Consider the following 95,738-nt stretch of genomic DNA (forward strand, 5'->3'; position numbering starts at 1 on the left):
CGGCCAGTTCGCCCGGATCGTCACGAACTATGACGGTTTGCTGGTCTCCGTTCTGACGGAGGCTCAGTCCGGGCCCGCCCCCGGCGCCCGGCGCACCGCGGGACCCTGTCCCCTGCGCGGGCTGCGCGGTCGCCATCGGCCTGTTCTGCACGTGCCGGATCTGCTGCGCCGACGAGTACGAGGGCCCCTGGTCCCGCAAGAAGCGCGAGGGCTGCTGCTCCAACTGCGACTGCCCGTCGGGCTGCGACTGCGACGGCTGCTGCTGCCCCTGCGACTGAGGTCCCGTCAGACTCCACAGGTCCGGACGGGGTACCCCGCGGTTCCCGTCCGGACCGGCGTGGAAGGGTTGAGCGGCATGAGCGACGACGCAGACGATCCGCACGCCGACTGGCGGACATGGCACGAGCGACGGCTGGCCTCCGTGTCCGCCCCGTACGGCCCCCTCGCCCTGATCGGGACCCACTGGCTCGCCGACTACCCAGAAGGTCGACTTCCGGCCGTTCCGGGGCTCTGGCGCGCGACCGGCGGCGCGGTGACGCTGACCGCCGACGCCGGGGACCGCCTGCGCGTGGACGGCGAGCCCTTCACGGGTGAGGCCGTGCTCGCCGCCGACGAGGGCCCGTCCGCGAGCTCCCGGGTCTCCGCGGGCGAGGTACGGCTCGTCGTGATCCGCCGGGAAGGGGAGTGGGCGGTCCGCGTCTTCGATCCCGGCTCCGAGACCCGCCGGGCGTTCGCCGGCATCGAGGCCACCCCGTACGACCCGGCCCTCGCGCTGCCGGGCCGCTTCCGGCCGTACGCCGGGGACCGTACCGTCCAGGTCGAGAACGCCGACGGGCGCGCCCGGGGCCTCGGGCTCGGCGGTGAGCTCGCCTTCGCCTTCGAGGGCGCGGAGCACACCCTCCAGGTCGCCGTCGACGGGGACGACGGCAGCCTCTGGGCCGTCTTCGCGGACGCCACCGGCGGCCGCTCCAGCTACCGCTTCCGCTTCCTGAAGCCCGGCGCTCCCGCCCCGGACGGCTCGATCACGGTGGACCTCAACCGTGCGCTGCTGCCGCCCTGCGCCTTCGCGGACCACTTCGTGTGCCCGTTCCCGCCACCGGGGAACACGCTGCCCTTCGAGGTGGCGGCGGGCGAGAGGCGGCTGAAAGCCGCCCTTGCGACCGATTACTGACGACAGGACACTCCCCGGAGTGCTTGTCAGGGACACGGCATGTCCGCATGCGCTCCCCGTGCTCCTGACGCGCCTCACGGGCTCCGGCACCCCCACGATCGCCGGGCCCCCAACCCTCCCGGAGGACGATAAGTGAGGATCAAGAGCATGACCCGTACCAGGCTGCTCGCGGCGGCCACCGGCCTGGCCGCCGTAGCGGCCCTGGCCGCCCCCACCGCCGCCAGCGCGGACACGCAGGACGGCGGGTTCAGCGCCTCCCGTCTCGCCTCGGCCGGCGCATCCGTCCTGCGCGCCGACGTCGCCGGCACCGCCTGGCACACCGACCCCGCCACCGGGACCCTCGTGGTCACGGCCGACTCCACCGTCTCCGCCGCCTCCCTCGCGAGAATCAAGCGCGAGGCGGGGGCCGACGCCGGCGCTCTGCGCATCGAACGCACCCCGGGCAAGCTGACCAAGCTGCTCTCCGGCGGCGACGCGATCTACGCGTCGAGCTGGCGCTGCTCGCTCGGCTTCAACGTGCGCAGCGGAAGTACGTACTACGCGCTCACCGCCGGGCACTGTACGGACGGCGCCGGCACCTGGTGGAGCAACTCCGCCAAGACCACCGTGCTCGGCTCGACCACCGGGTCCAGCTTCCCCACCAACGACTACGGCCTGATCAAGTACGCCAGCAACTCGCCGGTCCCGCCCGGGACCGTCGGCAGCCAGGACATCACCAGCGCGGTCAACGCCACCACCGGCATGGCCGTCAAGCGGCGGGGGTCCACCACGGGCACCCACAGCGGCTCGGTCACCGGCCTCAACGCCACCGTCAACTACGGCGGCGGCGACGTCGTCTACGGCATGATCCGCACCAACGTGTGCGCCGAGCCCGGCGACAGCGGCGGCCCGCTCTACTCGGGCACCCGCGCCGTCGGCCTCACCTCCGGCGGCAGCGGCAACTGCTCCTCCGGCGGGACCACGTTCTTCCAGCCCGTGGTCGAGGCCCTCAACGCCTACGGGGTCAGCGTCTACTGACGGTGACCCACGCGCCCCCGGCAGCACCCCTGGACGTCCTCCCGCCATCTGGGAGGATGTCCAGGGTGTCCACGGGGGAGGCTCGCGCATGAAACGCATCGGAGTGACCGGTCACCGGTCCATCCCCGGCAGGGCGCTCGCCCACGTGGAGAGCGCCCTGCGGGCCGTGCTGGGCCGTCACGAAGGGCCGCTGGAGGCCCTCTCCAGCCTCGCCGACGGCGCCGACCAGCTGTTCGCCGCCATCGCGCTGGAATACGGCGCCGACCTCACCGTGGTCATCCCCAGCGGGGACTACGAGGACGCCTTCGAGGACGCCGAGGCCCTGGCCCGCTACCGGGGGCTCAAGCGGCGGGCCGCCCAGGAGGTGCGGATGGACTTCGCCCACTCCACGGACGAGGCCTACTACGCCGCCGGCACCTACATCGCCGACTCCTGCGACCGGCTCGTCGCCGTCTGGGACGGGCTGCCCGCGCGCGGGCACGGCGGCACCGCCGAGATCGTCGCCTACGCCCGGACGCTCGGCAAGCCGGTCACCGTCATCTGGCAGGCGGGCGCGACCCGGGACTGAGCCGCGCCCCCCGCCCCCGCGCGGACGTCAGCTGCTGTGCCGGGCCAGCCAGTCCGTGTGCTGCGGCGACACGTACCGCTCGGTCTCGTACACCGACGACGGCCACTGGGACTCGGTGATCGTCGTCTGCATCACGACCATCATCGCCGCCAGGTCCTGCTCGATCAGGGTGTGCGCCTCGATCAGCGGATGGTGCCGGCGCACCTCGTTCCAGGCGATCCCGGCCGCGGCGGCCGCGCTCAGCAGCCCCGTCAGCTCCGCGCCCGGACCCGAGCCGAACATCCCGAACACCGCGAACAGCAGCGCCAGGCAGGTCAGCAGCACGATCGTCCACGACCACAGGGCCGTCGCCCGCCGCGACACCTCCGTCCGCCGCCGGTACCAGTTGCGCTGCTCGATCAGCCGGTCCCGGACGTACGTCTCGCGCCGCGCCTGGTAGCCCATCCCGCGCAGCCGCTCCATCGCGCCCGTGATCTCCCCGCCCTCCGGGACCACCCCGGCGGCCCGCGGGTCCTCCCAGCCCATCTTGCGCAGCTCGTCCAGACCCTTCTCCAGCCGCGTCCGGTACGTCGCCCCCGCGTCGGCGGCATCGCTGCCGAACGGCGCCCCGTGCACGGCGTACCGCCAGGCCAGGGACTTGATGAACTCCGCCGCACTGCGGTTGAGCTGCCACTGCGGGCGGGCCCGCCGCCTGGTCGCCCGTACGCCCACGGCCAGCACCCCGGCGTACGCCAGCGCGCTCAGCAGCCCGAACAGGCGCACCGGGCCGAGCTCCGGGCCCGGCGGCAGCGCCGCCGCCGCGGCGGCCGTGACCAGCAGCAGCAACTGGGCGCGGGTCGCCTGGGTGGACTCCCGCTGGCGGGAGATCGCCGCCTGGTCGGTGTGGTGGAAGAGGGCCGGCAGGTCCTCGTGTCGAAAGGTCATGCTGTCGGTCACAGCGCCCCCTGCTGTCGGGTGGCGGTCGGATCACACGGCGAGGGGCTCCAGGTCGCGGTGGACCCGCCGCTCGTCGCGGGCGTAGCGGGTCAGACCGTGCTCCTCGCCGAGCAGCCGGGTCAGTTCGGCCACCGCCTCCGCGCGGACCCGGGCCGCCTCCTCCTTGCGGCCCATGGAGTCCAGGCTGACCGCCATGTTGGAGGCACTCGCCAGGGTCTCCGGATGATGCACCCCGAGCGCCTCGCGCAGCCGCATCACGGACAGCCGCTCCAGCTCCAGGGCCCCCTCCGGATCGCCCAGGTCGGCCCGGGCGTTGGCCAGGTTGAGGTGCGCGAAGATCGTGTGCGGATGGTTGTCGCCCAGCACCTCGCGCATGTGCCCGATCGTCTGCCGCAGCATCGGCTCCGCCGTCTCCGCCGCCCCCGTGCCCCAGTGGAACACCGCCAGGTTGTTGACCGCCGCCAGGGTGTACGGGTGCCGCGCGCCCGGCACCTTCATGTACTCGTCGACCACCTCCTGCGCCAGGTCCCGCGCCGCGCCCGGGTCCCCGGTCGCGAACAGGTCCGCGGCCAGGTTCAGTTCGCAGGCCAGCAGGTCCGGGTTGACCGAGGTGTACTTGGCCCGGTAGCGGCCCCGGGTCGCCGTCGTCAGCCGCAGCGCGTCCTCCAGCTCGCCCGCCCGGCGCAGCGACACCGCCAGGTTCTTCGCCGCCGACAGCGTGCCCGGGAACGCCCAGCCGAGCTGCCGCTTGTAGATCTCGTACGTCCGGGCCAGCAGCTGCACCGAGTCGTCGTAGCGGCCCACCTCGCGCAGGTCCCGGGCCAGGTTCTGCGCCGAGGACAGCGTGTACGGGTGGTCCGGGCCCAGCACCTCCGTACGCCGGTCGAAGACCTCCTGGTCGATCTCCCGGGCCCGGGAGTACTGCCCGACCATGCGCAGGTTCAGCGCCAGGTTGTTCGCGGCGGCCAGGGTGCGCGGGTGCGCCTCGTGGAAGATCTGCCCGAAGCCCTCGTGCGCGGCCGTCGCCAGTTCCATCGCCTCGCCGTAGCGGCCGAGCGCGCCCAGGTCCATCGCCAGGCCGCTGGTGGTCATGTACGTGTGCGGGTGCGAGGCCCCGAGGGCGTCCCGCTGCCGCTCCAGCGTGCCCTCGTCCAGCTCCATCGCCTCCACGAAGCGGCCCTGCGAGCGCAGGATGTTGGAGAGGTGGAACCGCAGGTACAGGTACTGCAGGTCGTCGCCGCCCAGGGTCTCCTTCCAGACCTCGCGCAACTCCTCGCCCAGCTGGTGCGCGGCCTTGAAGTCACCGCGCTTCCACAGGTAGCGCACCCGGTCGATCAGCAGCCGTCGGGTCTCCGGCTCCTTGCAGTGACGGGCGTCGGACGGGGTCAGGTGCGGCCAGATCGTGTTGAACCGCGGCCAGGTCTCCGGGTTGTCTATCGGCTCGTCGTCGTCCGGCCGGGCCCCCGCGAGGATCCGGTGCACCGCGTGCCGGGCCTCGTACTGCTCCTCCTGCGACAACTGCGCCCGGATCACCGCCTGCACCAGGCGGTGGACCTGGATGCTGTTGCTGACCTGGTCGACCTTGGCCAGCGCGAACCGGCCGATCTCCCGGATCACCCGGCCCAGCACCAGCTTCTCCTGGAGGGAGGAGTCGTACGGCTTCAGCGCGTCGATCATCTCCTTGCTGTAGAGGAGATTCGCCGAGATCGGCTCCGGCGCGAAGAAGGCGCACAGCTGCAACAGCCGCACGGCGGCCGGGGACCGGGACTGCAGCCGCTCGATGGACACGTTCCAGGTGGCGGCCACCGGCTCCGGGTACCCGGGCGGCTGGTTCAGGCCCAGCACACGGGCGGCCTGCTGTGCCAGCTGCTCGATGTACGCGGACACCGGGGTCGCGGTCTCCGCGATCCAGGCGCCGGCCTGCTCGACGGCCAGCGGCAGGTCACCCACCGCCACGGCCACCTGCTCGGCATCGTCCGTGGACAGCCCGGGTGCGCGGCGCTGGAGGTGTTCGATGGACTCCTCGCGCAGGAACACGTCCACGGGCAGCGCGTCACCGTACTGCGACCAGGACTGGTTGCGGGAGGTCACGAGCACGTGGCCGGGACCGCCCGGCGGGAAGAACCGCTTGAGGGTCTCGGGGTCGTCGGCGTTGTCGAAGACCAGCAGCCAGCGCGAGGACGGCACGCCGCGCCGCAGCAGGTCGATCGCCTCCTGCGAGGCGGACGCCATGTCCTCCCCGGTCTGCGCCCCCAGCCTTACGGCCAGCTCGGCGAGGGCCGCGACCACGTCGTCGGTCTGCTCCGAGGAGATCCACCACACCAGGTCGTAGTCGGCCATGAACCGGTGCACGTACTCCAGCGCCACCTGGGTCTTGCCGACGCCGCCGAGCCCGTACAGCGTCTGCGGCTGCGGCAGCACCACGGCCATGCCGCCGCCGAGCTGGTCGCGCATCCGCTCCAGCACGATGCTGCGGCCGGTGAACCCGGTGTTGCGGGGCGGCGCGTTCCAGATCTTCGGGACGGTCCCCGGGAACCGGGGGCCGGGCTGCGAGGCGCTGTTGACGCTGTCGGGCAGGGCCATAGGCCGCTCCACCGCGCGCAGCAGGGCGGTGGTGGCGTGCACCTCGTCGAGCCGGAACAGGTCCACCGGGTTGCGGTCGATGTAGGGCGTGGCGAGCCGTACGTCGCCCACCCGCAGCGGCACCAGCTGGCGCCGGCCGCCGGTGGGGTCCTCGGCGGCCGCCCGGTTCCACACGTCCACGGCGCGGGCCGACTTGAGGTAGGCGCTGGAGAGCAGCACCACGGTCCGGGCGGCGGTGTCGACGCCGAGGCCCGCGCCGCCGAGCGTGTCGCCGCCGGAGCCCGCGCCGGACCCGGTGCCGGACCCGGCACCGGAGCCGCCGACCGGCGCCGGCTCGGCGGAGACGTCCCGGGGGACGACCCGGAAGCCGGCCCGGGTGAGCACCGACTCGATCCAGTCGGCCCACATGCGGTTCTCGGCGACGTACGAGAGGAACAGGTCGGCGGGCAGCGCGGGGCGGCGCCGGGTGAAGGCGTCCCGGATGCGGAGCCGGACCTCGTCGCCAATGGCCGGCATCGAGGTGATCTCGCCGCCGGTCACCACGGTGGTGAGGCGTTCGAAGGCGGAGAGGAGGGAGTTGGTGAGCCCGGCCTCGTCGCCGAAGGTCGCCAGGGTCTCCTCGTACGCGTAGTACGGGCGGTACGGGATCTCCACCGCGCCCCAGTAGGAGGTGAGCTCCTCCCCGACGAGGCCGCCCGGGAACCGGTCGAACTTGATCCGGGCCAGGGCCCGGCCGGCGTCGGCCTTCTCCTTCTCGCCCTCGTCGATCCGCATCGGGACCGGGTAGATCGTGATGCCCCGGTCGCCGAACCGCTCGTCGATCTGCCGTGCGACGGACGCGGCGCCGTCGATGGACTGGTCGGAGAGGGTGAAGCAGTCGACGAGGACGTCGGGGAGGTGGACGGTGCAGATGTCCGCGATGTCGGAGAGGCCGGTACGGCTGTCGATGAGGACGTAGTCGTAGTTCCGCTTCATGTCCGCGCGTAAGGCGTCGAAGAAGAGACCGCCGCCGAGCCGGTCGTAGAAGTTGTCCCAGTCGAAGGTGGAGACGGTCGCGGAGTACTCGCGGTTCTGCCGGCCCGCCGAGACGAAGTCGAGGGTGCCGCCGTCCGGGAACTCCCAGCCGAGGACCTCCGGGGTGAGCGAGACCGCGTGCGGCTGGATGCGCGCGTAGTCCTTGTGCCAGTCGTCGGCCCGCGCCACCGGGCTGGTCGCGGCCCAGGCGTACTCACTGATCAGGTCGATGACGCCGGTGGTGGCCCCGAGCGTGGACGGGTCCAGGAAGGGGTGGAAGAAGCGGTGCAGGCCCGGGGCCTCCAGGTCCCAGTCCACGGCGAGGACCCGCTTGCCGTTGGCGGCGAGGATCCAGGCGGTGTTGGCCAGCGCCATGGTGCGGCCGGTACCGCCCTTGTACGAGTAGAAGGTGACGATCCGTCCGTCACGGCTGTCGCTGTCACGACTCGCTGTCATCCGCGTCCCCCCGGTCGATGTCGTCGGCGTCGTTGCCGTCGTTGCTTGCGGTGCGCGCGCGCTGGGCATCGGGCGGGAAGGGAACGGACGGCGCGGGTGTGAACGGCTCGTTCATCCCCATCGGCCCGATCAGCCGCGGGCGTTCGGTGTGGGTGCTGCCGGCCGGCAGGTACACCTGGGCGTGTCTGAGGAACTGCTGGGCGGCCGCCTCGACGACCTGCGGCAGGATCTGGCCGAGGGTCTCCATGTTCGCGACACCGTTGGCCGCGGCCCGGCACGCGGCCCGGCCCTGGCCCATCTTGACGGGGAGGGTCTCCTCCAGTCGCCGGGTCAGCTCGTCCTCCTTCGCCCGGCTCTGGTGGTCGTAGCGGTTCCAGGGCACGACCACGTTGATCCACGGGCGGGACTCCTGGTCGAAGGCGGCGAGGCGCTGCCGGCGGTGCTCGTCCTCGACCACCCAGCGGTCGACGATCAGGATCTCGGGGCGGGTCGGCGGCTGCTTGCTGTCGAAGTGCCCGGCCTCGTCGTCGAACGTGGCCATGGTCGTGCGGTAGTTGAGGGACCTGACCAGGTCCTCGGCCACGTACGCGATGGGCTTCTGCGAGACCGGGTGGTACGGGTTCCACTCCAGCGCGCTGTCCCCGTAGTACTCGGGGCTGCGGCCCTCCGGCAGGTCGTGCCGGGAGGAGGCCGCCACGGTCACCTGGAGGGTGCGGCCGGCGTTCCCGGGCGTGCCGAAGGCGCTCGGTATGCCCCGGTAGTCCACCGGGCGGGTGGACGCCAGGCGGACGGTCTCGGCGACCGAGACGATGCGCTTGGCCAGCTCGTACACCGCCCGCTCGTACTGCTCCGCGTATCCGCGCAGCTTGATCAGCCCGTACAGCCCGTCGGTGACGTACCGCTCTCCGAAGGTGTTGTGGTTGAACTGCAACCGCTCTGCGGGGCCCGGCAGTTGGGCGGGCGGGACCGGCACCCATAACGCCGGCACGATGGCGTCGGCCGACTCGTTGGTGATGGCGCTCTTCTGGATGAGGCGCTGCGAGAAGGCGAACCACTCCTTCCCGCACATCTCACTGGCGAAATACCTCGGCGAGAAGAGGGGCACGAACACCCGGCAGGTGGCGAGCGCCGCCGCGAGCCGTTCCGACCAGCCCTCGCCGCTGCGTATCTCCCGGTCCATGAACCCGGCGTCCGAGCCCGCGGGAAGGTCCGTCAGGGCCATGACGTGGCTGCAGAGGTCGCGGAAGAGACGCTCGACCCACATGTCCGGGTCGGGCCCCCCGGCCCCGAATCTCGGTGTATGCGCATAACTGAGAAAAAAGTACGGCTGCACTGATGCGGGCACACGCCCCCCGTCCCGAAGATGCGAGCGAAGAAACATCATTCCGGAGCTGCATCGCCACATCCCCTCATCGTTCAGTCAATCAGCGTCTGTTTTCGGTCATCCATTCACGGGCGTGATCGACGGCGTCCGGGATCGAGAAGAACATGGCCGAAGCCCCTCCCACCAGACCCCTGCGCACCCGCGAATCCGGGAACGTCCCGCCGATCTCCGCGAAATCACTGTCGTCCAGCTCGACGTCCTCGTACGCGGTCCACTCTCCCCCCTGCTGACGCCCTTGCCGGACCCCCGGATGGTTCACCTTCACCACACACTCGTACATGCGCAAGGGGGGCTTCGGAATTCGATACTCCGCGAGATGGAAAGCGGTGCAGACGGAAAACCCCACATTGATCATGAGTACCTGACCCCCCTCCCAGCACAGCTTTCCCAGGGGGGAGTCCTCGCCCATGTGGCTTTCGATCCGGTGGCCCGAGCAGAGCCTGACCGCGTCCCGGCCCACGGCGGCGAACGAGGTCTGCGGGTGGGCGCTGCGCACGGCGCCCGGCGCCGTGCGGACGGCCTCGGCGAGGACGCCCATCCCCTCGCTGGGGCTGAGCAGCGGGTCGTAGGCGGGCATGCGCTCCCGGAAGGCCCGCACCTGCGCCGGGGTCAGCCCCGCCGTCCGCCGCCGGTGGCCGGCGGACGTGGTGGAGTTCGACGAGGTGAACGCCGGGACCACCAAGGTGCCGCGGGGCCCGAGGAGGCCGGTCAGGGCCTCGCGCAGCACCTCGGCGCGCAGCCCCGTACCGCTCAGGGAGGCGTGGGCCATCAGCAGCGTCCCGGGGCGCACGCCGAGCCGTCGCAGCTGGGCCGCGAGGGTCAGCGCGCCCGGCGTCCCGCGCGGGCGCGCGGGCGGTGGCCCGCCGGCCGGGCCGACGGTTCCCGGCGGGGCGCTCACGCGTCGACCGCCTTCAGCTCCCAGCGCAGCTCCGCCACCAGCCGCTTGCCGGTGACCGTCAGCTCGGCCGCCGCCGACAGCCGGTCCAGGGCCTGGTGGATGCGGTCCGACGCACCCGGCTCGGGGGCCGTCGTGGCCCGCCGGTACGCCTCCACCGCCACCCGCTCGTGTACGTCCGCCAGCAGCCGCGACACCGGGACGGGCCGCTCCCGCCACGGCGAGGGGTGCTGCCACTGCCCGTCCAGCGCGTACAGGTCGGTCACCTCGGTCAGGGCCCGCAGCCGGGCCCGGCGCCGCCCGGTCAGCAGCGCGAGCGCCGTCTCCGGGACCCCCGCCGCGTACGGCACCCCGAGCGCTCCGGGGCCGTGCCGTCCCGCCTCGCCCCAGCCGCCGGCCCGGGGGCCGCCCGCGAGCGGGGTCAGCGTGGTCAGGGTGCTCAGCCCGGCGGTGGCCGCCCGGGTGAACTCCGGCAGCGAGGCGCGCAGCAGCGCCCACGCCCCGTCCAGCCGGCCGCGCCACTCCTCGGCCTCCCCGGCGCCGAGCCGGAGCCTGGGCGGGCGGGCGAAGCAGTTGCGGTACGGGTCGAGGTCCTCCAGCGCCACCGGAGCGGAGTCCGGGCCGGGCGACCAGGTCCGTACGGGCTGCCAGCGCGCGTCCCCCGCCGCCGGCCCGAAGCGGTGCTCGGCGCGGCCGTCCCGTACGGCGTACCCCTCGCCGGTGGCCCGCAGCGCGGCCCGGCCCTCGGTGCCGGGCTCGCCCAGCCGCAGCAGGCCCAGCGTCGGGAGGTAGACCTCGCCGTCCCGGTAGGCCACCTCGGCCGGCAGGTCCAGCCCGCCCCGCAGCACGGCCGCGGCGGTCAGCGCGGTCAGCCTGCGGGCGGCCTCCGCGGGACCGGGACCGGGGCCGGGAGCGGGACCCGGGCCGGTCCCGGGCGCCGCGCCGGAGGGCCGGTCCCCGCGCGCCGTGTCCAGGGCGGCCAGCACCCAGGTCCGGGTGAACGGGTGGTCCAGTACGGCGTCCAGGGCGTCGGCGCCCGCGTCCCCGGCCCGCTCCACCTCGGCCAGCAGCTCCCAGGCCCGGGCCCAGCCGGGCTCGTCGGCGAGGTCGGCGTGCAGCCGGGCCAGCAGCACCCGGGTCAGCTCCTCCTGGGACCGGACGAGTTCCGCCGGGTCGGCCAGCTGCGGCGCGGTCTCGCGGGCCGCGGCGCGGCCCTCGACCCCGTCGACGAGCTCGCGCAGGTCGGTGCAGTACACGGAGGGGTTGTCGAAGCCGTCCCCGTCGCGGTAGCGGTGGGTGTACAGCCCGCCGCCGCACGAACGTACGACGGGGCACCGGCGGCACGCCTCGCTGACCCCCGCGAGGCCCAGCTGCCGGGCGCGGACCCCGGGATGGGCGGCGACCTCGTCGAAGGCGTGGTCGAAGACGTTGAACCCGGTGGCCGCGGCCCCCTCGTAGGCGCTCTTGAGCGAGTCCACCTGTTCCAGGGCGCCGTCGGTCTCGACGACGACGAGGTCGGTGGGCGCCAGGCCCAGGGACTCGGTCAGGCTGGGGCCGCCGCGCAGGGTGGAGAGCAGGGACTCGAAGAGCCGTACGGGTACCGGGCGCTCGCGGCGCTCCCAGTGGTCGAAGACCCGCAGCAGCCAGCGGGCGTACGCGTCGGGGGCGCCGTCGGGCCGGGCCGGGGGCGTGTCCCAGGTGGCGTGGGGGAGGAGGAAGTCCACGCGCGGGGGTTCGAGTTCGACGAGCGCGTCCAGGACGGCGACCGGGTCGTTGGCGACGTCCACGGTGCACAGCAGGCCCTGGTAGAGGTGGCGGTAGGGCGCGGAGCGGAGCAGGGCGACGGCGGCCAGGACCAGGGGGTGGCTCGTACGGCCGTCCGCGAAGCGGCGGTGGCGGTCGTTGGCCGCGCGGTCCCCGTCGAGGGAGATGCCGACCCCTACGCCGAACTCGTCGAAGAGGTCGAGGTGGCGGCCGGCGAGCTGGAGTCCGTTGGTGTGGATCCGCAGGTCGAGCGCGGCCGTTCCGGCGAGTGCCCGGGTGAACTCCTCGCACACGAGCCGGAGCCGGGCGGTGCCGGCCAGCAGGGGTTCCCCTCCGTGGAGAATCACCGTGACAGAGGGGAGTGCATGGTCACGGGCATGTTCGGCGAGCCGTGACGCGGTACGCGAGATGACCTCGGGGGAGATCACCTTCGGCCGGGCCCGCCAGCTCTGATCTGCGTGTTCGTAGACGTAGCAATGATCACAAGCAAGATCGCATCTGCTGTGAACCTTCAGGACGATCTCGCGAAATGCGATCAGGCCGGTCATTCCACCAGTCTAGAGCGCTTGCTTCACCGTCAGAGAGCGGAGTTGAAGATCGGTGCCTGAACCGAACGACCGGATTCCGCCGGCAGTACGCGGCCGAGCGTCGCCGTCGCCGAGGCGCTGCGGACGTCGATCTGGGCGAGCGGGGTCCGGCGGGCCTTGACCGTGCTGGTCGCGGGGGTTGCGGAAGTGTTCACGACACCGTCCTTGGGGGAGCCATGTGGAATGGGCATGTGAATGACAACAACGGGCCGCTGCTGTCAAACGTGGACTTTACTCGGCCACACCCCATTGGCAACCGAGACATGACGCCTGGTCAAGCGTTCTAGGCAAAGCGCCGGGAATTTCACGGTGGGCGTATTCGGCCGTTCGCCGCACGGAAAGATCCATTCCTTCCGGCGGACGGTTCCGGTGCCCCGGCGGCCGCCTCCGCTACGCGGGCTGCTGTTCGCTGACCGGCGGCGCCGGAACGTCGCGCAGCAGCCAGTTCAGTACGTCGGGCAGCGCGCGCAGGGCGGCGAAGTGGGCGCCGGCCGGGTCGATGGTCGTGGTGGCACCGGGGATCCGGCGGCCCAGCCAGCGGGAGTGGCCGACGGGGGAGAACACGTCCAGCTCCCCGTGCCAGATGAGCACCGGGCAGCGGATGTCGGCGGGGTCGAAGCCCCAGGGGCGGCTGAAGGCGAGGGCGTCGTCGATCCATCCGTACGCCGAAGTCCGCAGCCCTTCGCGGTAGTTGCGCAGCAGCATCGACCGCAGGCCCGCGTCCGACACGATCATGCGGTCGTTGGCCGTCAGGTCCTGGCGCAGCTCGTCCAGGAGCCGGCCGGGGTCCTTGCGGATGCCGTCGGCGCGGGGGATCAGCCGGGCCGCCAGCTCCTCGGGGTCGTCGAAGGCGGTGGTGTACTCCTGGACGTTGGAGTCGGCCATCCCGGCGAACCAGTCCAGGTCCTCCGCGTCCCAGGGGGCCAGCCCCACCATGGCCGCCGTCCGGGTGACCCGGTCCGGGAGCAGGGCGGCGCAGGCCAGGGCGCCGGGGGCGCCGCCGGAGCGGCCCGCCACGGCGAAGGCGTCCAGGCCCAGGGAGTCGGCGATCGTGGCCACCTCCTGGGCCACGTCGGCGACGGTGCGGCCCGGGTGGCGGTCGGAGCCGCCGTAGCCGGGTCTGTCGTACGCGATGAGCTGCATCCGGCGCTGGTAGAGGACCATGCCCCGGGGCGCGGGTCCCAGGCGGCTGCCGGGGGTGCCGTGGAGCAGGAAGACCGGCCTGCCCTCCGGATCGCCCCAGCGCTCCACGGTCAGAGCGCGGCCGTCGGCGGTACGCACCTGATGGCGCACGCGCTCCCTCCCTCACGGTTGACGCGGGCCGTCACGGTGATTGTGCTCGTTGGGGGAGGAGTGCGGTAGGGCGCACTTCGCGCTCAATTCTTGTGAAAGCTTTCACAAGCGCGCAGGGGTCTTTGGTCCCTCGGCATATGCCCAGGTCAAATAGGGGTTTGAGGGGGTGAGGGTGAGCGCAAAAGGGCTTTCGGCCTCCCCGAAAGGGGCCTTTTCGGCACTCCGGCACCCGTTTTCGGGTGTCGAATTGAGTCATCAGGCTGAGGCGTCAGGAAATCAGCGGGTCGCCGGTTCGGGCCGGGTCGAAATGAAGGAGTTTCCGTCATGCAGGCCAACGAGATGGTGGACCGACTGGTCCAGGGGGCGCTCGCGGCGCTCGGCCGGTTCGAGTCCTTCAATCAGGAGCAGGTCGACCACATCGCCAAGAAGGCCTCCCTCGCGGCGCTGGGCCGCCACGGTGAGCTCGCCCGGCTCGCCGTCGAGGAGACCGGCCGCGGCCTCTTCGAGGACAAGGCCGTGAAGAACCTCTTCGCCTGCGAACACGTCGTGAACTCCATGCGCGGGCTGAAGACGGCGGGCGTGATCCGCCGCGACGAGCTGAACGGCATCACCGAGATGGCCGAGCCGGTCGGCGTCGTCTGCGCGATGACCCCCGTCACCAACCCGACCTCGACGACGGTATTCAAGGCCCTGATCGCGCTGAAGACCCGCAACCCGATCATCTTCGCCTTCCACCCCTCCGCGCAGAACTGCTCCGCCGAGGCCGCCCGCACCGTGCGCGACGCGGCCGTCGCCGCCGGCGCCCCGGAGAACTGCGTGCAGTGGGTCACCGTCCCCTCCATGGAGGCCACCGGCGCGCTGATGAACCACCCGGGCGTCTCCACCATCCTCGCCACCGGCGGAAACGCCATGGTCAAGGCCGCCTACTCATGCGGCAAGCCGGCCCTGGGCGTCGGCGCCGGCAACGTTCCCGCGTACGTCCACAAGAGCGCCAAGCTGGGCCGCGCCATCCACGGCATCGTGCTCTCCAAGGCCTTCGGCAACGGCATGATCTGCGCCTCCGAGCAGGCCGTCATCCTCGACCGGGAGGTCTATGAGGCCGGCATCGCCGAGTTCAAGCGCCTCGGGGCCCACGTGGTCAGCGCCGCCGAGAAGACCAAGCTGGAGCAGTTCGTCTTCGGTACGACGGCCCACGCCGCCGACTGCTCCGGCGCGAAGCTGAACCCGGCCGTCGGCGGCAAGTCCCCGCGGTGGATCGCCGAACAGGCCGGATTCACCGTCCCCGACGGAACCTCCATCCTGCTCGCCGAGTGCGACGAGGTCGGCGAAGGCGAGCCGCTGACCCGCGAGAAGCTCTCCCCGGTACTGGCCGCCCTGAAGGCCTCCGACACCGAGCGCGGCCTCGAACTCGCGGCCGCGATGGTGGAGTTCCACGGACTGGGCCACAGCGCCGCCATCCACGCCGAGGACGAGGACCTCGTCGAGGAGTTCGGCCGCAGGGTCAGGGCGATCCGCGTCATCGCCAACTCGCCCTCCACCTTCGGCGGCATCGGCGACGTCTACAACGCCTTCCTGCCCTCGCTGACCCTCGGCTGCGGCTCCTACGGACACAACTCGGTGTCCGGCAACGTCACCGCGGTGAACCTGGTCAACATCAAGCGGATCGGACGGGACTTCCGGGAAGACGCCCTGCTCCCGGAAGGGCACCTGCTTCCGGAAGGGCACCTGCTTCCGGAAGGGCACCTGCTTCCGGAAGGGCACCTGCTTCCGGAAGGGCGCCTGCTTCCGGAAGGAAGCCTCAGAGGTGCGGGATCAGGGCCGCGGAGGCCGAGCGGGCCCGTTCCAGGGCGGCGGACCGGTCCGCGCCGGGCTGGCCCAGGACGACGCGGGTGCTCAGCCCGTCCAGCAGGGCCAGCAGTTCCGAGGCCCGGCCGGGCACGTCCACCGGGGCGAAGCGGCCCTGGCCGACGCCCTTGGCGAGGAGGGCCTCCAGGTCGCGCTGCCAGCCGTCGTCGATCTCCTGCTGGGCGGCGCGCAGCGGCTCGTTGGAGGCGGTACGGGCCCACAGCTCGATCCACAGGGTCCAGCGCGGGTCCCGGGGGCCGCGCGGCAGGTACAGCTCGGTGAAGAGGGCGAGCTTGCGGTGCGCGGTGACCCGTCGGCCCAGCAATCCGGCCCGCTCGGTGGCGAGCTGGGCCTCGCTCCAGCGCAGCGCCTCCAGCAGCAGTCGGTCCTTGCTGCCGAAGTAGTACAGGATGTGCCCGCCGCTGGTGCCGAGCCGCTCGGCGAGCGCGGACATGGTGAGCGCCGCCAGCCCGTCCTCGGCGATCGCCGCCATGGCCTCTTCCAGCATCCGCTCCTGGGCGATCTGCCCGTCGCGCCGCCGTGCCGCTCCCGCCACCGGTCCGCCCTTCTGATCTTCGGGTCCCGACCTTATCCCGGACAGGGTCTTGACGCGGCCCCGCTTCGCCCCGCATCTTGAATGCCATTCAAGAACCTAGAACGTCGTTCAAGGTCCAGTACGGTCAGGGGTACGGCGCATGACACAGCAGGAGACGACGCCCGACGTCGACGAGGTCTTCCGGGTCGAGACCCACGGCATCGACCCCATCCCCGACGCGGAGCGCCACGGCGGCGCCAAGGACCTCTTCTGGCTCTGGTTCGGCTCGAACCTCACCTTCACCTACGTGATCAACGGGGCCCTCGCCGTCGCCTTCGGCCTCTCCTTCTGGCAGGCCACCGCCGTGGTCGTGATCAGCGGACTGTCCTTCTTCGCCGTCAGCGCCGCCGGCCTCAGCGGCATCCGCACCGGCACCGCCACCCTGGTCATCTCCCGCGCGGCCTTCGGCGTCCGCGGGAACTTCCCCGCCGGCGTCCTCAACTGGGTGGTGGGCATCGGCTACACCATCGTCAACACCGTGGTCGGGACGCTGGCCCTGGAGGTCTTCTTCGCCGAGACCGGCCTCGGCACCGGGAGCGGCGTCCGGGCCCTCGCGCTCGCCCTCACCCTCGCGCTGACCTTCGCCGTGGCGATGTGGGGCCACGCCACCGTGCAGTTCGCCGAGCGCTGGATGGCCTACGTCCTCGCCGCCGGCTTCGGCGTGCTGCTCGTCTTCGTCCTGCCGGGCGCCGACACCTCCGCCCCCGCCGCCGCCCCCGGGCTGTCCGGCTGGAGCCTGGCCTTCGTGGTCATGCTGGCCGGGCCGTTCTCGTACCTGCCGATGCCCGCCGACTACACCCGCTACCTGCCCCGCACCACCACGCTGAAGTCGATCACCTGGATGGGGGCCCTGGGCGGCTTCGTCTCCTCGGTGGCCCTCGGCGTCGCCGGGGTGGCCGCCGCGACCCAGACCGACATGACCGACGCCGTCGCGGGGGCCGAGAGCCTGCTGCCCGGCTGGTTCCAGCCGCTGTTCCTGGCCCTGGTGCTCGGCGGCTCCGTCACCAACTCGATCATCACCCTCTACTCGTCCAGCCTGAACCTCCAGGTCCTCGGCATCCCCTGGAGCCGCGCCCGGGCCATCGTGATCAGCGCGGCCGTGACCGCCGCCGGATCGATGGGCGCACTGTTCCTCACCGACTTCACCACCTCCCTGCTCTCCTTCCTCTCCCTGCTGATCATCGTCTTCGCGCCCTGGGGCGGGGTCTTCCTCGCCGACATGCTGCTGCGCCGCTGCCGCTACGACTCCGATGCGCTGCACGCCGGGCGCGCGGGGGCCTACTGGTACCGCGCCGGCTACCACCCGGCCGGCCTGGCCGCCCTGCTCGCCGGCATGGCCTTCGCCGCCCTGACCTGCGACTCCGAGCTGTGGACCGGCCCGCTGGTGGCCCCGCTCGGCGGCGCCGACCTCACCCTGCTCGGCGCCGTGGTGTCCGGGCTGACGTACTGGGCCCTCGTACGCCGGACACCCGCGTACGCGCCGGCCGCCTGACCCTCCCTCACCCCCGCCCCCCCGGTACCGGCCCGCGCGCCCGTCCACCCCGCACAGGAGCACCCGCACATGTCACCGCGCCCCTTCCCCGCAGACCTGCTCCTCACCGGAGCCCGCATCCACACCGTGGACCCCGCCCGCCCCGAGGCCGAGGCCCTCGCCGTACACGACGGCCGGATCGTATGGGTCGGCTCCGACGCCGAGGCCGGGCAGTGGTCCGGGCCCGGCACCGAGGTGCTCGACGCGGGCGGGAAGCTGGTGCTGCCCGGCTTCATCGACGCCCACAACCACGTCCGGCTCGGCTCCGACGACGCCTGCGTGCAGCTGGCCGGGGCCCGGACCCTGGACGCCGTCCTCGACCGGATCGGCACCTGGCGGGAGGCGCACCCGGACGCGGAGTGGATCGAGGCGGAGGCCTTCGACTACTCGGCCGTTCCGGGCGGGCGGATGCCGTGCGCGGCCGACCTGGACCCGGTCACCGGGGACACCCCCGCGCTCGTGCTCTCGTACGACGTGCACACGGCCTGGCTGAACACGGCGGCCATGCGGCGCCTGGGCGTCACCCGCGACCGCACGGACCTCCCCTTCGGCACGGCCGCGACCGACCCGGAGACCGGCGAGCCCACCGGGTTCGTCAACGACTTCGCCGTCAAGGGGCTCTCCCGCGACGGCCACCGGGAGCTGCGCGACCTGGGCGTGCCGTGGGCCTCGCCGGAACGGCAGTACGGGCGGCTCGCGAAGAGCCTCGACGACGCCATCGGCTTCGGCATCACCACGGTGGTGGAACCGCAGAACTCCCTCGACGACCTGGGGCTGTACGAGCGGGCCCGGGCGGAGGGGCGGCTGCGCTCGCGGATCGTCGCCGCGCTGTTCCACCCGCGCGGCACCACGGAGGAGGAGCTCGACGGCTTTGCCGCCGCCGCCCGGATGTACGCGGGGGACCGGCTGCGGGTGGGCCCGCTCAAGCTGTACATCGACGACGTGGTGGAACCGCGCACGGCCGCGCTGCTGGAGCCGTACACCGGCTGCGGCGCGCACCGGGGCGAGACCTTCTACCCGGCGCAGGAGTTCGCGGAACTGCTGGCCGGGCTGGACGCGCGGGGCTTCCAGTGCTTCGTGCACGCCACCGGCGACCGCGGCATCCGTACCGTGCTGGACGCGGTGGAGCACGCCCGTACGGTGAACGGCCCGCGCGACGCCCGCCACCAGGTCGTGCACGTGGAGTGCCTGGACCCGGCGGACGTGCCGCGCTTCGCGGAGCTGGGCGTGGTCGCGTGCATGCAGCCGCGGCACTGCGCACCGGAGATCGCCGGCCCCGGCCAGGACTGGGCGGAGAACGTGGGCGAGGACCGCTGGCACAAGGCGTGGCCGATGCGGAGCCTGCGGGAGGCGGGCGCGGTGCTGGCCTTCTCCAGCGACTGGAACGTCGCCGAGATGGACCCGATGGTCGGCATCTACACGGCGGTGACGCGCCGCCCGCTGGACGGCGGCGACCCGTGGCAGCCCGCCGAGACGGTGGACGTGGTGCAGGCGGTGTACGGCTACACGATGGGCTCGGCGTACGCCAACTTCCTGGAGGCGGAGCGGGGTTCGCTGGCCGTGGGCAAGGCGGCCGACTTCGTGGTGTGGTCGCGGGACATCCTCGCCGTCGCGCCGGAGCGGATCCTGGGCACGGTGGCGGAGGTGGTCGTCGTGGCGGGCGAGGTCGTCCACCGGGCCGGCTGACACCCGGTCCGTCAGGCGCGGGATTCCGGCCCGGGGGCCGGGCGGCGCGGGGGGCCGGGCGCGGGGGGTGCGGTCCGGGGGCTGGGCGTCCGGTCCGGGCTCTTCCCGGCCCGGTCAGCGCTGGGGCCAGTACCAGAGCGGTTCGTCCAGCGGGCCCTCGCGGCCCGCGACCTCGGTGCGGCCGAACTCCTTGACCAGGGTGACCGTCCGCAGGTCCACCCGGTGCCGGCGGGTTCCGGCGGCCAGGGCCCCGGCCAGCGGGGCGGCGTGGGTGACCACCACCGTCTGGGTGTTCCGGGAGGCCGTGAGGATCAGGTCCGCGAGCGGTGCCAGCAGGTCCGGGTGGAGGCTGGTCTCCGGCTCGTTCAGCACCATCAGGGCGGGCGGCCGCGGGGTCAGCAGGGCCGCCGTCCAGAGCAGGTAGCGCAGGGTGCCGTCGGAGAGCTCGGCGGCGCCCAGCGGGCGCAGCAGGCCGTGCTGGTGGAGTTCCAGCTCGAAGCGGCCGTCCCGTTCGGTGACGGAGACCCGGCTGCCGGGGAAGGCGGCTTCGACGGCCTCGTCCAGGGCGGCGTGGTCCCCGGTCTCCCGGATCGTCTGGAGCGCGGCGGGCAGGTCCGAGCCGTCGGCGCCGAGCACCGGCGTACGGGTGCCGATCCGCGGGGTCCGGGCGGGCGCCCCGGCGTCGGTGCGGACGTGATCGTAGAACCGCCAGGACCGCATCAGCTCGCGCAGGGCGAGGAGGTCGGGGGCCAGCTGGGGGTCGGCGAGCTCGCTGAGCACGGAGTCGTACGGGCGCAGGGCGTTCTGCGTCCGGTGCCAGCCGCCGTCGGCCGTGCGCGTCCGTACGGCGGGGCCCGCCCGGTCCGACAGCAGTGCGGCCGGGCGCAGCACGGGTCCCGCCCAGGTGCACTCGCGCTTGATCTCCGGGTCGAGGGAGAAGAGCGAGTCCGGGACCGGGGCCGGGTGCCCGAAGTCGACGGCGTACCCGAACTCGTCGCCCGCGAAGCCCAGGCGCAGGCTGACCGGCTCGGTACGGACCGTGCCCTGGAGCGGCTGCCGCCCCTCGCGCACGGCCCGGCCGAGCTTCTCCGGCCCCGCCCACAGGGTGGACGGCAGCCCGCCCTCCCTGGCCAGCGCGGCGACGGCGCCGCCGCGGGCGGAGTCGGCGAGCAGGCGCAGCGAGCGGTACAGGCTGGACTTGCCGGTGCCGTTGGCCCCGGTGACGACGGTGAGCCGGCCCAGCGGGACGACCAGTTTCCGCAGGGAGCGGTAGTTCTCGACGGCGAGCGTGGTGATCACGGGGCGATCATGCCTCGGAGTGCCCGTCGGGTGCGAAGGTCGACAGCGGCACCAGGTGGATCCGCCGGCTGCCGATCCCCCAGGAGCGGGCTGTTCACCGGGGGGCCGTTCCCTCACCGGCGAAGCGGGGGACGGACGGCGCGTCGTCGGGGAGTCCGCTGCCGACCGCCGCCCCCGGCCTGCCCTTGCGGAAGATCGCGCAGGCGAGCGTGACCGCGGAGCCGAGGACCACCCAGCCGGCCAGTACCAGCATCGGCCCGCCCGCGCCGTTGCCGCTGAAGTACGCGATGGAACGCGCGGCGTACGTGCCGGCGCCCGGCGGCAGGGCCGGGCCGATGGCGCTCCAGAACGGCGGCAGCAGCGGGTACGGGTAGGCGCCGCCCGCGCTCGGGTTGCCGAACACCACGACCAGCAGGATCGCGAGGCCGATGCCGACCACGCCCGCCAGTCCCTGGAGGGCCAGGGTGATCGCGCCGACCGCGAAGACGACCAGGGTGCCCAGCCCCCACAGCGCCGCGATCGAGCCGGGCAGGGCGCCCAGGACCGGGCCGGCGATGACCGCGCCGAGCAGCCCGGCGACGATCGCGTACACGAGCAGCGCGCCGAGCCGGATGACGGCCCGGGCGGAGTTCGCGGGGCGGGCGCCGGCGCTGATCGCGAGGATCGCGGCGCACAGGTAGCCGCCGACGCACCAGCCGACGACCAGGTAGAAGGCGCTCAGCCCGCGCCCGTCGCCTGCGGCGGCCGGGGCCACGTCGACGATCCGGACGGTGCGGCCCTGGCTCTGCTCGGCGAGGCCGACGATCTCCTCGACGGCCTGGGAGAGGGAGGCTCCGGCGCCGCCGGCGACCAGCAGCCGGTCGATCGTGCCCGACGGGTCGATGATCAGCGCGGCGTCGACGTCCCGGTTCTGGATCCGGACGCGCGCCGCGGCCTCGTCCTTGACGGTGCGGGGGTCGAGCGGGTCGCCGGGCAGGGCGCCGAGCTGCTTCGCGGTCTGCGCGGCGACCGGTGCGAGGGGGGCGGCCACCGCGATCGGGATGTCGCTGGGCCTCGGGTGGTGGAAGGCCCCGATGTACGAGGTGATGAAGGCGAGCTGGAGGGCCAGCACCCCCAGGACCAGCAGGGCTGCCCGGGTCGTCACGGCGTCCTTGATCTCGGCGAGGAAGCCGCCGGACGGGTCTGCTGCGGTGCTCTCGGTGGGCTGGGTCATGCCCCCACGCTCGGCGCGGCGGGGGCGCGGCGCAGCAGGGGAGGACCGAATGGATGACCGAACACGTGTTTCGCACGTGTATTCGAATTGCTCTATGGTGGAGAGCGGGGGAGGTGTTTTCTTTCGAGTGAGGCAGGAGGCCGCGGGTGCCTGGTTTTACGCATCTGCACACCGTTTCGGGGTTCTCCGTGCGCTACGGGGGATCACACCCGGACCGGCTGGCGGAACGGGCCGCGGAGCGGGGCATGGACGCCCTCGCCCTGACCGACCGGGACACCCTGGCGGGTGCGGTGCGGTTCGCCAAGGCGTGCGCGAAGGCGGGCATCCGGCCGCTGTTCGGGGCGGACCTGGCCGTGTCGCCTCCGGCGCGGCCGGGCGGCGGTCCGGGCGGCCGTCCGGGCGGTTCGGGTGGCGGTCCGGGCGGTTCCGCCGGGTCGGCCGGGCCGGGGGGCCCGGCCGGCCCGGGAGCCGGCTCCGCCGAGGCCTCGTACCGGCGGCGCAACCCGGTCAAGGGCGGAGCCTTCATCGACGAGTCCGCCCCCCGCGCGGTCTTCCTGGCCCGCGACGGGGCCGCCGGATGGGCCGAGCTGTGCCGGCTGGTGACCGCCGCCCACGCGGCCGGGGGCGACGAGCCCGCCGGGCCCGGGGCGGGTTCCGCGCAGCCGGTCGTGCCCTGGGGCGCCCTGGGCGGGTCCGGCGTGTACGTCCTGCTCGGGCCCGGTTCCGAGGTGGGGCGGGCGCTCGCCGCCGGGCGCCCCGACCGGGCCGCCCGGCTCCTCGGGCCCTGGCGCGAGGTGTACGGGGACTCCCTGCGCCTGGAGGCCGTCCACCACGGCCGCACCGGCACCGGCCCCGGCTCGCTCCGGCTGGCCGCCCGTACCGTCGGCTTCGCCGCCGAGCAGGGCGTCCCGGCCGTCCTCAGCAACGCCGTCCGGTACGCCGACCCCGGCCAGGGCCCGGTCGCCGACATCCTCGACGCCGCCCGACGGCTGGTCCCCATCGACCCCCGGGGACCGCTCGACACCGGCGAACGCTGGCTCAAGGACCCCGCCGCCATGGCCGAGACCGCCGACCGGGTCGCCGAGGCCGCCGGCCTGCGCCCCGCCGACGCCCGCCGGCTCCTCGCGGAGACCCGGCGTACGGCCGAGGCGTGCGCGGTCGACCCCGAGGACGACCTCGGCATGGGCTCCGTGCACTTCCCCGAGGCCCGGCTCGTCGGCGCGGCCCGCCGCAGCGCCCAGCGGGTGCTCACCTCCCGGGCCTCCGCGGGCATGGTGCTGCGCGGCTACGCGGGCGACCGTGCGTACTGGGAGCGGATGCACCAGGAGCTCGACGTCATCGCCTACCACGGCTACGCCTCGTACTTCCTGACGGTCGCTCAAGTTGTGGACGACGTACGGGAGATGGGGATCCGGGTGGCCGCCCGCGGCTCCGGCGCCGGCTCCCTCGTCAACCACCTGATCGGCATCGCGCACGCCGACCCCGTCGAGCACGGACTGCTCATGGAGCGCTTCCTGTCCAAGCGCCGGCGCGTCCTGCCCGACATCGACGTCGACGTGGAGTCCGCCCGCCGGCTGGAGGTCTACCGGCGGATCATCGACCGGTTCGGCACCGAGCGGGTCGCCACCGTCTCCATGCCCGAGACCTACCGGGTCCGGCACGCCATCCGGGACGTCGGCGCCGCCCTGTCCATGGACCCGGCCGCCGTCGACCGGCTCGCCAAGGCCTTCCCGCACATCCGGGCCCGCGACGCCCGCGCCGCACTGGAGGAACTGCCGGAACTGCGCGACGTGCGAGGGGAGTCGTACGGGCGGCTGTGGGAGCTCGTCGAATCCCTGGACGCGCTGCCCCGCGGGACCGCCATGCACCCGTGCGGGGTGCTGCTCTCCGACGCCTCGCTGCTCGCCCGTACGCCGGTGGTGCCCACCAGCGGCGAGGGCTTCCCCATGTCCCAGTTCGACAAGGACGACGTGGAGGACCTCGGACTGCTCAAACTGGACGTGCTGGGCGTGCGGATGCAGTCCGCGATGGCGCACGCGGTCGCGGAGATCCGGCGCGGCACGGGGGAGGAGCTCGACCTGGACGACCCGGCGCAGGTGCCGCCGGGCGACGAGGCGACGTACCGGCTGATCCGCTCGGCCGAGACGCTGGGCTGCTTCCAGATCGAGTCCCCGGGCCAGCGCGATCTGGTGGGACGGCTCCAGCCGTCCACCTTCCACGACCTGGTGGTCGACATCTCGCTGTTCCGGCCGGGACCGGTCGCCGCCGACATGGTGCGGCCCTTCATCGAGGCCCGGCACGGCCGGGCGCCCGTCCGCTTCCCGCACCCCGACCTGGCCGACGCGCTGCGCGGGACGTACGGGGTGGTCGTCTTCCACGAGCAGATCATCGAGATCGTGCACGTCATGACCGGCTGCGGGCGCGACGAGGCGGACCGGGTGCGGCGCGGACTGTCCGAACCGCAGTCGCAGGGGCGGATCAAGGTCTGGTTCGCGGCGCGGGCAGCCGAGCGCGGCTACCCGGTGGAGGTGATCGCCCGCACCTGGGAGATCGTCGCGGCCTTCGGGTCGTACGGGTTCTGCAAGGCGCACGCGGTGGCCTTCGCGGTGCCGACCTACCAGTCGGCGTGGCTGAAGGCGCACCACCCGGCGGCCTTCTACGCCGGACTGCTCACCCACGACCCGGGGATATACCCGAAGCGGCTGCTGCTGGCGGACGCCCGGCGCCGGGGCGTGCCGGTGCTGCCGCTGGACGTGAACCGGTCGGCGGTCGCCCACCACATCGAACTGGTGTCCGATGAGGGGAAGGGTGTGGGTGGGGGCACGGGCGGAGGCGCGGGCGGGGTGTGGGGGCTGCGGCTCGGACTGTCCGACGTCCTCGGCATCAGCGAGGCCGAGGCCCGCCGGATCGAGGGCGGACAGCCCTACGCCTCCCTGCGCGACTTCTGGGACCGGGCGCACCCGGGACGTCCGGTCGCCGAACGGCTGGCCCAGGTGGGCGCGTTGGACGGCTTCGGTGCCAACCGCCGGGACCTGCTGCTCCACTTGACGGAGCTGCACGGCGCGCAGCGGGCGGCCGGAGCCCGCGGCGGTGCCCAACTCCCGCTGGAAGGAGGCCGGTCCACGGCCTCCGTCGGGCTGCCCGACCTGACCGACGCGGAACGGCTCAGCGCCGAGCTGGGCGTCCTCGGCATGGACGCGTCCCGGCACCTGATGGGCGATCACCACGCCTTCCTGACCGAGCTGGGCGTGATCCCGGCCCGGCGGCTGCGGGACACCGCCCACGGACAGACGGTGCTGGTCGCGGGGGCCAAGGCGGCCACCCAGACCCCGCCGATCCGGTCCGGGAGGCGGGTCATCTTCACCACGCTGGACGACGGGACGGGCCTGGTCGACCTGGCCTTCTTCGACGACAGCCACGAGAGCTGCGCGCACACCGTCTTCCACTCCTTCCTGCTGCTGGTGCGGGGCGTCGTACAGCGCCGGGGCCCGCAGAGCCTGAGCGTGGTCGGGGCGGCGGCGTGGAACCTCGCGGAGCTGGTGGAACTGCGGGCGTCGGGCGGCCTGGACGCGGTCGCGGCCCGCCTGGCCTCGGGCGGGGACGGCGTGGGTGGCGGCGGTGATGGTGACGGCGCCGGCGGCGCGGAGGGGGCCGGGGCCGAGCCGCGGGCGTCCGGGGACGTGGCCGGGGCCGGGGCCCAGGCGGCCGGCGGGGCCGGGTCCCCGGCGGCCGGCTCCGGGACCGGCCGCCGGATCCGCATGTCCACGGGGTACGAGATGAACCCCTGGGCCGACCTCCAGCCCCCCGGCACCGGCCCCGCGACGGGCCGCAAGCTGTGGCACTCCAGCCCGGGGAGCGCGGGATGACCCCCGCCGGGGCGCCCCGGGCCGGCGCGCCCCGGGCCGTGATGTGCCTGCGGCTGCGCCCCGCCGACGGGGGCCCGCTCGGGGCGGAGGCGTACGCCGGGGTGCTGGCACTGCTCGGCGGGCTCACCCCGGCCGTGCAGGCGCTGCCGCCCGATGCCGCGCTCGCCGATGTCCGGGGCGCGCTGCGCTACTTCGGCTGCGACGCCGCCCGGCTGGCCGCCGTGGTCCGGGTCCGGGCCCTGGCCCTGTACGGGGTGGACGCCGCCGCGGGCGTCGCCGGGAACCCCATGCTGGCCCGGACCGCCGCGCGCGACGCCCGCCCCGGCGAGACCCTGGTCGTCCCCGACGAGCCCGCCGCCGTGGCGGAGTTCCTGGCCGGCCGCCCCGTCACCGACCTCGACGGGGTCGGCGCCAAGGCCGCCCGGACCCTGTGCTCCTACGGTCTCGACTCCGTCGGGCGGGTCGCCGCCGCCCCGCCCGCCGCGCTGCGGCGCATCCTCGGGGCCCGGCTCGGCCGCGAGGTGCGCGAGCGCGCCCTCGGGATCGACCCCGTCGCCGTCCGGCCGGGGGCCGCCGCCCGGGCCGTCGCGGCCGAACGGCCCTTCGACCGGGACGAGCTGGACCCCGTACGGCACCGGCGGGCACTGCTCTCGCTGACGGAGGAACTCGGTGCCCGGCTTCGTACACAAGGCCCCGGGCAGGGGCAGGTCTGCCGCACCCTCTCGCTCACCGTCCGCTGCGCCGACCGCACCACGCTCACCCGTACCCGCACCCTCACCGAAGCCACCGCGCACACCGCCGTCCTGACCGCCACGGCCTACGCCCTCTACGCGGGCCTCGGCCTACAGCGGGCCCGGGTCCGCGCGCTGTCGCTGCGGGCCGAGGACCTGACGCCGGCCGAACGGGCCGCGCGGCAGCTCAGTTTCGACCCCGAGGACGAGAAGGCCCGCCGCCTGGAAGCCGTCACGGACCGGGTCAGGGCCCGCTTCGGGCCGCACGCCATCGCCCGCGGCACGCTGGCGGCGTAACGGGCGGCGCGGCGGGCGGTGCGGCGGGCCGCGCGGGGGTCGCTTAACAGGCCGCGGGACGACACGGCGATTTTTTACCGACGCGTAACTTCCCAGTTTTGCTACTCGCCCGTAATTTGACGGCAGCAGCACCCCTTGTGATCCGGATCACGGGACGAGCCCCCCGCCCCATCCCCCCGCGCCATCCCCTTGAGTCGCAACCGCAAGGAGATCACACGATGCTGCCCTGGAGACGCCTGCTCCGCCCGCTGGCCGTCCTCACCCTCGCCGCCGCAGCGCTCGTCGCCCCCACCGGCGCCGCGCAGGCCGCGTCCGCACCAAGCAGCGGCTGGAACAACTGGTCCTGCAAGCCGTCCGCCGCGCACCCGCGCCCCGTCGTGCTCGTCCACGGCACCTTCGGGAACTCCGTGGACAACTGGCTGGGCCTCGCGCCCTACCTCGTCCACCGCGGCTACTGCGTCTACTCGCTCGACTACGGGCAACTGCCCGGCGTGCCCTTCTTCAACGGGCTCGGCCCCATCGACAAGTCGGCCGGCCAGCTCGACGTCTTCGTCGACCGGGTCCTCGCCGCGACCGGCTCCGCCAAGACCGACGTCATCGGGCACTCGCAGGGCGGCATGATGCCGCGCTACTACCTGAAGTTCCTCGGTGGCGCCGACAAGGTCAACGCCCTGATCGGGCTGGCCCCCGACAACCACGGCACCACCCTCCTCGGCCTCACCAAACTGCTCCCGTACTTCCCCGGAGCCGAGGACCTGATCAGCTCCGCGACCCCGGGCCTCGCCGACCAGATCGCCGGGTCCGCGTTCCAGAACAAGCTGAACGCGGGCGGGGACACCGTTCCCGGGGTCAAGTACACGGTGATCGCGACCAAGTACGACCAGGTGGTCACCCCGTACCGGAGCCAGTTCCTCGACGGCCCGAACGTACGGAACGTCGTCCTCCAGGACCTGTGCGCGGTGGACTTCTCGGAGCACGTCGCCATCGGCCTCACCGACCGGATCGCCTGGCACGAGGCGCTGAACGCCCTCGACCCGGCCCACGCCGAACGGACCACCTGCGCGTCGGTCTTCGACTGACGCACAGGCGGTCCGTGGCCACGGCCTACCGGCTAGCGGCCGTGGCGGCCCGCCGTCGCGCGGCGGCGGGCCACACCGAACAGCACGGCCGCGCCGACGGCCAGGACGGCGGCCCCGCCGATCGCGATGACCGGGGTGGCGCTGCTGCCGCCGGTCTCCGCGAGGTTCGAGCCGTCCGACGACCCCGCCGGGACCGGGGCGGAGGCGGCCCTGCCGTTCGTCTCGGGGTCGTTGTCGCCGTGGCCGTTGTGCTCCACCGAGGACTTGTCCGCGCCGGCGGCGATCTGCTGGTCCGTCGGGACCTGCGCCGCCGGTCCGGTGCCGGGCTGGTCCGACGGCTTGCCGGCGGGCTGATCCGAGGGCGTGGAACTCGGCTTCGTGCCGGGCTTGGTGCTCGGCTTGGTGCTCCCGCCGCCCGCGGTACCGGTACCGCCGGTGGCCCCGCCCGTCGTACCGCCGGTGCCCGCACCGCCCCCGCTGCCACTGCCGCCGCCGGCACCGCCGTTGTCCTTGCCGAAGACCACGTCCGAGCAGGTGTAGAAGGCCTCCGGGCTGTCCGAGCGCTGCCAGACGCTGTAGATCAGGTGGCGGCCGGTCTTCTTCGGCACGGTGCCGGAGAAGACGTAGTCGCCGTTCTGCATGCCCGGGTCGGTGGACTTCAGGAACGGCGCGGGCTCCAGGTCGGACCACTTCAGCGGCTTGGCGGGGTCGTACCCGTCCTTCGTCACGTACAGCTCGAAGGACCCCTTGTGCGGAGCCGTCCCCTTGTAGCGGAAGGTGTGCGCGCCCGCCGTCATCGGGCTCGACGGCCAGTCGGCGCGGGGCAGGTCCAGCCCCTTGTACTTGCTGTTCCCCGCCGAGCACAGCTGCCCGTCCGGGATCAGCGACTTGCTCTGCCCGGCCGCGTTGGCGATGTTCACCGCGTTCCAGTCGTAGAACGCCTGCGCCCCGCTCGCCGCCACGGCCGCCTTGCACGCGGCGGACTTGGGGGACTCCGGCCCCTCCGCGTAGCACGCCGCCACCCGGCTGACCGGGTCCGTCATCGACCCGTGGGCGGCCGCGGGCACGGCGGCGTACGCGGCCACCGCGAGCGGGGCGAGACCTGCGGCGGCGATACGGGTGACGGTGCGGCGTACGGGCATGGGTGGATCTCCTTCGGAGCACAAGACAGGGGTGTGCCAGCGGTGTCGGCCAGTGCGGCGCCGCCCCGACGGGGGATGCGGCGCCGCCTCCGGCCCTCCCTGGCTCAGCCAAGCTAGCCCGCCGAAGTCCCCGTTTCCCGGGCCCGAGCCCCCGGAGCCCGATCCTTAGGCTCCACTTAAGGCGGCGGTAAGCAGCCCCTCAGGAACCGCCCCCGGCGGGGCCGTTCGCACCCGCGGCCGTGGTTCCCCGCCCGGGCGGGCGGCGGCTTCCGCGGATATGCGGAGCGGCGGGAGGGGGTGGCGGGGTACGTTCGGCTGTACGGGGTGCGGCCCTGGCCACCAGGGCCGCGACGGGGGCCGCACCCCGACATGCGCCGGTCGGCGCCGGGGCGGGCGGCTACCCTCCGTGGATGGAGCGCGCAGAGGTTCTCAAGCGAGTCATCGGCATCCTCACGGAAGCCCAGGAGATCCGCCGGGCCGCGGAGGCCGGCGAGGACGACGACGGCCCCGAACTGGAGACGAGGGTCGTCAGCAAGCTGCTGAACGAGATGCTGCCCTCGATCAGCGTGCCCGCGGAGTCCTCCCCCCAGCAGGTGGCCCGCCTGGTCGCGGAGGCGCTCGGGCCCGCGCTGCAGACCATGGTCGCCGGGTTCAGCCTGGCCTTCACCAGCCTCGCCATGGCCCACGACGGTGGCCGGACGGACGTCTCCGCCATCGGCGTCCTCCAGGAACTGGCCCTCGAAGTGGAGGCCGGCGTCTACGACGAGGACTCCTAGAACCGCGGCACCGGGACATCCGGAACTTCCGTTGTCATATGCCTATCGGCGCCCCCGTCCCGTGCGTAGGGTGTGGCCCCGGACCATCCCGGGCCGTCGCCCTCCCGGCTCCCCACGGGAGGGCGACGGCGTCTCCCCTGGTGGGCGACCGCCTAGCGGAGGAGCGCCGGCAGGCCCGCCGGCGTACGGGCCTGGTCGTCCAGCGCGTCCAGCGCCCGTACCGCCTGGGCGGCCGCCTCCGGGTCCGAATCGGCGAGGCCGCTCGCCGCGAACTCGTCCTCGTCCAGACGCAGTACGGACGTCCCGTCCGCCGAGACCCACAGGTCGAGGTCCAGGTCGTCCACCAGGATCTCCGCGCCGCGCACCAGGGCCGGGCGCGTGACGTCGCAATACCAGCCCTTGAGGACCCCGTCGCCCGTCCAGACCTCCTTGACCGCGTACCAGCGGGTCCGCCAGAAGTGCTCCACGAACACGTCGCCCGGCTCGAAGCGCACGAAGCCGAAGTCCCGCGCCGCCCCGGCCGCCCAGGGGGCGCGTACGGAGATCCGGTCGCCGTCGTCGGACACCGGGGCCGCCGGATAGCGGATCTTGACGCGTCCGGCCTTGGTCAGGACGACGGTCAGTCGCTGCTCGTTCACTTTGTCCTCAGCTTCCTCGTGAAGCGCGTCTCGGTCGCGCAGATCTCGTAGCCGAACCAGTCGTTGACGGCGAGCATCGGCGCGTTCCCCGCGTCGTTGCCGGTAAACGCCTCGGTGTACCCGGCCGCGCGGGCCCGGCGCAGGGAGTCGGTCTTGGCGAGCTTGGCCAGGCCCCGGCCGCGGAACGCGCGCAGGGTGCCGGTCATCGCCGAGCCGTACCGCGTGGCCCCGTCGGTCTGCGCGGCGGTGAAGGCGGCCACCTCGCCGCCGACCAGGACGACCGTGGTCAGCTCCTTGTCGAGGGTCGGGTTGTCCCAGGTACGCGCCAGCCAGTCCTCGTAGTCGTCGAGCGCGATGGCGACGTCGCCCGGCTCGTCGGACGTCGCCTCGGCGTCGGCGAGGAAGAGGGGACGGGGATCGGCGGCGAAGGCCGACCCGGGGAGCAGCTCCACCCCCTGCGGGAGCGGCTCCGGCAGCGCGGGCAGGGCGGCCGCCGCGAGGTCCAGGCGCAGGAAGTGCGCGCAGCGGCTGGCCCGGTAGCCGTGCCGCTCGGCGAAGGCGCGGCTGTACGGCTCGTCGAGGACCCAGGCGTACACGTCCACCGCACCGTGGCGGGCGAGGTGCTCCTCGGCGCCGCGGAGCAGGAGGGAACCGGCGCCGCGGCCGCGGTGGGCCGGGTCGACGTACGCGTTGACGTAGGACTGGCCGGGCTCGGGGCTGTCATGGGAGATGCCGACCTGGGCGGTGCCGATGACCAGGCCGTCGGAGTCCTCGGCGACGAGTACGCGCAGCTGCCGGGCGGGGTGGGCGGCGGCCGCCTCGAATGTGACACCCGGGGCGGTGGTGATCAGGAAGGGGAGGGCCGCGCGGCGTACCCGTGCGACGGAGTCCGCGTCCGAGGGGTCGTCGATGCGTAGGTCCCGGAGGAGAACAGTCATGCGGACGACGCTACGTGCGGGCTTGCCGGCGACGCCTCCCAATTAACCGCCGATGGAACGCCGATGGACCCTCGATGGGACAGAATCGGCCGCGTGACCTCGACGAACCTCAAGATCTCCATCGACGGCTCGGCCGGCTCGGCCGCCCCGTACGAACAGCTGCGCGCCCAGATCGCCGACCGGGCCCGGTCGGGGAGGCTGCCGGCGGGCTTCAAGCTGCCGACCGTACGGGGGCTGGCGGAGGAGCTGGGGCTGGCCGCCAACACCGTCGCGAAGGCGTACCGGGTGCTGGAAGCGGACGGGGTGGTCGAGACACGGGGCCGCAACGGCACCTTCGTCGCGGCCTCGGGGGAGGGCCCGGCCCGGGAGGCAGCGACGGCGGCCCAGGCGTACGCGGACCGGGTCCACCGGCTGGGCCTGACGAACGCGGAGGCCCTGGCGGCCGCCACGGAAGCCCTCCGCGCCCGGTACGCGGCGGACTAGACCACCCGCCCCGGCGGCCCGCGTCCCGTCCCGGGGGTCCGTCCCGTCCCGGGTCCCGTCCCAGCCCGGGGGCCCTTCCGCTCCGGAGGCCTGTCCCGGCCCGGGGGCCGATCTGCCCCGGGGGGCCCGTCCCGCTCCAGGGGCCTGTTCCGGCCTGAGGTCCCGTCCCGCCCCGGGTCCCGTCCGGGCTGGGGGCCCGTCTCGCCCCGGGTCCCGTCCGGGCTGGGGGCCCGTCTCGCCCCGCGGTTCCGTCCGGGCTGGGGCCGCGGCCCGCCCCGTCGCCTCGCCCCCGCCGCAGGCGGGACCCCCGCACGGCCGTGGGATCCGTCGGCCCGCCGGACGCTAGAGGTAGAGGCCCGCCTCCCGGCCGTGGGGCTGCGGCGGCAGTACCGACGTCGGTCCCGTGCCGCGCCGGAGGGCGAAGAGCTCCGCCAGGCTCGCGCCCTCGCGGGGGACGCCCTCGTCGGTGCCCAGCCAGTCCACCGCCTCCCGGTGGGTCAGCCGGCCGACCTCGACGCGGGCCAGGCAGCGCCCCGGCCGGACCACCGCCGGGTGGAGCCGTTCCAGGTCCTCGTTGGTCGTGACGCCCACCAGGACGTTGCGGCCCTGACCCAGCAGCCCGTCCGTCAGGTTCAGCAGGCGGGACAGCGCCTGCCCCGCCGTGTGCCGGGCCTCGCCGCGGATCAGCTCGTCACAGTCCTCCAGCAGGAGCAGCCGCCACCGGCCCTTCGCCGTGCCCTCGTCCTCGCCGATCGCGATGTCCATCAGGTAGCCCACGTCGTTGAACAGCCGCTCCGGGTCCAGGACGCAGTCCACCTGGCACCAGTCCCGCCAAGAGCGGGCCAGCGTGCGCAGCGCGGAGGTTTTGCCCGTCCCCGGCGGGCCGTGCAGCAGGAGCAGCCGGCCCGCGATGTCGTCCGGGGTCACCTTCATCAGCCGGTCCAGCGCCCCGGCCACCGGAGCCGTGTAGTTGGGCCGCACCTCGGCCCACGTACCGGCCCCGATCTGGCGGGTCGTCCGGTACGGGCCCCGGCGCGGGGAGACGTACCAGAAGCCCATCGTGACGTTCTCGGGCTGCGGTTCGGGCTCGTCCTGAACCCCCTCCGTGGCCTCCCCGAGCACACCGGCGGCGAGTTCGTCGCTGATCGCCGTCACGGTGACGTCCGCGCCCCGGCTCCACCGGGAGACCAGCATGGTCCAGCCCTCGCCCTCGGCGAGCGTGGCGCTGCGGTCGCTGTCGCGGGCCGAGCGCAGCACGGTCGCCTCGGGCGGCAGCAGGCTCGCCCCCGCCTTCACGCGGTCGATCGACACGCTGTGCGAGAACGGCTGCTCGCCGGAGGCGAACCGGCCGAGGAACAGCGCGTCGACGACGTCGGACGGCGAGTCGCTGTCGTCGACGTTGAGCCGGATCGGCAGCGCGTCATGCGGGTTGGCTGGCATGGCGTCCATGATCCGGCACGAACCGGCCCCGCGCACGGGTGTTTCGCCGGATCGAGTGGCCGGGTTCCTTCCTCAAACACCTTGCGGGTGAAGGTTCGGACCGCAGGTCTGCGCCAAAGTTTCTTGGCATGGACACTTCCGGCGGACCCCCGTTCCTTGTACCACGGACTGAGGAGTAACCCCCACTAGGAGCCGCATACATGAGCACGAGAATGTCTCGTTTCGCTGCCCTGACCTCCTCCCTGTTACTCGCCGCGGGAGCCACCCTCTTCGGGGCAGGTCAGGCGGCCGCCGCCGCCCAGGCCGACTTCGGCTACGTCGCCCTCGGCGACTCGTACTCCTCCGGCGTCGGCGCCGGCAACTACGACGCCGCCAGCGGCAACTGCAAGCGTTCCACCCGCGCCTACCCCGCCCTGTGGGCCGCCGCCCACTCCCCGCAGAGCTTCTCCTTCGTCGCCTGTTCGGGCGCCCGTACGGGGGACCTCCTCGCCAACCAGCTCGCCCCGCTCAACTCCGGCACCGACCTGGTGTCCGTCACCATCGGAGGCAACGACGCCGGATTCGCCGACGTCATGACGACCTGTGTGCTCCAGTCCGAGTCCACCTGCGTCAACCGCGTCAACCAGGCCAAGGCCTACGTCAACTCCACCCTCCCCGGCCAGCTCGACCAGGTCTACAACGCCATCGACAGCCGCTCGCCGGGCGCCCGCGTCGTCGTCCTCGGCTATCCCCGCTTCTACAAGCTGAGCGGTACGTGCGTCACCGGTCTGACCGAGGGTGAGCGCGCCGCCATCAACGGCGCGTCCGACTACCTCAACGCCGCCATCGCCAAGCGCGCCGCCGACCACGGCTTCGCCTTCGCCTCGGTGGCCGGCGCCTTCACCGGCCACGAGATCTGCTCCGGCAACGCGTGGCTGCACAGCCTCAACTGGCTCAACATCGGCGAGTCGTACCACCCCACCGCGGCCGGACAGTCCGGCGGCTACCTGCCGGTCTTCACGAACGCCGCCTGACCGGCCCGGCGCACCGGAACCGGCCCCGGCGTCGCGTCCGCGGTCGTACCCGGGGCGGACGACGTCGGCGCCGGGACGGACGTGGGCGCCGGTGAGGGCGTCGGCGTCGGATCCGGCGTCGTGTCCGGCCCCGGATCCGGCGTCGGTGAAGTGCTCGTACCAGGGGAGGCGGGCCCGCCCGTCGGGGCCGCCTCCTCGCACGTCACGGACGTCTCCACCCACGCGGAGGTCACCTCCGCCGGACCGCGCACCTCCAGCCGCACCGCGTCGGTGAGGGCCGCGCCCGGCTCGTGCGTCAGCTCCGCGTGCTCCAGCCGCCGGCTCACCGGCCCGCCCGCCTCGTACGCGAGCGACTGCCAGCCGGGCCCCGAGGTCCTCCCGCTCCGCGTGGCCCAGCGGTACTCCAGCACGGCCGGCGTACGGTCCACCTCGACCGTCGCCGTGAAGGCGGGGGCGCGCTCCGCGGGCGGCGGGCAGCCGCCGCGGTAGGCCGCGCGCACGGCGTCGACGTACACGCCGGGGTACGCCTGCCCGCTGTCCGACGGCGAGACCGGCGCGGGCCGCGAGGACGCGGCGGGGGAGCCCGCGCCCGCGCCCCCGGCCGCCCCCGGGGCGGGCTCCGTCCCCGCCGGGGCCCCGCCGCTCCCGCCCGGGTCCCCGCGGCCCCCGAACAGCAGCCACCCCAGCGCGGCCAGCGCCAGCAGCAGCACCACGATCCCGGCGGTCAGCACCAGCCCGGCGCGGCCCTGCCGCGGAGCCTGTGCGGCCTCCCCGTACGGACCCGCCGTCCGGGGCGGCCCGGACGCCGCCCCCGGCGCCCCGCCGCCCGCAGTCCCGCCGTCCGGCGGCTCCTGCCGGGGGTGCGCCGCGGCCGTCGGCCCCTCCGGGCCGGGCCCCGACACCGGCCCGCCGGCGGCCCGTACGGTCCCGCCCGCGCCCACCAGCCGCAGCATCCGGGCCGCTTCCGCCGGGGCGAGCCGCTCGGCGGGGTCCTTCCGCAGCAGCCCCTCCAGTACGGGCGCCAGCACCCCGGCCCGCCGCGCCGCGGGCGGCTCCGCCTCGACCACGGCCTCCAGGGTGTCCAGCGGGGTGGCCCGGTGGAACGGCGAGATCCCCTCGACGGCCACGTACAGCGTGACCCCGAGCGACCACAGGTCCGACCCGGGACCCGGATCGCGCCCCAACGCCCGCTCTGGCGCCAGGAATTCGGGGGAGCCGACCATCTCCCCCGTCATGGTGATCGCCGAGGACCCCTCCAGGCTCGCGATCCCGAAGTCGCCCAGCACCACCCGGCCGTCGTTGGCCAGCAGCACGTTCCCGGGCTTGACGTCCCGGTGGAGCACCCCCGAGTCGTGCGCCGACCGCAGCGCGGCCAGCACCTGTTCCCCGAGGTGCGCGGCCGCCTGCGGGGACATCGGGCCCTCGGCGTCCAGCACCTCGGCCAGCGAGAGCCCGCGCACCAGCTCCATCACGATCCAGGGCCGCCCGTCCTCGGACGCCACGTCGTACACCGTCACGACCCCGCGGTGCGAGATCCGGGCCGCGGCCCATGCCTCCCGCTCCAGCCGCCGGTACATCCGCTGCAGCCCTGCCGCGTCCAGCCCGGCCGGCGCGCGCACCTCCTTGACGGCCACGTCCCGGGCCAGCACCTCGTCCCGGGCCCGCCACACGACACCCATCCCGCCGCGGCCGAGCGGTTCCAGCAGCCGGTAGCGGCCCGATATGACACGCTCGGCAGACGATTCCCGGTCCTCGTCACCCACGTTGTCACTCACGCGCGCCCCCATGTGCGTCCATGCGTCACCGGATGATCACTCCAAGTTAGCGCAGCGGGCCGGAAGTGACCCCTGTCGCGACGGGACTTGCGGGCCGGTCCGCGAAGGGGCCCGATCCGTCGCCGGATCTGTGCGGAGAGTGACGGCCGACTCCGCTGAGTAATCGTCAACTCCCCGTCGCCACAGGGGTAATTCACACCACCGGGATACCCGGGCGCGACGCGGGGGCGATAGGGTTAACCTGCCCGGGCCGGGTGCCCTCGTACGGGTGGGGAGAGATCATGGAACAAATAGCAATGCGCAGCAGGCCGCCTCGCGTGCCTGCCATCACCTGCGGCAGCAACGCGACCAGTTCGCGCCTCGACCGGCATCTCGCGGTGCTGGGCGGTCCCGCCGTCCCGCACCGGGACACCGCCGAGGCGACGCTGCTGATGCGCGAGCTCACCTCGCGCGACCACACGCACCGCCTGCGGAGCAGGAGCGCGCGCGTCTCGCTCTTCGCGCCGCTGCGCCGCCTGCGTCGCACGCTCTTCGGCAGCCGCCGTTCGTAAACCGTCCCCGCACCGCAGCCGTTTCGCCCCCGGGCTCCCGGCTTCCCGGCCCTACGCGACCACACCGTCCCGGCGCAGTTCCGCGATCCGCGCGTCCGTCATCCCCAGGGCGCGCAGCAGGGCTCCGGTGTGCTCGCCCAGCGCGGGCACCGCACCCATGTGCGGTGCCGCGCCGCCCGGCAGCCCGATCGGCGGCAGCAGGGTCCGCAGCGGGCCCACCGGTGACCCCACCTCCCGCCAGCGGTCCCGCGCCGCGAGCTGCGGATGCCCGGCCAGCCGGGCCACCGAGTTCAGCCGCGCGCAGGCGATGCCCGCCGCCTCCAGCCGCCCGATCGCCTCGTCCGCGCCCAGCCGGGCCAGCGCCCCGGCCACCACCGCGTCGGTCCGCTCCCGGTTCGCGGTGCGCGCCGCGTTCGTCGCGAACTGCGGATCCTGAGCCAACTCAGGACGTTCCAGCACCTGTTCGGTGAGCCTGCGCCACTCGCGGTCGTTCTGCACCGACAGCAGCACCCGGTCCCCGTCCGCCGTCGCGTAGGCGTCGTACGGCGCGATCACGGCGTGCGCGAGACCGGTTCGCACCGGCTGCTCCCCGCCGTGCATCGTGTGGTGCAGGGGATGCCCCATCCACTCGGCGAGCGCGTCCAGCATCGACACCTCCACCCTGCCCCCGCGCCCCGTGACCCCGCGGCGCAGCAGGGCGGCGAGCACGCCCGAGAAGGCGTACATGGCGGCCGCGATGTCCGCGGCCGGGATGCCCGCCTTGACGGGCCGCTCCGGCGTCCCGGTCACCGAGACCAGGCCCGCCTCGCACTGCACGAGCATGTCGTAGGCGCGCTTGTGGGCGTACGGCCCCTCGGCGCCGTAGCCCGAGACGTCGACGGCGACCAGCCGCGGGTAGCGCCCGCACAGCGAGGCCGAGTCGAGCCCCAGCCGGGCGGCCGCCCCGTGGGCGAGGTTCTGGACGAACACGTCGGCGCCGGCCAGCAGTCCGTGCAGCACGTCGAGGCCGCGCGGGTCCTTCAGGTCGAGCGCGATCGACTCCTTGCCCCGGTTGGCCCACACGAAGTGGGAGGCGAGACCGTGCGCGGCCGTGTCGTAGGCGCGCGCGAAGTCGCCGCCGTCGGGGCGCTCGACCTTGACCACCCGCGCGCCGAGGTCGGCGAGCTGACGGGTGGCGAAGGGGGCCGAGACGGCCTGTTCGACGGCGACGACGGTGATGCCGGACAGGGGGAGGGGTTCGGGCGCGGAGCTTTCGGTGTCCATGGCACCGATGCCTATCCCGCCGGACCCCGCCCTGTCACCCCCCTACGCCCGCCGCCCCCCGCGCGGACGCCCCTCACCCCGCGGTGCCGCGGGCGAACCGCCGGGACGCCAGCGGCACGAACACGGCGAGCAGCAGCGCCGACCAGAGCAGCGCGCCGGCCACCGGGTGCGCGGCGGGCCAGGCCGCGCCCGCCCCCGCCCCGGCCCCCGGGTTCCCGCACAGGTCGCGCACGGCCGTGGCCACGGCGCTGATCGGGTTCCACTCGGCGACCGTGCGCAGCCATCCGGGCAGCCCGGCGGTCGGCAGGTAGGCGCTGGAGAGCATCGGCAGGACGAAGGTGGCGCCGCCGAGCTGGCCCGCGGCCTCCTCGCTCCTGGTCAGCAGGCCCAGGTACGTCCCGACCCACGCGGTGGCGAAGCGGAACAGCAGCAGGATCCCCAGCGCCCCGAGCGCGCCGGGCAGCCCGGTCTCGATCCGCCAGCCCATCGCCAGCCCCACCAGCATCAGCGGCACCATCGACACGCCCGTGGTGAGCAGGTCGGCGGCCGTCTGCCCGAGGGGTACGGCGCTGCGGCTCATCGGCAGCGTCCGGAACCGGTCCATCACCCCCCGGTGCGCGTCCTGCGCGGCGGTGAACAGGCCGGTCATCAGGCCGTTGGCAGCGGTCGCGGCGAGCATCCCGGGCACCAGGAACGCGCGGTAGTCGGCGCCCGGCATGGCGAGCGCGCTGCCGAAGACGTAGCCGAAGAAGAGGAGCATCGTGATCGGCATGGTCTGGGTGAGGACCAGCAGGGCCGGGGCGTGCCGGGCCTTCTGGAGCTGGCGGGTCAGGACCGCGCCGCCGTCGGACAGCAGGGTGCTCATGCGGCGTACTCCTCGTGGTCGGCGCCCTGGCCCACGGCGGGACGGGTGAGCCGCAGGAACACCTCGTCGAGCGTGGGCGGCCGCAGGCTCGCGTCGGTGACCGGCACGCCGGCGGTGTCGAGCGCGCGGATGATCCGGGGCAGGGTCAGCCCGGCGTCGAGCACGGTCACGCCGACGGTGAGCCGCTCCTCGTCGAGCACGGGACGGCCGCCGGTGAGCTGGTCGAGCACGCCGGCGGCGGCCGCGACCGCCCCGCGCGCGGCGACGTGGACCTCGGCGTAGGCGCCGATCCGCGCCTTGAGTCCGGCCGGGGTGCCGGTGGCGGCGGCGCGGCCGTCGTCGACGACCACGATCTCGTCGGCCAGCCGGTCGGCCTCCTCCAGGTACTGGGTGGTGAGCAGCACGGTGGTGCCCTCCCCGGCGAGCGTCCGGACCGCCGTCCAGATGTGTTCGCGGGCCCCGGGGTCGAGCCCTGTGGTGGGCTCGTCGAGGAACAGCACCCGGGGCCGGGTGATCAGCCCCGCGGCCAGGTCGAGGCGTCGGCGCATGCCGCCCGACCAGGTGCCCGCCACCCGGTCGGCGGCCTCGGCCAGGCCGAAGCGCTCCAGCAGCCCGTCGGCGCGGGACCGGGCGGCGGCGCCGCGCAGTCCGGCGAGGCGGGCGAAGAGCCGGAGGTTCTCACGGCCGGTCAGGTCCCCGTCCACCGAGGCGTACTGACCGGTGACGCCGATGGCGCGGCGGACGGCGCCGGGTTCGCGGGTGACGTCGTGGCCGGCGACGAGGGCGCGGCCGCGGGTGGGTGCGGTGAGGGTGGTGAGCACCCGTACGGCGGTGGTCTTGCCCGCGCCGTTGGGGCCGAGGAGGCCGCAGACCGTTCCCTCGCGGACGGCGAGGTCGAGACCGCGCAGGGCGCGGACCTCACCGTAGTTCTTCTCCAGGCCCTCACTAAGTACGGCGTACGTAGTAGTCATGCGATGGACCCTACCTCACTACGTACGCTGTACGTAACTAAGATGGGGGGCAATCGACGACGAGGTGATCTGAGCGATGACAGCCGGTGGACGAGCCGCTGAACCGGAAGTGATCTGGTCCCGCCCGCAGCGGGCCGGCCGCGGGCCCAGGCCCGCGCACAGCCGCGGGTCGATCGCGGCCGAGGCGGTGCGGATCGCCGACGGCGAGGGGATCGAGGCCGTCTCCATGCGGCGGGTGGCCGCCGGGATCGGCGCGGGGACGATGTCCCTGTACAACTACGTGCCGCGCAAGGAGGACCTGTACGAGCTGATGGTCGACGCCGTCAGCGGGGAGTACGAGCTGACCCCGCCGACCGGCGACTGGCGGGCTGACCTGCTCGGCCTGGCCCGCCAGGCCCGGGGGCTGATGCACCGGCACCCGTGGCTGCCCCGGCTGCTGAGCCCCGTTCACGGCTTCAGCCCGAACGCCCTGCGTTACCTGGAGCACAGCCTCGACTGCCTCGCGCCGCTGGGCGTGCCGGACGGTGAGAAGCTGGAGCTCGTCGCCGCGGTCAACGGCACGGTGGCGGTCTTCGTGGCGAGCGAGCTGGACCTGGCCGAGCGGGCGCGGGCGCTGCCCTGGAGCGAGGCCGCGGAGCAGGGCGTACGGGCCGCCTGGCTCGGCTCGCGGCTGGAAACGGGGGAGTACCCGCGGCTGGCGGCGGCCCTGGCGGCCGGCGCCGTTCCCGTGACCGCCGCCGGGCCGGAACTGGCCGCCGTGTTCGACCGCTCGGTGGAACGGCTGCTGGGGGCCTGGGGGCCGTAGGGGGTGTCGTCGGAGTCGTTCCGTACGCCCGCAGGACGGGCCGTGCGGTGTCCGGTGCGTTCCTGCCGGGCGCCGCACGGCAGGAACGAGTGTGGCGACACCCCCTGCGGCGGCGCCGGTCCGGCGGCCGGCCTACAGCAGGGCGAACTGTCCGCCCGGGCCCTCCTCCTGGTGGTCCAGCACCGAGGCCGGGCGGCGCGCCCAGCGGGGCGCCGGCAGTACCCCGGCGGCGCGCGGCCCGGACGCCGGGAGGAGGGGGCCCGGCTCGAACGCGGCCCGCTCCGGGACCAGATCGGCCAGCAGCGCCAGGGTGGTGACCAGGGCGAGCAGCTCCGAGGTCCACTCCTGCGGCCACTCGGCCGGACCGAGCGCCTCCAGCCCGTCGGCCGCGGGGTCCCGGTGCGCGGTGCGCGCGGCGAACCAGGACTCCAGCACCCGGGCGCCCTGGACCTCGTACTCCCAGGCCCCGGGCGGGACGGGCGAGACGGTCCCGCCGCCCAGGCTCAGCGTTTCGCTCCCGGCGTCGTACGCGATCCCGTGCGGCCACCCGGCCACCGCCGAGCGGACGTACGGGCGCCGCCCGCCGGGCAGCCGGGGCGGCTCGCCGCCGCGCGCCCCGCGCAGCTGGACGGCGAGCAGCCGGTGTCCCAGGTCCAGCCCGGCCCGCCAGCGCTCCGCCGTGGCGGCGAGCGGCACCTCGTACCCCCGGGGGCCGGGGCGGCCCGCCGCGAGGATCCAGCACAGCACGTCCTGCGGCGTGACCCAGCCGCCGTACTGCCCGCCGAGGAGGGGCAGCAGGCCCGGCGCGAGGTTCGGTTCGGCGCCGCCCGGACGCCGGTGCAGGGGGCGGACCCGGACGGACCGCCCGGCCGGCAGGTGCGCGGTCACGAGCGGCTCCGGGCCCTCGACCAGGAACAGCTGGTGCCCGTCCAGCACCCGCCAGAGCTCGGGACGGGCGCTGTCGATCAGCCGCTGGTCGGGCAGCAGCCACTGCTCGTCGAAGGGGGCGCGAAGCACCCGTACGGGGTCGGGGCAGGGGCCCGGGCCGTCGGCGAACCGGGTCGTGGCCGAGCGCTGGCCGGGCAGGGCCGCGGCCCCGGCGGCCGGCGTGCGGCTGCGGCTCGGGCGGAACAGCCGTTCGCGGTCGGCTCCTTCGGCGCCGGCCAGGGCGGCCCAGCGGGCGCGCAGGACGGCCGGGTCGGGCGCGGCCACCCAGTCCCGGCCGAGGCGCAGGCCGCCCGTGGCCCAGGGCATCAGATCGTCCAGCAGCGGTACGTCGTCGCTCACGCCGCCGATGGTAGCGACGACACCCGGCGGCCGGGCTGCGTCCAGGCCGAAGCGTTACGCTCCTTGTGTAGGCATACATCCCGTATCGACCGAGGAGAAGGACGGCCATGAGTCAGTACGACGAATACTCGACTCCGTCGCAGGCCGAGGGCGAGCGCCTCGACGAGGACATGGACGAGACCCAGCGCGCGCAGCGGCGCCACCCCCAGACGACGCGCACCACGCCGTCCCAGGCGGAGGGGGAGCGCGCCGCGGAGGACGACGCCCAGCAGGACTGAGGCCGCCGCGGTCGCGGTGGCTGGCGCTGGCGATAGCCGTGGCGATGGCGGCGTCGGTGACGGCGGTGGTGGTGGTGACGGCGGCGGCGGCGGCCGCGGGCGCCGCGCCCGCGGGCCCGCGCCCCGTCAGTGCGCGTCCACCGTCACGGTGAAGGAGAAGCGGTCGCCGCGGTAGCGGATGCGGGCCACGTCCACGACCCGGCCGTCCTCGTCGTACGTCACACCCGTGTAGTGCAGGATCGGACTGAGCAGCGGAACCTGGAGCAGTTCCGCCGTCTCCGGGTCGGCGAGCCGGGCCTCGATCGTGTCGGTGATCCGGCTGATCCGCACCCCCGCGATGTCCCGCAGGACCTTGGTCATCGGCCACCGTTCGAGATCGGCGGGCTCCACGGCGGCGGCGAACTCGGGGAGGACCGCGTTCTCCGCCCAGTTGGTCGGCTCCCCGCTCTCGCGGTCGTGGCGCAGCCGGCGGTAGGTGACCACCTCGGCCGTGTCCGGGAAGTGCTCCAGCAGCTCCCCGGCCACGGCCGTGCGCCCGTGGCCGAGAATCGTCGTACGGTCACCTGACTGCTGGGCCACGATGGCGTCGACCGAGCCCAGCAGGCGCACGGGGGCGCCGCGCAGCGCACCCGGCTCGATGAAGGTGCCGCGCCGCCGGTGCCGGCTGATCAGACCCTCGCCCTCCAGCTCCTTGAGGGCCTGCCGCATGGTCAGCACGCTGACCCCGTAGTGCCCGGCGAGCTGCTCCTCGGTGGGCAGGCGCAGCGAGGCGTCCGGGGTGCGCCCGAGTATCGAGGCGCGCAGCGACTGTGACACCTGGTACCAGAGCGGGAGCTTCCGGTTCAGTACCAGCGAGTCGGGGGCGAAGGCGGTCACGGGTGGTTCTCCGTAGGGCTGGACAGGGGAGAGTGGCGGCGGAGGTGAGCGTACGCAGGACGGGTCAGGCGCGGAAGTGGCGCTGCAGTCCGCGCCAGACGTCGTCGTAGCCGCGCTGGAGGTGGTCCGCGCCGGCCGCCTGGGCGGTGGCGGTGATCGGCCAGCGGGTCTCGAACATGAACGCCAGGCCGTCGTCGATCTTCTGCGGCTTCAGCTCGGCGGCGCTCGCCCGGTCGAAGGTCTCCCGGTCCGGGCCGTGCGCGGACATCATGTTGTGTAGCGAACCGCCGCCGGGGACGAACCCCTCGGCCTTGGCGTCGTAGGCCCCGTCGATCAGGCCCATGTACTCGCTCATCACGTTGCGGTGGAAGTAGGGCGGGCGGAAGGTGTCCTCGCCGACGAGCCAGCGCGGGGCGAAGACCACGAAGTCCACGCCCGCCAGCCCCGGGGTGTCGGACGGCGAGGTCAGGACGGTGAAGATCGACGGGTCGGGGTGGTCGTAGCTGATCGAGCCGAGGACGTTGAACCGGCGCAGGTCGTAGACGTACGGGACGTGCGTGCCGTGCCAGGCGACGACGTCGAGCGGGGAGTGGTCGTAGGTCGCCGACCAGAGGTTGCCGCAGAACTTGTTGACGACCTCGGTCGGGCGGTCGAGCAGGCCGGGCTCCTCGTACGCGGCCACCGGGGCCTGGAAGTCACGGGCGGCGGCAAGGCCGTTGGCGCCGATCGGGCCCAGGTCGGGGAGCTCGAAGGGCTGCCCGTAGTTCTCGCAGACGTACCCGCGGGCGTCGGCGTCGAGCAGCTCGACGCGGAAGCGCACGCCGCGGGGGATCAGCGCCACCTCGCCCGGACGGGCGGCGAGGAGGCCGAACTCGGTCCGCAGGAGCAGTCCGCCGCGCTCGGGGACGATCAGCAGCTCGCCGTCGGAGTCACTGAACACCCGGTCGTCCATGGAGGCGTTGGCGGCGTAGAGGTGGATGGCCATGCCGGCGCGCTGGGTCGCGTCGCCGTTCCCGCCGAGGGTCCACAGGCCGCCCAGGAAGTCGGTGCCGGGCGCCGGGTCGGGCAGCGGGTTCCAGCGCAGCCGGTTCGGGTCCGCGGGGGCCTCGGTGAAGGGGGCGGTGCGCAGGGCCCCGTTGTCGACCCGGGTGAAGGGCGGGTGCGCGGCCGAGGGGCGGATCCGGTAGAGCCAGGAGCGCCGGTTGTGGCTGCGCGGCTCGGTGAAGGCGCTGCCGCTGAGCTGCTCGGCGTAGAGGCCCAGCGGTGCGCGCTGGGGCGAGTTCCGGCCGAGCGGCAGGGCGCCGGGGACGGCCTCCGAGCTGTGCTCGTTGCCGAAGCCGCCGAGGTACTCCAGAGCCTCCGCCGTCTTTCTGGCCCGCTCGCTGCCGGACTGCTCGCTCATGTGCTGCTCCCGCTCCTTCGAAGGAATCCTATGGCCGACAGTAGGATTCCGCGGCCTCCACGTCAACGGCGGCTTTCGGTCGAGCGGTCGGCGGGTCGGGCGGGTCGGGCGGGTTGGGGGGTCGGGCGGGTCCGGCGGTTCCGACCTGTAGGACCTGTAGGGCCTGTCGGACGGGTCGCCGGGGCCGCCGGCCGGCCTCAGGCGCGGCCGCAGCGGGTGGCGGGCGGGGCGAACGGATGTGCACCGGGCCGGACGGATTCGCGCACGGGGGGATCCCAAAAGGTGAACATTGCTCTACTCTCTCGCGCATGTCGTGGACCCGCAGGTTTCCTGCCGTGCCGGCGGCGCTCCTCGCCGCCCTCCTCGCCCTCCTGTCCCTCTTCGCCGCCGCCCCCGCCGCCCAGGCCCACGAGGAGCGGCCCGTCACCCTCCCCGACGGCACCGGATCCGTGCCCGTGTACCGCGCGGGGGAGCCAGACCTGCTGGTCTGCAAGACGGACCGGCCCGCTTTCGAACGCCGCGTGTCCGCCTTCCCCGAAGCGCTGCGGCAGCGCAACCTCGCCCTCTACGAGCGGTGCGAGAAGGCCGGCTACCGCCACCTCCAGGAGGCCGTGGACGCCGTCGACCGGCCCGGGATGAACATCGCGATCCTCCCCGGCCTCTACGAGGAGGAGCCCTCCCTCCCGAAGCCCGCCGGCGAGTGCGCCGCGCTGAAGGCCCCCGACTCCTCACTCGGGTACCAGATCCTCAGCTACGAGCAGCAGGTGCGGTGTCGGCACAACCAGAACCTCGTCGCCATCCTCGGCAAGACGAACCTCCAGATCGAGGGCACGGGAGCCTCGCGACTGGACGTGGTCATCGACGCCAAGTACCAGAAGCTGAACGCCGTCCGCGCCGACCGGTCCAATGGCGTCTACTTCCGCAACTTCACCGCCCAGCGCACCACGTTCAATTCGCTGTACGTGCTCGCGGGTGACGGCTTCGTCATCGACGATGTACTGACCCGCTGGAACGACGAGTACGGTTTCCTGACCTTCGCCAGTGACCACGGGCTCTACAAGAACTGCGAGTCGTACGGGAACGGCGACTCGGGCATCTACCCCGGCAGCGCCTCCGACATCAACGACGGCCGTGGCTACGAGGTCCCCCGGTACTCCATCGAGATCACCGGCTGCCGCAGCCACCACAACATGGTCGGCTACTCCGGAACCGCGGGCGACTCGGTCTGGGTTCACGACAACGAGTTCGATCAGAACATGGGCGGCGCCTCGATGGACAGCGCCTTCCCCGGCCACCCCGGACTCCCGCAGAACCACGCCAAGTTCGAGCGGAACCTGATCCACGACAACAACCAGGACTACTACCGGTACGTCGCCGACGGTACCTGCGCAAAGCCGCCGGCCGAGCGCGGCTACGAGCAGGGCGTCGTCTGCCCCCAGATCTCCATGCCGCCGGGCACCGGGATCATCACCGCGGGCGGCAACTGGAACCTGTACGAGGGCAACTGGGTGTACGGGCACCAGCGGGCGGGCTTCTTTCTCAGCGCCGTCCCGGCCTTCATCCGCGGCGAGGAGGCATGGTCCAAGCAGACGGACACCTCCCACCACAACCGGTACGCCGGGAACGTGATGGGCAAGGACAGGGCGGGCGCCGCCCGGCCCAACGGCATGGACGTGTGGTGGGACGGCCAGGGGCGCGGCAACTGCTGGCAGGACGGCCCCGACGGCTCCACCCCGGGCACCGTCCCGCAGTGCGGCGCCGCCCGCGGCGACCTCACCGGGGCCTCGGCCCGGCTGGTGGGCGAACCGGTCAAGCTGGTCCAGTTGCTGGTCTGCGCCGACTACAGCGTCCAGGCACGCAAACTCCCGGCCGGCTGCGACTGGTACGGCGCCCGCGGCCTGGAGCGGGTGGAGACCCAGATCGCGCTGGCCGTGGCGGCGGTGCTGCTGCTCGTCGGCGGCGTGCTGTGGTGGCGGCGCCTGCGCGGCTCCCGGCTGGGCACGGCCGCCTCGCTCCTCGGCCTGGCCGGGCTCGCGCTGGACGTCGCGGGCTCCACCGCGGGGCTGGTCGCCACCTTCGTCCCGGCGCTGGCACTGCTCCTCCTCGGGCTGTGGTGGACGGGCGCCGGCCTGGCGCTGCGCGCCGACCGCCCCTGGCTGGCCCGTCTGACCCTGCTGCTGGCCGGGCTCACCCTGCTCGACGCCTTCGACAAGGCGGTCCTGATGATCCCCTGGACCCCCCTGAGCCCCGCCTGGGTACGGGCCCTGGTGGCGCTGGTCTGGGTGCTCTGGGCGGTCGTGGCCTCAGCCCGCCCCGCCTCCCCGGCCCCGGTCGGCACCCGCACCCCGCCCCCGCCCGCCGACCCGGGCCCGGCTCCGGCCGTGGGCGGCGCCCCGGGCCCGGCTTCGGGCGGTGCCCGTACTCCGGCCGCGGCCCGGGGCGCGGGTGGTGACCCCGCTCCCGCACCGGCCGTTGCTGCGGGAGGCGACCCGGGCCCGGCTCCGGCCGTGGGCGGCGCCCCCGCCCCGGCCGGCCCTGCCTCCAGCACCAACGCGGCCGCCGACCGCCGGTCCGACCACCCCGGAACGGACGGCCCCCGATGACCCCCGCCCCCACCACCACCCCGCCGCCCGCGGCCGGTATGCCACCCGTTACGGCGGCCGATACGCCGTCGCCCGCGCTGGTCCGTCCGCCGTCGCTGCCCGCCGGGGCCGGGGTGGTGCCGCCGCCACCCGCCCTCGTGGTGACGCCGCCCGCCCCGTCCGACGGGCACCCGGCCGCCGGGGCCGGTAGGACCCCGCTGCCCGCCGGCCCCTTTGCGCCGCCGCCGGACACCTCCCGCGGCGCGCGCCACTGCGCCGCGCGGCGCGCCGGTGGGGCCCGGCTCGCCGCAGCCGGTACGACGCTGCCCGGCGCCGCCGGGGACGTCCGGCACTCTGCCCCGCGGCGCGCCGGTGCGGCCCCGCTCGCCGTCGGGGGTGGGCGGTGAGCGCGGCGGGAGCAGCGGTCGGCCCCCGCGCCGAGGACATCCGGTGCGATGTCTGCCGCATCCCGCCCCCGGTACGCCGGGCGCGGCGCCGAGCCGCCCGTACCGCCGCCCTGCTCACCCTCGTCCTGCTGCTCGGGGGCGGGGCGGCGACGGGCTGTGGCGGGCGGGCCACCACCCACCACAAGCCCGGTACCAGCCACGAGGAGGCCTCCGGCAGCGCGGGCACCCTGCTCACCACCGACGACGGCGCCGGCCACCGGCTCCGCGAGGTACCGGCCGAGGGTGCGCCGAAGGTCCGCCTGACCGCCCGCCCGGACTCCGAGGACGGCTGGAACCTCCAACTGGCGTTGGACAGCTTCGACTTCACCCCCGACAGCACCGGCGGCGCCGCCCTCCGGGGCGCGGGCCACGCCCACCTGGAGCTCGACGGCCGCAAACTGGCCCGGCTGTACAGCCCCTGGTTCCACCTGCCCGCCGCGCAGGTCCCCGAGGGCGCGCACACCCTGACCGTCCGGCTCTACGCCGACGATCACACCGCCTGGGCGGTGTCCGGCAAGCCGATCGAGGCGACCATCCCGCTCGCCGGCGGCGGCCAAGCCGCCGGTCACAGCCATGACGCCACCCCGCCGACGTCCACGCCCGCACCGACACCGACACCGACCCCTGGCCAGGGGCCGGGCCAGGCCCCCGGCCAGACCCACGGGCAGGCCGACCGCACCGTCACGATCACCGTCCGGGACGGCAAGGTCACCCCCGCACCCGCGCGCACCGAGCTGAAGCGCGGCGAGCGTCTCGCCCTGCGCGTCACCAGCGACCGTGCGGACACGCTGCACGTCCACGGCTACGACAAGGAACTCGCCCTGCCCGCGGGCCAGGAGGCCACCCTGGTCCTGACGGTCGACCGCACCGGCCTCTTCGAGGTCGAGACCCACGCGTCCGGCCTCGTCCTGACCCAGCTCCTCGTCCGATGACCCCGCACCCGTCCCCCTCCCGGCCATCTGTACCGGCAAGGCCGGAGCCGGAGCCGGACGCAGCGGCTGAGGTCCCGGTCCGTGCCGGCCGGGTCCGGGCGGCACGGTGGTGACCCCCCTCGGGCCGGGAGCCGGTCCCGGCGCCGCGGGCGGCGGTGGCGGCGGCCAAGGCGTGGTCCTTCACCCGGCCGATCCGCTCACCGCACTCGCGCACGGGATCGGGTCCCAGCACGATCTGCCGATCTCTCCCTTCTACGCCTTCGCCGGTGCCTTTACCGCCCTGTTCGTCTCCTTCCTCGCGCTCGGTCTGCTCTGGTCCACCTCCCGCTTCCGCGGCGACCGCTCCGGGATCGCCCTGCCCGCCGCCCTCCAGCGGGTGGCCGACGCGCCGGCCACCCGTACCGTCCTGCGCGGACTCGGGCTCGCCGCCGCGCTGGCCGTCCTGCTGTACCTCCTCCTCGGCCCCGACGACCCCGCCCGCAACCCCGCTCCCGGTGCCGTCTACGTCCTCTTCTGGGTCGGACTTGTCCCCGCCTCCCTCCTCCTCGGCCCCGTCTGGCGCCTGCTCAACCCGCTCCGCACCCTGCACCGCTCGCTCTCCCGGGCCCTGCGCCGCCGTGGCCCCGACCGCCCCCTGCCCGCCCGGCTGGGGCAATGGCCCGCCGCCGCTGGCCTGTTCGGATTCACCTGGCTCGAACTCGCCGCTCCCGATCCCGCATCCACCACCACCCTCCTCATCGCCCTCGTCACCTACACCACCGTCCAGCTGCTGCTCGCCGCCCGCTTCGGCGAGCGCTGGTTCGACGACGGAGACGCCTTCGAGGTGTACTCCGCCCTCCTTGCCCGTCTCTCCCCCCTCGGCCGTCGCGGCGACGGCCGCCTCGTTCTCCGTAACCCCTTCCACGGACTCGACGCGACACCCGAGCGGCCCGGACTCGTCGCCACCGTCAGCGTCCTGCTCGGATCCACCGCCTACGACGGCTTTTCCGACAACCCCTCGTGGATCAACGCCGTGCAGACCTCCCCCCTCGGCCGCACCCCCACGGCCACCCTCGGACTTCTCGCCGCCGTCGCCCTCGTCGCCACCCTGTACTGCCTGTGCGCGGCCGCCACCCGCCTCATCGGCGGCCCGCACCCCGGCCCGCTCACCGCCTTCGCGCACTCACTCGTGCCGATCGCCCTCGGCTATCTCATCGCTCACTACTTCTCCCTCCTGGTAGTCGAAGGACCACGCACAGTAAGCATGGCACTGGGCACTGACAACGCCCCGGAACCCTTGCCGCCACTGGGCCCCGGCGGCCTCGCCGCCCTCCAGGTCGTCGCCGTCGTCACCGGCCACGTCCTCGGCGTCGTCGCGGCGCACGACCGGTCCGTGCGACTCGTTCCCCCCGCGAAAGCGGTGGCCGGCCAACTGCCGCTGCTCGCGCTGATGATCACGTACACCATCGGGGGACTGAGCCTCCTGCTGAACTGAGCACCCCGCCGAACAGACGAAGCCAGGAGCGGCATGATGGATCCCGTGCCCCCCACCCCCTCCTCCCCGCCCCCGGCTCCCTCCCTGCGCCGCACCCCCGTCCAGCAGCGCAGCGCCGACCGGCTCGTCCGGATCCTCGACGCGTGCGCCGAACTGCTGGACGAGACCGGCTACGAGAACCTCAGCACCCGCGCGGTCGCCGTCCGCGCCGGGGTCCCGATCGGCTCGGTCTACCGCTTCTTCGGCAACAAGCGGGCCCTGGCCATCGCCCTCGCCCACCGCAACCTGGACCGGTACGCCGACGGCATCACGCACCGGCTCACGGTCCTCCCCTCCACGCACTGGCGGCCGGTGGTGGACGCCGTGCTCGACGAGTACCTGGCCATGAAGCGCAGCGTGCCCGGCTTCGCGCTCGTGGACTTCGGGGTACCCGCGCCGCCCGCCGACGGGCCGGCGGCCGACCCCAACCACCTGGTCGCCGTCCGCCTCACCGAACTGCTCAGCACCCACCTCGGCCTGACCCCCGACGCCACCCTGGAGCGGGCGGTCCTGGTCGCCGTCGAAGCCACGGACGCGCTGATCCAGCTGGCCTTCCGCGTCGACCCCGCCGGGGACCCCGGCATCGTGGCGGAGACCCGCGCGATGATGCACGCCTACCTGGCCCGCGTCCTGGACTGACCCCGTTTCCCCTCCGCCCGGCCCGCCGCCTTCCCGCCCGGCCCGCCGCCTTCCCGCACCGGCCCGTCCGCACCGGCCCGTCCGCACCGTCTTTCCGCGCCGGCCCGTCCGCGTCGACCCAGCCAGCCCGTCCGCCGTCCGTCGGCGTGCCGTCCGGCCCCGCGCCGGTGTCCGCCCCCGGCCCACGGTCCGCACCCGCCCCGGTGTCCGCCCCCGGCCCGTCCCCCCGGAGGGCCTTGCGTCAACGCGCCCCGGCAGACCCCTCCCCACCGTGCCTACCGGTCGGTATGCTCGGGGCGCCCGCGTTCCCGCGACCGTGCCCGTGCCGCAGCCTGCCGCCCTGGAGGGCCCATGCCCCGCACCGCCCTGCGCATCTGCCCCCTCTGTGAAGCCACCTGCGGCCTCACCCTCACCATCGACGGCACCGCCGTCACCGGCGCCCGCGGTGACCGCGAGGACGTCTTCAGCCGGGGCTTCATCTGCCCGAAGGGCGCCGCCTTCGGGCAGCTCGACGCCGACCCCGACCGGTTGCGCCGGCCCCTCGTCCGCCGGGACGGCAGGCTCCGCGACGCCACGTGGGAAGAGGCCTACGACGCCATCGCCGCCGCCGTCCCCGCCCTGGTGGGGGAGTACGGCGCCCAGTCCGCCGGGGTCGTCCTCGGCAACCCGAACGTCCACACCATGGCGGGCGCCCTCTACCCGCCGCTGCTCCTCAAGGCCCTGGGCACCCGCAACCTCTTCACCGCCAGCACCCTCGACCAGATGCCCAAGCACGTCTCCAGCGGGCTGCTCTTCGGCGACCCGTTCGCCATCCCGGTCCCCGACCTCGACCGCACCGACTTCCTGCTGCTCCTGGGCGCCAACCCGGTCGAGTCCAACGGATCGCTGTGCACCGCGCCCGACTTCCCCGGCCGCCTCAAGGCCCTGCGCGCCCGCGGCGGCACCCTGGTCGTCGTCGACCCGCGCCGCACCCGCACCGCCCGGCTCGCCGACCGCCACCTCGCCCCCCGCCCCGGCAGTGACGCCCTGCTGCTCGCGGCCCTGGCGCACACCCTCCTCTCCGAGAAGCTCGCCGCGCCCGGCGCCGCGCTCGAGGAAATCACCGACGGTCTCGGGGAACTCGCCGCCGCGCTCGGGAGTTTCACCCCTGAGGCCGTCGCACCCGCCTGTGACCTCCCGGCCGCCGAGATCCGCACCCTCGCCCGTGAGCTCGCCGCCGCGCCCACCGCCGCCGTCTACGGGCGCATCGGCAGCTCCACCGTCGAGTACGGCACCCTCGCCAGCTGGCTGGTCGACGTACTGAACATCCTCACCGGCAACCTCGACCGGCCGGGCGGAGCCCTCTTCCCGCTCTCCGCCACGGCCGGTGCGCCCCGGCCGGCCGGTCCCGGCAGGGGGTTCGCCCTCGGCCGCTGGTCGAGCCGGGTCAGCGGTCACCCCGAGGCCAAGGGCGAACTGCCCCTGGCCGCCCTCGCGGAGGAGATCGAGACGCCCGGTGACGGACGCATCCGGGTGCTGCTCGCCATCGCGGCCAACCCCGTCCTGTCCGCACCCGACGGCGACCGGCTCGACCGGGCGCTGGCCGGGCTCGACTTCATGGTCTCCGTCGACCCGTACCTGAACGAGACCTCGCGCCACGCCCACGTCGTGCTGCCCCCGCCGCCGCCCGCGCAGAGCGCGCACTTCGACTTCGCCTTCAACGGGTTCGCCGTACGCAACCAGGCGCGCTACTCGCCCGCCGCCGTGCCACTGGAGGCGGGGCGGCTGGACGAGTGCGAGATCCACGCGCGGCTGGTCCTCGCTGTCTCGGGGCTCCACGGTGCCCCGCCGGAGGCGGTCGACGAGCGCGTCATCGCCGACACCCTCGCCCGGGCCGTCGACGACCCGCGCTCGCCGCTGCACGGCCGCGATCCGGACGAGGAGGGCCGTCTCCTGTCCGGCCGGACCGGACCCGAGCGGCGGCTCGACCTGATGCTGCGCCTCGGCCCGTACGGACTCACCCTCGACGGCCTCCGCCAGAGCCCGCACGGCATCGACCTGGGCCCGCTGCGGCCCCGGCTCCCGGGCCTGCTGAAGACGCGCAGCGGCAGGATCGAGCTGCTGCCCGACCCCATCGCGACCGAGCTGCCCAGGCTCCGCGCGGCGCTCGCCGAACGCCCCGCTTCCCTGGTGCTCGTGGGCCGCCGCCACCTGAGGTCCAACAACAGCTGGTTGCACAACGTTCCGGCCCTCACCGGAGGTTCCAACCGCTGCACCCTGCACGTCCACCCGCAGGACGCCGACCGGCTCGGCCTCACGGACGGGGCGCGGGCCCGGATCACCGCCGACGGCGGCAGCCTGGAGGTACCCGTCGAGGTCACCGACACCGTCCGCACCGGTGTCGTGAGCCTCCCGCACGGCTGGGGCCACGACCGCGCCGGGACCAGGCTCTCGGTCGCCTCCGCGGAGCCCGGCGTCAACGTCAACCAGCTCCTCGACGGCAGCCGACTCGACCCGCTGTCCGGTACGGCCGTGCTCAACGGATTCCCCGTCGAGCTGGCACCCCTGCCCTGAGCTGGGGTTTTGCTCGTATTGCTCACGCTCGGACGTCTTGTTGGCGCAAGGAGGCGGCACCTACGTTCCCAGCATGCTGACCTTCCTCGGCTTCGCCATGATCGCGACCTTCCTGGTCCTGATCATGATGAAGAAAATGTCGCCCATCGCGGCGCTCGTCCTCATTCCCGCGCTCTTCTGCGTGTTCGCCGGACAGGGCGCGCAGCTCGGCGACTACGTCATCGACGGCGTCGGCAAGCTCGCGCCGACCGCCGCCATGCTGATGTTCGCCATCGTCTACTTCGGCGTGATGATCGACGTCGGCCTCTTCGATCCGATCGTCCGGGGCATCCTGCGCTTCTGCAAGGCGGACCCGATGCGGATCGTGGTCGGCACCGCGGTGCTCGCCGCGATCGTGTCGCTGGACGGTGACGGCTCCACCACCTTCATGATCACCGTCTCGGCGATGTACCCCCTGTACAAGCGGCTGGGGATGAGCCTCGTCGTCATGACCGGTGTCGCGGCCACCGCCAACGGCGTCATGAACACCCTGCCCTGGGGCGGTCCCACCGCCCGCGCCGCCACCGCCCTGAAGCTCGACGCCGGCGACGTGTTCGTGCCGATGATCCCGGCCCTCGCGGCCGGCCTGCTCTTCGTATTCGTCCTCGCGTACGTCCTCGGGCTGAAGGAGCGCCGACGGCTCGGCCCGCTGGCGCTCCCCGGCGGCCGGGAGCCGGCGGACGCCGAGGCCGACCGCCTCGCCCCGGCCGCTGCGGGGGCCGGTCCGGTCACCGCCGCGCGCGCGGTGAAGGTGAAGCCGTCCGGGTCCGCCGGGTCCGCCGGGTCTGCCGGGTCTGCCGGTTCCGCGGGTTCCGCCGGCTCGGCCGGGTCCGCGGGCAAGTCGTCCGGGTCCGCGGGTTCCGCCGGGACGGCGGGGACGGCCGGGCTCGAGCGGGCCGCCGCCTCGGCCGCCCCCGGTACCCCGGGCGCTCCCGCCGCGCCGACGGGCACCACCACGGCCACCGCCCCGGCCGACGCCCCCGCCCTTGCCGAAGCCCCCGCCTCCGACCGCGCGGACGCCCCCGCCCCCGCCCTCGCCGACGCCGACGGACCCGGCGGCGGCTTCCAGGGACTCGACCCGCACCGCGCCACCCTGCGCCCCCGCCTCTACTGGTTCAACGCAGGCCTCACCGTCGCCCTGCTCACCGCGATGATCATGGAGCTGCTGCCCATCCCGGTGCTGTTCCTGCTCGGTGCCGCGCTCGCCCTCACCGTCAACTTCCCCCACATGCCCGACCAGAAGGCCCGCATCGCCGCCCACGCCGACAACGTCCTGAACGTCGCCGGCATGGTCTTCGCCGCCGCCGTCTTCACCGGCGTCCTCACCGGCACCGGCATGGTCAAGGAGATGGCCGACTGGCTCGTCGGCGCCATCCCCGAGGGCATGGGCCCGCACATGGCCCTGGTCACCGGCCTGCTGAGCCTGCCGCTCACCTACTTCATGTCCAACGACGGCTTCTACTTCGGCGTCCTGCCCGTCCTCGCCGAGGCCGGCGCCGCCCACGGCGTCTCCCCGCTCGAGATCGCCCGCGCGTCCCTCGTCGGCCAGGCCCTGCACATGTCCAGCCCGCTGGTTCCGGCCGTCTACGTCCTCGTCGGGATGGCCAAGGTCGAGTTCGGCGACCACACCCGCTTCACCGTGAAATGGGCTGCTTTGACCTCACTCGTCGTCCTCGGGGCAGGGATGCTTTTCGGCATCATCTGATCCCGGCGACCCCTGGCGCACAGAAAACTACCGGCGCTAGTTTGTAGGCTGTCCGGGAGGTCAGGTCCACGCGCTGGTGCGTGTTTCGGGAGGAACAGCCATGAAGGCCCATGACGGGATGTACATCGGCGGGGAATGGCGGCCCGCCGCCGGACGCGAGCGGATCGAGGTCGTCAACCCCGCCGACGAGCAGGTCATCGGAGGGGTGCCGGCCGGTAGCGCCGAGGACGTGGACGCGGCCGTGCGTGCCGCCCGCGCCGCCTTCCCGGCCTGGGCGGCCACCCCGCCCGCCGAGCGGGGGGCACTGATCGGCGCCCTCCGCGACGTGCTGGCGGCCCGCAAGAAGGAGATGGCCGAGACGATCACCGCCGAACTCGGCTCCCCGAGCGGCTTCTCGGAAGCGGTCCACGTGGGCTCGCCGATCGCCGTGGCCTCGTCGTACGCGGAGCTCGCCGCCTCGTACGCCTTCGAGGAGCGGATCGGGACCTCCACCGTGCTGCTGGAGCCGATCGGCGTCGTCGGGGCCATCACGCCCTGGAACTACCCGCTGCACCAGGTCGTTGCAAAGGTGGCGCCCGCTCTCGCCGCCGGCTGCACCCTCGTCCTCAAGCCGGCCGAGGACACCCCGCTGACCGCACAGCTCTTCGCCGAAGCCGTGCACGAGGCGGGCATCCCGGCCGGAGTCTTCAACCTGGTGACCGGTACCGGTCCGGTCGCCGGTCAGGCCCTGGCCGCGCACGAGGGAGTCGACCTCGTCTCCTTCACCGGCTCGACCGCCGTCGGCCGGAAGATCGGTGCCACGGCCGGCGCCGCCGTCAAGCGGGTCGCCCTCGAACTGGGCGGAAAATCGGCCAATGTCATCCTGCCCGGGGCCGACCTGGCCAAGGCCGTCGCGACGGGCGTCGGCCACGTCATGAACAACACCGGCCAGAGCTGCAACGCGCTCACCCGCATGCTCGTCCACCGGGACCAGTACGAGGAGGCCGTCACCCTGGCGGCCGCCGCCGTCGCCAAGTACCCCACCGGCGACCCCCGCGACCCGGGCACCCGCCTGGGCCCCGTCGTCAACGCCAAGCAGCGCGACCGCGTACGCGGATACATCACCCAGGGCATCGAGGAGGGCGCCCGTCTCGTCGCCGGCGGCCCCGACGCGCCCCGGGAGCAGGGGTACTTCGTCGCCCCGACCGTGTTCGCCGACGTCACGCCCGACATGACCATCGCGCAGGAGGAGATCTTCGGCCCCGTGCTGTCGATCCTCGCCTACGAGGACGAGGAGGAGGCCCTGGCCATCGCCAACGGCACCGTCTACGGCCTGGGCGGCGCCGTCTGGGCCGCGGACGAGGAGACGGCCGTGGCCTTCGCGCGCCGCATGGACACCGGCCAGGTGGACATCAACGGCGGCCGCTTCAACGTGCTCGCGCCCTTCGGCGGCTACAAGCAGTCGGGCGTGGGCCGCGAGCTGGGCCCGCACGGCCTGGCCGAGTACCTCCAGACCAAGTCCCTGCAGTTCTGAACACGGAGACGACGACCATGGTCCGCGCCGCCATCCTGCCCGCCGTCGGAGCCCCGCTGGAGATACGGGAGATCGTGCTGCCCGACCCCGGCCCCGGACAGGTCCGGGTACGGCTCACCGCCGCCGGGGTCTGCCACTCCGACCTCTCCCTCACCAACGGCACCATGCGGGTCCCCGTCCCCGCCGTCCTCGGGCACGAGGGCGCGGGCACGGTCCTCGCCGTCGGGGAGGGCGTCACGCACGTCGCCCCCGGCGACGGAGTGGTGCTCAACTGGGCGCCGTCCTGCGGGGAGTGCCACCACTGCACCATCGGCGAGGTCTGGCTGTGCGCCAAGGCCCTCTCCGGGATCGGCGCCGTCCACGCGCACGACGCGCAGGGCGCGGAGCTGCACCCGGGGCTGAACGTCGCCGCGTTCGCAGAGGAGACCGTCGTCGCGGCGAACTGCGTGCTGCCCGCGCCCGCCGGGATCCCGCTCGACGAGGCCGCCCTGCTCGGCTGTGCCGTCCTCACCGGCTACGGCGCCGTCCACCACAGTGCCCAGGTCTTCCCGGGCGAGTCCGTCGCCGTCTTCGGCATCGGCGGCGTCGGCTTGGCCGCGCTCCAGGCCGCCCGGATCGCGCAGGCGGGTCCGATCGTGGCCGTCGACGTGTCCCCGGCCAAGGAGGAACTGGCCCGCGCGGCCGGCGCCACGGACTTCGTCCTCGCCTCCGACACCACGGCCAAGCAGATCCGCGCGCTCACCGGCGGGCACGGCGTGGACGTCGCCGTCGAATGCGTCGGCCGGGCGGAAACCATCCGGGGCGCCTGGGAGTCCACCCGGCGCGGCGGCCGCACCACCGTCGTCGGCATCGGCGGAAAGGAGCAGCAGGTCACCTTCCACGCGCTGGAGCTCTTCCACTTCGCCCGCACCCTGACCGGCTGCGTCTACGGCAACAGCGACCCGGCCCGCGACCTCCCGGTGATCGCCGGACACGTCCGCGCGGGCCGCCTGGACCTCGGCCTCATGGTCACCGACCGCATCACCCTCGACGGCATCCCTGCCGCCTTCGACGCCATGCTGGCGGGCAAGGGCGGCCGCTCCCTGGTCGTCTTCTAGCCCCCGCCGTACGGCACCACCGGCGCGGCGCGGCGCGGCGCGGTCGGCGGCACGGAACGGCCCCGGGCGGGCCGGGCCGCGCCGCCGGGCCGCCCCGCGCCAACCCGCCCCGCGCCGCCGGTCGCGCCCGCGCCGCCCCGGCCGCGTCACGCCGATTCGCGTCGCGCCGCCTCGTACTGCAGGGCCAGCCCGTCCAGCAGCGCCGTCAGGCCCGTCTCGAACGCGCCCTGGTCCACCTCGCGCTGCCGCTCGGCCAGCAGGTGGGCCTGCCCCAGGTGCGGGTAGTCCGCCGGGTCGTACGCCGCCTCGTCGTCCACGAAACCCCGGGCGAAGGAGGCCACCGCCGAGCCCAGGATGAAGTACCGCATCAGCGCGCCGATCCGGGTCGCCTGCGCCGGGGGCCAGCCGGCCGCCGTCATCGCGCCGAACACCGCGTCCGCGAGCCGCAGGCCCGCCGGACGGCGGCCCGGTCCCCGGGCCAGTACCGGCACGATGTTCGGATGGTCGGACAGCGCGTCCCGGTACGAGTGCGCCCAGGCGTGCAGGGCCCCGCGCCAGTCCCGGACGCCCTCGGCCCCGTACGCCGGCGCCTCGAACATCGACAGGTCGACCCGCGCGCTCACCGCGTCCGCCACCGCCTCCAGGATCTCGTCTTTCGTCCGGAAGTGGTTGTACAGCGAGGGCCCGCTGACCCCGAGCGCGGCCGCCAGCCGCCGCGTCGACACCGCCTCCAGCCCCTCCGCGTCCACCAGCGCGCCCGCCGCCTCGACGATGCGGGTTCTGCTGAGCAGGGGCTTGCGCGGTCTGGCCATGCGCCACATAGTAGGCCCTGCCCGCCATAAACTACCGGTGCTAGTTAACTGGCCCGGGAGCCCGCCACGACGACCCCGGAGGTGCCCGGTGAACCTTGAGCTGAGCGAGGAGCAGACCGCCGTACGCCGGCTGGCCCGCGAGTTCACCGACCGCGAGGTCGTCCCGTACGCCGCCGCGTGGGACCGTGCCGAGAGCGTCGACCGGGCCGTCGTGAAGAAGCTGGGCGCGCTCGGCTTCCTCGGCCTTACCGTCCCCGAGGAGTACGGCGGCTCCGGCGGCGACCACCTCGCCTACGTACTGGTCACCGAGGAGCTCGGCCGCGGCGACTCCGCCGTGCGCGGCATCGTGTCCGTCTCCCTCGGCCTGGTCGCCAAGACCATCGCCGCCTGGGGCACCGAGGAGCAGAAGCGGGAGTGGCTGCCCCGGCTGTGCTCCGGCGACGCGCTCGGCTGCTTCGGCCTGACCGAGCCCGGCACCGGCTCCGACGCGGGCAACCTCACCGCGCGCGCCGTGCGCGAGGGCGACTCATACCTGGTCGGCGGCAGCAAGATGTTCATCACCAACGGCACCTGGGCCGACGTGGTGCTGCTCTTCGCGCGTACCGGCGACGAGCCCGGCCACCGCGGCATCTCGGCCTTCCTGGTCCCCACCGACACCCCGGGCCTCACCCGCCGCGAGATCCACGGCAAGCTCGGCCTGCGCGGCCAGGCCACCGCCGAACTCGTCTTCGACGGGGTCCGCGTACCGGCCTCCGCGATGCTCGGCCCCGAGGGCAAGGGCTTCTCGGTCGCCATGTCCGCGCTGGCCAAGGGGCGGATGTCGGTCGCCGCCGGCTGCGTGGGCATCGCGCAGGCGGCGCTGGAATCGGCCGTCGCGTACGCCGCCCAGCGCGAGCAGTTCGGCAAACCGATCGCCCACCACCAGCTGGTCCAGGAGCTGATCGCCGACATCTCGGTCGACGTGGACGCGGCCCGGCTGCTGACCTGGCGGGTCGCGGACCTCATCGACCGGGGGCAGCCGTTCGCCACCGAGTCCTCCACCGCCAAGCTCTTCGCCTCCGAGGCGGCCGTGCGCGCCGCGAGCAACGCCCTCCAGGTGCACGGCGGGTACGGCTACATCGACGAGTACCCGGCCGGCAAACTGCTGCGCGACGCCCGCGTGATGACCCTGTACGAGGGCACCAGCCAGATCCAGAAGCTCCTCATCGGCCGCGCCCGCACCGGAGTTTCGGCCTTCTGAGGGCGTGCCCTCCGGTTCCGGGCTGAGTACGCGCCTGAGTACGCGTGCGGATGTGCCCGCGGTCGGGCGGCGCGATGCTCGACCCATGAACGAGACACCGGTCAAGCAGCAGAACTCGGGGGCGTACTACGGCCAGGCCGTTGCCTCCTTCGGCATCGCCATGGGCGCCGTGTCCGTGGGGATCTACAACATGGAGGTGAGCGGCTGGGTCCGCGCCTTCCTCGGCATCGCGGTCCTGTACCTCACCACCTCGGCCTTCACCCTCGCCAAGGTGATCCGCGACCGCCAGGAGGTCACCAACATCGTGAGCCGGGTCGACCAGGCCCGGATGGAGAAGATGATGGCGGAGTTCGACCCCTTCGCCCCGAAGTAGCGGGCCCGGACCCGGGGCGCGGGCGCCGGACCGCACGGACGACGACGCTAAGCGCTTGCTCACCCTCCGGTAGGGTGTCCCTTCCCATACGGCGAAGAGGGTGAGCGGGCGATGGACAGCGTGGAGGAGACGGCCGGCGGCTACCAGCCGTGGTCGGAGGTCACCCCCGAGGCCGCGCGGCGGCTGCTCGTGGCGGCCGTCGAGGCCTTCGCCGAGCGCGGGTACCACGCCACCACCACGCGTGACATCGCGGGCCGGGCCGGCATGAGCCCGGCCGCGCTGTACATCCACTACAAGACCAAGGAAGAGCTGCTCCACCGGATCAGCCGGATCGGCCACGACAAGGCCCTGGAGATCCTGACGACCGCGTCCGACGGCCCCGGGAGTGCCGCCGAGCGGCTCGACGCCGCCGTACGGTCCTTCGTGCGCTGGCACGCGGCGCACCACACCACCGCACGCGTGGTCCAGTACGAGCTGGACGCCCTCGCCCCCGAGCACCGCGCCGACATCGTGGCGCTGCGCCGCCGGAGCGACGCCGCCGTGCGCCGCATCCTCGCCGACGGGGTCGAGGCGGGGGAGTTCGACGTGCCCGATGTACCGGGCACCACCCTCGCCGTGCTGTCGCTCTGCATCGACGTCGCCCGCTGGTTCAGCGTGGCCGGGCAGCGCACGCCCGACGAGGTCGGCGCGCTCTACGCCGACCTCGTGCTCCGCATGGTGGGCGCGCGGCCGGCCGCCCCCCGGGAGTAGCGCACGCCCATCCCCCAGGAGTAGGGCTGCCGCCCATCCCTCAGAAGTAGTAGCGGGACACCGACTCCGCCACGCACACCGGCTTGTCGCCGCCCTCGCGCTCGACCGTGACCGTCGCCGTGACCTGCACCCCGCCGCCCGCATCCACGACCTCCGTGAGCACGGCGGTGGCCCGCAGCCGCGATCCGACCGGCACCGGTGCCGGGAAACGCACCTTGTTCGTTCCGTAGTTGATGCCCATCCGCATGCCCTCGACCCGCATGACCTGCGGCACCAGGCTCGGCAGCAGGGACAGCGTCAGGTAGCCGTGCGCGATGGTGGAACCGAAGGGGCCGGTCGCGGCGCGCTCCGGATCCACGTGGATCCACTGGTGGTCGCCGGTCGCGTCCGCGAAGAGGTCGATCCGCTTCTGGTCCACCTCCAGCCACCCGCTGGGCCCGAGCGGCTCGCCCGTTCCGGCGCGCAGTTCCTCGGCGGACGTGAAGACCTTCGGCTCGGACATGCCCTGATCCTGCCTCTCGCAGACGACGGACGTACCGCGCTCAGTGAATAAGCGCTTGCTCAGCATGCTGGGGCCGTATGTGTATGTCAACGGACCTCCGACTACGCTCGGCCTGGTGCCGCAGATTCCCGAAAAGATCCACGAGCTCACCGTCGGCCAGCTGTCCGCCCGCAGTGGCGCGGCCGTGTCCGCGCTCCACTTCTACGAGTCCAAGGGCCTGATCAGCAGCCGACGCACCTCCGGCAACCAGCGCCGCTACACCCGCGACGCACTGCGCCGGGTGGCCTTCGTACGGGCCGCGCAGCGCGTGGGCATCCCGCTGGCCAGTATCCGCGAGGCGCTCACCCAGCTGCCCGAGGAGCGCACCCCCACCCGCGAGGACTGGGCCCGGCTCTCCGAGGCCTGGCGCGCCGAGCTCGACCAGCGGATCACCCAACTCGGCCGGTTGCGGGACCACTTGACGGACTGCATCGGCTGCGGCTGCCTCTCGCTGGAGAACTGCGCGCTGTCCAACCCGGACGACGTCTTCGGCGAACGGCTCACCGGCTCCCGGCTGTAGCGCCGCCGCCCCTCGCGCCGCCAGCCCTCGCGCCGCCCCCTCTCGCGCCGTCGGCCGCCTCAGCCCCACCGGCCGTGCCCGCCGCATCCGCCGCATCCGCCTCCGCCCGCACCGCCACGGCGGCCGCCACCAGTTCGGCGTTCGACCGGGCCCGCCGCCCGTCCGGCAGGTGCAGTACGTCGCCCGCGCCGGTCCGCGCGCCCGTACCGCACCGCGCGGCCAGCCGCAGCACCGGCCAGGCGGCGTCCCCCCGCCCGTACAGCAGCAGGGCCACCGGCGGCAGCCCGCCCAGGCCCGCCACCAGCGCCGGTTGGGCCGCCGCCAGCTCCACGGCCAGCCGGACCCGCCCGCCGGGGTCGCGCAGCGGCCAGGCCAGGAACCGGGCCAGCGGCTCCGGTCCGGCCGGCCCGCCCAGCGGCACCACCGCGTCCACCGAGACCCCGCGGTCGAGCAGCGCCTCGGCGAGTTCCACCGCCCCGGGCTCCGCGAAGCGGACCTCCGCCCGGTCCGGCAGCAGCGGCCAGGCCCGCACCCGCTCCAGCCGCGCCGCCGGATCCGGCTCCGCCGGGACGCCCGCCGGCACCGACAGGGGTACGCCGACCCCCGCGTCCCGCAGCGCCTCCAGCGCCGGCCCGACCACCCGGGGCGAGAGGCTCTCCCGCCCGCACGGGGTCCGCGGGTGGACGAGCACCTCCCCGGCCCCGGCGGCGACCGCCCCCAGCGCCGACTGGGCAAGGGCCCCGGGGGACATCGGTACGGCCGGCCCGTCGGCCGCGCCCCGGCCGCCGTTCAGCGACACCAGCAGGGGCGGCCTCACGCGGCCCCCGCCGAGGGCATGTCCGCGAGCGCCGGTCTCGGCACCACGATCCCGCAGCCCGCGCAGACCGGGCCGCCGTCCCAGGCCCAGGCCCCCTCCCAGGGCCCCGGCCCGGCGCCCGCACCCGGCCCGGCGCCCGCACCCCGTACGCCCGCACCCCGTACGCCCGGACCGTCGACGACCGGATCCTCCGTGCCCGGGACCGCTCCCGGCCGCTGGCCCGGCACCGGCACCGGGCCCGGCGCCGGCCACCGCAGCTCCTCGTCCCCGCAGACCGGGCAGCCCGTCCCCGGCTCCGTCTCCAGCGCCCGCACCAGCCGCCGCAGCACCTCGCCCAGCGTCCCCTCGGGCCGTACTCCCGGATCCGCGCACCGCACCACCGCGTCCCCGCTGCCGCCCCACGCCCACTCCGGCCGGCGCAGCCCGTGGTGCTTCTCGCGCCTTCGCCGCTCCGCGAAGTGCCGTTCGTACTCCAGCCAGACCGCCCGCGCCTCCTCCAGCTCCTCCAGCGCGGCGACCAGCCGCAGCGGATCCGCCCCCCGGTCCTCCGGGGCGATCCCGTGCCGGTCGCACAGGTGCCACCACGTGGCCCGGTGCCCGTACGGCGCGAACCGCTCCAGGCAGCGGCGCAGGGAGTGGCGCCGCAGGGCCCGGTCATTGCGCGCGTCGCGCACCTGGTGGGCCAGACTTTGGAATCCCGCCATCACACCTTCACCTCCGCCGATGTGCCCAACATGCCCGGCCTACGGTGGGCGCATGCGGGGGCGGTCGAGGCGTGTGGGTGGCACATGGCCGGAAGTCAGCGCCCCATGCGCCCCGCGGTGACCACCAGCCGGGCCAGTTCCTCGTGGCAGATGTCACTGTGCGCCCCCGACGGGGCGCCGCCGCGCCGGACCACGGAGCCCGTGTCCACGCTGACGCAACCGGTCGCGGGGACCCCCTCGCGCAGGGCGGCGTCGAGGCTCAGGCGGGGCGCGCCGGGCACCGCACGCACCCCGTCATGGCCGATCGCCCCCCACCGCGCGTCGAAGCCGAGCAGACCGGCCGAATCCCCTGCCATCCGCGAGGCCAGCGGATAGAAGATCTTCAGCGAGGTGTCGTGCGGGGAGTGGCAGGCCACCACCGGCCCGTCGACCCGCCGCTGGAGGCCGCCCAGGGCGCCGCCGCGTCCCTGGTCGTGCGGCAGCCGGTCGGCGAAGGCGTAGTGGGAGAAGGCACCCTGGAACAGGGTCAGCGACTTCACGTACCGGGCGCCGTCCGGGACCGCGCGCAGCGAGAAGGACACCACCCGCGCCCCGAAGCTGTGCCCGAGCAGGTGGACGCGCAGGGCCGGGCGGCGGGCGGCCAGCCCGGCCAGCACCGGGCCGAGCCCGCGCTCGCCGACCACCCCCGCGCGTTTCTTCATCTGGTAGTACGTGGCCTGCCGCAGCAGCTCCTTGGCGCCCTTCCACAGCGGCCGCAGCCCGTCGCCGACCGCCGGCTCCCGCCCCGCCGCGGCGTCGGCACCGGGCGGGGCGTCGGTTCCGGGCGGGGCGCCCGCCGCGGCCAGGGCGGCGGCGAGGTCCCGGCACACCTCCAGGACGTCCTGCGTGAAGACGGCGGGAACCGGGGGAGCGGCCGCGGTGGGTACGGCGTTCACCCCCGCCAGCTCCCGTACGAGCGCGCCGAACTCGATGAAGGCGGCCGCCGACTCCTCGCGCCGCTCCAGCAGCTCGGCCACGCGGTCCAGCTCCGCCCGCCGGCCCGGCCAGAACGCGCCGAGGGCCGCGCGGGTGCCGGGGCCGAGCGCGGTGCCCGGGTCCGGCGCGGTGCCGGAGCCGCCCCCCGCGGCGGCGGCTTCCGCCGTGGCCGGGTCCGCGAGCAGCCCGGGGGCGGGGGCGTCGAAGTCCGGTATCGGCTCGTCCGCGAACCGGATCGAGGGCCAGACCACACCCACGTACCCCAGCCGCACCCCCGACCCCACCAGCCCCGGGAAGGGGGCGAAGAACCGGTCGTAGAGCCGGGTCGAGGTGGACCGGTCGCTGTTCCAGCCGTGCGCGAACACCAGCAGGTCGGTGGCCTCCATGCGGGCCACCGCGGCCTCCGCCTCCCGGTCCGCGTCCCCCTCGGAGTCGAAGACCAGCTCCGCGTACGGCCCGACCCGTATCCCGCCGACGCTGTCCGCCATGACATCCCCCCTCGCACCGCCCCGCGGTTCCCGCGGAGCCGGCATCCTGCCACCGCCGCGCCCGCCCGGCCGACCCCCGGACGCCGTCGGATCACCCGTACAGGAGGTACCCCCCGCGCGTCTCCGCGAACCGGGTCAGCCCGGCCGCCCAGTCCCCGGCGATCTCCTCCACCCCGGCGCCCGCGTCGACCATCGCGCGGACCCGGTCCGAGCCCGTCAGCCTGTCGATCCAGTGGTCCGCGCGCCAGCCGAAGCCGCTCCACGTCCGCCGCGCCGTGACCAGCAGCCCGATGCCCGCCCGTACCGGATCGAAGGCCTCCCGGTCGTGCACGATCAGCCGGACACCGCCGCAGAGCCGGCCCGCGTGCTTGGAGAACGTCGGCGTGAAGTACGCCTCCCGGAACCACACCCCCGGCAGCCCCAGGGCGTTCGCCGCCTCCGCCCACCGGCGGTCGACGCCCTCGGCGCCCACCACCTCGAACGGGGTGGTCGTCCCGCGCCCCTCGGACAGGTTCGTCCCCTCGAACAGACAGGTCCCGGCGTACGCGAGGGCCGTGTCCGGCGTCGGCATGTTCGGACTCGGCGGCACCCAGGGCAGCCCGGTCGCGCCGAAGAACGCGTCCCGCCGCCAGCCGCTCATCGCCACCGTCCGCAGGGCGACGGGCCGGTCGGCCAGGAACTCGCCGTTGAAGAGCAGGGCCAGTTCGGCCGCCGTCATCCCGTGCGCCAGCGCGATCGGCTCCCGTCCCACGAAGCTCGCGTACGGGCGCTGGAGCACCGGCCCCGCCGCCCGCCGGCCGCCCACCGGGTTGGGCCGGTCCAGCACCACCACCGCCTTGCCTGCGAGCGCGGCCGCGCGCATGCAGTCGTACAGGGTCCAGATGTAGGTGTAGAAGCGGGCCCCGACGTCCTGGATGTCGAAGACGACGGTGTCGATCCCGGCGGCCGTGAACACGTCCGCGAGCCGCTGCCCGCTCGTGTCGTACGTGTCGTACACGGGGAGCCCGGTCGCCGGGTCGCGGGAGGCCCCCTCGGAGCCGCCGGCCTGCGCCGTCCCGCGGAAGCCGTGCTCGGGCCCGAACACCGCGACCAGGTCCACCCGTTCGTCCGCGTGCAGGACGTCGACCATGTGGCGGGCGTCCGCGGTGATCCCGGTCGGGTTGGTGACCACGCCGACCCGCTGCCCGGCCAGTACGCCGTACCCGTCCGCCGCCATCCGCTCGAAGCCGGTCCGCACCCGCCCGTCCGCAGAAGCCCGGGAGGCCGCCGGAGCCGTGGGAGCCGCGGCGCCGGCCGCTCCCACCGTCCCCACGGCTCCGGCCGTCCCCATGGCCCCCGCCAGTCCCAGCACCCCGCGTCGCGACAGACTCATCCGGCCACGCTAGGCGGCAGACCCCTTCCGTCAGGACATACCGACTGGTTAGTATCCCCGCGATCCGTTCCGCGGATCTGCGGCAGCCGACCGGAGGCACCGGTGGCAGGCGACCGGCCACCGACCACCCGCCCCGGCACCCGGCTGCCGCACCCGGCCACGAAAGGCGATCCCCGTGAGCGCGTACCAGGACCAGCGAGTCGTCGTCACCGGTGCGGGCGGCGGCATCGGCGCCGCCCTCGCCCGCCGCTTCGCCGCCGAGGGCGCCACCGTGGCGGTCAACGACCTCGACCCCGCCAAGGCCGCGGCGGTGGCCGACGGGATCGGCGCCCGGGCCGTCGCGGTGCCGGGCGACGCCTCGCAGATCGTGGCGGAGGCCCGCGAGGCACTCGGCGGCACGGTCGACGTCTACTGCGCCAACGCCGGACTCGCCTCGGGCGGCGACGCCTTCGCCGAGGAGGCCGTGTGGGAAGCCGCCTGGGACACCAACGTCATGGCCCACGTCCGCGCGGCCCGCCTGCTGCTGCCGGACTGGCTGGAGCGGGGGAGCGGCCGGTTCGTGTCCACCGTCTCCGCCGCCGGGCTGCTGACCATGATCGGCGCGGCGCCGTACAGTGTCACCAAGCACGGCGCGCTCGCCTTCGCCGAGTGGCTCTCGCTGACCTACCGCCACCGCGGGGTCGACGTCCACGCCATCTGCCCGCAGGGGGTGCGCACCGACATGCTGACCGCCTCGGGCTCGGCGGGCGAACTCGTCCTCGCACCGACCGCGATCGAGCCGGACGCGGTGGCGGACGCACTGTTCGACGGCATGGAGAAGGGCCGGTTCTTGATCCTCCCGCACCCCGAGGTGGCGGACTTCCACGTCGCGCGCGCCACCGACCCGGACCGCTGGCTGGGGGGCATGAACCACCTCCAGCGCAAGTGGGAGGCCAGGTGAGCCCGCTGACCGCCGCCGCCCAGGACTCCCCGTACGCCGCCAGGCCCTGGCTCGGGCTGCTCAGCCCGGCCCAGCGCGCCCCCGTCCAGCCGCCGCCCACGGTGCTGCACGCCTTCCGCGCCGCCGCGGCCCGGGCGCCCGGGCGCACCGCCCTGGCCTACTTCGACGGCCGCACCGGCTACGCCGACGCCGACGCGCTCTCCGACTCGGTCGCCGGGCACCTCGCCGAGCGGGGCGTCCGCCGCGGCGACCGGGTCGCCGTCATGCTCCAGAACACCCCGCACTTCGTGCTCGCCGTCCTCGCCGCCTGGAAGGCGGGCGCGGTGGTCGTCCCGCTGAACCCGATGTACAAGTCCGGTGAGGTCGGACACGTCCTGCGCGACTCCGGGGCCGTCGCGCTCGTCTGCGAGGTACGGGCGTGGGACGCGTACCTGGGGGAGGCCGTCCGGGACAGTGCCGTGCGCACCGTCCTGACCGCGAGCGACCTGGACTTCCAGACGCGGAACGACCCCCGGGTCCTGCGGACCGACCCGGCACCGGACCCCGGGGCCGCCGCCCCGGCGAACTGTCCGGCGGACGGGCTCGCCGACCGTCCGGCGGACGGGCTCCCCGTCCGTCCGGCCGACGGGGTCAGCGTCCCTCCCGCCCGCGACGTCGCCGACCTCACCGCCGTCGCCCGGCACGGCCACCCGGCCCCGGACGACCCGCGCCTCACCGCCGCAGACACCGCGCTCATCAGCTACACCTCCGGCACCAGCGGCACCCCCAAGGGCGCGCTGAACCCGCACGGCGCGCTCACCTACAACGCCGTCCGCCAGGTGACCGGCCACCCGCTCCCCGAGGGCGCCACCTACTTCGCCCTCGCGCCCCTCTTCCACATCACCGGCATGGTGTGCCAGCTCGCCGCCTGCTTCGCCAACGCCGGCACCCTCGCCCTCGCCCACCGCTTCGACGCCGGCGCCGTCCTCGACGCCTTCCTCGAACACCGCCCCGCCTACGCCGTCGGCCCGGCCACCGCCTTCATGGCCCTCGCCGCCCACCCGGCCGCCACCGCGGACCACTTCGCCTCCTTCCGGGTGCTCTCCTCGGGCGGCGCCCCGCTGCCGCCCGCGCTCGTCGAGCGGCTGCGCGCCGCCTTCGGTTTCTACCTCCGCAACGGCTACGGCCTCACCGAGTGCACCGCCCCCTGCGCCTCCGTCCCCGTACACCTCGAAGCACCCGTCGACCCCGTCTCAGGCACCCTCTCGGTGGGCCTGCCCGGCGCCGACACCGTCGTACGGATCCTCGACGAGCGGGGCGCCGAAGTACCCCTCGGCGAACCCGGCGAGATAGCCGTCCGCGGCCCGCAGGTCGTGCCCGGCTACTGGGGCCTGCCCGAGGACACCGCCCGGGCCTTCCCGGACGGCGAACTGCGCACCGGGGACGTCGGGTTCATGGACCCGTCCGGCTGGCTCTACGTCGTCGACCGCAAGAAGGACATGATCAACGCCTCCGGCTTCAAGGTCTGGCCGCGCGAGGTCGAGGACGTGCTCTACACCCACCCCGCCGTCCGCGAGGCCGCCGTCGTCGGCGTCCCGGACCCGTACCGCGGGGAGAGCGTGAAGGCGTACGTGAGCCTGCGCCCCGGTGCCCCGGCCACACCGGAGGAGCTGTCCGCGTACTGCGCCGCGCGCCTCGCCGCGTACAAATACCCGCGCCGGGTGGAGATCCTGCCTGTCCTTCCGAAGACGACCAGTGGCAAGATCCTGCGACGGGAACTGCGCGACCGCGGCTGAAAACAGCCGGACGGCCGCCCGGGGCACGACGAAGCACACGGAAGGAAGGTCAGCGCCATGGCGGCCAGGACCACGGAGCCCGAGGGCACGCACGAAGCGCCGGTACCGCAGCGCCTGCTGGCCGTCGCCACCAGGCTGTTCGCCGAGCGGGGCTACGACCGCACCTCGGTGCAGGAGATCGTCGAGGCGGCCGGCGTCACCAAGGGCGCGCTCTACCACTACTTCGGTTCCAAGGACGACCTGCTGCACGAGGTGTACGCGCGGATGCTGCGCCTCCAGCAGCAGCGGCTCGACGCGGTGGCCGGATCCGACGCCCCGGTGGAGGAGCGGCTGCGCGCGGCCGCCGCCGACGTGGTCGTGACCACCATCGAGAACCTGGACGACGCGATGATCTTCTTCCGGTCGATGCACCAGCTCAGCCCGGAGAAGTTCAAGCAGGTACGGGCGGAACGCCGGCGCTACCACGAGCGGTTCCGGGCGCTGGTCGAAGAGGGCCAGCGCACCGGGGTGTTCTCCACGGCCACCCCCGCCGACCTGGTGGTGGACTACCACTTCGGGTCCGTGCACCACCTCTCCACCTGGTACCGCGCGGACGGCCCGCTCACCCCCCAGCAGGTCGCCGACCACCTCGCGGACCTGCTGCTGCGCGCCCTGCGTCCCTGACGGCTCACCGCGCGGGGGCGGGGTGGTCGGTGTACCCCTCCGGCCCCTGCCGCCCGAGCCGAGCCGGGTCCGAGCCGAGCCGGGTCCGAGCCGAGCCGGGTCCGAGCCGGGGTCCGGGTCCGAGCCCGGGGCCGAGCCGAGCCCGGGTCCGACCCGGGCCCGAGCTCCGGCCCCCCGACCGCCGGAGGCTACTGGTACCGCTTCAGCTCCCGGCGGGCCAGCGACCGCTGGTGCACCTCGTCCGGGCCGTCCGCCAGCCGCAGCGTCCGCGCCGCCGCCCACAGCTCGGCCAGCGGGAAGTCCTGGCTCACCCCGCCCGCGCCGTGCAGCTGCACCGCCTGGTCCAGGATGGCCACCACCGCCCGCGGCGTCGCGATCTTGATCGCCTGGATCTCGGTGTGCGCGCCCCGGTTGCCGACCGTGTCCATCAGCCAGGCCGTCTTCAGCACCAGCAGCCGCAACTGCTCCACCGACACCCGCGCGTCCGCGATCCAGTTCTGCACGACCCCCTGCGCCGCCAGCGGCTTGCCGAAGGCCGTGCGCTCCAGCGCCCGCCGGCACATCAGCTCGATGGCCCGCTCCGCCATGCCGATGAGCCGCATGCAGTGGTGGATGCGGCCCGGGCCGAGCCGCGCCTGCGCGATGGCGAAGCCGGTGCCCTCCTCGCCGATCAGGCCGGCCGCCGGGATCCGCACACCGTCGAAGACGACCTCGGCGTGACCGCCGTGGTCGTGGTCCTCGTACCCGTACACCGTCATGGCCCGGCGGACCTCGACGCCCGGGGTGTCGCGCGGGACCAGGATCATCGACTGCTGGCGCCGCGGATCGGCCCCGCCCGGGTCCGTCTTGCCCATCACGATGAAGACCGCGCAGTCCGGGTTCATCGCCCCGGAGATGAACCACTTGCGCCCCGTGACCACGTACGCGTCGCCCGAGCGCTCGATCCGGGTCTCGACGTTGGTCGCGTCCGAGGACGCCACGTCGGGCTCGGTCATCGCGAACGCCGACCGGATCTCCCCCGCCAGCAGGGGCTCCAGCCACTGCTTCTTCTGCGCCTCGTTCCCGAACTGGGAGAGCAGCTCCATGTTCCCCGTGTCCGGGGCCGCGCAGTTGGTCGCCGTCGGAGCCAGGTGCGGGCTGCGGCCGGTGATCTCGGCGAGCGGGGCGTACTGGAGGTTCGTCAGCCCGGCGCCGTGCTCGGCGTCGGGCAGGAAGAGGTTCCACAGGCCCTGGCGGCGCGCCTCGGCCTTCAGTTCACCGAAGACGGCCGGGGTGTCCCAGGGCGAGGCCAGCCGCGCGCGCTGCTCGGCGGCGACGGGCTCCGCCGGGTAGACGTACTCCTCCATGAACGCGAGGAGCCGCTCGCGGAGTTCCTCGGTCCGGGCATCGAATGCGAAGTCCATGGGATGAGTGCCTCAGCCTTTCCGGAAGTCCTGCAGAGTGGTCAGTCCGTGCTCGATGAAGACCGGGACCAGCTCGCCGATCCGGTCGAAGCCGGCGCCGACGGTCTGTCCCAGCGTGTAGCGGTAGTGGATGCCCTCGAGGATCACCGCGAGCTTGAACCAGGCGAAGGCCGTGTACCAGGCGATCGACCCGGTGTCGCGCCCGGAGCGGGCGGCGTACCGCTCGATCAGCTCGGCGGGCTGCGGATGTCCCGGCGCCCCGCTCGTCGTGCTGACCGGGGACTCGGTCAGGCCGAGGTCGGAGCTGTACATCACCAGCAGCCCCAGGTCGGTCAGCGGATCGCCCAGCGTGGACATCTCCCAGTCCAGCACGGCCCGGATCGTGTCGTCAGGGCCGCCGATCAGCACGTTGTCGAGGCGGAAGTCCCCGTGCACCACCGTCGGGGCGGGGGAGCAGGGCAGTGCCCGGCCGAGCGCGCCGTGCAACTCGTCGATCCCGGCGAGGTCCCGGCCGCGCGAGGCCGCCAGTTGCTTGCCCCACCGGCGCACCTGCCGGTCGAGGAAGCCCTCGGGGCGGCCGAAGTCGCCGAGTCCCACCGCCTCCGGGTCCACCGCGTGCAGGTCGACCAGGGTGTCGACCAGCCCGAGCACGGCCCGCCGGGTCCGCTCGGGGCCGAGGGCGGCCAGCTCGCCGGCCGTCCGGTACGGCACGCCGTCCACGTACTCCATGACGTAGAACGGCGCCCCGAGCACGGACTCGTCCTCGCACAGCAGCACCGTCCCCGGCACCGGCACGGCCGTACCGTGCAGCGCGCTGATCACCCGGTGCTCGCGCCGCATGTCGTGCGCGGTGGCCAGGACGTGCCCCAGCGGGGGCCGGCGCACCACCCAGCGGGCGGTGCCGTCGGTGATCTCGTACGTGAGGTTCGACCGGCCGCCTTCGATGAGCCGGCCGCGCAGCGGCCCGGAGGCGAGTCCCGGCCGCGCGGCGCCGAGATGGCCGCGCAGCCGCTCCAGGTCGAGGCCCCGGGGATCGGCTGAGGCTGAGGACATGGCGCGAGCCTCCGTACGGAGTCGAGGGGTGGTGTCAGACGGAACGATGCCATCATGCCGACCAGTCGGTATGCCGTCCAGAGGGTGAGGCGAAAGAACGCGTTTCGTCCCGCGGTGTCGCGCCCCGGACCGCGGTATCACGCGCCGGACCGCCGTGTCAGCCCCGGACCGCCGTGTCACGCCCGGACCGCCGGGCCGCCCCGCACCGCGGCGGCCGCGCGGCCCCGTCACGCGTGGCAGGGGATCGGCGTCCCGCCGTTCAGCGCCGTCATGTCCCGCAGCACCGCCGGCACGTCCAGCGGGATGCCCTCGGGCTCCCCGGCCAGCTCCGCGTAGGCCCGGTGCAGGTTCGCCACCAGCCGCTCGCTCTCCCGCCAGGCCGCGAACTCGCCGAGGTCGGCGGCACGCGCCGTCTCCAGCGGGGTCAGGCCCGCCCCCCGTCCCTCCCGGGCCAGCTCGGCCACGTACCGCAGGTAGCGTTCCGTGGCCTCGTACGCCGACGGGTCGGTGAGCGGCCCGTGGCCCGGTACGACGGTCTCCGCGTCCAGCGAGCGCAGCAGTTCCATGGCGCGCAGTGACCCGGCCAGGGAGCCCATCGCCAGGAACGGGGTCCCTCCGGCGAAGACCAGGTCGCCGGTGAACACGATCCGCTGATGCGGCAGCCACACGACCGAGTCCCCGGTGGTGTGGGCGACGCCGGGGTGGACGATCCGTACCTCCGTCCCGCCGACGTGCAGGGTCATCCGGTCGCTGTAGGTGAGATCGGGGGCGGTGATCTCTATCGCGCCGAAGTCCGTGGCGGGCCAGATCATCTCCAGCTGGTGCCCGGCCGCGAGCTGCTCGGCCCGCGCGTTGTCGTGACCGAGGATCAGCGCCTCGGGGGCGAACACGCCGTTGCCGTAGGTGTGGTCGCCGTGGTGGTGGGTGTTCACCACCGTGCGGGGGAGGGGCGCCCCGGCGGCCGTGACCGCGTCGCGCAGGGCGCGGGCCCGGCGATCGGTGGCGGCGGTGTCGACGAGCAGGGTCCGTCCGCCGTCGGTCACGAAGCCGGCGTTGTTCAGGCACCAGCCCCCGTCCGGCTGGACGTAGGCGTACACCCCGGCCGCGGGCTGGACGAGGTACGGCTCCGCAACGGTCATCCGCGCTCTCCCCGGGTCGCTCTGACAGGAGCTCAGCATCCTGCCAGGCATCGCGGCCCCGGGGGAGGGCGCTTCACCGGCCGGTTTCCGGTCGGATTACCCGACCGCCTTCCCGACCGCCTCCCCGTACCGGCCCTTGACCGCCTCCCCGGCCGCGCCCCCGGCCGGGAAACCGTGCGTTCCGGCCGGGTCAGTGGTCGTCGTAGTGCCCGTCGTGCTCGGCGTGCCGGTGGCCGTCGTGCACGTAGTCGACGTGGTCTCCGTGCGGGACCGCCTCGTGGCCGCAGTCCGAGCCGTGCGCGTGGGCGTGGCCCTCGTGGGCGGTGTGCCCGGCGGGCTCGCACTCGTCCCAGTGGCCGGAGTGCTCCCGGTGCAGGTGGCCGTCGTGCGCGTAGTCGACGTGGTCTCCGTGCGGGACCGCGCGGTGGCCGCAGTCGGAGCCGTGGGTGTGCTCGTGGGTCGGGTGCTCGTGGTGCAGGGTCGTCATGGCGCCGAGGCTAGTGGGAATCGCACCGAATCGCCCGTTATCGACCGATGGCGCGGCGAATCCCGATCATCGGACGGACGGATCAGCCGATCACCGCCGGCAGGACCAGCAGCGCCACCGCGAACACCGCCAGCGCCACCGTGCACGCGACCGCCGCCAGGGCCGTCCCGGACGCCAGCCCCCGCGGCCGGGCCTCCGCCAGCTCCCGCATCCGCAGGTGCGCCACCCACAGGAACGCCATCCAGAGCAGCACGATCACCCCCGCCCCGGCCGCGTCCGCCGGAGTGCCGGGCCCGCGCAGCGCCTGCCGCAGTCCCAGTACCGCCGCGACCGAGCAGGCCAGCGTCGTACGCCGCCACGCGAGCCGGGTCCGCTCCGGCTGGAGTCCGGCGTCGCGGGCCGCCGCGGGGGCCGTCACCGCCCCTTCGTCCAGCCCAGCAGCACGACCGCCATCATCGTCACGGCGACCAGCGCCACACCCGCCGTCAGCAGCACCGGGAACCGCGACAGCGGCAGGTCCTCGCCCCGCCGCATCGCCCGCTCGCAGCGCACCCAGTGGTTCAACGCCCGCACCGCGCAGGCCGCACCGACCGCGAGCAGAGCCAGCGCCATCCCGACCCGCACCGCCCACCGCAGGTCCGGCAGGAACTGGTCCACCGCGAACCCGCCGCCCACCAGCGCCAGGGCGGTCCGGATCCAGGCGAGGAAGGTCCGCTCGTTGGCCAGCGAGAAGCGGTAGTCGGGGGTCTCGCCCTCGTCCTTCAGCCGCGCGGGCGCGAACCAGAGGCGGACGTCCTTGACGAAGTCGATCACCCGGTCAATCTACTGGCCGGGCCCCCGGAACCCCCGCAGCCGCCGGTACGCCTCCAGCCCGTCCGGCACCCAGGGCCAGCCGCCCTCCGCCACCCGCCGCTCCAGCTCCGCCTCCGGCAGCCAGGTGTGCCAGTCCACCTCGGAGGCCTGCGGGTCGACCGGCAGCTCGCAGCGCACCTCGTGCACGTACGACCACCAGGACCCGCCCGGCCCCTCGTACAGGAACTTGAACAGCGGTACGGGCTGCGGCAGCCCGCGTACCCCGAGCTCCTCCTCCGCCTCCCGCAGGGCGGCCTGCGGGTAGTCCTCGCCGGCCCCGACCACCCCGCCCACGAACATGTCGTAGTACGCGGGGAAGACCAGCTTCGACGCCGTCCGGCGGTGCACGAAGACCCGCCCCGCCGCGTCCCGGGCCCGCACGAACACGCAGCGGTGGATCAGCCCGCGGGCGTACACCTCGCCGCGCGGCGCCTGCCCCGTCACCCGGTCGTCCCGGTCCACCACGTCCAGCACTTCATCAGCGGCACTCACACGGTTCATCCCATCACCCCTGTTGACGGGTTACCGGTCCGTAGCCAAGGATCGCCCCACCACCGACGGAGGACGGGTTCGCATGACGTACGACGCAGACGTGATCGTGATCGGGGCCGGGCTCGCGGGCCTGGCGGCCACCGCCGAGCTCGTCGACGCCGGCCGCAAGGTGATCCTGCTCGACCAGGAGCCGGAGCAGTCGATCGGCGGCCAGGCGCACTGGTCCTTCGGCGGCCTGTTCTTCGTGGACTCGCCCGAGCAGCGCCGGATGCGCATCAAGGACACCCGGGACCTCGCCCTCCAGGACTGGATGGGCACCGCCGGGTTCGACCGCGAGCAGGACGCCTGGCCGCGCCGCTGGGCCGAGGCGTACATCGACTTCGCGGCAGGCGAGAAGCGCTCCTGGCTGCACCGACAGGGCGTGCGCTTCTTCCCCGTCGTCGGCTGGGCCGAACGCGGCGGCTACGACGCCAACGGCCACGGCAACTCCGTCCCCCGCTTCCACATCACCTGGGGCACCGGCCCCGGCCTGGTCGAGCCCTTCGAGCGCCGGGTCCGGGCCGGGGTCGCCCGCGGCCTGGTCCAGCTGAGGTTCCGCCACCGCGTCACCGGCCTCTCCCGTACCGCGGGCTCCGTGGACACCGTCACCGGCGAGGTCCTGGAGCCCTCCGACGCCGTACGGGGCACCGCGAGCGGCCGCGAGGCCGCCGGTGCCTTCTCGCTGCGGGCCCAGGCCGTCATCGTGACCAGCGGCGGCATCGGCGGCAACCACGACCTGGTCCGCGCCCAGTGGCCCGCCCGCCTCGGCACCCCGCCGCAGCGGATGCTCTCCGGCGTCCCGGCGCACGTGGACGGCCTGATGCTCGGCATCACGGAGGCGGCGGGCGCCAGCCACATCAACAAGGACCGGATGTGGCACTACACCGAGGGCATCGAGAACTGGAACCCGATCTGGTCCCGGCACGGCATCCGCATCCTGCCCGGCCCGTCCTCGCTGTGGCTGGACGCCACCGGCCGCCGGCTGCCCGTACCGCTCTTCCCGGGCTTCGACACCCTCGGCACCCTCGACCACATCATGAAGACCGGCCACGACCACACCTGGTTCGTGCTGAACCAGCGGGTCATCGGCAAGGAGTTCGGGCTCTCCGGCTCCGAGCAGAACCCCGACCTCACCGGCAGGTCCGTCCGCCAGGTCATCGGCCGGGCGCGCCAGGCCGTACCGGGGCCGGTCAAGGCGTTCATGGACAACGGCGCCGACTTCGTCGTCGAGCGGGACCTGTCCGCCCTGGTCCGCGGGATGAACGCGGTCACCAAGGAGGACCTGCTCGACGAGCCGACCGTCCGCGACCAGATCGTGGCGCGGGACCGGGAGATCGCGAACCCCTTCACCAAGGACCTCCAGGTGATGGCGATCCACGGAGCCCGCAAGTACCTCGGCGACAAACTGATCCGTACGGCGGCCCCGCACCGGATCCTGGACCCCGCGGCCGGTCCGCTGATCGCCGTCCGGCTCTCGATCCTGACCCGCAAGTCGCTCGGCGGCCTGGAGACGGACCTCTCCTCGCGGGTCCTCACGCCGGAGGGCGAGCCGCTGCCCGGCGTCTACGCGGCGGGCGAGGCGGCCGGATTCGGCGGCGGCGGCGTGCACGGCTACCGGGCCCTGGAGGGCACCTTCCTCGGCGGCTGCGTCTTCTCGGGCCGGGCGGCGGGCCGGGCGGCCGCCCGGGCGGTCGGCTGAGCCAGGCCGCACCGGTCAGCCGGGCGGAGCCGCCCCGCCCGGCGGCCCCGCCGCGGGGTGGGTTTCAGGCCAGCCGCTCCACGACCCGGAACCGCTCCGCCACCACCCGCGTGTCGTCGTCGACCGTGTACGCCGGATCCCCGATGGCCTCCCGCATCGGCGCGCTGTGCCAGAACCGCTCGTGCGCGGCGCGCCATTCGGCCACCGATCCGTAGCCCTCGCCCTCGTCAAGCGCGTGCCGCAGGTCCACGTCGGCCAGCCGCACCACCCGGACCCCGGTCACCTCCACGACGGCCACCGGCCGCTCGTCGGAATCCACCAGCACCGCCCGCTGCCCGGCCTCGGGCAGCGGCTCGCCCACCGCCTCGTACTCGGGCAGCAGCCCGGTGGTGGAAGTCTTCGCGCCGCTCAGCACGGCCGCCACCAACGTGTCGCGCAGCGGTCCGGGGAACCCCAGCAGGTACGGGGGAAGATCGTCGTACGAGGTCATGATCCGACCCTACGGCAGGGCCGCCCACCTCGCCGAACCGGCACGAGCGCCCCAACTCTCATCGCCCGCCATGCAGTTGAAACCCGCCACGCAGTGGACTGGACCTTGACTCGGAGCTGTGCGTACCGCTTTGCTGTCGGTGATCACCGGTTCGCTCACCGGTACGAAACCCCGACCATCCGGCCGCACCATTCACGTGCAACATGCACGCGTTTCGGCCGGTGCATGTCCCGTCCGCCCGCGTCCTGGAGGGAAACCGCGGATGTCCCCGCCTCCGCCGCCCCTCGGCCGCGCCCGCAAGCGTGACGCCCAGCTCTTCGACCCGGCCCTGTGTGACGCCGAACTCGTCGACGTACGCACGCAGTTCAGCCAGGGCCGCTGGGCCAAGGCCCGCACCCTGCTCGTCGGTACCGGCGACGACTGGGACCGCCGCGGCCACCGCGTCGTCGTCCTCGCCGAGACCCCGGCGGCCGGCGCCTGGGCCCGCGAATGGCTGCTCGCCGAACCGGGCAGCGCCGACGCCTCCACCCTCCTGGCCTGCGCCGCCGTCTTCACCGCGCTGCGCGGCAAGGGCTCGCCGGCCGCCGCCGAGGAGGCCTGCCGCCGCGCCGCCGCCCTCCAGCCCGCGGACCCCACGCCCTGGCTGGGCCTGCTCCTCCTCTCGCGCGCCTTCGGCACCGAGGAGGAGTTCAGCCGCCACTTCGACCAGGTCCGGGCCCGCCACCGCGAGCACCACCACGCCCACCACCTGATGGTCGCCCGGCTCGCCGAGCGCGTTTGCGCCACCGGCCAGGACCCGCTCCACGAGGTGTACGACTTCGCGGCCTGGGCCGCCGAGGAGTCCCCGGCCGACTCCCCGCTCGCCGTGCTCCCCGTCATCGCGCACGCCGAGCGCTACCGCGTGCTCGCCGCCCTCCACGGCCACGGACCCGAGCACGCCGCCGACCACTGGTCCGGACGCCGCGCCCGCCAGGTGCTGCGCTCCGCCTTCGACTGGTGGCTGGAGTGGGAGCGCGAGGACCATCCGCGCAACCGGGTCGACCTCAACTTCCTGGCCCACGCGAAGCTCTGCGAGGGCCGCCCCGCCGAGGCCGCCGCCCTCTTCCACCGGATCGGCAGCCACGCGACCAGCGCCCCCTGGTCCTATCCGGACCTCGACCCGCACAAGGCCTTCCTCGCCGCGCGCAGTGCCGCGCTCGGCACCGCCTGACCCTCCCCGGAACACCCGTACTCCCGAAAGGACGCCGCCATGCCGACGGGCAGATCCACCACGCTCCAAGACCCGCCCGAGATACGCACGTACAAGGGCCAGGACCGCGCCCTGCGCGCCGACCGCCTGGGCACCGCCGGACTGCTGCTGTCCGTGCTCGCCGCCAGCGCGCCCCTGATGGTCGTCGCCGGCGTCATGCCCACGACCTTCGGCGTCATGGGCATCGTCGGCCAGCCGCTGCTCTTCGTCATCCTCGGCATCGTCCTCGCGCTCTTCAGCATCGGCTACGCCGAGATGAGCCGGCACGTCCACAACGCCGGCGCGTTCTACGCGTACATCGCCCGCGGCCTCGGCCCCACCGCCGGCGCGGGCGCCTCGCTCGTCGCCCTCGTCGCGTACAGCGCCATGCAGGTCGGCGTCTACGGCATCCTCGGCTTCGAGATCTCGGGCATCTTCGCCACCTACCTGGACATCGAACTGGCCTGGTGGATCCCGGCCCTGCTCGCCGTCGCCGCCGTCGCCGCCCTCGGCTGGCTGAAGATCGACCTCAACGCCAAGGTCCTCGGCGTCCTGCTCCTCATCGAGTGCGTCCTCGTCGTCATCTTCGACGTCGCCGCCCTCGGCCAGCCCGGCCCCGAAGGCCTCTCGCTCCACGCCTTCAACCCCGAGACCCTCACCGGCGCCGGCCTCGGCACCGCCCTGTGCTTCTGCATCGCCGCCTTCGTCGGCTTCGAGCAGTCCCCGGTGTACGCCGAGGAGACCAGCAAGCCGCACATCGTCGTCTCCCGGGTGATGTTCCTCGCCGTCGGCTTCGTCGCCCTCTTCTTCGCCTTCAGCGCCTGGGCCCTGACCGTCGCCACCGGCCCCTCCGAGGTCGTCAAGACCTCTGCCGAAGCCGGCCCCGGCCTGCTCTTCCAGCTCACGCAGGAGCGCCTCGGCGGCACCTTCACCGACGTCCTGCACGTGCTCTTCGTGACCGGCATGTTCGCGGCCGTCCTCAGCTTCCACAACGTGGTCGCCCGCTACGCCTTCGCCATGGGCCGCGAGGGCCTCCTCCCGGCCGCCTTCGGCCGCACCAACCCCGGAACCGGAGCCCCCGGCACCGGCTCCCTGCTCCAGACCGGCATCGCCACCGTCGTCGTGATCGCCTTCGCCGTCACCGACGACCTGCCCGCCGGCGACCCGACCGCCCCCGTGCTGCACCTCTTCACCTGGATGGGCAGCGTCGGCGCCCTCGGCATCACCCTCCTGATGGCCGCCGCATCCTTCGCCGTCATCGCCTTCTTCGTCCGCCGCGGCACCGCCGGCGCCCAGGTCTGGCGCCTCGCCGCGGCCGGCGCCGCCGGCCTCGCGCTCCTCGGCATCGCCGTCTACACCGTCAAGGACTTCGGCGTCCTCGTCGGCGCCGAGAAGGGCTCCGCCCTCAGCTGGGCCCTGCCCGGCATCATCGGCGCGGCCGTCGTGATCGGCCTGCTGTACGGGGCGCTGCTGCGCCGTCGCCGCCCCGAGGTGCACGCCCGCATCGGCCTGGGCAACGAGGCCTTCCGTCTCGACCAGGCGGCAGAGGCCGACACCGGCGACTAGCCTCGCTTTCCAGCTCCACGGAAGCCCCCGACATCCCATTCCAAGGTCGTCGGGGGCTTCGGTGCGCGTAGGGGTGATTTTGGCGGGTGGCGGAGGCCCATGGTCTCCTGGGGCGATCAAAACGGCCGGACCACCGCACAGGGGACATCACCACCTCCCCGCGCGGCTGCCCGGGCCCTGCCTGTCCCACCCACGAAGGCGAAGTCGTACATGAGTGACCTGAGTGACCGCACCCTGGCCGAGGCGCCCGCCCCGCCGTCGGCCCCGGCGGCGCCCGCCCGCCACGTCGATGCCGGCGACGAGGGCTACAGCAAGGACCTCAAGTCCCGCCACATCAACATGATCGCGATCGGCGGGGCGATCGGCACCGGCCTGTTCCTCGGCGCCGGCGGCCGCCTCGCCGGAGCCGGCCCCTCCCTCGCCATCGCCTACGCCGTGTGCGGCGTCTTCGCCTTCTTCGTCGTCCGCGCACTCGGCGAGCTCGTGCTCTACCGCCCCTCCTCCGGAGCCTTCGTCTCCTACGCCCGCGAGTTCATGGGGGAGAAGGGCGCCTACACGGCCGGCTGGCTGTACTTCCTGAACTGGTCCACGACCACCGTCGCCGACATCACGGCCGCCGCCACCTACGCCCACTTCTGGTCACTGTTCACCGACGTCCCCCAATGGGTCCTCGCCTTCATCGCCCTCGCCATCGTCCTCACCGCGAACCTGATCTCGGTGAAGTACTTCGGCGAGATGGAGTTCTGGTTCTCCCTGGTCAAGGTCGCCGCCCTGACGGTCTTCCTGCTCGTCGGCATCTACCTCGTCGCCACCAGCCACCCCATCGACGGCCACACCCCGGGCCTGTCCACCATCACCGACAGCGGCGGGCTCTTCCCCGTCGGCATGCTCCCCATGCTCCTGGTGATCCAGGGCGTGGTCTTCGCGTACGCCTCCGTCGAGCTCTGCGGCGTCGCCGCCGGCGAGACCGAGAACCCCGAGAAGATCATGCCGAAGGCGATCAACTCGATCATGTGGCGCGTCGGCATCTTCTACGTCGGCTCGGTCGTCCTCCTCGCGCTGCTGCTCCCGTACACCGCGTACTCCTCCGGCCAGAGCCCCTTCGTCACCGTCTTCGACAAGCTGGGCATCCCCGGCGCCGCGGGCATCATGAACCTGGTCGTCCTGACCGCCGCCCTCTCCAGCCTGAACTCCGGCCTCTACTCCACGGGCCGCATCCTGCGCTCGATGGCCATGTCCGGCTCCGCCCCCAAGTTCACCGGCGTCATGAACAAGGGCAAGGTCCCCTACGGCGGAGTCCTCTTCACCGCCGCCTTCGGCATCGCGGGCGTGGGCCTCAACTACTTCATGCCGGCCGACGCCTTCGAGATCGTCCTGAACTTCGCCTCGCTCGGCATCCTGGGCACCTGGGCGATGGTCATGCTCTGCTCGCTCCACTTCTGGCGCCGCGCCCGCCAGGGCCTCCTGGAGCGCCCCGCCTACCGGCTGCCCTGGGCCCCGTACACCCAGCTCGTGACCCTGGTCTTCCTCGTCACGGTCCTGGTCCTGATGTGGTCCGACGGCGGCGTGGGCCGCACCACGGTCATGTGCGTCCCGCTCATCGGCGCGGCCCTGGTGGGCGGCTGGTACCTGGTCCGCCGCCGCGTGGCGGAGATCGCCGCCGCCCGCGACTGACCCCAGCCCCCCGGGTACGGGGCCCCCACCGCGGGGCCCCGCACCCGGGCATGCCCACGACGCCGGGACAACGAAAAGGACCCCGCCGAAGCGGGGTCCTTCTTCTGTGTCCGAGGGGGGACTTGAACCCCCACGCCCGATAAAGGGCACTAGCACCTCAAGCTAGCGCGTCTGCCATTCCGCCACCCGGACAAGGTGTCTGTCTCGCGTCCCTCGCGGGCCGTTCCGACGTGGAAAACATTACCAAACATTCCGGGGTCCCCGATCACACCCCCCGGCGGCCGGGGATCGCCCTTGGGGAGAACGGCCCGGGGGGCGAGGATGGGAGACAGTCCGGTACTGATCAGTGGGAGGAACAGCGTGAGCGAGTCGAGCGCGGGCAGGACCGTTTCCGGCCAGGACGAGGTAGTGGACCTCTGCCGGGACCTCATCCGGATCGACACCAGCAACTACGGAGACCACTCGGGCCCCGGCGAGCGCAAGGCGGCCGAGTGGGTCGCCGAGCAGCTCGCGGAGGTCGGGCTGGAACCGCAGATCTTCGAGTCGCACAAGGGGCGCGCCTCGACGGTGGCGCGGATCGAGGGCGAGGATCCGTCGCGGCCGGCCCTGCTGATCCACGGGCACACCGACGTGGTCCCGGCCAACGCCGCCGACTGGACCTACGACCCCTTCGCGGGCGAGATCGCCGACGGCTGCCTATGGGGCCGCGGCGCCGTCGACATGAAGGACATGGACGCGATGACGCTGGCCGTCGTGCGCGACCGCATGCGCAGCGGGCGCAAGCCCCCGCGCGACATCGTGCTGGCCTTCCTCGCGGACGAGGAGGCGGGCGGGATCTACGGGGCCCGGTACCTCGTCGACAAGCACCCGGCGCTGTTCGAGGGCGTCACCGAGGCGATCGGCGAGGTCGGCGGCTTCTCCTTCACCGTCAACGAGAACCTGCGCCTCTACCTGGTGGAGACCGCCCAGAAGGGCATGCACTGGATGCGCCTGACGGTGGAGGGCACCGCCGGCCACGGATCCATGACCAACAACGACAACGCCATCACGGAGCTGTGCGAGGCCGTCGGCCGGCTCGGCCGCCACCAGTGGCCGGTGCGGGTGACCAAGACCGTACGGTCGTTCCTGGACGAGCTCTCGGACGCGCTCGGCACCCCGCTGGACCCCGACAACATGGACGCCACCCTCGCCAAGCTGGGCGGCATCGCCAAGATGGTCGGCGCCACATTGCGCAACTCCGCCGCCCCGACGATGCTCGGCGCCGGCTACAAGGTCAACGTGATCCCCGGCCAGGCCACGGCGCACGTGGACGGCCGTTTCCTGCCGGGGTACGAGGACGAGTTCTTCGCCGACCTCGACCGGATCCTCGGCCCGCGGGTGAAGCGGGAGGACGTGCACGGGGACAAGGCGCTGGAGACGGACTTCGACGGGCGGCTCGTCGACGCCATGCAGGGCGCGCTGCGGGCCGAGGACCCCATCGCGCGGGCGGTCCCGTACATGCTGTCGGGCGGCACGGACGCGAAGTCCTTCGACGACCTCGGCATCCGCTGCTTCGGCTTCGCGCCGCTGCAGCTCCCGCCGGAGCTGGACTTCGCCGGGATGTTCCACGGGGTGGACGAGCGGGTGCCGGTCGACGGGCTGAAGTTCGGCGTGCGGGTGCTCGACCGGTTCATCGACAACGCCTGAGATTCGCAGAGGTGTGCGCATTCCACTGAGAAGAGTGAATGCGCTCATACGCTCGTAGCCCTGGTGATCCCTCCTCGTTACAGGTGGTGCGGTCCGCGGCTGGGACCGCATTGCCTACTAGGAGGAAAAATGATCAAGAAGATTGTAGCCGCTGCGGCTGCCACTGGTGGCCTCGTTCTCGCGGGTGCGGGTCTGGCTGTCGCCGACGCGGGTGCCCAGGGTGCGGCCATCGGGTCCCCCGGTGTCCTGTCCGGCAACGTCGTCCAGGTTCCGGTTCACGTTCCCGTGAACGTCTGCGGCAACACGATCTCCGTGATCGGCCTGCTGAACCCGGCCTTCGGCAACACCTGCGTCAACGCCTGACGCGTCTGAACCACCAGGCCCCGGAACGCATTCCAGCGTTCCGGGGCCGCCGGGCTTTCCGGCCCGGTTCTACGGTCTTCGGCGGGCCCGCGGGGGAACCTGTACGGCCGGGCCGCCGGGATCGCGCCCGAATACGTACACACCAGGGGACGAGTACAGATGCGACGACCGGCACAGGTCACCAGGAAGACCCTGATCACCATGGCGGCCGCGGGGGGTGTCCTCGCTTTGGGCGGGGGCTACGCGCACGCGGACGCAGGGGCCTCGGGGAAGGCCGCGAACTCACCGGGACTGCTGTCCGGGAACCAGCTGCAGGCGCCCGTGGACGCGCCGGTGAACGCCTGCGGGAACACGGTGACGGTGGTGGGGGGCCTCAATCCGGCCTTCGGCAACCACTGCGCCAACATCTCGGGCAAGCCGAACCGTCCGGATCACCCGGGTCACCCCGGTCACCCCGGTCACCCGGGCGGGGGCGGGGACGACGAGCCCTGCGACGACCACCCGGAGCACCCGGGCAACCCCGGTACGCCGGGCAACCCCGGCAACCCGGGCTCCGAGAACCCCGGCTCCGAGAACCCGGGCAACCCCGGCACCGGCAACCCCGGCACCGGCAACCCCGGCACCGGCAACCCCGGCACCGGCAACCCCGGCACGGGCAACCCCGGCACCGGTACACCCGGTACTCCGGGCACGGGCACCCCCGGTACTCCCGGCACCGGTACGCCCGGCAACCCCGGACCGGGCTCCGTCACCCCCGTCACGCACCCCGGAACGGGACCGGGCACGGGTACCGGAACCGGTGAGACGCCCGGGCTCGCCGCCACCGGCGCGGGCAGCGCCCTCAGTGCCGGTCTCCCGCTCGCGGGCGGACTGCTGCTGGCCGGCACCGTGCTCTACCGGCGCTCCCGCAACGCGGCGTGAGGGCCGCCGGTGACGCGGGTCCCACCCCGGGCCCGCGTCACCGGCGTCACCAGGTCGCGCGGACCTGGCGGATGATCCGGCGGCGCAGTCGCACGCGGCGGCTGCCGTCCCGGTGCAGGGTCAGGCGGTCGAGCTCCCAGTTCCCGTACTCGGCATGATCGGTCAACAGGCGGGTCGCCTCCTTGCGAGGGACGCCGCGGGGTACGTACACGTCGACGAATTCGTATTCCGGCATCGCATCTATTGTGCGGGCAGAGCCCTGCTACGGATAGCGTCTACTCCATGTCTGATGCCGCTCTGCCCACTGTTGCCGAGGTACGCGCCGCCGCCGAGGCGGTCAAGGCCGCACTCGACCGCCACCTCGCCGCGGTCGAGCGCAGGACGGGGGACGAGGACCCGGACGTCTACGCCGCGTTCAACGAACTCGCCGCCGCCGCCGAGGAGTACGACGAACTCCTCTACGACCGCTACGACGAGGTCACCCCCTTCGAGATCCCCACGCCCGAGGACGGCGTCCCGTACGCCGGCCCCGCCGATCCGGCCGCCTTCAGCGTGCTCATCCGCCGGGACTACGCCGTGGTCGAGCCGCCGCGCCTGATCGCCCAGGCCGAGCGTGTCGCCGCGCACGACCGCGACGCCGAGCTCGTGCACGACGGCGGTACGGCGGGCGCGCTGGGCGTGCTCTTCGGGGAGTACGAGCCCGACGAGATCGCCTCCCGCTACAAGGAGTTCGGCCTCGAGGAGGGGGACTCCACCCTCTGGATCGCGGCCTCGGAGGAGGTGGCCGAACCGGGGGAGTGGCTGAACTCGCCCTTCGAGCACACCGGTCCGGAGGACGTGCTGCACCGGTTCGACGTCAGCTCCGTGTTCGACGAGGAGACCGACGAGTTCGACGAGGGCGAGGGCGAGGACGAGCACGGCGACGAGCACGACGACGACCGCGAGGACGAAGGGGCCGAGCCGGGGCTGACCCCGGCCTGACCCGGCCGCCGCGGCCCCCGCCGGGAAGGGCGGGGGCCGCGGTGTGCGCGTCGCCGTCCTGCTATTGCGGCTGCTCCCGCGCCGAGGCCGCCAGCGCGGTCAGCAGGCCCGTCAGCCGGGTCGTACGCGGCTTCGGGAGGACCTCCGCCACCGCCCGCGGCAGTGCCTGGTCCACGCCGTGCACCACCGACAGGTGCCGCTCCGCGCGCCCGAACGCCGTGTACACCCAGTCCCGCGAGAGGGACTCCGCCGCGTCGCCGGGCAGGACGACGACCACCGCCGGCCAGCGCGCCCCGACGGCCTGGTGCGCCGTCACCGCCCAGCCGTGCCGCACCTGGGCCTCCACCAGTTCCTTCGGTACGACCACCGGCTCGCCCGCGCGGTCCAGGTGCAGCCCCTCCGCGTCGGCCGACACCACCCGCGCGGGCAGCGCCCGCCCGGCCGAGGGCACGTGGACGACCCGGTCGCCGGGGTCGAAGCCGCCGAACCGGCCGGGGCCGGGGTTCAGCCGCTCCTTCAGGGCGGCGTTCAGCGCCCGGGTCCCCGCGGAGCCGCCGTGGCCGGGGGTGATCACCTGCACGCCGTCCGCCGGGACGCCGAAGGCCCGCGGCACGGACTCGGCCACCAGCTGCACCGCGCGGTGCACGGCCTCGCCGGCGTCGCGCACGGGGACGATGACGACCTCCTTGCCGGGGGCGTCGACCTGGTACAGCTCCCCGATCCCGACCCCCGAGACCAGCTCGCCGATCGGACCCGGGTCGGGGGTGCGGGAGACCAGCACGGGGCAGGTACGGGCCGCCAGCAGATCGGCGAAGACCCGCCCGGCCCCGGCGGACCCGAGGACCCCGGTGTCTCCCGACAGCACCAGCCGGGCCCCGTCCGGGACCGACTCCACCAGCGCGGCCGCCGTCTCCACGTCCAGCTGCGGCGCGTCCAGCACCACGAGCAGGTCCAGCGCGAACCGCCCGTCGGCGTCCCGCCCGGGCCCCTCCGTCCCGGCCAGCAGCCCCGCCACGGTCACGGAGTCCGGGCCGCCGGGGGCGTGCGCGGCCAGGCAGGCGCGCAGACCCAGCTCCCGGGCGGCCGCCAGCAGGGCGAGCGGTTCGGCGCGGGCCGCCGAACCGCCCGTGTGGGCCACCACGCCGTTGGCCGCGACCGCGCGGATCAGCTCGGCCCCCGGTCCGGTGGCGGCCTTCTCCCAGTCCGCCGGCCCGTCGAGGGCGCTGGCGACGCGGGCCAGGCCGTCGGCCAGGCTCTCCTCGGCCATCGCGGCCCCCTCCAGGCCCACGAGGACGCGTACCGGCTGATCCGCGTCCTCCTCCGCCGGCGGCGGGCCCAGCGGCTCGTGGAACACCAGCACCGAGCCGTCGGCGACCGCCTCGCCGAGGGCCTCGGCGGGCTCCGGGACGCCGTACTGGGCCAAGGCCTTCTCCAGGACCGGCGCCTCCAGAGCGGTGTGCCCCTTCAGGCCCGCCTGCGCCAGCAGCCAGCCCAGCAGCGCGGCGGTGCGGCGCTCGTCCCCGGGACCGGCTTCGGAGCCCAGCAGGGCCCGCGCGAAGCCGTCCGCCTGGCTCGGGCGCACCGCGGGCACCGACAGCAGCCGCCAGGGGTCCTCGGCCAGCTCCCGCGCCGCCCCGTCGCCCAGGGCCGCCGCGACCGGGGCCGCGAGGTCCTCCGGAGCGCCGCCGCGGGCCAGGACCGCCCGAACGGCGTCGACGGTCCCGGCGGACGCCTGCGGCGACGGCGCGGCGGCGGCCGCGGGCACCGGCGTGCGCGGCGCCGGGGGAGCGGGAGCCGCCTTCCGCGGCGCGGCGGGGGCCTCGTCGAAGTACACGGCGGGCGCCTCGGCCCCGCCCTCCACGGCGCGCACGGCCGCCAGCAGGTCGGCGGCCCGCCCGCTGAGCTTCGCCCCGGCCTCGACCGGCGCGTCCCGTTCGGCCTTGCGGCGGGCGATGCGCTCCCGCTCGACCTTCTGCGCGGCCAGCTCGGCCTGCGCCTCGCTCAGCCCGGGCGCGGCGGCGGCTTCCACCGGAGCCGCGTCCGCCGCGGGCTCCGCCGCCGCGTCGTCGGTACCGTCCTGCGCCGCGCCCTCCGGCTCCTGCGCCGCGTCCTCCGACGCCGCCTCGGCGGCGTCGGGTTCCTCGGGCTCCCCGGCCTCCTGCGCGGCGGTCCCGGGCGCCGCCGCGGGGTCCTCCCCGCCGGCTTCCCCGGCCGCGTCCTCGGCCGCGGCGGGGTCCGGCGGGGCGGGCTCGGATGCCGTGGGACCCTCCGGGCCGACGGTGCCGTCGGCGGGCTCCTCGGGGGTTTCCGTGGCGGGGTCCGTGCTCACAGCGTGCTCCAGTCCTGGTCGGGATAGCGGTGCACGGGCGCCGAAACGTCGTCCAGCGCCCGGCAGATCTCCTCCGGAAGACTAAGCGCCTCCACCGACAGCGCCGCCGCGAGCTGATCCGAAGTCCGCGCGCCGACGATCGGGGCGACCACCCCCGGCCGGTCCCGGAGCCACGCCAGGGCCACCTGGAGCGGGGTCACCCCGAGCCCCTGGGCGGCCGTGACCACCGCGTCCACGATCCGGCCCGCCGCCTCGTCCAGGTACGGGTCCACCAGCGCGGCCAGAGCCTGCGACGCGCCCCGGGAGTCGGCGGGCGTGCCGCCGCGGTACTTGCCCGTCAGGACACCGCGCCCCAGCGGGGACGAGGGCAGCAGGCCGATGCCGAGGTCGAGCGCGGCCGGCAGCACCTCCCGCTCCACGCCGCGCTGGAGGAGGGAGTACTCCATCTGGGTCGACGCGAGCCGGGTCCGCGTCCCCGGGGCCGCGAGCTGCCAGGTCGCCGCCTTCGCGAGCTGCCAGCCGCAGAAGCCCGCCACGCCCGCGTACCGGGCCCGGCCGCTGCTCACGGCCAGGTCCAGGGCCTGCAGGGTCTCCTCCAGCGGGGTCGCCGGGTCGAAGGCGTGGATCTGCCACAGGTCCACGTAGTCGGTGCCGAGCCGGTCCAGGGAGGCGTCGAGGGCGGCCAGGAGGTGCCCCCGCGAACCGTCGAACCGGCGGTCCGGACGGGTCACGATGCCGGCCTTCGTGGCGATCACCAGGTCCCGGCGGGGGACGAGCCCCCCGACGAGCTGCCCGAGGATGTACTCCGCCTCCCCGTCCCCGTACACGTCGGCGGTGTCGACGAGGGTGCCGCCCGCGTCCCAGAAGGTCTTCACCTGCTCGGCGGCTGCTTCTCCGCCGGTGTCGCGGCCCCAGGTCAGGGTGCCGAGGCCGATCCGGGAAACGCGCAGTCCGGTGCGGCCGAGATGCCTCTGCTCCATGAGCGCTGAGACTACTGGGGCACTGCCGCGGCGGAGCCTGGCGCGCTACAGTCCCGGCAGACCCACGTTACTCATGGGTACACCGGTACTGCGTAAGGGGACGACATGCGGCTCGGCATCAATCTCGGCTACTGGGGTGCGGGCATGGACGCCGACAACCTCGCCGTCGCCCAGGAGGCCGACCGGCTCGGCTACGACGTCTGCTGGGCCGCGGAGGCCTACGGTTCCGACGCCCCGACCGTGCTCGCCTGGGTCGCCGCCCAGACCGAGCGCATCGACGTCGGCTCGGCGATCCTCCAGATCCCGGCCCGCCAGCCCGCGATGACGGCCATGACGGCGGCCACCCTCGACTCCCTCACCGGGGGCCGCTTCCGCCTCGGCCTCGGCGTCTCGGGCCCGCAGGTCTCCGAGGGCTGGTACGGCGTCAAGTTCGACAAGCCGCTCGCGCGGACCCGGGAGTACGTGGAGATCGTCCGCAAGGCGATGACCCGCGAGCGCCTTTCCTACGAGGGCGAGCACTGGACCCTGCCGCTGCCCGGCGGCCCGGGCAAGCCGCTCAAGCTCACCGTCCACCCCGAGCGCGAGCACATCCCGCTCTACATCGCCGCCATCGGCCCGAAGAACCTGGAGCAGACCGGCGAGATCGCCGACGGCGCGCTGCTGATCTTCCCCGCCGCCGAGCACCTGGAGTCCACCGCGCTCACCCACATCCGGGCGGGCCGCGAGAAGGCCGGGCTCACCATGGACGGCTTCGACGTGTGCCCGACCGTGCCGCTGGCCCTCGGCGACGACGTGCACGCCCTCGCCGACGTGTTCCGCCCGTACACCGCCCTGTACGTCGGCGGCATGGGCAGCCGGAAGCAGAACTTCTACAACCAGCTGGCCCAGCGCATGGGATACGAGAAGGAAGCCGCGGAGATCCAGGACAAGTACCTGGCCGGCGACAAGACGGGCGCGGCCGCGGCCGTCCCGCACTCGCTGATCGACTCGACCGCGCTGCTCGGCCCCGTGGAGCGGATCGCGGACGGGATGCGGGCCTACGCGGAGGCCGGGGTCACCACCCTCACCCTCGCGCCGGCCGGCTTCACCCGCGAGGAGCGCCTCGCCGCCCTGCGCGCCGGCACCGAGGCCATGGAACTCGCCGGACTGGCATAGGCCGCCGGGCGCGGCCCCCGCGTCCCGTCGGACGGGGTGCGCGGGGGCGGCGTACGCGAGGAGAGGTCCGCGGCCGTGGTGGGGGCTCGGGGGGTCTTCCCCGCCACGGCCGACACCGCCAACAACGCGCCGGGAGCCCGCGGGGTTACGCGGCGGGGCCCAACGCCAGGGTTCGTTCATTCGGACGAGCAGCGCGACCTATCGGTTGCCCGTCCCGGGCAGCGGCGTTTGACTCGGTACATGCTCTCTGCCCGCAGCCTGTTCCAGGAGATCGTCGACAACGACGACGCCTTCCAGCTGTTCTGCTCCGTCGCCGCCAGCGGGGAGTCCCAGGGCGGCTGGGAGAACGCCCGCATCGCCGCCCTGGTACCCGACGGCATGCGCGATCTCGCGCCCAAGATCACCCGGCACGGCGCCGACGAGGACAAGCACGGGCGGATCTTCAACGCCCTGCTCCACAAGCGCGGCCTGCCACCGGTCCCCGTCCCGCCCGAGACCGACTACACGATGCTGCTGGAGCGGCGCGGCATCGGCCTGGCCCACGACAAGCTCCGCCGCGAGGAGCCGCTGACCGAGGAGGACATCGTCGTCTACCTCGCGCACAGCCGCGTCACCGAACAGCGCGCCGCCGACCAGATGGTCATGCTCGTGCGCTGCTTCGGCGACGACCCCGAGATCGGCAGGGCCGTCCGCATGATCAGCAACGACGAGGACAACCACCTCGCGTACTGCCACGAGGAACTGCTGCGCCTGGCCCGCGCGGGCCACGGCCGGACCATCCACCGGGTGCTCCGCGAGAGCGCGCTCACCGAGATCGGCGTCTACCGGGACGTGAGCCTCGCCGTCATGGACCACATGGGCCGGCTGCTGGCCTGGCCCGCGCCGAAGGCGGCCCTGCTCGCCGCCGGGATCCGCGGGACGCACGCGTACGAGCGGTTCAGCGGCTGGCACCGCATGGTGCGCCTGAGCATGCCCGAACGGCGCGACGCCCTGAGCGGCGCACCGACCTCCGCCCCCGAGTTCGCGTAGCGCCCCGCGACACCCCCGCGACACCCCCTAGAGCCAGCCGCGGCGCTTGAACGTCCGGTGCAGGCCCAGGCACAGGCCCGCCATCAGCACGAGCACCGCCGGATAGCCCCAGGTGTGCCTCAGCTCCGGCATGTGGTCGAAGTTCATCCCGTAGATCCCCGCCACCATCGTCGGCACCGCCGCCATCGCCGCCCACGCCGAGATCTTGCGCATGTCGTCGTTCTGCCGGACCCCCATCTGCGCCAGGTGCGCGGAGAGCGCGTCCGACAGCAGCCGGTCCAGGCCCTCGATGTACTCGTTCGCCTTGGTCAGGTGGTCGGCCACGTCCCGGAAGAACGGCCGCGCGTGCTCGTGGACGAACGGCACGCCCCCGAAGGCGAGCCGGTCCATCGGCTGGAGCAGCGGGCTCGTCGCCCGGCGGAACTCCAGCACCTGCCGCTTGAACCCGTAGATCCGGGCGGCGATGTTCTTCGTGTCCGAGGCGTTCGGGGCGAAGACCTCCGCCTCCAGCTCCTCCAGGTCCGCCTGCAGCTCGGCGGCCACCTCGATGTAGTGGTCGACCACGGCGTCGGACACCGCGTACAGCACCGCCGTCGGGCCGTGCCGCAGGACCTGTGGCTCCTGCTCCAGCCGGTGCCGGACGGCGGCCAGCGGGGCGCCTTCGCCGTGCCGGACGGTGACGACGAAGCAGTCGCCAATGAACACCATCAGCTCGCTTGCGGTCACCGTGTCGGTGGCGTCGTCGTACCGCACCGGTTTGAGGACCACGAACAGCGAGTCGTCGTACACCTCCAGCTTCGGCCGCTGGTGGGCGGTCAGCGCGTCCTCCACCGCCAGCGGGTGCAGCCCGAACTCCCCGCGTACGTGGTCGAACTCCTTCTCCGACGGTTCGTGCATGCCGACCCACAGGAAGGAGTCGCCGGTCGCCCGCGCCTCGTCGAGGGCGTCGGAGAAGTCTTCGGGAGCCTCGGACCGACGGCCGTCCCGGTACATCGCGCAGTCCACAATCACCCGGGCATTGTTCCCTGCCGGCGGCCGGCCCGCACACCGGCGCCGCCGCTTACCCTTGGCGTCATGGCCACGCTGATCCTCGTACGACACGGGCGGTCCACCGCCAACACCGCCGGACTGCTCGCCGGATGGACCCCGGGAGTCGCGCTCGACGAGCGCGGCGCCGAACAGGCCGCCGCGCTGCCCGGGCGGCTGGCGGGGGTGCCCCTCGCCGCCGTCGTCACCAGCCCGCTGCAACGCTGCCGGGAGACGCTCGCACCGCTGCTGGCCGCCCGGCCCGGGCTGGAGCCGCACACCGACGAGCGGATCGGCGAGTGCCACTACGGCGACTGGTCCGGCCGCAAGCTCTCCGAGCTGTCCGACGAACCGCTGATGAAGATCGTCCAGCAGCACCCCTCCGCCGTCGCCTTCCCCGGCGGCGAGTCCATGCGCGCCATGCAGGCCCGCGCCGTGGACGCCGTACGGGACTGGAACGCGCGGATCGAGGAGGAGCACGGGAGCGACGCCGTCTTCCTGATGTGCTCGCACGGCGACATCATCAAGTCCCTCGTGGCCGACGCCCTGGGCATGCACCTGGACCTCTTCCAGCGCATCCACGTCGACCCCTGCTCGGTCACCGCGATCCGGTACACCCCGATCCGGCCGTACGTGTTCCGGCTCGGGGACACCGGGGACTTCGGAGCGCTCGTGCCGAGCCCGGCCTCCGGCGACGCCGAGGAGCCCGGGGCCGCGGAGGCGCGCACCAGTGGCGGCAACGGCGACGACGCCGTCGTGGGGGGCGGTGCGGGCGCCGTGTGATCGAACGGCGCAGTAGGGTGGTCGGGCCCACACTGGGGCGCAGGACTGCCCCCGCCGCCGAGACTTGGAGACTGGACGTGCCCCGTCAGGTGTTCCTCTACGACCCCCCGGACCGCTTCGTGGCCGGCACGGTCGGCCTTCCGGGACGCCGTACGTTCTTCCTGCAGGCCTCCTCCGGCCCCCGCGTCACCAGCGTCTCCCTGGAGAAGACCCAGGTCGCGGCGCTGGCCGAGCGGATGGACGAGCTGCTGGACGAGGTCGTGCGGCGCACCGGGGGCAATGCCCCGGTGCCGGCCGTCGCCCCCGCGGAAGCGTCCGACACCGCGCCCCTGGACGTCCCCGTCGACGAGGAGTTCCGCGTCGGCACCATGGCCCTGGCCTGGGACGGCGAGGAGCAGCGGATGATCGTCGAGGCGCAGGCCCTGGTGGAGGTGGAGGCCGACTCCGACGAGGACCTCGCCGAGGCCGAGGAACGGCTGCTCCAGGACGAGGAGAACGGCCCGCCCATGCTGCGGGTCCGCCTCAGCGGCGCCCAGGCCCGGGCCTTCGCCAAGCGGGCCCTGGACGTGGTCAACGCCGGGCGCCCGCCCTGCCCGTTGTGCAGCCTGCCGCTGGACCCGGAGGGGCACGTGTGCCCGCGCCAGAACGGCTACCGGCGCCAGGCGTGAGCACCACGGGGGAACACGAGGACCTGCTCGCCCTGGGCGAGCTGACCGTCGTCGGCCGCATCCGGGAGGCGTCCAACGCCGTCCTGCTGTGCACGGTCGCGTACGAGGGCGCCACCGCCGACTGCGTGTACAAGCCGGTCAAGGGCGAGCGGCCGCTGTGGGACTTCCCCGACGGGAACCTCGCCCGGCGCGAGGTCGCCGCCTACCTGGTCTCCGAGGCCACCGGGTGGGGCCTGGTACCGGAGACCGTCCTGCGCGACGGACCGTACGGCGAGGGCATGGTCCAGCGCTGGATCGAGTCGGCCGACGCGAACGCGAGCGGTGATGAGGGCGCGGACGCGGACGCGAGCGGCGACGAGGGCGCGGACGGGAGCGGCGACGAGGGCGCGGACGGGAGCGGGGCCGCCGACGGCGGTCCGGGCAGCGGGCTCCTCGCGCTCGTCGAGGGCGAGGAGGCGGCGGAGGGCTGGAAACCCGTCGCCCTGGCCGAGGTCGGCGAGGGCCGCACCGCCCTGCTCGTGCACGCGGACGACCCGCGGCTGCGCCGCATGGCCGTCCTCGACGCCGTGATCAACAACGGCGACCGCAAGGGCGGCCACCTGCTGCCCACGGCCGACGGACGCCTCTACGGCATCGACCACGGAGTGACCTTCCACACCGAGGACAAGCTCCGCACCCTCCTGTGGGGGTGGGCGGGGGAGCCGCTCACGGACGAGGCCCGCCAGGTCCTCGGCTCGCTCGGCGCGGAACTGGCCGACGGGGCGCCGCTCGCCACCCGGCTGGCGGAACTCGTCACCGCGGCCGAGCTGGCCGCCGTACGGGACAGGGTGGGGCAGCTGCTGCGCACCGGCACCCACCCCAAGCCATCGGGGCAGTGGCCGGCGATCCCCTGGCCACCGGTCTGATCCGGCCAGTATCGATACGCACAGAATCGGCCAGACCGCAAGAGAGTCGATCAAGACAACAGTGCTGGTCCGGTTCGTTTCCGGAACATCCGTCCGGTTACGCTCGTGCCATGCATGCCTGGCCCGCTTCTGAGGTCCCCGCCCTGCCTGGCAAGGGCCGCGACCTCAAGATCCACGACACCGCGACCCAGGGGACGATCACCCTCGCCCCCGGTCCCGTCGCCCGAATCTACGTCTGCGGCATCACGCCGTACGACGCGACCCACATCGGTCACGCGGCGACCTACAACGCGTTCGACCTCGTGCAGCGCGTGTGGCTCGACACCAAGAGGCAGGTCCACTACGTCCAGAACGTCACGGACGTGGACGACCCGCTCCTGGAGCGGGCCCAGCGCGACGGCCACGACTGGACCGAGCTGGCCGAGCGCGAGACCGCGCTCTTCCGCGAGGACATGACCGCCCTGCGGATGCTGCCGCCGCAGCACTACATCGGAGCCGTCGAGGCCATACCCGGCATCGTGCCGCTGGTCGAGCGGCTGCGCGACGCGGGCGCCGCGTACGACCTGGACGGCGACGTCTACTTCTCCGTGGAGTCCGACCCCCACTTCGGCGGGGTCTCGCACCTCGACGCCGAGGCGATGCGGCTGCTGTCCGCCGAACGCGGCGGCGACCCGGAACGGCCGGGGAAGAAGAACCCCCTCGACCCGATGCTGTGGATGGCCGCCCGCCCGGGCGAGCCCAGCTGGGACGGCGGCTCGCTGGGCCGCGGCCGACCGGGCTGGCACATCGAGTGCGTCGCCATCGCCCTGGACCACCTGGGCATGGGCTTCGACATCCAGGGCGGCGGTTCCGACCTGGTGTTCCCGCACCACGAGATGGGCGCCTCGCACGCGCAGGTGCTGACGGGCGAGTTCCCGATGGCCAAGGCGTACGTCCACGCCGGCATGGTGGCCCTGCACGGCGAGAAGATGTCGAAGTCCCGCGGGAACCTGGTCTTCGTCTCCGCGCTGCGGCGGTCCGGCGTCGACCCGGCGGCCATCCGCCTCGCGCTCCTGTCGCACCACTACCGGGCCGACTGGGAGTGGACGGACGCGGTGCTCGAGGACGCGGTGGCCCGCCTGGCGCGCTGGCGCGCGGCCGTGTCCCGGCCGGACGGACTCCCGGCGGACGCCCTGGTGGAAGAGGTCCGCGCGGCCCTCTCCGCCGACCTGGACGCCCCGGCGGCGCTGGCCGCCGTGGACCGCTGGGTGGAACTCCAGCTGGCCGGGGGCGGCGACGACGAGTCGGCCCCGGGCTTGGTCTCCCGTACGGTGGACGCCCTGCTGGGCGTGGCCCTGTAGCGGTCGCGGACCCGTGGTCCCGGGGGCACCGCTCCCGGGCCACACCGCCCCCAGGGCCACCGTCCCGGGGCCCACACCGCTCCCGGACTTCCGTGCCTCACACGTCGGCGGGGGCCGGGCCCCCCCGCCCCGCCCCCCCCCCCCCCCC

The 95,738-nt window shown here is 74.0% G+C and carries 82 protein-coding genes, 1 tRNA gene and 1 pseudogene; 44 read left to right on the forward strand and 40 right to left on the reverse strand.

The genetic code is table 11. The annotated features are described in order from the left end of the window. Nucleotides 1–355: 355 nt before the first annotated feature. The 3 genes from OTB16_RS23125 to OTB16_RS23135 all read left to right on the forward strand — a co-directional run bounded on the left by OTB16_RS23125 (nucleotide 356) and on the right by OTB16_RS23135 (nucleotide 2,756). Nucleotides 356–1,171, forward strand: a complete 816-nt coding sequence (locus OTB16_RS23125) for a DUF1684 domain-containing protein (protein WP_267722516.1) — start codon at nucleotides 356–358, stop codon at nucleotides 1,169–1,171. Nucleotides 1,172–1,318: 147 nt separating this feature from the next. Then, entirely contained in the window at nucleotides 1,319–2,188 is an 870-nt protein-coding gene (locus OTB16_RS23130; RefSeq protein WP_267722517.1) for a S1 family peptidase, read from the forward strand. Between the two features lie 88 nt (nucleotides 2,189–2,276). Then, nucleotides 2,277–2,756, forward strand: a complete 480-nt coding sequence (locus OTB16_RS23135) for an OTU domain-containing protein (RefSeq protein WP_267722519.1) — start codon at nucleotides 2,277–2,279, stop codon at nucleotides 2,754–2,756. A 27-nt stretch (nucleotides 2,757–2,783) separates the two neighbouring features. Here OTB16_RS23135 and OTB16_RS23140 read toward each other — a convergent pair whose 3' ends face one another. The 7 genes from OTB16_RS23140 to OTB16_RS23170 all read right to left on the reverse strand — a co-directional run bounded on the left by OTB16_RS23140 (nucleotide 2,784) and on the right by OTB16_RS23170 (nucleotide 13,668). Continuing rightward, nucleotides 2,784–3,680, reverse strand: a complete 897-nt coding sequence (locus tag OTB16_RS23140) for a DUF4231 domain-containing protein (protein ID WP_267722745.1) — start codon at nucleotides 3,678–3,680, stop codon at nucleotides 2,784–2,786. A 42-nt stretch (nucleotides 3,681–3,722) separates the two neighbouring features. Beyond that, the gene (fxsT, locus tag OTB16_RS23145) at nucleotides 3,723–7,745 is read right to left on the reverse strand and encodes an FxSxx-COOH system tetratricopeptide repeat protein (protein ID WP_267722521.1); all 4,023 of its coding nucleotides are present in this window, start codon (nucleotides 7,743–7,745) and stop codon (nucleotides 3,723–3,725) included. Further along, entirely contained in the window at nucleotides 7,729–9,126 is a 1,398-nt protein-coding gene (locus OTB16_RS23150; protein WP_267722746.1) for a TIR-like protein FxsC, read from the reverse strand. The genes fxsT and OTB16_RS23150 overlap by 17 nt, the downstream gene beginning before the upstream one ends. Nucleotides 9,127–9,169: 43 nt before the next feature. Beyond that, entirely contained in the window at nucleotides 9,170–10,027 is an 858-nt protein-coding gene (locus OTB16_RS23155) for an AAC(3) family N-acetyltransferase (RefSeq protein ID WP_267722522.1), read from the reverse strand. Next, entirely contained in the window at nucleotides 10,024–12,336 is a 2,313-nt protein-coding gene (fxsBH, locus tag OTB16_RS23160) for a radical SAM/SPASM protein FxsBH, inactivated beta-hydroxylase extension form (RefSeq protein WP_267722524.1), read from the reverse strand. Before fxsBH ends, OTB16_RS23155 begins: the two co-directional genes overlap by 4 nt. Before the next feature lie 29 nt (nucleotides 12,337–12,365). Beyond that, nucleotides 12,366–12,530: an FxSxx-COOH cyclophane-containing RiPP peptide gene (fxsA, locus tag OTB16_RS23165; protein ID WP_267722526.1), complete on the reverse strand. Its 165-nt coding sequence runs from the start codon at nucleotides 12,528–12,530 to the stop codon at nucleotides 12,366–12,368. 235 nt (nucleotides 12,531–12,765) lie between these two features. Next, nucleotides 12,766–13,668, reverse strand: coding sequence for an alpha/beta fold hydrolase (locus OTB16_RS23170; protein WP_267722527.1), 903 nt, complete (start codon nucleotides 13,666–13,668; stop codon nucleotides 12,766–12,768). A 324-nt stretch (nucleotides 13,669–13,992) separates the two neighbouring features. Here OTB16_RS23170 and OTB16_RS23175 point away from each other — a divergent pair. Next, nucleotides 13,993–15,336, forward strand: a pseudogene (locus tag OTB16_RS23175) (aldehyde dehydrogenase family protein); the annotation flags it as partial. 130 nt (nucleotides 15,337–15,466) lie between these two features. On the opposite strand, the gene OTB16_RS23180 reads toward OTB16_RS23175, so the two are convergent. Further along, nucleotides 15,467–16,069, reverse strand: coding sequence for a TetR/AcrR family transcriptional regulator (locus tag OTB16_RS23180; protein WP_267722529.1), 603 nt, complete (start codon nucleotides 16,067–16,069; stop codon nucleotides 15,467–15,469). A 139-nt stretch (nucleotides 16,070–16,208) separates the two neighbouring features. Here OTB16_RS23180 and OTB16_RS23185 point away from each other — a divergent pair, with 139 nt between their 5' ends. Next, a complete protein-coding gene (locus tag OTB16_RS23185; RefSeq protein ID WP_267722531.1) occupies nucleotides 16,209–17,600 on the forward strand; it encodes a purine-cytosine permease family protein in 1,392 nt (463 codons plus the stop codon). 69 nt (nucleotides 17,601–17,669) lie between these two features. Further along, nucleotides 17,670–19,325, forward strand: coding sequence for an amidohydrolase (locus OTB16_RS23190; protein ID WP_267722533.1), 1,656 nt, complete (start codon nucleotides 17,670–17,672; stop codon nucleotides 19,323–19,325). Between the two features lie 114 nt (nucleotides 19,326–19,439). On the opposite strand, the gene OTB16_RS23195 is transcribed toward OTB16_RS23190, so the two are convergent. Both OTB16_RS23195 and OTB16_RS23200 read right to left on the reverse strand, forming a co-directional pair. Further along, entirely contained in the window at nucleotides 19,440–20,624 is a 1,185-nt protein-coding gene (locus OTB16_RS23195; RefSeq protein WP_267722535.1) for an AAA family ATPase, read from the reverse strand. A gap of 94 nt (nucleotides 20,625–20,718) precedes the next feature. After that, on the reverse strand, nucleotides 20,719–21,837 hold the full coding sequence (locus OTB16_RS23200; protein ID WP_267722537.1) for a YhgE/Pip domain-containing protein: 1,119 nt from the start codon (nucleotides 21,835–21,837) through the stop codon (nucleotides 20,719–20,721). A gap of 146 nt (nucleotides 21,838–21,983) precedes the next feature. On the opposite strand from OTB16_RS23200, the gene OTB16_RS23205 reads away from it, so the two are divergent. The 3 genes from OTB16_RS23205 (at nucleotide 21,984) to OTB16_RS23215 (ending at nucleotide 27,810) form a co-directional block, all read left to right on the forward strand. After that, on the forward strand, nucleotides 21,984–25,703 hold the full coding sequence (locus tag OTB16_RS23205; RefSeq protein WP_267722538.1) for a DNA polymerase III subunit alpha: 3,720 nt from the start codon (nucleotides 21,984–21,986) through the stop codon (nucleotides 25,701–25,703). Continuing rightward, entirely contained in the window at nucleotides 25,700–26,731 is a 1,032-nt protein-coding gene (locus OTB16_RS23210; RefSeq protein WP_420717778.1) for a DNA polymerase Y family protein, read from the forward strand. The genes OTB16_RS23205 and OTB16_RS23210 overlap by 4 nt, the downstream gene beginning before the upstream one ends. Before the next feature lie 218 nt (nucleotides 26,732–26,949). Next, nucleotides 26,950–27,810 carry an esterase/lipase family protein gene (locus tag OTB16_RS23215; protein ID WP_267722540.1) on the forward strand — a complete coding sequence of 287 codons (861 nt, stop codon included), beginning with the start codon at nucleotides 26,950–26,952 and terminating at the stop codon, nucleotides 27,808–27,810. Between the two features lie 32 nt (nucleotides 27,811–27,842). On the opposite strand, the gene OTB16_RS23220 is transcribed toward OTB16_RS23215, so the two are convergent. After that, the gene (locus OTB16_RS23220) at nucleotides 27,843–28,952 is read right to left on the reverse strand and encodes a lytic polysaccharide monooxygenase (RefSeq protein WP_267722542.1); all 1,110 of its coding nucleotides are present in this window, start codon (nucleotides 28,950–28,952) and stop codon (nucleotides 27,843–27,845) included. Between the two features lie 410 nt (nucleotides 28,953–29,362). Between OTB16_RS23220 and OTB16_RS23225 the strand changes: the two genes are divergently transcribed. Further along, nucleotides 29,363–29,728 (forward strand): hypothetical protein, encoded by a 366-nt coding sequence (locus tag OTB16_RS23225; protein ID WP_267722543.1) that lies wholly within the window; start codon nucleotides 29,363–29,365, stop codon nucleotides 29,726–29,728. A 152-nt stretch (nucleotides 29,729–29,880) separates the two neighbouring features. Here OTB16_RS23225 and OTB16_RS23230 read toward each other — a convergent pair whose 3' ends face one another. Both OTB16_RS23230 and OTB16_RS23235 read right to left on the reverse strand, forming a co-directional pair. Beyond that, a complete protein-coding gene (locus tag OTB16_RS23230; RefSeq protein WP_267722545.1) occupies nucleotides 29,881–30,366 on the reverse strand; it encodes a ribonuclease FAU-1 family protein in 486 nt (161 codons plus the stop codon). Further along, a complete protein-coding gene (locus OTB16_RS23235; protein ID WP_267722546.1) occupies nucleotides 30,363–31,304 on the reverse strand; it encodes a GNAT family N-acetyltransferase in 942 nt (313 codons plus the stop codon). Before OTB16_RS23235 ends, OTB16_RS23230 begins: the two co-directional genes overlap by 4 nt. A gap of 93 nt (nucleotides 31,305–31,397) precedes the next feature. Between OTB16_RS23235 and OTB16_RS23240 the strand changes: the two genes are divergently transcribed. Continuing rightward, nucleotides 31,398–31,787 carry a GntR family transcriptional regulator gene (locus OTB16_RS23240; protein ID WP_267722548.1) on the forward strand — a complete coding sequence of 130 codons (390 nt, stop codon included), beginning with the start codon at nucleotides 31,398–31,400 and terminating at the stop codon, nucleotides 31,785–31,787. A gap of 342 nt (nucleotides 31,788–32,129) precedes the next feature. Here the strand turns inward: OTB16_RS23240 and OTB16_RS23245 are convergent, their stop codons facing one another. After that, nucleotides 32,130–33,227, reverse strand: a complete 1,098-nt coding sequence (locus OTB16_RS23245) for a DUF5925 domain-containing protein (RefSeq protein WP_267722550.1) — start codon at nucleotides 33,225–33,227, stop codon at nucleotides 32,130–32,132. A 200-nt stretch (nucleotides 33,228–33,427) separates the two neighbouring features. Between OTB16_RS23245 and OTB16_RS23250 the strand changes: the two genes are divergently transcribed. Further along, nucleotides 33,428–34,240 (forward strand): SGNH/GDSL hydrolase family protein, encoded by an 813-nt coding sequence (locus tag OTB16_RS23250; RefSeq protein ID WP_269288952.1) that lies wholly within the window; start codon nucleotides 33,428–33,430, stop codon nucleotides 34,238–34,240. On the opposite strand, the gene OTB16_RS23255 is transcribed toward OTB16_RS23250, so the two are convergent. Continuing rightward, nucleotides 34,210–36,027: a serine/threonine-protein kinase gene (locus OTB16_RS23255; RefSeq protein WP_420717779.1), complete on the reverse strand. Its 1,818-nt coding sequence runs from the start codon at nucleotides 36,025–36,027 to the stop codon at nucleotides 34,210–34,212. The two genes, OTB16_RS23250 and OTB16_RS23255, sit on opposite strands and share 31 nt — an antisense overlap. Nucleotides 36,028–36,296: 269 nt before the next feature. On the opposite strand from OTB16_RS23255, the gene OTB16_RS23260 reads away from it, so the two are divergent. After that, complete coding sequence (locus tag OTB16_RS23260; RefSeq protein WP_267722552.1) at nucleotides 36,297–36,566, forward strand: hypothetical protein; 270 nt, start codon at nucleotides 36,297–36,299, stop codon at nucleotides 36,564–36,566. A gap of 51 nt (nucleotides 36,567–36,617) precedes the next feature. On the opposite strand, the gene OTB16_RS23265 is transcribed toward OTB16_RS23260, so the two are convergent. The 3 genes from OTB16_RS23265 to OTB16_RS23275 all read right to left on the reverse strand — a co-directional run bounded on the left by OTB16_RS23265 (nucleotide 36,618) and on the right by OTB16_RS23275 (nucleotide 39,665). Next, on the reverse strand, nucleotides 36,618–37,829 hold the full coding sequence (locus tag OTB16_RS23265) for a CaiB/BaiF CoA transferase family protein (protein WP_267722553.1): 1,212 nt from the start codon (nucleotides 37,827–37,829) through the stop codon (nucleotides 36,618–36,620). Between the two features lie 73 nt (nucleotides 37,830–37,902). After that, the gene (locus OTB16_RS23270) at nucleotides 37,903–38,694 is read right to left on the reverse strand and encodes an ABC transporter permease (protein WP_267722554.1); all 792 of its coding nucleotides are present in this window, start codon (nucleotides 38,692–38,694) and stop codon (nucleotides 37,903–37,905) included. Further along, nucleotides 38,691–39,665: an ATP-binding cassette domain-containing protein gene (locus tag OTB16_RS23275; RefSeq protein ID WP_267722556.1), complete on the reverse strand. Its 975-nt coding sequence runs from the start codon at nucleotides 39,663–39,665 to the stop codon at nucleotides 38,691–38,693. Before OTB16_RS23275 ends, OTB16_RS23270 begins: the two co-directional genes overlap by 4 nt. A gap of 76 nt (nucleotides 39,666–39,741) precedes the next feature. Here OTB16_RS23275 and OTB16_RS23280 point away from each other — a divergent pair, with 76 nt between their 5' ends. Beyond that, nucleotides 39,742–40,470, forward strand: coding sequence for a TetR/AcrR family transcriptional regulator (locus OTB16_RS23280; RefSeq protein WP_267722557.1), 729 nt, complete (start codon nucleotides 39,742–39,744; stop codon nucleotides 40,468–40,470). A 132-nt stretch (nucleotides 40,471–40,602) separates the two neighbouring features. Here the strand turns inward: OTB16_RS23280 and OTB16_RS23285 are convergent, their stop codons facing one another. Beyond that, nucleotides 40,603–41,724: a type ISP restriction/modification enzyme gene (locus tag OTB16_RS23285; protein ID WP_267722749.1), complete on the reverse strand. Its 1,122-nt coding sequence runs from the start codon at nucleotides 41,722–41,724 to the stop codon at nucleotides 40,603–40,605. Between the two features lie 140 nt (nucleotides 41,725–41,864). Between OTB16_RS23285 and OTB16_RS23290 the strand changes: the two genes are divergently transcribed. Beyond that, entirely contained in the window at nucleotides 41,865–42,035 is a 171-nt protein-coding gene (locus tag OTB16_RS23290; RefSeq protein ID WP_267722559.1) for a hypothetical protein, read from the forward strand. A 126-nt stretch (nucleotides 42,036–42,161) separates the two neighbouring features. On the opposite strand, the gene OTB16_RS23295 is transcribed toward OTB16_RS23290, so the two are convergent. After that, on the reverse strand, nucleotides 42,162–42,911 hold the full coding sequence (locus OTB16_RS23295; protein ID WP_267722560.1) for a GntR family transcriptional regulator: 750 nt from the start codon (nucleotides 42,909–42,911) through the stop codon (nucleotides 42,162–42,164). Between the two features lie 64 nt (nucleotides 42,912–42,975). Then, nucleotides 42,976–44,313 (reverse strand): homogentisate 1,2-dioxygenase, encoded by a 1,338-nt coding sequence (gene hmgA, locus OTB16_RS23300; protein ID WP_267722561.1) that lies wholly within the window; start codon nucleotides 44,311–44,313, stop codon nucleotides 42,976–42,978. 308 nt (nucleotides 44,314–44,621) lie between these two features. Here hmgA and OTB16_RS23305 point away from each other — a divergent pair, with 308 nt between their 5' ends. The 8 genes from OTB16_RS23305 (at nucleotide 44,622) to OTB16_RS23340 (ending at nucleotide 57,332) form a co-directional block, all read left to right on the forward strand. Further along, nucleotides 44,622–46,916, forward strand: coding sequence for a right-handed parallel beta-helix repeat-containing protein (locus OTB16_RS23305; protein WP_267722562.1), 2,295 nt, complete (start codon nucleotides 44,622–44,624; stop codon nucleotides 46,914–46,916). Between the two features lie 445 nt (nucleotides 46,917–47,361). Continuing rightward, nucleotides 47,362–48,273: a cupredoxin domain-containing protein gene (locus tag OTB16_RS23310; protein ID WP_420717783.1), complete on the forward strand. Its 912-nt coding sequence runs from the start codon at nucleotides 47,362–47,364 to the stop codon at nucleotides 48,271–48,273. Nucleotides 48,274–48,445: 172 nt separating this feature from the next. Then, nucleotides 48,446–49,747 (forward strand): hypothetical protein, encoded by a 1,302-nt coding sequence (locus OTB16_RS23315; protein WP_267722751.1) that lies wholly within the window; start codon nucleotides 48,446–48,448, stop codon nucleotides 49,745–49,747. 36 nt (nucleotides 49,748–49,783) lie between these two features. Further along, nucleotides 49,784–50,425: a TetR/AcrR family transcriptional regulator gene (locus OTB16_RS23320; RefSeq protein ID WP_267722753.1), complete on the forward strand. Its 642-nt coding sequence runs from the start codon at nucleotides 49,784–49,786 to the stop codon at nucleotides 50,423–50,425. A 351-nt stretch (nucleotides 50,426–50,776) separates the two neighbouring features. After that, complete coding sequence (locus OTB16_RS23325; protein WP_267722564.1) at nucleotides 50,777–52,978, forward strand: molybdopterin oxidoreductase family protein; 2,202 nt, start codon at nucleotides 50,777–50,779, stop codon at nucleotides 52,976–52,978. Between the two features lie 73 nt (nucleotides 52,979–53,051). After that, a complete protein-coding gene (locus OTB16_RS23330; RefSeq protein WP_267722566.1) occupies nucleotides 53,052–54,722 on the forward strand; it encodes a CitMHS family transporter in 1,671 nt (556 codons plus the stop codon). A 100-nt stretch (nucleotides 54,723–54,822) separates the two neighbouring features. Further along, complete coding sequence (locus OTB16_RS23335; RefSeq protein ID WP_267722567.1) at nucleotides 54,823–56,235, forward strand: aldehyde dehydrogenase family protein; 1,413 nt, start codon at nucleotides 54,823–54,825, stop codon at nucleotides 56,233–56,235. Between the two features lie 17 nt (nucleotides 56,236–56,252). Continuing rightward, nucleotides 56,253–57,332: a Zn-dependent alcohol dehydrogenase gene (locus OTB16_RS23340; protein WP_267722569.1), complete on the forward strand. Its 1,080-nt coding sequence runs from the start codon at nucleotides 56,253–56,255 to the stop codon at nucleotides 57,330–57,332. Nucleotides 57,333–57,478: 146 nt separating this feature from the next. Here the strand turns inward: OTB16_RS23340 and OTB16_RS23345 are convergent, their stop codons facing one another. Further along, on the reverse strand, nucleotides 57,479–58,144 hold the full coding sequence (locus OTB16_RS23345) for a TetR/AcrR family transcriptional regulator (protein WP_267722571.1): 666 nt from the start codon (nucleotides 58,142–58,144) through the stop codon (nucleotides 57,479–57,481). 88 nt (nucleotides 58,145–58,232) lie between these two features. On the opposite strand from OTB16_RS23345, the gene OTB16_RS23350 reads away from it, so the two are divergent. From OTB16_RS23350 to OTB16_RS23360, 3 genes are all read left to right on the forward strand, one after another. Further along, nucleotides 58,233–59,384, forward strand: coding sequence for an acyl-CoA dehydrogenase family protein (locus OTB16_RS23350; RefSeq protein ID WP_267722573.1), 1,152 nt, complete (start codon nucleotides 58,233–58,235; stop codon nucleotides 59,382–59,384). A gap of 85 nt (nucleotides 59,385–59,469) precedes the next feature. Continuing rightward, entirely contained in the window at nucleotides 59,470–59,757 is a 288-nt protein-coding gene (locus OTB16_RS23355; protein WP_267722575.1) for a YiaA/YiaB family inner membrane protein, read from the forward strand. A gap of 111 nt (nucleotides 59,758–59,868) precedes the next feature. Continuing rightward, nucleotides 59,869–60,507 carry a TetR/AcrR family transcriptional regulator gene (locus tag OTB16_RS23360; protein WP_267722577.1) on the forward strand — a complete coding sequence of 213 codons (639 nt, stop codon included), beginning with the start codon at nucleotides 59,869–59,871 and terminating at the stop codon, nucleotides 60,505–60,507. A gap of 40 nt (nucleotides 60,508–60,547) precedes the next feature. Here OTB16_RS23360 and OTB16_RS23365 read toward each other — a convergent pair whose 3' ends face one another. Beyond that, entirely contained in the window at nucleotides 60,548–61,009 is a 462-nt protein-coding gene (locus OTB16_RS23365) for a MaoC family dehydratase (protein ID WP_267722578.1), read from the reverse strand. A 115-nt stretch (nucleotides 61,010–61,124) separates the two neighbouring features. On the opposite strand from OTB16_RS23365, the gene soxR reads away from it, so the two are divergent. After that, nucleotides 61,125–61,568: a redox-sensitive transcriptional activator SoxR gene (gene soxR / locus OTB16_RS23370; protein ID WP_267722580.1), complete on the forward strand. Its 444-nt coding sequence runs from the start codon at nucleotides 61,125–61,127 to the stop codon at nucleotides 61,566–61,568. Here soxR and OTB16_RS23375 read toward each other — a convergent pair. The 4 genes from OTB16_RS23375 to OTB16_RS23390 all read right to left on the reverse strand — a co-directional run bounded on the left by OTB16_RS23375 (nucleotide 61,549) and on the right by OTB16_RS23390 (nucleotide 65,924). After that, on the reverse strand, nucleotides 61,549–62,385 hold the full coding sequence (locus OTB16_RS23375; protein ID WP_267722581.1) for a 3-keto-5-aminohexanoate cleavage protein: 837 nt from the start codon (nucleotides 62,383–62,385) through the stop codon (nucleotides 61,549–61,551). The two genes, soxR and OTB16_RS23375, sit on opposite strands and share 20 nt — an antisense overlap. Further along, a complete protein-coding gene (locus tag OTB16_RS23380; protein ID WP_267722584.1) occupies nucleotides 62,382–63,089 on the reverse strand; it encodes a hypothetical protein in 708 nt (235 codons plus the stop codon). Before OTB16_RS23380 ends, OTB16_RS23375 begins: the two co-directional genes overlap by 4 nt. 95 nt (nucleotides 63,090–63,184) lie before the next feature. Further along, nucleotides 63,185–64,552, reverse strand: coding sequence for a serine-threonine protein kinase (locus tag OTB16_RS23385; protein WP_267722585.1), 1,368 nt, complete (start codon nucleotides 64,550–64,552; stop codon nucleotides 63,185–63,187). A 91-nt stretch (nucleotides 64,553–64,643) separates the two neighbouring features. Continuing rightward, nucleotides 64,644–65,924, reverse strand: a complete 1,281-nt coding sequence (locus OTB16_RS23390) for an exo-beta-N-acetylmuramidase NamZ family protein (protein ID WP_267722587.1) — start codon at nucleotides 65,922–65,924, stop codon at nucleotides 64,644–64,646. Nucleotides 65,925–66,099: 175 nt separating this feature from the next. Between OTB16_RS23390 and OTB16_RS23395 the strand changes: the two genes are divergently transcribed. From OTB16_RS23395 to OTB16_RS23405, 3 genes are read left to right on the forward strand one after another with little or no spacing between them, the layout of a single operon-like run. Then, on the forward strand, nucleotides 66,100–66,864 hold the full coding sequence (locus OTB16_RS23395) for an SDR family oxidoreductase (protein ID WP_420717780.1): 765 nt from the start codon (nucleotides 66,100–66,102) through the stop codon (nucleotides 66,862–66,864). Continuing rightward, the gene (locus tag OTB16_RS23400) at nucleotides 66,861–68,639 is read left to right on the forward strand and encodes an AMP-binding protein (protein ID WP_420717781.1); all 1,779 of its coding nucleotides are present in this window, start codon (nucleotides 66,861–66,863) and stop codon (nucleotides 68,637–68,639) included. Before OTB16_RS23395 ends, OTB16_RS23400 begins: the two co-directional genes overlap by 4 nt. Before the next feature lie 57 nt (nucleotides 68,640–68,696). Further along, nucleotides 68,697–69,302 (forward strand): TetR/AcrR family transcriptional regulator, encoded by a 606-nt coding sequence (locus OTB16_RS23405; protein ID WP_267722589.1) that lies wholly within the window; start codon nucleotides 68,697–68,699, stop codon nucleotides 69,300–69,302. Nucleotides 69,303–69,490: 188 nt separating this feature from the next. On the opposite strand, the gene OTB16_RS23410 is transcribed toward OTB16_RS23405, so the two are convergent. The 7 genes from OTB16_RS23410 to OTB16_RS23440 all read right to left on the reverse strand — a co-directional run bounded on the left by OTB16_RS23410 (nucleotide 69,491) and on the right by OTB16_RS23440 (nucleotide 74,737). Beyond that, nucleotides 69,491–70,705 (reverse strand): acyl-CoA dehydrogenase family protein, encoded by a 1,215-nt coding sequence (locus tag OTB16_RS23410; RefSeq protein ID WP_267722591.1) that lies wholly within the window; start codon nucleotides 70,703–70,705, stop codon nucleotides 69,491–69,493. 12 nt (nucleotides 70,706–70,717) lie between these two features. Further along, nucleotides 70,718–71,758 (reverse strand): phosphotransferase family protein, encoded by a 1,041-nt coding sequence (locus tag OTB16_RS23415; RefSeq protein WP_267722592.1) that lies wholly within the window; start codon nucleotides 71,756–71,758, stop codon nucleotides 70,718–70,720. A gap of 227 nt (nucleotides 71,759–71,985) precedes the next feature. Beyond that, complete coding sequence (locus OTB16_RS23420) at nucleotides 71,986–72,897, reverse strand: MBL fold metallo-hydrolase (RefSeq protein ID WP_267722593.1); 912 nt, start codon at nucleotides 72,895–72,897, stop codon at nucleotides 71,986–71,988. A gap of 190 nt (nucleotides 72,898–73,087) precedes the next feature. Continuing rightward, a complete protein-coding gene (locus tag OTB16_RS23425; protein WP_267722594.1) occupies nucleotides 73,088–73,384 on the reverse strand; it encodes a hypothetical protein in 297 nt (98 codons plus the stop codon). An 82-nt stretch (nucleotides 73,385–73,466) separates the two neighbouring features. Further along, nucleotides 73,467–73,802: a DUF202 domain-containing protein gene (locus tag OTB16_RS23430; protein WP_267722596.1), complete on the reverse strand. Its 336-nt coding sequence runs from the start codon at nucleotides 73,800–73,802 to the stop codon at nucleotides 73,467–73,469. After that, entirely contained in the window at nucleotides 73,799–74,197 is a 399-nt protein-coding gene (locus OTB16_RS23435) for a YidH family protein (protein ID WP_267722598.1), read from the reverse strand. Before OTB16_RS23435 ends, OTB16_RS23430 begins: the two co-directional genes overlap by 4 nt. A gap of 9 nt (nucleotides 74,198–74,206) precedes the next feature. Continuing rightward, nucleotides 74,207–74,737: an NUDIX hydrolase gene (locus OTB16_RS23440; protein WP_420717782.1), complete on the reverse strand. Its 531-nt coding sequence runs from the start codon at nucleotides 74,735–74,737 to the stop codon at nucleotides 74,207–74,209. A gap of 73 nt (nucleotides 74,738–74,810) precedes the next feature. Here OTB16_RS23440 and OTB16_RS23445 point away from each other — a divergent pair, with 73 nt between their 5' ends. After that, nucleotides 74,811–76,466 (forward strand): FAD-binding dehydrogenase, encoded by a 1,656-nt coding sequence (locus OTB16_RS23445; protein WP_267722600.1) that lies wholly within the window; start codon nucleotides 74,811–74,813, stop codon nucleotides 76,464–76,466. A 64-nt stretch (nucleotides 76,467–76,530) separates the two neighbouring features. Here OTB16_RS23445 and OTB16_RS23450 read toward each other — a convergent pair whose 3' ends face one another. Continuing rightward, a complete protein-coding gene (locus OTB16_RS23450; RefSeq protein ID WP_267722601.1) occupies nucleotides 76,531–76,956 on the reverse strand; it encodes an ASCH domain-containing protein in 426 nt (141 codons plus the stop codon). A gap of 262 nt (nucleotides 76,957–77,218) precedes the next feature. Here OTB16_RS23450 and OTB16_RS23455 point away from each other — a divergent pair, with 262 nt between their 5' ends. The 3 genes from OTB16_RS23455 (at nucleotide 77,219) to OTB16_RS23465 (ending at nucleotide 81,424) form a co-directional block, all read left to right on the forward strand. Beyond that, complete coding sequence (locus OTB16_RS23455; RefSeq protein ID WP_267722603.1) at nucleotides 77,219–78,166, forward strand: hypothetical protein; 948 nt, start codon at nucleotides 77,219–77,221, stop codon at nucleotides 78,164–78,166. 39 nt (nucleotides 78,167–78,205) lie between these two features. Beyond that, complete coding sequence (locus OTB16_RS23460) at nucleotides 78,206–79,750, forward strand: APC family permease (RefSeq protein ID WP_267722605.1); 1,545 nt, start codon at nucleotides 78,206–78,208, stop codon at nucleotides 79,748–79,750. Nucleotides 79,751–79,969: 219 nt separating this feature from the next. Then, entirely contained in the window at nucleotides 79,970–81,424 is a 1,455-nt protein-coding gene (locus OTB16_RS23465) for an amino acid permease (RefSeq protein ID WP_267722756.1), read from the forward strand. 107 nt (nucleotides 81,425–81,531) lie between these two features. Here OTB16_RS23465 and OTB16_RS23470 read toward each other — a convergent pair. Then, a tRNA-Leu gene (locus OTB16_RS23470) sits at nucleotides 81,532–81,616 on the reverse strand. A 168-nt stretch (nucleotides 81,617–81,784) separates the two neighbouring features. Here OTB16_RS23470 and OTB16_RS23475 point away from each other — a divergent pair. The 3 genes from OTB16_RS23475 to OTB16_RS39340 all read left to right on the forward strand — a co-directional run bounded on the left by OTB16_RS23475 (nucleotide 81,785) and on the right by OTB16_RS39340 (nucleotide 84,394). Then, on the forward strand, nucleotides 81,785–83,110 hold the full coding sequence (locus tag OTB16_RS23475; protein ID WP_267722606.1) for a M20/M25/M40 family metallo-hydrolase: 1,326 nt from the start codon (nucleotides 81,785–81,787) through the stop codon (nucleotides 83,108–83,110). Between the two features lie 129 nt (nucleotides 83,111–83,239). Continuing rightward, on the forward strand, nucleotides 83,240–83,473 hold the full coding sequence (gene chpH, locus OTB16_RS23480) for a chaplin ChpH (protein ID WP_267722607.1): 234 nt from the start codon (nucleotides 83,240–83,242) through the stop codon (nucleotides 83,471–83,473). A 159-nt stretch (nucleotides 83,474–83,632) separates the two neighbouring features. Continuing rightward, nucleotides 83,633–84,394, forward strand: coding sequence for a chaplin (locus OTB16_RS39340; RefSeq protein ID WP_324290868.1), 762 nt, complete (start codon nucleotides 83,633–83,635; stop codon nucleotides 84,392–84,394). 46 nt (nucleotides 84,395–84,440) lie between these two features. Here the strand turns inward: OTB16_RS39340 and OTB16_RS23490 are convergent, their stop codons facing one another. Further along, nucleotides 84,441–84,629 (reverse strand): DUF5703 family protein, encoded by a 189-nt coding sequence (locus OTB16_RS23490; protein ID WP_031146791.1) that lies wholly within the window; start codon nucleotides 84,627–84,629, stop codon nucleotides 84,441–84,443. Nucleotides 84,630–84,676: 47 nt separating this feature from the next. On the opposite strand from OTB16_RS23490, the gene OTB16_RS23495 reads away from it, so the two are divergent. Further along, nucleotides 84,677–85,375: a hypothetical protein gene (locus OTB16_RS23495; protein WP_267722609.1), complete on the forward strand. Its 699-nt coding sequence runs from the start codon at nucleotides 84,677–84,679 to the stop codon at nucleotides 85,373–85,375. A 61-nt stretch (nucleotides 85,376–85,436) separates the two neighbouring features. Here the strand turns inward: OTB16_RS23495 and OTB16_RS23500 are convergent, their stop codons facing one another. Both OTB16_RS23500 and OTB16_RS23505 read right to left on the reverse strand, forming a co-directional pair. Then, entirely contained in the window at nucleotides 85,437–87,704 is a 2,268-nt protein-coding gene (locus OTB16_RS23500; RefSeq protein ID WP_267722611.1) for an ATP-binding domain-containing protein, read from the reverse strand. After that, entirely contained in the window at nucleotides 87,701–88,684 is a 984-nt protein-coding gene (locus OTB16_RS23505; RefSeq protein WP_267722612.1) for an aldo/keto reductase, read from the reverse strand. Before OTB16_RS23505 ends, OTB16_RS23500 begins: the two co-directional genes overlap by 4 nt. Nucleotides 88,685–88,789: 105 nt before the next feature. Here OTB16_RS23505 and OTB16_RS23510 point away from each other — a divergent pair, with 105 nt between their 5' ends. After that, a complete protein-coding gene (locus OTB16_RS23510; RefSeq protein ID WP_267722614.1) occupies nucleotides 88,790–89,839 on the forward strand; it encodes an LLM class F420-dependent oxidoreductase in 1,050 nt (349 codons plus the stop codon). A 240-nt stretch (nucleotides 89,840–90,079) separates the two neighbouring features. Next, nucleotides 90,080–90,868, forward strand: a complete 789-nt coding sequence (locus tag OTB16_RS23515) for a ferritin-like domain-containing protein (protein WP_267722615.1) — start codon at nucleotides 90,080–90,082, stop codon at nucleotides 90,866–90,868. Nucleotides 90,869–90,895: 27 nt separating this feature from the next. Here the strand turns inward: OTB16_RS23515 and OTB16_RS23520 are convergent, their stop codons facing one another. Further along, nucleotides 90,896–91,879, reverse strand: coding sequence for a magnesium and cobalt transport protein CorA (locus tag OTB16_RS23520; RefSeq protein WP_324290869.1), 984 nt, complete (start codon nucleotides 91,877–91,879; stop codon nucleotides 90,896–90,898). Nucleotides 91,880–91,942: 63 nt separating this feature from the next. Here OTB16_RS23520 and OTB16_RS23525 point away from each other — a divergent pair, with 63 nt between their 5' ends. The 4 genes from OTB16_RS23525 to mshC all read left to right on the forward strand — a co-directional run bounded on the left by OTB16_RS23525 (nucleotide 91,943) and on the right by mshC (nucleotide 95,590). After that, nucleotides 91,943–92,677 carry a histidine phosphatase family protein gene (locus OTB16_RS23525; protein ID WP_267722617.1) on the forward strand — a complete coding sequence of 245 codons (735 nt, stop codon included), beginning with the start codon at nucleotides 91,943–91,945 and terminating at the stop codon, nucleotides 92,675–92,677. A gap of 77 nt (nucleotides 92,678–92,754) precedes the next feature. Then, nucleotides 92,755–93,345 (forward strand): DUF3090 domain-containing protein, encoded by a 591-nt coding sequence (locus tag OTB16_RS23530; RefSeq protein WP_267722618.1) that lies wholly within the window; start codon nucleotides 92,755–92,757, stop codon nucleotides 93,343–93,345. Next, the gene (locus OTB16_RS23535) at nucleotides 93,309–94,250 is read left to right on the forward strand and encodes an SCO1664 family protein (protein ID WP_267722620.1); all 942 of its coding nucleotides are present in this window, start codon (nucleotides 93,309–93,311) and stop codon (nucleotides 94,248–94,250) included. Before OTB16_RS23530 ends, OTB16_RS23535 begins: the two co-directional genes overlap by 37 nt. A gap of 110 nt (nucleotides 94,251–94,360) precedes the next feature. Beyond that, nucleotides 94,361–95,590, forward strand: a complete 1,230-nt coding sequence (gene mshC, locus OTB16_RS23540; RefSeq protein ID WP_267722621.1) for a cysteine--1-D-myo-inosityl 2-amino-2-deoxy-alpha-D-glucopyranoside ligase — start codon at nucleotides 94,361–94,363, stop codon at nucleotides 95,588–95,590. Nucleotides 95,591–95,738: the final 148 nt, after the last annotated feature.

Origin of the sequence: Streptomyces antarcticus (assembly GCF_026627255.1) — a bacterium.
In the GTDB taxonomy this organism is placed as follows: Bacteria; Actinomycetota; Actinomycetes; order Streptomycetales; family Streptomycetaceae; genus Streptomyces; species Streptomyces antarcticus.

Excerpts from the sequence above, each read along its gene's own strand:
- OTB16_RS23505 (WP_267722612.1), bottom strand. The coding sequence starts at position 88,684 with ATGGAGCAGAGGCATCTCGGCCGCACCGGACTGCGCGTTTCCCGGATC.
- OTB16_RS23245 (WP_267722550.1), bottom strand. The coding sequence starts at position 33,227 with ATGCCAGCCAACCCGCATGACGCGCTGCCGATCCGGCTCAACGTCGAC.
- OTB16_RS39340 (WP_324290868.1), top strand. The coding sequence starts at position 83,633 with ATGCGACGACCGGCACAGGTCACCAGGAAGACCCTGATCACCATGGCG.
- OTB16_RS23285 (WP_267722749.1), bottom strand. The coding sequence starts at position 41,724 with ATGCCCTGGGCCACGGGCGGCCTGCGCCTCGGCCGGGACTGGGTGGCC.
- OTB16_RS23420 (WP_267722593.1), bottom strand. The coding sequence starts at position 72,897 with ATGACCGTTGCGGAGCCGTACCTCGTCCAGCCCGCGGCCGGGGTGTAC.
- OTB16_RS23130 (WP_267722517.1), top strand. The coding sequence starts at position 1,319 with ATGACCCGTACCAGGCTGCTCGCGGCGGCCACCGGCCTGGCCGCCGTA.
- OTB16_RS23215 (WP_267722540.1), top strand. The coding sequence starts at position 26,950 with ATGCTGCCCTGGAGACGCCTGCTCCGCCCGCTGGCCGTCCTCACCCTC.
- OTB16_RS23390 (WP_267722587.1), bottom strand. The coding sequence starts at position 65,924 with ATGAGTCTGTCGCGACGCGGGGTGCTGGGACTGGCGGGGGCCATGGGG.
- OTB16_RS23365 (WP_267722578.1), bottom strand. The coding sequence starts at position 61,009 with ATGTCCGAGCCGAAGGTCTTCACGTCCGCCGAGGAACTGCGCGCCGGA.
- OTB16_RS23280 (WP_267722557.1), top strand. The coding sequence starts at position 39,742 with ATGACAGCCGGTGGACGAGCCGCTGAACCGGAAGTGATCTGGTCCCGC.
- OTB16_RS23455 (WP_267722603.1), top strand. The coding sequence starts at position 77,219 with ATGTCCCCGCCTCCGCCGCCCCTCGGCCGCGCCCGCAAGCGTGACGCC.
- OTB16_RS23380 (WP_267722584.1), bottom strand. The coding sequence starts at position 63,089 with ATGGCGGGATTCCAAAGTCTGGCCCACCAGGTGCGCGACGCGCGCAAT.
- OTB16_RS23125 (WP_267722516.1), top strand. The coding sequence starts at position 356 with ATGAGCGACGACGCAGACGATCCGCACGCCGACTGGCGGACATGGCAC.
- OTB16_RS23200 (WP_267722537.1), bottom strand. The coding sequence starts at position 21,837 with ATGACCCAGCCCACCGAGAGCACCGCAGCAGACCCGTCCGGCGGCTTC.
- OTB16_RS23250 (WP_269288952.1), top strand. The coding sequence starts at position 33,428 with ATGAGCACGAGAATGTCTCGTTTCGCTGCCCTGACCTCCTCCCTGTTA.
- OTB16_RS23410 (WP_267722591.1), bottom strand. The coding sequence starts at position 70,705 with ATGGACTTCGCATTCGATGCCCGGACCGAGGAACTCCGCGAGCGGCTC.
- OTB16_RS23340 (WP_267722569.1), top strand. The coding sequence starts at position 56,253 with ATGGTCCGCGCCGCCATCCTGCCCGCCGTCGGAGCCCCGCTGGAGATA.
- OTB16_RS23305 (WP_267722562.1), top strand. The coding sequence starts at position 44,622 with ATGTCGTGGACCCGCAGGTTTCCTGCCGTGCCGGCGGCGCTCCTCGCC.
- fxsT (WP_267722521.1), bottom strand. The coding sequence starts at position 7,745 with ATGACAGCGAGTCGTGACAGCGACAGCCGTGACGGACGGATCGTCACC.
- OTB16_RS23405 (WP_267722589.1), top strand. The coding sequence starts at position 68,697 with ATGGCGGCCAGGACCACGGAGCCCGAGGGCACGCACGAAGCGCCGGTA.
- OTB16_RS23460 (WP_267722605.1), top strand. The coding sequence starts at position 78,206 with ATGCCGACGGGCAGATCCACCACGCTCCAAGACCCGCCCGAGATACGC.
- OTB16_RS23335 (WP_267722567.1), top strand. The coding sequence starts at position 54,823 with ATGAAGGCCCATGACGGGATGTACATCGGCGGGGAATGGCGGCCCGCC.
- OTB16_RS23235 (WP_267722546.1), bottom strand. The coding sequence starts at position 31,304 with ATGACTGTTCTCCTCCGGGACCTACGCATCGACGACCCCTCGGACGCG.
- OTB16_RS23185 (WP_267722531.1), top strand. The coding sequence starts at position 16,209 with ATGACACAGCAGGAGACGACGCCCGACGTCGACGAGGTCTTCCGGGTC.
- OTB16_RS23510 (WP_267722614.1), top strand. The coding sequence starts at position 88,790 with ATGCGGCTCGGCATCAATCTCGGCTACTGGGGTGCGGGCATGGACGCC.
- mshC (WP_267722621.1), top strand. The coding sequence starts at position 94,361 with ATGCATGCCTGGCCCGCTTCTGAGGTCCCCGCCCTGCCTGGCAAGGGC.
- OTB16_RS23355 (WP_267722575.1), top strand. The coding sequence starts at position 59,470 with ATGAACGAGACACCGGTCAAGCAGCAGAACTCGGGGGCGTACTACGGC.
- OTB16_RS23135 (WP_267722519.1), top strand. The coding sequence starts at position 2,277 with ATGAAACGCATCGGAGTGACCGGTCACCGGTCCATCCCCGGCAGGGCG.
- OTB16_RS23225 (WP_267722543.1), top strand. The coding sequence starts at position 29,363 with ATGGAGCGCGCAGAGGTTCTCAAGCGAGTCATCGGCATCCTCACGGAA.
- OTB16_RS23360 (WP_267722577.1), top strand. The coding sequence starts at position 59,869 with ATGGACAGCGTGGAGGAGACGGCCGGCGGCTACCAGCCGTGGTCGGAG.
- OTB16_RS23140 (WP_267722745.1), bottom strand. The coding sequence starts at position 3,680 with ATGACCTTTCGACACGAGGACCTGCCGGCCCTCTTCCACCACACCGAC.
- OTB16_RS23330 (WP_267722566.1), top strand. The coding sequence starts at position 53,052 with ATGCTGACCTTCCTCGGCTTCGCCATGATCGCGACCTTCCTGGTCCTG.
- OTB16_RS23415 (WP_267722592.1), bottom strand. The coding sequence starts at position 71,758 with ATGTCCTCAGCCTCAGCCGATCCCCGGGGCCTCGACCTGGAGCGGCTG.
- fxsBH (WP_267722524.1), bottom strand. The coding sequence starts at position 12,336 with ATGACCGGCCTGATCGCATTTCGCGAGATCGTCCTGAAGGTTCACAGC.
- OTB16_RS23150 (WP_267722746.1), bottom strand. The coding sequence starts at position 9,126 with ATGTTTCTTCGCTCGCATCTTCGGGACGGGGGGCGTGTGCCCGCATCA.
- OTB16_RS23445 (WP_267722600.1), top strand. The coding sequence starts at position 74,811 with ATGACGTACGACGCAGACGTGATCGTGATCGGGGCCGGGCTCGCGGGC.
- OTB16_RS23525 (WP_267722617.1), top strand. The coding sequence starts at position 91,943 with ATGGCCACGCTGATCCTCGTACGACACGGGCGGTCCACCGCCAACACC.
- OTB16_RS23325 (WP_267722564.1), top strand. The coding sequence starts at position 50,777 with ATGCCCCGCACCGCCCTGCGCATCTGCCCCCTCTGTGAAGCCACCTGC.
- OTB16_RS23490 (WP_031146791.1), bottom strand. The coding sequence starts at position 84,629 with ATGCCGGAATACGAATTCGTCGACGTGTACGTACCCCGCGGCGTCCCT.
- OTB16_RS23270 (WP_267722554.1), bottom strand. The coding sequence starts at position 38,694 with ATGAGCACCCTGCTGTCCGACGGCGGCGCGGTCCTGACCCGCCAGCTC.
- chpH (WP_267722607.1), top strand. The coding sequence starts at position 83,240 with ATGATCAAGAAGATTGTAGCCGCTGCGGCTGCCACTGGTGGCCTCGTT.
- OTB16_RS23210 (WP_420717778.1), top strand. The coding sequence starts at position 25,700 with ATGACCCCCGCCGGGGCGCCCCGGGCCGGCGCGCCCCGGGCCGTGATG.
- OTB16_RS23515 (WP_267722615.1), top strand. The coding sequence starts at position 90,080 with ATGCTCTCTGCCCGCAGCCTGTTCCAGGAGATCGTCGACAACGACGAC.
- OTB16_RS23345 (WP_267722571.1), bottom strand. The coding sequence starts at position 58,144 with ATGGCCAGACCGCGCAAGCCCCTGCTCAGCAGAACCCGCATCGTCGAG.
- OTB16_RS23440 (WP_420717782.1), bottom strand. The coding sequence starts at position 74,737 with ATGAACCGTGTGAGTGCCGCTGATGAAGTGCTGGACGTGGTGGACCGG.
- OTB16_RS23260 (WP_267722552.1), top strand. The coding sequence starts at position 36,297 with ATGGAACAAATAGCAATGCGCAGCAGGCCGCCTCGCGTGCCTGCCATC.
- OTB16_RS23255 (WP_420717779.1), bottom strand. The coding sequence starts at position 36,027 with ATGGGGGCGCGCGTGAGTGACAACGTGGGTGACGAGGACCGGGAATCG.
- OTB16_RS23385 (WP_267722585.1), bottom strand. The coding sequence starts at position 64,552 with ATGGCGGACAGCGTCGGCGGGATACGGGTCGGGCCGTACGCGGAGCTG.
- hmgA (WP_267722561.1), bottom strand. The coding sequence starts at position 44,313 with ATGAGCGAGCAGTCCGGCAGCGAGCGGGCCAGAAAGACGGCGGAGGCT.
- OTB16_RS23450 (WP_267722601.1), bottom strand. The coding sequence starts at position 76,956 with ATGACCTCGTACGACGATCTTCCCCCGTACCTGCTGGGGTTCCCCGGA.
- OTB16_RS23495 (WP_267722609.1), top strand. The coding sequence starts at position 84,677 with ATGTCTGATGCCGCTCTGCCCACTGTTGCCGAGGTACGCGCCGCCGCC.
- OTB16_RS23190 (WP_267722533.1), top strand. The coding sequence starts at position 17,670 with ATGTCACCGCGCCCCTTCCCCGCAGACCTGCTCCTCACCGGAGCCCGC.
- OTB16_RS23220 (WP_267722542.1), bottom strand. The coding sequence starts at position 28,952 with ATGCCCGTACGCCGCACCGTCACCCGTATCGCCGCCGCAGGTCTCGCC.
- OTB16_RS23290 (WP_267722559.1), top strand. The coding sequence starts at position 41,865 with ATGAGTCAGTACGACGAATACTCGACTCCGTCGCAGGCCGAGGGCGAG.
- OTB16_RS23425 (WP_267722594.1), bottom strand. The coding sequence starts at position 73,384 with ATGACGACCCTGCACCACGAGCACCCGACCCACGAGCACACCCACGGC.
- OTB16_RS23275 (WP_267722556.1), bottom strand. The coding sequence starts at position 39,665 with ATGACTACTACGTACGCCGTACTTAGTGAGGGCCTGGAGAAGAACTAC.
- OTB16_RS23320 (WP_267722753.1), top strand. The coding sequence starts at position 49,784 with ATGGATCCCGTGCCCCCCACCCCCTCCTCCCCGCCCCCGGCTCCCTCC.
- OTB16_RS23265 (WP_267722553.1), bottom strand. The coding sequence starts at position 37,829 with ATGGACACCGAAAGCTCCGCGCCCGAACCCCTCCCCCTGTCCGGCATC.